Annotated in this window: 99 protein-coding genes, 1 pseudogene and 1 riboswitch (1 of these 101 running past the window's edge); of the genes and pseudogenes, 47 read left to right on the top strand and 53 right to left on the bottom strand. The window is 68.4% G+C overall.

The genetic code is table 11. From position 1 onward, the window contains the following. The 3 genes from ON29_RS29470 to ON29_RS29460 all read left to right on the top strand — a co-directional run. On the top strand, nt 1-346 hold the final stretch of the coding sequence (locus ON29_RS29470) for a Scr1 family TA system antitoxin-like transcriptional regulator (RefSeq protein ID WP_040871293.1). Its footprint begins 506 nt before the window's first position; 346 of the gene's 852 nt are visible here — the last part of the coding sequence; the start codon falls outside the window, past its left edge; the stop codon is at nt 344-346. 10 nt (nt 347-356) lie between these two features. Continuing rightward, a complete protein-coding gene (locus ON29_RS29465) occupies nt 357-731 on the top strand; it encodes a DUF397 domain-containing protein (protein ID WP_040871292.1) in 375 nt (124 codons plus the stop codon). A gap of 74 nt (nt 732-805) precedes the next feature. Then, entirely contained in the window at nt 806-2824 is a 2019-nt protein-coding gene (locus tag ON29_RS29460; RefSeq protein ID WP_051175708.1) for a M13 family metallopeptidase, read from the top strand. 92 nt (nt 2825-2916) lie between these two features. Here the strand turns inward: ON29_RS29460 and ON29_RS29455 are convergent, their stop codons facing one another. The 4 genes from ON29_RS29455 to ON29_RS29440 form a co-directional block, all read right to left on the bottom strand. Continuing rightward, complete coding sequence (locus ON29_RS29455; protein ID WP_169332613.1) at nt 2917-3816, bottom strand: L,D-transpeptidase; 900 nt, start codon at nt 3814-3816, stop codon at nt 2917-2919. Nucleotides 3817-4123: 307 nt separating this feature from the next. Continuing rightward, nucleotides 4124-5494, bottom strand: a complete 1371-nt coding sequence (locus ON29_RS29450; RefSeq protein WP_051175721.1) for a cytochrome P450 — start codon at nt 5492-5494, stop codon at nt 4124-4126. Between the two features lie 50 nt (nt 5495-5544). Beyond that, nucleotides 5545-6759 (bottom strand): serine hydrolase domain-containing protein, encoded by a 1215-nt coding sequence (locus ON29_RS29445; protein WP_085994962.1) that lies wholly within the window; start codon nt 6757-6759, stop codon nt 5545-5547. Between the two features lie 109 nt (nt 6760-6868). Then, nucleotides 6869-7393 (bottom strand): DUF6764 family protein, encoded by a 525-nt coding sequence (locus ON29_RS29440; RefSeq protein ID WP_040871288.1) that lies wholly within the window; start codon nt 7391-7393, stop codon nt 6869-6871. A 188-nt stretch (nt 7394-7581) separates the two neighbouring features. Between ON29_RS29440 and lppU the strand changes: the two genes are divergently transcribed. Both lppU and ON29_RS29430 read left to right on the top strand, forming a co-directional pair. After that, on the top strand, nt 7582-8208 hold the full coding sequence (lppU, locus tag ON29_RS29435) for an LppU family putative lipoprotein (RefSeq protein WP_051175706.1): 627 nt from the start codon (nt 7582-7584) through the stop codon (nt 8206-8208). A 40-nt stretch (nt 8209-8248) separates the two neighbouring features. Continuing rightward, nucleotides 8249-9700: an MFS transporter gene (locus ON29_RS29430; protein WP_040871350.1), complete on the top strand. Its 1452-nt coding sequence runs from the start codon at nt 8249-8251 to the stop codon at nt 9698-9700. 52 nt (nt 9701-9752) lie between these two features. Here the strand turns inward: ON29_RS29430 and ON29_RS29425 are convergent, their stop codons facing one another. Then, nucleotides 9753-10427 (bottom strand): S1 family peptidase, encoded by a 675-nt coding sequence (locus tag ON29_RS29425; protein ID WP_040871286.1) that lies wholly within the window; start codon nt 10425-10427, stop codon nt 9753-9755. Between the two features lie 525 nt (nt 10428-10952). Here ON29_RS29425 and ON29_RS29420 point away from each other — a divergent pair. From ON29_RS29420 to ON29_RS29380, 9 genes are all read left to right on the top strand, one after another. Further along, nucleotides 10953-11807 (top strand): MlaE family ABC transporter permease, encoded by an 855-nt coding sequence (locus ON29_RS29420; RefSeq protein WP_040871285.1) that lies wholly within the window; start codon nt 10953-10955, stop codon nt 11805-11807. Between the two features lie 4 nt (nt 11808-11811). Beyond that, nucleotides 11812-12675, top strand: a complete 864-nt coding sequence (locus ON29_RS29415) for an ABC transporter permease (RefSeq protein WP_040871284.1) — start codon at nt 11812-11814, stop codon at nt 12673-12675. A 7-nt stretch (nt 12676-12682) separates the two neighbouring features. Beyond that, nucleotides 12683-14173 carry an MCE family protein gene (locus tag ON29_RS29410; RefSeq protein ID WP_040871282.1) on the top strand — a complete coding sequence of 497 codons (1491 nt, stop codon included), beginning with the start codon at nt 12683-12685 and terminating at the stop codon, nt 14171-14173. Next, nucleotides 14170-15213 carry an MCE family protein gene (locus tag ON29_RS29405; RefSeq protein ID WP_040871280.1) on the top strand — a complete coding sequence of 348 codons (1044 nt, stop codon included), beginning with the start codon at nt 14170-14172 and terminating at the stop codon, nt 15211-15213. Before ON29_RS29410 ends, ON29_RS29405 begins: the two co-directional genes overlap by 4 nt. After that, nucleotides 15210-16211 (top strand): MCE family protein, encoded by a 1002-nt coding sequence (locus ON29_RS29400; RefSeq protein WP_373283939.1) that lies wholly within the window; start codon nt 15210-15212, stop codon nt 16209-16211. The genes ON29_RS29405 and ON29_RS29400 overlap by 4 nt, the downstream gene beginning before the upstream one ends. Next, entirely contained in the window at nt 16208-17317 is a 1110-nt protein-coding gene (locus ON29_RS29395) for an MlaD family protein (protein ID WP_040871278.1), read from the top strand. Before ON29_RS29400 ends, ON29_RS29395 begins: the two co-directional genes overlap by 4 nt. A 61-nt stretch (nt 17318-17378) precedes the next feature. Beyond that, nucleotides 17379-18416, top strand: a complete 1038-nt coding sequence (locus ON29_RS29390; RefSeq protein ID WP_245549233.1) for an MCE family protein — start codon at nt 17379-17381, stop codon at nt 18414-18416. Further along, the gene (locus ON29_RS29385; RefSeq protein WP_040871275.1) at nt 18413-19591 is read left to right on the top strand and encodes an MlaD family protein; all 1179 of its coding nucleotides are present in this window, start codon (nt 18413-18415) and stop codon (nt 19589-19591) included. Before ON29_RS29390 ends, ON29_RS29385 begins: the two co-directional genes overlap by 4 nt. Before the next feature lie 132 nt (nt 19592-19723). After that, the gene (locus ON29_RS29380; protein ID WP_040871273.1) at nt 19724-20524 is read left to right on the top strand and encodes a hypothetical protein; all 801 of its coding nucleotides are present in this window, start codon (nt 19724-19726) and stop codon (nt 20522-20524) included. Between the two features lie 72 nt (nt 20525-20596). Here the strand turns inward: ON29_RS29380 and ON29_RS29375 are convergent. The 6 genes and pseudogenes from ON29_RS29375 to ON29_RS29350 all read right to left on the bottom strand — a co-directional run bounded on the left by ON29_RS29375 (nt 20597) and on the right by ON29_RS29350 (nt 26290). Next, nucleotides 20597-21168 (bottom strand): annotated as a pseudogene (locus ON29_RS29375) (ribonuclease H family protein). Nucleotides 21169-21178: 10 nt separating this feature from the next. Then, complete coding sequence (locus tag ON29_RS29370; protein ID WP_040871272.1) at nt 21179-21649, bottom strand: SRPBCC family protein; 471 nt, start codon at nt 21647-21649, stop codon at nt 21179-21181. Between the two features lie 138 nt (nt 21650-21787). Next, nucleotides 21788-22972, bottom strand: coding sequence for an L-2-hydroxyglutarate dehydrogenase (gene lhgD, locus ON29_RS29365; RefSeq protein WP_040871271.1), 1185 nt, complete (start codon nt 22970-22972; stop codon nt 21788-21790). A 22-nt stretch (nt 22973-22994) separates the two neighbouring features. Continuing rightward, nucleotides 22995-23666 (bottom strand): hypothetical protein, encoded by a 672-nt coding sequence (locus ON29_RS29360; protein WP_157172940.1) that lies wholly within the window; start codon nt 23664-23666, stop codon nt 22995-22997. Between the two features lie 364 nt (nt 23667-24030). Beyond that, nucleotides 24031-24822, bottom strand: coding sequence for a TIGR03084 family metal-binding protein (locus ON29_RS29355; protein WP_040871349.1), 792 nt, complete (start codon nt 24820-24822; stop codon nt 24031-24033). 112 nt (nt 24823-24934) lie between these two features. Continuing rightward, a complete protein-coding gene (locus tag ON29_RS29350; protein WP_040871268.1) occupies nt 24935-26290 on the bottom strand; it encodes a DUF445 domain-containing protein in 1356 nt (451 codons plus the stop codon). A gap of 254 nt (nt 26291-26544) precedes the next feature. Here ON29_RS29350 and lon point away from each other — a divergent pair, with 254 nt between their 5' ends. Beyond that, on the top strand, nt 26545-28875 hold the full coding sequence (lon, locus tag ON29_RS29345) for an endopeptidase La (RefSeq protein ID WP_051175719.1): 2331 nt from the start codon (nt 26545-26547) through the stop codon (nt 28873-28875). Between the two features lie 194 nt (nt 28876-29069). Here the strand turns inward: lon and ON29_RS29340 are convergent, their stop codons facing one another. Both ON29_RS29340 and ON29_RS29335 read right to left on the bottom strand, forming a co-directional pair. Continuing rightward, on the bottom strand, nt 29070-29516 hold the full coding sequence (locus ON29_RS29340) for a PaaI family thioesterase (RefSeq protein WP_040871265.1): 447 nt from the start codon (nt 29514-29516) through the stop codon (nt 29070-29072). Further along, complete coding sequence (locus ON29_RS29335; RefSeq protein WP_040871264.1) at nt 29513-30097, bottom strand: TetR/AcrR family transcriptional regulator; 585 nt, start codon at nt 30095-30097, stop codon at nt 29513-29515. Before ON29_RS29335 ends, ON29_RS29340 begins: the two co-directional genes overlap by 4 nt. A gap of 70 nt (nt 30098-30167) precedes the next feature. Between ON29_RS29335 and ON29_RS29330 the strand changes: the two genes are divergently transcribed. From ON29_RS29330 to ON29_RS29320, 3 genes are all read left to right on the top strand, one after another. Beyond that, nucleotides 30168-31238 (top strand): DNA polymerase IV, encoded by a 1071-nt coding sequence (locus tag ON29_RS29330; protein ID WP_040871262.1) that lies wholly within the window; start codon nt 30168-30170, stop codon nt 31236-31238. A gap of 37 nt (nt 31239-31275) precedes the next feature. Then, on the top strand, nt 31276-32271 hold the full coding sequence (locus tag ON29_RS29325; protein WP_040871348.1) for an oxidoreductase: 996 nt from the start codon (nt 31276-31278) through the stop codon (nt 32269-32271). Nucleotides 32272-32523: 252 nt separating this feature from the next. Next, the gene (locus tag ON29_RS29320) at nt 32524-34044 is read left to right on the top strand and encodes an alpha/beta hydrolase (protein WP_157172939.1); all 1521 of its coding nucleotides are present in this window, start codon (nt 32524-32526) and stop codon (nt 34042-34044) included. A gap of 9 nt (nt 34045-34053) precedes the next feature. On the opposite strand, the gene ON29_RS29315 is transcribed toward ON29_RS29320, so the two are convergent. Beyond that, a complete protein-coding gene (locus ON29_RS29315) occupies nt 34054-35934 on the bottom strand; it encodes an ABC transporter ATP-binding protein (RefSeq protein ID WP_040871344.1) in 1881 nt (626 codons plus the stop codon). A 227-nt stretch (nt 35935-36161) separates the two neighbouring features. Here ON29_RS29315 and ON29_RS29310 point away from each other — a divergent pair, with 227 nt between their 5' ends. From ON29_RS29310 to ON29_RS29290, 5 genes are all read left to right on the top strand, one after another. Further along, the gene (locus ON29_RS29310) at nt 36162-38942 is read left to right on the top strand and encodes an FAD-binding and (Fe-S)-binding domain-containing protein (protein ID WP_040871261.1); all 2781 of its coding nucleotides are present in this window, start codon (nt 36162-36164) and stop codon (nt 38940-38942) included. Nucleotides 38943-39288: 346 nt separating this feature from the next. After that, nucleotides 39289-40230 (top strand): DNA-3-methyladenine glycosylase family protein, encoded by a 942-nt coding sequence (locus tag ON29_RS29305; protein ID WP_051175704.1) that lies wholly within the window; start codon nt 39289-39291, stop codon nt 40228-40230. Between the two features lie 357 nt (nt 40231-40587). Further along, nucleotides 40588-40926 carry a DNA-directed RNA polymerase subunit beta gene (locus tag ON29_RS29300; protein WP_245549229.1) on the top strand — a complete coding sequence of 113 codons (339 nt, stop codon included), beginning with the start codon at nt 40588-40590 and terminating at the stop codon, nt 40924-40926. Nucleotides 40927-41114: 188 nt separating this feature from the next. Next, on the top strand, nt 41115-41339 hold the full coding sequence (locus tag ON29_RS37315; protein ID WP_040871258.1) for a DUF397 domain-containing protein: 225 nt from the start codon (nt 41115-41117) through the stop codon (nt 41337-41339). Between the two features lie 149 nt (nt 41340-41488). Beyond that, nucleotides 41489-41626 (top strand): hypothetical protein, encoded by a 138-nt coding sequence (locus ON29_RS29290; RefSeq protein WP_245549227.1) that lies wholly within the window; start codon nt 41489-41491, stop codon nt 41624-41626. A 47-nt stretch (nt 41627-41673) separates the two neighbouring features. Here the strand turns inward: ON29_RS29290 and ON29_RS29285 are convergent, their stop codons facing one another. The 7 genes from ON29_RS29285 to ON29_RS29255 all read right to left on the bottom strand — a co-directional run bounded on the left by ON29_RS29285 (nt 41674) and on the right by ON29_RS29255 (nt 51308). After that, complete coding sequence (locus ON29_RS29285; RefSeq protein WP_040871255.1) at nt 41674-42420, bottom strand: succinate dehydrogenase/fumarate reductase iron-sulfur subunit; 747 nt, start codon at nt 42418-42420, stop codon at nt 41674-41676. A 2-nt stretch (nt 42421-42422) separates the two neighbouring features. Beyond that, the gene (locus tag ON29_RS29280) at nt 42423-44363 is read right to left on the bottom strand and encodes a fumarate reductase/succinate dehydrogenase flavoprotein subunit (RefSeq protein ID WP_040871254.1); all 1941 of its coding nucleotides are present in this window, start codon (nt 44361-44363) and stop codon (nt 42423-42425) included. A gap of 25 nt (nt 44364-44388) precedes the next feature. Further along, the gene (gene sdhC / locus ON29_RS29275; RefSeq protein WP_040871252.1) at nt 44389-45219 is read right to left on the bottom strand and encodes a succinate dehydrogenase subunit SdhC; all 831 of its coding nucleotides are present in this window, start codon (nt 45217-45219) and stop codon (nt 44389-44391) included. Nucleotides 45220-46242: 1023 nt separating this feature from the next. After that, nucleotides 46243-46530: an Rv0250c family protein gene (locus ON29_RS29270; protein WP_040871251.1), complete on the bottom strand. Its 288-nt coding sequence runs from the start codon at nt 46528-46530 to the stop codon at nt 46243-46245. A 192-nt stretch (nt 46531-46722) separates the two neighbouring features. After that, nucleotides 46723-47685, bottom strand: coding sequence for an alpha/beta fold hydrolase (locus ON29_RS29265; protein ID WP_040871250.1), 963 nt, complete (start codon nt 47683-47685; stop codon nt 46723-46725). A 336-nt stretch (nt 47686-48021) separates the two neighbouring features. After that, nucleotides 48022-49977, bottom strand: a complete 1956-nt coding sequence (locus ON29_RS29260; RefSeq protein ID WP_040871248.1) for an acyl-CoA dehydrogenase family protein — start codon at nt 49975-49977, stop codon at nt 48022-48024. Nucleotides 49978-50126: 149 nt separating this feature from the next. Beyond that, nucleotides 50127-51308 (bottom strand): ATP-binding protein, encoded by a 1182-nt coding sequence (locus ON29_RS29255; RefSeq protein ID WP_040871246.1) that lies wholly within the window; start codon nt 51306-51308, stop codon nt 50127-50129. 169 nt (nt 51309-51477) lie between these two features. Between ON29_RS29255 and ON29_RS29250 the strand changes: the two genes are divergently transcribed. The 3 genes from ON29_RS29250 (at nt 51478) to ON29_RS29240 (ending at nt 53201) form a co-directional block, all read left to right on the top strand. Beyond that, the gene (locus tag ON29_RS29250; RefSeq protein ID WP_040871245.1) at nt 51478-51735 is read left to right on the top strand and encodes a hypothetical protein; all 258 of its coding nucleotides are present in this window, start codon (nt 51478-51480) and stop codon (nt 51733-51735) included. A 219-nt stretch (nt 51736-51954) separates the two neighbouring features. Further along, nucleotides 51955-52124, top strand: a riboswitch (cyclic di-AMP (ydaO/yuaA leader). A 78-nt stretch (nt 52125-52202) separates the two neighbouring features. Further along, nucleotides 52203-52793, top strand: a complete 591-nt coding sequence (locus tag ON29_RS29245) for a C40 family peptidase (protein ID WP_040871243.1) — start codon at nt 52203-52205, stop codon at nt 52791-52793. A gap of 3 nt (nt 52794-52796) precedes the next feature. Next, nucleotides 52797-53201 carry an RNA-binding S4 domain-containing protein gene (locus ON29_RS29240; protein ID WP_245549225.1) on the top strand — a complete coding sequence of 135 codons (405 nt, stop codon included), beginning with the start codon at nt 52797-52799 and terminating at the stop codon, nt 53199-53201. A 50-nt stretch (nt 53202-53251) separates the two neighbouring features. Here the strand turns inward: ON29_RS29240 and ON29_RS29235 are convergent, their stop codons facing one another. The 3 genes from ON29_RS29235 to ON29_RS29225 are packed head-to-tail and all read right to left on the bottom strand — an operon-like array spanning nt 53252 to nt 60491. Continuing rightward, a complete protein-coding gene (locus ON29_RS29235) occupies nt 53252-55132 on the bottom strand; it encodes a fatty acyl-AMP ligase (RefSeq protein WP_040871242.1) in 1881 nt (626 codons plus the stop codon). Then, entirely contained in the window at nt 55129-60198 is a 5070-nt protein-coding gene (locus tag ON29_RS29230) for a type I polyketide synthase (RefSeq protein WP_040871241.1), read from the bottom strand. Before ON29_RS29230 ends, ON29_RS29235 begins: the two co-directional genes overlap by 4 nt. Next, entirely contained in the window at nt 60195-60491 is a 297-nt protein-coding gene (locus ON29_RS29225) for an acyl carrier protein (RefSeq protein ID WP_051175699.1), read from the bottom strand. Before ON29_RS29225 ends, ON29_RS29230 begins: the two co-directional genes overlap by 4 nt. A 152-nt stretch (nt 60492-60643) precedes the next feature. Between ON29_RS29225 and ON29_RS29220 the strand changes: the two genes are divergently transcribed. Next, the gene (locus ON29_RS29220) at nt 60644-61615 is read left to right on the top strand and encodes an MBL fold metallo-hydrolase (RefSeq protein WP_174371878.1); all 972 of its coding nucleotides are present in this window, start codon (nt 60644-60646) and stop codon (nt 61613-61615) included. Between the two features lie 6 nt (nt 61616-61621). Here the strand turns inward: ON29_RS29220 and ON29_RS29215 are convergent, their stop codons facing one another. Continuing rightward, nucleotides 61622-62599 carry an NAD(P)H-dependent flavin oxidoreductase gene (locus ON29_RS29215; protein ID WP_174371877.1) on the bottom strand — a complete coding sequence of 326 codons (978 nt, stop codon included), beginning with the start codon at nt 62597-62599 and terminating at the stop codon, nt 61622-61624. Between the two features lie 341 nt (nt 62600-62940). On the opposite strand from ON29_RS29215, the gene fadD5 reads away from it, so the two are divergent. Both fadD5 and ON29_RS29205 read left to right on the top strand, forming a co-directional pair. Beyond that, nucleotides 62941-64512: a fatty-acid--CoA ligase FadD5 gene (gene fadD5, locus ON29_RS29210; protein WP_040871335.1), complete on the top strand. Its 1572-nt coding sequence runs from the start codon at nt 62941-62943 to the stop codon at nt 64510-64512. A 67-nt stretch (nt 64513-64579) separates the two neighbouring features. Beyond that, nucleotides 64580-65185, top strand: coding sequence for a cysteine hydrolase family protein (locus ON29_RS29205; RefSeq protein ID WP_040871240.1), 606 nt, complete (start codon nt 64580-64582; stop codon nt 65183-65185). Between the two features lie 40 nt (nt 65186-65225). Here the strand turns inward: ON29_RS29205 and ON29_RS34090 are convergent, their stop codons facing one another. Further along, nucleotides 65226-65795 carry a TetR/AcrR family transcriptional regulator gene (locus ON29_RS34090; protein WP_051175695.1) on the bottom strand — a complete coding sequence of 190 codons (570 nt, stop codon included), beginning with the start codon at nt 65793-65795 and terminating at the stop codon, nt 65226-65228. A gap of 98 nt (nt 65796-65893) precedes the next feature. On the opposite strand from ON29_RS34090, the gene ON29_RS29195 reads away from it, so the two are divergent. Beyond that, a complete protein-coding gene (locus tag ON29_RS29195) occupies nt 65894-66577 on the top strand; it encodes a class I SAM-dependent methyltransferase (protein WP_063825387.1) in 684 nt (227 codons plus the stop codon). Between the two features lie 23 nt (nt 66578-66600). Here the strand turns inward: ON29_RS29195 and ON29_RS29190 are convergent, their stop codons facing one another. Continuing rightward, on the bottom strand, nt 66601-68973 hold the full coding sequence (locus tag ON29_RS29190) for a lysylphosphatidylglycerol synthase transmembrane domain-containing protein (RefSeq protein ID WP_040871238.1): 2373 nt from the start codon (nt 68971-68973) through the stop codon (nt 66601-66603). A gap of 276 nt (nt 68974-69249) precedes the next feature. On the opposite strand from ON29_RS29190, the gene ON29_RS29185 reads away from it, so the two are divergent. Both ON29_RS29185 and ON29_RS29180 read left to right on the top strand, forming a co-directional pair. Further along, a complete protein-coding gene (locus tag ON29_RS29185; RefSeq protein ID WP_040871237.1) occupies nt 69250-70149 on the top strand; it encodes a polysaccharide deacetylase family protein in 900 nt (299 codons plus the stop codon). Between the two features lie 20 nt (nt 70150-70169). Further along, nucleotides 70170-71039, top strand: coding sequence for an SDR family NAD(P)-dependent oxidoreductase (locus tag ON29_RS29180; RefSeq protein WP_040871236.1), 870 nt, complete (start codon nt 70170-70172; stop codon nt 71037-71039). Between the two features lie 8 nt (nt 71040-71047). Here the strand turns inward: ON29_RS29180 and ON29_RS29175 are convergent, their stop codons facing one another. Then, nucleotides 71048-71818 (bottom strand): SDR family NAD(P)-dependent oxidoreductase, encoded by a 771-nt coding sequence (locus ON29_RS29175; RefSeq protein WP_051175691.1) that lies wholly within the window; start codon nt 71816-71818, stop codon nt 71048-71050. Next, nucleotides 71805-72599, bottom strand: coding sequence for a 2OG-Fe(II) oxygenase family protein (locus tag ON29_RS29170; RefSeq protein ID WP_051175690.1), 795 nt, complete (start codon nt 72597-72599; stop codon nt 71805-71807). The genes ON29_RS29175 and ON29_RS29170 overlap by 14 nt, the downstream gene beginning before the upstream one ends. An 84-nt stretch (nt 72600-72683) precedes the next feature. Here ON29_RS29170 and ON29_RS29165 point away from each other — a divergent pair, with 84 nt between their 5' ends. Next, on the top strand, nt 72684-73295 hold the full coding sequence (locus tag ON29_RS29165; protein ID WP_040871328.1) for a DUF459 domain-containing protein: 612 nt from the start codon (nt 72684-72686) through the stop codon (nt 73293-73295). A gap of 82 nt (nt 73296-73377) precedes the next feature. On the opposite strand, the gene ON29_RS29160 is transcribed toward ON29_RS29165, so the two are convergent. Further along, a complete protein-coding gene (locus tag ON29_RS29160) occupies nt 73378-74868 on the bottom strand; it encodes an ABC1 kinase family protein (RefSeq protein WP_245549223.1) in 1491 nt (496 codons plus the stop codon). Between the two features lie 105 nt (nt 74869-74973). Here ON29_RS29160 and ON29_RS29155 point away from each other — a divergent pair, with 105 nt between their 5' ends. Further along, a complete protein-coding gene (locus ON29_RS29155) occupies nt 74974-75750 on the top strand; it encodes a GntR family transcriptional regulator (protein ID WP_040871233.1) in 777 nt (258 codons plus the stop codon). A 217-nt stretch (nt 75751-75967) separates the two neighbouring features. Here ON29_RS29155 and ON29_RS29150 read toward each other — a convergent pair whose 3' ends face one another. The 5 genes from ON29_RS29150 to ON29_RS29130 form a co-directional block, all read right to left on the bottom strand. Further along, nucleotides 75968-77092 (bottom strand): NAD(P)H-dependent flavin oxidoreductase, encoded by a 1125-nt coding sequence (locus tag ON29_RS29150; protein ID WP_040871232.1) that lies wholly within the window; start codon nt 77090-77092, stop codon nt 75968-75970. Between the two features lie 216 nt (nt 77093-77308). Further along, entirely contained in the window at nt 77309-78652 is a 1344-nt protein-coding gene (locus tag ON29_RS29145) for a WS/DGAT/MGAT family O-acyltransferase (RefSeq protein ID WP_040871231.1), read from the bottom strand. Nucleotides 78653-78785: 133 nt separating this feature from the next. After that, entirely contained in the window at nt 78786-79451 is a 666-nt protein-coding gene (locus ON29_RS29140; protein WP_245549221.1) for a class I SAM-dependent DNA methyltransferase, read from the bottom strand. A 13-nt stretch (nt 79452-79464) separates the two neighbouring features. Continuing rightward, a complete protein-coding gene (locus ON29_RS29135) occupies nt 79465-79911 on the bottom strand; it encodes a nuclear transport factor 2 family protein (RefSeq protein ID WP_040871229.1) in 447 nt (148 codons plus the stop codon). Between the two features lie 75 nt (nt 79912-79986). Next, nucleotides 79987-80904: a DMT family transporter gene (locus tag ON29_RS29130; RefSeq protein ID WP_051175685.1), complete on the bottom strand. Its 918-nt coding sequence runs from the start codon at nt 80902-80904 to the stop codon at nt 79987-79989. Between the two features lie 252 nt (nt 80905-81156). Here ON29_RS29130 and ON29_RS29125 point away from each other — a divergent pair, with 252 nt between their 5' ends. Next, nucleotides 81157-82380, top strand: coding sequence for a phthiocerol/phthiodiolone dimycocerosyl transferase family protein (locus ON29_RS29125; protein WP_157172938.1), 1224 nt, complete (start codon nt 81157-81159; stop codon nt 82378-82380). Nucleotides 82381-82596: 216 nt separating this feature from the next. Then, nucleotides 82597-83346: an SDR family oxidoreductase gene (locus tag ON29_RS29120; protein WP_040871226.1), complete on the top strand. Its 750-nt coding sequence runs from the start codon at nt 82597-82599 to the stop codon at nt 83344-83346. Nucleotides 83347-83403: 57 nt separating this feature from the next. Here the strand turns inward: ON29_RS29120 and ON29_RS29115 are convergent, their stop codons facing one another. Both ON29_RS29115 and ON29_RS29110 read right to left on the bottom strand, forming a co-directional pair. After that, nucleotides 83404-85065, bottom strand: a complete 1662-nt coding sequence (locus tag ON29_RS29115) for a cutinase family protein (protein WP_040871225.1) — start codon at nt 85063-85065, stop codon at nt 83404-83406. 272 nt (nt 85066-85337) lie between these two features. Next, a complete protein-coding gene (locus tag ON29_RS29110) occupies nt 85338-86072 on the bottom strand; it encodes a TetR/AcrR family transcriptional regulator (protein WP_040871224.1) in 735 nt (244 codons plus the stop codon). A gap of 120 nt (nt 86073-86192) precedes the next feature. Between ON29_RS29110 and ON29_RS29105 the strand changes: the two genes are divergently transcribed. After that, on the top strand, nt 86193-87458 hold the full coding sequence (locus ON29_RS29105) for a serine hydrolase domain-containing protein (protein ID WP_083864137.1): 1266 nt from the start codon (nt 86193-86195) through the stop codon (nt 87456-87458). A gap of 68 nt (nt 87459-87526) precedes the next feature. On the opposite strand, the gene dnaB is transcribed toward ON29_RS29105, so the two are convergent. The 5 genes from dnaB to rpsF all read right to left on the bottom strand — a co-directional run bounded on the left by dnaB (nt 87527) and on the right by rpsF (nt 92442). Then, nucleotides 87527-90121, bottom strand: coding sequence for a replicative DNA helicase (gene dnaB, locus ON29_RS29100; protein WP_040871223.1), 2595 nt, complete (start codon nt 90119-90121; stop codon nt 87527-87529). 628 nt (nt 90122-90749) lie between these two features. Then, nucleotides 90750-91202, bottom strand: coding sequence for a 50S ribosomal protein L9 (gene rplI / locus ON29_RS29095; protein ID WP_040871222.1), 453 nt, complete (start codon nt 91200-91202; stop codon nt 90750-90752). A gap of 17 nt (nt 91203-91219) precedes the next feature. Beyond that, nucleotides 91220-91471 carry a 30S ribosomal protein S18 gene (rpsR, locus tag ON29_RS29090; RefSeq protein ID WP_040871322.1) on the bottom strand — a complete coding sequence of 84 codons (252 nt, stop codon included), beginning with the start codon at nt 91469-91471 and terminating at the stop codon, nt 91220-91222. Nucleotides 91472-91529: 58 nt separating this feature from the next. Further along, entirely contained in the window at nt 91530-92066 is a 537-nt protein-coding gene (locus ON29_RS29085) for a single-stranded DNA-binding protein (protein WP_040871221.1), read from the bottom strand. An 88-nt stretch (nt 92067-92154) separates the two neighbouring features. Continuing rightward, a complete protein-coding gene (gene rpsF / locus ON29_RS29080) occupies nt 92155-92442 on the bottom strand; it encodes a 30S ribosomal protein S6 (RefSeq protein WP_040871220.1) in 288 nt (95 codons plus the stop codon). 214 nt (nt 92443-92656) lie between these two features. Between rpsF and ON29_RS29075 the strand changes: the two genes are divergently transcribed. Continuing rightward, nucleotides 92657-94048 (top strand): glycosyltransferase family protein, encoded by a 1392-nt coding sequence (locus ON29_RS29075; RefSeq protein ID WP_083864135.1) that lies wholly within the window; start codon nt 92657-92659, stop codon nt 94046-94048. Here ON29_RS29075 and ON29_RS29070 read toward each other — a convergent pair. Beyond that, nucleotides 94045-94578, bottom strand: coding sequence for a CGNR zinc finger domain-containing protein (locus ON29_RS29070; protein WP_040871219.1), 534 nt, complete (start codon nt 94576-94578; stop codon nt 94045-94047). The two genes, ON29_RS29075 and ON29_RS29070, sit on opposite strands and share 4 nt — an antisense overlap. 85 nt (nt 94579-94663) lie before the next feature. On the opposite strand from ON29_RS29070, the gene ON29_RS29065 reads away from it, so the two are divergent. Further along, complete coding sequence (locus tag ON29_RS29065) at nt 94664-95563, top strand: DMT family transporter (RefSeq protein ID WP_245549213.1); 900 nt, start codon at nt 94664-94666, stop codon at nt 95561-95563. Between the two features lies 1 nt (nt 95564). On the opposite strand, the gene ON29_RS29060 is transcribed toward ON29_RS29065, so the two are convergent. From ON29_RS29060 to ON29_RS29050, 3 genes are all read right to left on the bottom strand, one after another. Beyond that, a complete protein-coding gene (locus ON29_RS29060) occupies nt 95565-96188 on the bottom strand; it encodes a TerD family protein (RefSeq protein WP_040871217.1) in 624 nt (207 codons plus the stop codon). A gap of 94 nt (nt 96189-96282) precedes the next feature. After that, the gene (locus ON29_RS29055) at nt 96283-97383 is read right to left on the bottom strand and encodes a DUF475 domain-containing protein (RefSeq protein WP_040871216.1); all 1101 of its coding nucleotides are present in this window, start codon (nt 97381-97383) and stop codon (nt 96283-96285) included. A gap of 159 nt (nt 97384-97542) precedes the next feature. After that, on the bottom strand, nt 97543-98118 hold the full coding sequence (locus tag ON29_RS29050; protein ID WP_040871215.1) for a TerD family protein: 576 nt from the start codon (nt 98116-98118) through the stop codon (nt 97543-97545). 145 nt (nt 98119-98263) lie between these two features. Between ON29_RS29050 and ON29_RS29045 the strand changes: the two genes are divergently transcribed. From ON29_RS29045 to ON29_RS29025, 5 genes are all read left to right on the top strand, one after another. After that, nucleotides 98264-99481: a hypothetical protein gene (locus ON29_RS29045; protein ID WP_083864134.1), complete on the top strand. Its 1218-nt coding sequence runs from the start codon at nt 98264-98266 to the stop codon at nt 99479-99481. Between the two features lie 13 nt (nt 99482-99494). After that, nucleotides 99495-100709, top strand: coding sequence for an HpcH/HpaI aldolase/citrate lyase family protein (locus ON29_RS29040; RefSeq protein WP_083864133.1), 1215 nt, complete (start codon nt 99495-99497; stop codon nt 100707-100709). 80 nt (nt 100710-100789) lie between these two features. Further along, nucleotides 100790-102175, top strand: a complete 1386-nt coding sequence (locus ON29_RS29035; RefSeq protein ID WP_063825384.1) for a phosphoribosyltransferase domain-containing protein — start codon at nt 100790-100792, stop codon at nt 102173-102175. Next, complete coding sequence (locus ON29_RS29030; protein ID WP_245549211.1) at nt 102172-103311, top strand: cysteine protease StiP family protein; 1140 nt, start codon at nt 102172-102174, stop codon at nt 103309-103311. Before ON29_RS29035 ends, ON29_RS29030 begins: the two co-directional genes overlap by 4 nt. Before the next feature lie 59 nt (nt 103312-103370). Next, entirely contained in the window at nt 103371-104159 is a 789-nt protein-coding gene (locus ON29_RS29025; RefSeq protein WP_051175677.1) for an HAD family hydrolase, read from the top strand. A gap of 41 nt (nt 104160-104200) precedes the next feature. Here ON29_RS29025 and ON29_RS29020 read toward each other — a convergent pair whose 3' ends face one another. Continuing rightward, nucleotides 104201-104587, bottom strand: coding sequence for a MerR family transcriptional regulator (locus ON29_RS29020; protein ID WP_040871213.1), 387 nt, complete (start codon nt 104585-104587; stop codon nt 104201-104203). 47 nt (nt 104588-104634) lie between these two features. On the opposite strand from ON29_RS29020, the gene ON29_RS29015 reads away from it, so the two are divergent. Then, nucleotides 104635-105432 carry an MBL fold metallo-hydrolase gene (locus tag ON29_RS29015; RefSeq protein ID WP_040871212.1) on the top strand — a complete coding sequence of 266 codons (798 nt, stop codon included), beginning with the start codon at nt 104635-104637 and terminating at the stop codon, nt 105430-105432. Between the two features lie 2 nt (nt 105433-105434). Here the strand turns inward: ON29_RS29015 and ON29_RS29010 are convergent, their stop codons facing one another. From ON29_RS29010 to ON29_RS28990, 5 genes are all read right to left on the bottom strand, one after another. Then, nucleotides 105435-106280: a hypothetical protein gene (locus ON29_RS29010; protein ID WP_040871308.1), complete on the bottom strand. Its 846-nt coding sequence runs from the start codon at nt 106278-106280 to the stop codon at nt 105435-105437. 141 nt (nt 106281-106421) lie between these two features. Beyond that, nucleotides 106422-107921, bottom strand: a complete 1500-nt coding sequence (locus ON29_RS29005; RefSeq protein WP_083864132.1) for a hypothetical protein — start codon at nt 107919-107921, stop codon at nt 106422-106424. Nucleotides 107922-108013: 92 nt separating this feature from the next. After that, nucleotides 108014-108778: an AIM24 family protein gene (locus tag ON29_RS29000; protein WP_040871210.1), complete on the bottom strand. Its 765-nt coding sequence runs from the start codon at nt 108776-108778 to the stop codon at nt 108014-108016. Between the two features lie 7 nt (nt 108779-108785). Beyond that, nucleotides 108786-109481: an AIM24 family protein gene (locus ON29_RS28995; RefSeq protein ID WP_040871209.1), complete on the bottom strand. Its 696-nt coding sequence runs from the start codon at nt 109479-109481 to the stop codon at nt 108786-108788. Between the two features lie 10 nt (nt 109482-109491). Then, nucleotides 109492-110115: an AIM24 family protein gene (locus ON29_RS28990; RefSeq protein WP_040871306.1), complete on the bottom strand. Its 624-nt coding sequence runs from the start codon at nt 110113-110115 to the stop codon at nt 109492-109494. A gap of 180 nt (nt 110116-110295) precedes the next feature. Between ON29_RS28990 and ON29_RS28985 the strand changes: the two genes are divergently transcribed. Beyond that, nucleotides 110296-111693 (top strand): TerD family protein, encoded by a 1398-nt coding sequence (locus tag ON29_RS28985; RefSeq protein WP_040871208.1) that lies wholly within the window; start codon nt 110296-110298, stop codon nt 111691-111693. A gap of 28 nt (nt 111694-111721) precedes the next feature. Beyond that, nucleotides 111722-113299 (top strand): TerD family protein, encoded by a 1578-nt coding sequence (locus tag ON29_RS28980; protein WP_040871206.1) that lies wholly within the window; start codon nt 111722-111724, stop codon nt 113297-113299. Nucleotides 113300-113309: 10 nt separating this feature from the next. Here the strand turns inward: ON29_RS28980 and ON29_RS28975 are convergent, their stop codons facing one another. Beyond that, on the bottom strand, nt 113310-114980 hold the full coding sequence (locus ON29_RS28975; protein WP_040871205.1) for a glycosyltransferase family 87 protein: 1671 nt from the start codon (nt 114978-114980) through the stop codon (nt 113310-113312). Nucleotides 114981-115343: the final 363 nt, after the last annotated feature.

Raw genomic sequence — 115343 nt, 5'->3', positions numbered from 1 at the left:
GTTCGGTGAGGGCACGCTGCTCCAGCAGACCGGGGGCCCGGATGTGCTGCGCGGACAGCTGAACTACCTCGCCGCGTTGATCGAGGAAGTGGACACCGTGGAGGTGCGCGTGATCCCGTTCGCGGCCTCCGCGGGCGCGGTGCTCGGCGGTTCCAGCTTCCACCTCATCGACTTCGCCGGTGAACAGCTGCCCACGTTCGGCTGGGTGGAGAGCGCGGTGTTCGGCGGGGCCGTCGAAGACCCGGAGCTGGTCCGCGATCTCCGCTTCGCGTACCTGCGCGCGGTGGACCAGTCGCTCTCACGAGCGGAGTCATTAGCGCTGATCAGACGCTATTCTCGCGTGTAAAATCCTGCCCATGGCCATCACCGCACGGCCGGCACGCACCGGCTGGTTCACATCGACCAGATCGAACAATGGCAACCAATGCGTCGAGGTCAGGTTCGATGGTGATGCGGTGCTCATCCGTGACAGCAAATATCGCCGCGACCCGGCGAACCGCCCCGGCGACGAGCCCGTCATCACCGTGACCGCGGCCGAGTGGACCGCTTTCCTCGACGCCGTGCGCACCCGCGGGCGATCGAACGGCGAACTGCGCGCGCACCCCGTCGCCCACGGTCACACCGCACTGCGTCACGGCGGAATCACCCTCACCTACACCCCTGAGGAGTGGGACGCCTTCCTGTTCGGCGCACATGACGGCGAATTCGATCGCGTCGTCGTACCCGCCTGATCTCCCCTGCTCGCCACCCCCGGGCCCGCCGTGCCCGGGGGCCGACTCCCGCTCTTGTCGGCATACTGGACACCGTGACTTCCGAACTGACCCGTCCTTCCGGTATCGACCTGTCCCACCTCGACGAGGATGTGCGGGTGCAGGACGATTTGTTCGCGCACGTCAACGGCAAATGGCTGGCCGACTATCAGATCCCCGCCGACCGGGCGGTGGACGGCGCCTTCCGCGCGCTGTACGACCAGGCGGAGCTGGACGTGCAGGCAATCATCCAGAACGCCGCGGCCACCGACGCCGAGCCGGGCAGCGAAGCCCGCAAGATCGGTGACCTGTACTCCAGCTTCATGAACACCGACGCGGTGGCCGCCGCCGGGCTCGCGCCGATCGCGGCCGAACTCGCGGCGATCGCCGAGGTCGGCGACAAGGGGACTTTCGCGTCGCTGCTCGGCCGGTTGCAGCGCACCGGCGTCGGGGGCGCCGTCGGCGTTTTCGTCGACACCGATGACAAGGACTCCAACCGCTATCTGGCGCACGCCACCCAGTCCGGCATCGGCCTGCCCGACGAGTCGTACTACCGGCAGGACGAGTTCGCCGAGATCCGCGCGAAGTACATCGCGCACATCAACCGCATGTTCGCCCTGGCCGCCGCCGACCCGCAGGTCGCCGGGCTGCTGCCGGAGGACCTCGGCACCGTCGGAGAACGCGTCTTCGAGCTGGAGCGGAAACTGGCCGCCGGGCACTGGGACGTGGTGCGCCGCCGGGACGCCGAACTCAGATACAACCTGACCACCTTCGACGCGCTGGTCACCGACAATCCCGAGTTCGATTGGGCCGCCTGGACTTCCGCGCTGGCCGAAGGCGCGGACGCGGCCGGGCCCGAGCTGTTCGCCGAGTCGGTGGTGCATCAGCCGGATTATCTGCGTACGTTCGCGCGGCTGTGGGCCGACGAGCCGCTCGCGGACTGGCAGGCATGGGCGGCGTGGCGGGTGCTGCGCGCGCGGGCGCCGTATCTGACCGACGAGCTGGTCGAGGAGAATTTCGACTTCTACGGCCGCACGCTCACCGGCGCCGAGGAGAACCGGGAACGCTGGAAGCGCGGGGTCGCGCTGGTGCAAAGTCTGCTCGGTGAGGCGGTCGGCAAACTGTATGTGGCCGAGCATTTCCCGCCCGAAGCCAAAGCGCGCATGGTCGGACTGGTGGCCAACCTGCAGGAGGCCTATCGCCGCAATATCGCCGAGCTGGAGTGGATGGGCGAGGGCACCAGGCTCGCCGCGCTGGCGAAGCTGGAGAAGTTCACCCCGAAGATCGGCTACCCGGACAAGTGGCGGGACTACTCGGGCGTGGTGATCGACCCGGCCGACCTGGTGGGCAACTACCGCAGAGGCTATGCGGCCGAACACGATCGGGATCTGAAGAAGCTCGGCGGTCCGGTCGACCGGGACGAGTGGTTCATGACCCCGCAGACGGTGAACGCCTACTACAACCCCGGCATGAACGAGATCGTCTTCCCGGCCGCCATCCTCCAGCCGCCGTTCTTCGACATGGACGCCGACGACGCGGCCAACTACGGCGGTATCGGCGCGGTGATCGGCCACGAGATCGGGCACGGCTTCGACGACCAAGGCTCGAAGTACGACGGTGACGGCAACATGGTGGACTGGTGGACCGACGAGGACCGCGCCGAATTCGGCAAGCGGACGAGGGCGCTGATCGATCAGTACGACGTGCTGTCCCCCAAGGACCTGCCCGACGAGCACACGGTGAACGGCCGGTTCACCATCGGCGAGAACATCGGCGACCTCGGCGGCCTCTCCATCGCGCTGGAGGCGTACAAGATCTCGCTGGGCGGCGCGCCCGCACCGGAGATCGACGGGCTCACCGGCCTGCAACGGGTGTTCTTCGGCTGGGCGCAAGTGTGGCGCACGAAAGCCCGTGCGGAGGAAGCCGTGCGCAGGCTCGCCACCGATCCGCACTCCCCGGCGGAGTTCCGCTGCAACGCGGTCGTGCGCAACATCGACAGCTTCCACGAGGCGTTCGACCTGAAACCCGGTGATGCGCTCTACTTGGATCCCGCTGAGCGTGTGAAGATCTGGTGATCCGCTACAGCGAAAGCCGAACATCACGATCGACTACTGCGAGGATTCGATCGTAATGTTCGGCTTCGCGCCGATCCGGGGTTAACGAATCGTCAGTTCCAGTCGCCCAGGCCGTCGCTCGCACTGAGCGTGCCGCCCTGGGTGTTCTGCACGACGACCGGGTCGCCGCGGCGCGCGTTCTCGAAGAACCACTTGGCGTCCTCGGTGCTGACGTTCAGGCAGCCGTGGCTGGCGTTGGACACGCCCTGCTGCGCGACCGACCACGGAGCCGCGTGCACGAAGATGCCGCTGTTGGAGATGCGGGTGGCGTACTCGACCTCGAGCTTGTAGCCCTCCGGGTCGGTGACCGGCACGCCGTAGGTCGACGAGTCCATGGTCATCTTGCGCAGCTGCTCGCCCACGATGTAAGTGCCGTTCGGCGTCTCGTGCTTGGGCTTGCCCATCGAGGTGGGCATCTCCTTCACCACCTCGCCGTTGCGGGTGATGGTGATGGTGTGGGTCTCGTCGTCGGCGGTGGTCACGAAGGCGTCGCCGATGCGGAAGGAGCTGGTGGTGCCGCCCGCCTGGACCTGCACGTCGGTGTTGTCCGGCCAGAACTCGTCCGGCCGCCAGCGCACCTGCTTGTCACCGCGCCAGTAGAAGTGGCCGGGGGCGGCCTTCGACGAGGTGATCTGGATGGCCTTCTCGGCGGTGGCGTGGTCGGTCACCGGCTCCTTGAAGGTGATGATGATCGGCTGCGCGACCCCGACGACCTCGCCGTCGGCGATGTTGATCGAGGGCGGGGCGAAGTTCGCCTGCGGCGCGGGCTCGGTGGCCGCGGCGGCCGATCCGGTGCCGAGACCCGGGATCGGTTCGGCGTGAGCAGGCGCGACGAGCAGAACACCGGCCGCCGCGATCGCGGCGGACAGCAGGGCGCCCTCACGCATCCGGCGGGTCAGCCGCGCTCCCTTGCGGCGAGCAGGCAACGATCCGGTGTGCAAAGCGGCATGCATAGGTTTCTCGTCCATTCCATCTCTCGCGCGCACGCGTAAGCGCGCGTGGCGAGATCTTTCATTTCAGCGCGGAGCCAGAAGAGCGCCCCACTGGTATCGACGGCCCGACCCGTCGTCCATTCCTACCGTCCCGGCGCGCCCCCTAGCCACCGGCGTTTCAGAGTGATACAGCAACCGTGCTCGTTGTGGTGTCGGTCACAATCACTTCACTTGGGTATTGCTGCGGGCAAACCTCCCGGTCACACCGGATAGGACAGCAACGGGCCGGAGTCGACGGGAACGTGAAAGATGGTTCACCGCAAACTAGTTAGTGACCAAGCTCACTGATCACGTCGAACGAAATCGGGCGATGCGGACCGGTCGCGATGTTGTGCGGCACCGAGCGCGGGACCCTCCCATGCGCATATCGCGGAGGCAGCCGCAGGCTTACCCGCCCGAGGATGGTGGCCAGCGCGATCCGCAACTCGTAGTCCGCGAGGGCAGCGCCGACGCAGCGCCGGTGGCCGCCGCCGAACGGGGCGAACTCGAACGGCCGGTAGCGGCGCTCGGTGAAGCGACTCGGGTCGAAGCGCCGAGGGTCCGGCCACACCTCCGGGTCGGAGTGCAGCAACGGCACCGCGATCCCCACGGTGTCCCCCGGTGCGAGCGCAACGCCGCGCAGCGCGAAAGGCTCGATCAGGCGACGCAGGACGATCGGAACCGGCGGGTGCAGCCGCAGCGTCTCCTGGCAGACGGCATCCAGGTAGGGCAGTGCGGCCAGCTCCGCCGGGCTCGCCTGCGGGCCCGCGTCGCGCAGCTCCCGCCGCAGCCGGGCCAAGGCCTCCGGCGCGCGGTGCAGCCGCAACAGCGCCCAGACCAGGGTGGTCGCGGTGGTCTCGTGCCCGGCCACCAGCAAGGTGCGTACCTGCTCGCAGAGCTCGTCATCCGCGGCGGCGTCCGGGTACGCGGATAGCAGCACGTCGAGCACGTCGCCGGGCTGTGCGGCGACGTGCCCGCGCCTGCGCGCGATGTCGGCCCGGATCAACCGATCCAGTCGTGCGCGCGCGGCGCGAAACCGGTCCCAGGGTCCGTGCCCGCGCAGTCCGTGCCGCAGCGCGGGGACCAGGAGCAACGGCCCGGAGAACGCGGTGAGGAATTCCGTCACCGCGGCGGTGTACTCCGCTTGCCGACGCGCGTCGCGCACGCCGAACACCGCCGTCGCGATCACCCGAAGCGTGAGCGCACGCGCCGCCGCCCGAGCGTCGACCCGCGCGCCCGCCGCCCACACCTGACCGCTCTCCCCGGCCATCTCTCGCAAGGTGGCTTCCCGGATGAGCGCGCCGTACTCCCGTATCCGTGCGCTGTGAAAGGCGGGGGCGAGCAGCGCGCGGTCGCGGCGGTGGCGCGGGCCCGAGGCCAGGATCAGCGACGCGGCGCCGACCATCGGTTCGATCGGGTTCGGCCGCGGTGGCTCGGAGAAATCCGCCGGCGAGCGAAAGATCTCCTGGGCGCCGACGGCCGTCCCGGTGAACAGCGCAGCGCCGAATCCCGGAAAACGGACATAGAACGGGTCGCCTTCGCGTGCTCTGCGCCACCGGAAGTACCGGTCGAAATCAATCCCCGCGGCCACGGCGTGCAGTGCGGTCGAGCGCGGCACGCGCGGTCCGGCGCGGTGGTCACCCGCGTCGGCTCGACGCATGCGCACATCCATACCGAGAACTACGAAGCCGCCGCCGGAGCGGTTCGACGCTAGCCCGGTGCATGCTTGTGCTTGCGCACCGTGGTCTGCGCCGTCGCCGCCAGCCGCGCGAGCCTGGCGTCGCCGAGTGCGGTCACCATGCTGCCGAGCCCGTTGGTCACGAACGCGATCGACATGCCGAGATCCGGGTCCGCGTACGCGCCGGATCCGCCCACGCCGTAGTGGCCGAACGCATGTCGCGGCTGCTGCTTGGACATCAGAACCGGGCGGTGATAGCCGAGGGTGAAGGTGATCGGCAGCCCGAGCACGTAATCGCGGCTGTGGGCCGACTGCGCCCGGCCGATCGTCGCGATCGTCTCCCGGGCCAGGAACCGCACGACCTGCTCGGATCCGGTCGCGCCGACACCGTGGACGCCTGGCCCGGGGTAGACCACGCCGCCGTTGGCCAGCGCGCCGTACATCCGCGCCAGTGCGCGCGCCGAGAAGACGCCGTTCCAGCCCGGCATCACCGCGTCGTGCACCCGGGGGTCGCGGACCAGCTCATCGAAACTCTCCGGCATGCCCGCCTCGGCGAGCCCGCGCACCGGCCGCACCCAGGACAGCACCGAGGAGGCGGTGTTCCAGCGGATGCCCGGCGGGCCGAGGGGCCGAAAGATCTTGGCGATCCGGTGTCGCTCGGACTCCGGGACGCGGAACCAGTACTCGTCCAACCCGAGCGGCTCGGCGATCTCGGTGCGCAATACCTCGGTGAACGGTGTACCCGTCGCCCGCTGCACGAGTTCGGCGACCAGCCAGCCGAAGGTGATCGCGTGGTAGCCGGAGGTGCGGATGCGCCGGGGGTCCGGCGGGCTGTCGGCCAGCGCCCGGACCACGGCGTCGTAGTTCAGGATGCCTTCGCGGCCGGGGACCAGGCCGCGTACCCGGTGCAAGCCGGCGCGGTGACAGAGCACGTCGCGAACCGTGATGTCGTCTTTGCCGTGCGCGGCGAACTCCGGCCAGTACTCGGCCACCGGGATGTCGTAACCGATCAGACCCCGTTCGGCCAGGCGGTGGACGACGGTCGAGGCGACGCCTTTACCGGTGGAGAAGGTCAGCGCTACGGTATCGCCGTTCCAGCGCCGCTCCTTGTCCGCCCAGCCTGCCCAGATGTCGACCACGGGCCTGCCGTCGAGGTAGACCGCCAGCGCACCGCCGCCGCGCGCGGGTTGGGCGAACAGGCCGAAGAATTGATCGGCCAGTCGGATGAAACGCGGGTCGACCAGCATCTCGCGCGGTGCCGCCAGCTTGTCGCGGGCCGAATCGGCGGGCTCGAAGTCGTCCGCCGCCATTGCCGAAACCATGGGGTCACCTCCTGACCGCCGTTATCCGGGCTGGTCAACCAGGGTAACCCGTTCGATGGGTCTGCCAGAGCCCAAAAGGGGTGGCAAGGCACGCGGCGCCGCTGTCGGCGTTCCACGCGAAGGCCGCCACGCCCAGACAGACGACCGACTGTTCGGCGGTTTCCACCCCCGCTCGCGATCCTTCGAGTGCGATGGAGATCGCGAACGTCCGTGCCGCCGGGTCGTCGTTGGTCGAGGTCAGCGCGACCGCGTCCGGGCCGAGGCCGACCGCGACCGGAACTCCGCCCGCGCCTTCGCTGGCACCGACACCGCCCGCCGCGCCGATGCCGATGGCCGTGGCGCCGAGGGTCGCGTTGGCGTAGCCGACCCCATCGATCCCGCTGGCCCTGGCCGAGCCGTAACTGTCGGTCGCCGCGCGGCAGGCCGTCTCCCCATCGATGACGGTGATGTCGGTCCCGTGGTCCGATCGGCAGTGCACGTCGGCAGCGGCCGCCACCCCCGGAACGACGAGGGAGCCTCCGATCGCGGTCGAACACACGATTGCGCTGATCAGCTTCACCGGGGGACTCCTCTCGGACCAGAAATCCCACCATACCCAGACTTGTTGGCAGCGGTTCGTTTCCGCCTTCGGCTCGACGTGCGCTCGGTCCATGGTGTATTCATGGCGTGGTATTTCAAGCACAGCCAAGGCAACTTCGGATCACGGGGGCGTGAGTTCGCCGGCGTTACAGCTCGGGAGGACTGTACGTGTCTCGTCAACTGACCTGGGGGCGTCTCGCCTTCGCCGGATTCGCCATCGCGGCGGGATTGTCGCTGGTCGGCTGTAGTTCCACGATCAGCGGTACCGCCCAGCCCGCCGTGGACAACGGGACGATCGACGCGGTGTCGGTGACCAGCACGCCGAAACCGTCGTCGGGCAAGCCCACTCCGAGCACCGGCAAGCCGACGACGAGCAAGCCGAGCGGCGACACCGACTTCGACGCGAACGTCAACGACTGCGTGAAACTCGGCGGCACCACCACCAACGCCACCATCGAGAAGGCGTCGTGCGGCAGCCGTGAGTCGAACTACAAGGTGATCGACAAGAAGGCGAAGAGCTCGCAGTGCAGCAGCGACGCCGACAACTACTACGCCGAGACCATCAACGGCATCGAGCAGGGCGCGCTGTGCCTGGACATCGACTGGGTGGTCGGCGGCTGCATGGACGTCGGTGGTGACGACCCCAAGCGCATCGACTGCACCGGCTCGTCGCCGTCGAAGGGCGTGAAGGTGGTAAAGATCCAGCAGGGCGCCGATGACGTCAGCGTCTGCGGCAGCGGCACCGGGTACGTCTACGACAAGCGCCGCTTCGTCGTCTGCGTCCAGGAACTCTGACCGGGACTTCCCACCGCCTGCGGGCCGCTAGGTTGGGTTGGTGAGCACCACCGAGCTACCACGGCTGCAATCCGGCACGGGTCGCTGGATTCTGCTGGCCACCATCCTCGGCTCGTCGGTCGCCTCGCTCGACGCGACGGTGGTGAATATCGCGCTGCCGCGGATCGGCGAATCGCTGGATACCGATGTCGCCGGGCTGCAGTGGACGTTGAACGGGTACACCCTGACCCTCGCCTCGTTCATCCTGCTCGGCGGCTCGCTCGGCGACAAGCTCGGCCGGCGCAGGGTCTTCGTGTGGGGAACCGTGGCGTTCGCGCTCGCGTCGGTGTTGTGCGGCGTCGCGACGAGCATCGAGATGCTGGTCGCGGCCCGGATCCTGCAGGGTGTCGCTGGCGCGATGCTCACGCCGGGCAGCCTGGCACTGATCTCCTCGTCCATCGATCGGCGCGATCAAGGTGCGGCGATCGGCCTGTGGTCCGGTTTCGGCGGCGTGGCAGGCGCGCTCGGGCCGTTCCTCGGCGGCTGGCTCATCGAGGTCGCGGGCTGGCGGTCCATCTTCTTCCTCAACGTTCCGCTGACCCTGGTCGTCGTCCTGGTCGCGCTGCGGCACGTGCCCGAGAGCCGTGATCCCGGCGCCGCCGCCGAACTCGATGTGCCCGGCGCACTGGTGGTGGCCCTGGCGCTCGGTGCGCTGACCCTCGGACTGATCGACACCATGCCTTCGCTCATCGTGGCCGGGGTCGTGCTGCTCGGAGCCTTCGTCCTGATCGAGCTGCGCAGCGATCATCCGCTGGTGCCGCCGGCCCTGTTCGGCTCGCGGGTGTTCACCGCGGCGAATCTCGTGACGCTCGCGGTCTACGCCGCCCTCGGTGGCGTGTTCTTCCTGCTGGTGCTGGAACTGCAACTGGTGGCCGGATACTCGCCGCTGATGTCCGGGGTCGCGACCGTGCCGGTCACGGTGATCATGCTGGCGCTCTCGGCCCCCGCCGGACGCTGGGCGCAAGTGCACGGGCCGCGCATCCCGATGACCGCCGGACCGCTGCTGGCGGCGGCGGGCCTGGTGCTTCTGCTGCGCATCGGACCCGACACCAGGTACTTCATCGATGTGCTTCCGGGCGTCCTCGTGTTCGGGCTGGGGCTCGCGGTGCTGGTCGCGCCGCTGACCGGCGCGGTGCTGGGCGCGGTGCCCGCGAGCGAGGCCGGTATCGCCTCGGGGGTGAACAACGCCGTCGCGCGCACCGCGCAGCTGCTCGCCGTGGCGGCGCTGCCCGGGGTCGCGGGCATCTCGGGTGCGCTGGGTGATCCGGCCGCCTTCGACGACGGCTTCGCCACCGCGATGTGGCTGTGTGCCGGGCTGCTGGTGACCGGCGCGGTGCTCGCCGCCGTGCTGTTGCGTCCCGAGCGGCACGCGCCCGCGTTGGACAGCGTCGACTGCATGCCGCAGTGCGCCGTCGCGGGTCCGGCGGTGGCGCCGGCTCCGAGCGAAAAATAAGCGGCCCGAACGGATCGCTCCGCTCGGGCCGCAAGTCGAAAGTGTGGTCCGCTCAGATCGGGACGTAACCCGTGCCGACGCCGCCGCGGGCGTTGATGTCGGCCACGATGGCGCTCATGTTGGTACCGACCTCAGGACCGAAGCACGCGAGGGCCAGATAGGCGTTCACCATGCCCACCAGCGTCGTCCCGACGACCACCGGCGCACCGGAGTCGCCTTCCACCACGCACATCTGGCTCCAGGTCTCGACGTTCGTCCGGAAGACGTCACCCCAGGCGATACCACAGGTGTTGCCGGTGGTGCGCCCTTCCTTGCACACGATCTGCGGGAAGTTGGCCGGTGCGCCCAGCCCGGTGATGGTGACATTGCCGATCCGGTTCACCGGGGTGATCTTGCCCGGATCGAACTGGATGACGGCGTAGTCCAGGTCGTGGTTGGAGTAGGCGAACCGGCCGATCACGCCCGCCTCCCGATCGGCTTCGGCGTAGACCTGCGCGCCCGGGTCGCCGCAGTGGCCCGCGGTCAAGCCGACCAGACGTCCCGCGTTGTCGTGGCCGACAGTCGTGACCGTGCACTCGAACTGGTTGTCGATGATGATGCCGGATCCACCGCCCAACACCGGCGGGCCCGTTTGGGCGTTCGCGGCCCCTGTGCCCGTGCCGAGCAGCGCCGCGCCCAGGGCGACGGCGAAGGCGGCGTTGGCCACCTTGGCGAGTTTGCTGAACATGTCCCTCCAGACGTCGGAAGCCCGCACGATATCAATCTGTCGCACCCATCGTGTCAGTAAACGATCTCGGGCGCGTCACCACTACGGGGTTGTCCCCACTGCTCCGCGCTTCAACCCTATTTCGTACAACTGAGATGGAATGTATCTTACGCGCCTAATAGCATTCGGCTATCACAATTGTGAAAAGCCTGTGGACGTTAGTGTCCGAGTGATAGTAAGGAGCCGTTGTGTTGGTCTCCGGAAACAAATCGGATTTTCGATGAGAATTATCCGAGGAAATTAGCCGAATCGCCGTTGTGGATCCCGGATTCGCGCAGCTGGGCTGTAGGTTGTGCCAGAGCTCGGGCCGCCGTCTTTGGGGTCGTTCCCAATGTTCCACGGCTTAACCATTGCTTTCCGGCAGCGGTGAGGGACATCTATGACTGCGATCACAAGGGGATGGTGTGTTCTGCACTACTCCGTAGTAAGGTGCGTCAAGCAAACGAGTCGCCGGGGCAGCCAACCGGCGTCGAGGAGGATTAGCCAGTGCAGTCGACCGAGAGTCCACCATCAGGGTCACGGTTCAGTGGCGCGGCCGATTGGACGAGGTCTTACTGGCAGGATCATCCGAAGCGTTCGCTGGAGACCTTCGGCAGGCAGATCACGATGGGCTTCGCGGCTGTCGCCGAACTGTTCGTCTCGATTTTCCGCAGGCGCTTCCCCTTCGCCGAGTTCGTCCGGCAGTGCGCGTTCATGGCCAGCGTCTCCGCGGCGCCGACGCTGCTCGTCGCCATCCCGATCGGCGTCATCGTCTCCATCCAGGTCGGATCGGTCGCCGGCCAGGTCGGCGCCACCTCGTTCATCGGCGCGGCCAACGGCCTCGGCATCATCCAGCAGGGCGCCCCGCTGGTCACCTCGCTGATGATCGCGGGCGCCGTCGGCTCCGCGGTCTGCGCCGATCTCGGCTCGCGCACCATCCGCGAGGAGATCGACGCCATGAAGGTCATGGGCGTCGACCCCATGCGCAGGCTGGTCGCTCCGCGGCTCGGCGCGGCGATGCTGGTGAGCGTGCTGCTGTGCGGCTTCGTCGTCTTCGTGGGATTCCTGACCGGCTATATCTTCAATATATTCGCGCAGAACGGCACGCCGGGCTCCTATGTCGGCACCTTCTCGTCGTTCGCCGTGACCACCGATCTTCTTGTCGCACTGGTGAAATCGCTGATTTTCGGCCTGCTGGCGGCAATCATCGCCTGCGATACCGGATTGAACACCCGCGGTGGTCCCGGCGGTGTCGCGAACTCGGTGAATTCCGCGGTGGTGGGCTCCACCATCATGCTGTTCGGGGTGAACCTCATCATCACCCAGGTTTACAACGCACTATTCCCGTCACAGGTGGTCTGAGCCGGTGTCATCAACCTATGTACCGCCGCTGCTGCGGCCTCTCCAGACGATCCGGAAATCGGCCCAGGCGCCGGTCGATTGGCTCGCCAGGCTCGGCCACCAGGTGTTCTTCCTGTTGCGCTCGATCGGCTCGATTCCGCTGGCGCTCAAGCACTACCCCAAGGAAGTGTGGCGCCTGCTCTCCGACGTCACCTGGGGCAACGGCAATCTCGTCGTCGGCGGCGGCACCATCGGCGTCGTCGTCATTCTGAGCGCCTTCGGCGGCATGACCGTCGGCATCCAGGGTTACAACTCGCTGAACCTGCTCGGCCTGAGCCCGATCACCGGCGCGATCTCGGCGTTCGCCACGACTCGCGAACTCGGCCCGCTGCTCGCCACGCTGGCCTTCGCCGCTCAGGCGGGCTGCCGGTTCACCGCGCAGCTCGGCGCCATGCGCATCTCCGAGGAGATCGACGCGCTGGAGTCCATCGCCATCCGGCCGCTGCCCTACCTGATCAGCACCAGGATGTTCGCGGCGATGATCGCCATCATCCCGCTCTACTGCCTGGGCCTCACGATGGCCTACGTGTCCTGCTCGCTGACCGTGCAGCTGATCGGCGGTACCGCCGTGGGCACCTACCAGCACTACTTCTATCAGTTCCTCGTCCCGGCCGACGTCGTCTATTCGCTGATCAAGGCGATCCTGTTCGTCGCGATCACCACGTTCATCCAGTGCTACTACGGCTTCTTCGCCTCCGGTGGCCCCGAGGGCGTCGGCGTGGCCGCGGGCCGCGCGATCAAGATGTGCATCATCGCGGTCGTTTTCGCGAACCTGTTCATGACATTGGCGATCTGGGGCATCAACCCCGGCATCCGGATCTCGGGGTAGACACCAGATGATCATCGATCCCAGTGGGCGCGGGCCCACGATGCGGCAGCTGTTCATCGCGGGCGTGTGCGGTCTGGTCGTGTTCGCGCTGGTGCTGAGCTTCCTGATGCTGCGCTACAAAGGGTTCTTCCAGGAGAAGGTCAACGTCACCGCGAACCTGACCACAACGGGTGACGGTCTGCCCGAGCAGGCCGACGTCAAGTTCCGCGGCGTGCTCGTCGGCGCGGTGAAGACCGTCGACATCGCGGCCAAAGGCGAACTGCAGAAGGTCCGGATCGAGATGAAGCCGGAGTTCGCCGACGACATCCCGGCCAACGTGACCGCTCGCGTGGTGCCGAGCAATCTGTTCGCCGTCACCTCCGTCGAACTCGTCTTCAACGGCCCCGCCGACCAGTACCTGCACGAGGGTTCGGTCATCGAGGAAGACCGCAGCAAGGGAACCATCGCGTTGCAGGACACGCTCACCACGGTCCGCAACATCCTCGACAAGATCGATCCGGTGCAGTTCGGCCGGGTGCTGGGCACCCTGTCGCAGGCGCTGGACGGCAGCGGCCGGGTGCCCGGCTCCACCGTCGAGCGGCTGGACCGCTGGCTGCTGGCCGTGGACGAGTCGATTCCCGATCTCGGTGCGCTGCTGGGTGACTTCTCCGCCTCGTTCAACGCGCTCAACCAGTCCGCACCCGAGCTGGTCGACGTGCTCGGCACCTCGGTGCAGACCGCGCGCACCATCGCCGACCGCCGCGGCGAGCTGGTCGCGTTGATCACCGGTACCTCGGGCACCATCGACACGGTCAACGACCTGTTCGCCCGCAACCCGAACGTCGGCATCGAGGTCACCGCGGGCACGAACGACATGTTCGGCGCACTCGCCGCGGACCCGGACGCGATCACCAGGAGCCTGCTGAACCTCAGTGAGACCATGCGCCGGATGGACACCACGTTCAAGTGGGGCCCGCAGAAGCAGCAGGTCTGGGACGCGGGCATCACCCTCACGCCGTACCGGCCCTACACCGTGGCCGACTGCCCGCGCTACGGCGACATGGTCGGGCCGAGCTGCTTCACCGCTCCCGCCGTCGCCGACGTCGGCGAGCTGCCCGAACAGCTGAAGCCGCGCGCGCTCGCCTCGGCTGCCGGGCTTCCCCCGGTCGTGCCGATGCCCGGCCTGCCGCTGATCCCCGGCGTGACCACTCCGGACCCGAACCGCGCCACCGCGGCCGCTCCCACCGGCGGTGCACCCGCTCCGTTCGCGGGCACTCCGCTCGAAGGCCTGTTCCCGATGCTGCCGCAGGGTCTGCTTCCGCCTGCCGCGGCTCCGGCGCCCGTCGCGCCGGCCGCCGCGCCCGAAGGCACCCCCTCGGCGGCGCCGATCTCCTACCGGGGTGACTCGGCGATCCCCGCGCTGCTCGGCCGCAAGCCGACCACCGCCGAATATCTGCTGCTGAGCTCGATTCTGAAGGGCGGAACCATGCAGGTGTCCGACAACGGTGCCGGACGATGAGCATTCGCAAGCCGCTCATCGGCTTCACCATCTTCGCCATCGTGTCGATTCTGGTCACGGTGGTGGTGTGGAACACGCTGGCGCGCATTGTCAACGGGGACACCTACACCTACTCCGCGACGTTCTCCGACGTGCTCGGTTTGCACGAGGGCGACGACGTCCGCATGGCGGGCGTGCGGGTGGGCAAGGTCGAGAAGATCGAGCGGGGCCGCGACGCGAATCTGAAGAAGTCGGTCGCGAAGGTCACCTTCGTCGTGCAGCGCGACCAGACGATCTACAACGACACCAAAGCGCTGGTCCGCTACCAGAACCTGATCGGTCAGCGGTACGTGGCCCTGGCTCCAGGCAAGGCGTCGAGCCCGGCGCCGTTGAAGAACAACGGTTCCATCCCGATCGATCGGACCGAGCCGTCGTTCGATGTGTCCGGTCTGCTCAACGGATTCCAGCCGCTGTTCCAGGTGTTGCAGCCCGAGCAGGTCAACCGGCTGTCGGAGACCTTCATCCAGGCATTGCAGGGCGACGGCGTCTCGTTGAGCGCGTTCATCGTGCAGGCCGCCCAGCTGGCCACCGACTTCCAGCGCAGGGACGCGATCCTGTCCGATGTGATCACCAACCTCTCGGGCGTGATGTCGGGGTTGGCGAAACGAGGTGATGAATTGGAGACCCTGGTGACCCAGACCCGGGCCTTGATCGGCGGGCTGTACGAACAAGGGCAGTCGTTGCTCGGCTCGACCGAGCAGATCGCGTCCGCGACCACGTCGCTGGTCGGCATGATGGACCGGATCCAGCCGAGCCTGCGCACCGCCCAGAACTCCACCAGCGCCGCGTTGACGCTGTTGCTGGACAACGGCGCCAAGCTCGATCAAGCGGCGATCGACCTGCCGAACGTCCTGTCCGCGGCGGGTAGGCACACCTCGGAGGGCGGTTACGCCAACGCCTACCTGTGCGGGCTGGACTTGTCGCTCTACGGTGTCCTCTTTCCCCGCGGTCTGTTCTCGCAGATCGGTGGCACCTCGCACTCGGCGGTGTGCCGCCCATGATGACGAAACTCAGGTCCAGGTTCGAAAGCAACCGGTTCTTCTGGTTGGGCGTCATCGGCGGTGTCCTCATCGTCGTGCTGCTGGTGGTGTCCAGCGTCTACAAGCTCCTCGGCGTCGGCGAGCAGTCGATCAAGGCCGAGTTCGTGCAGGCCGCAGGTATCCGGGTCGGCGACAAGGTGAACATCGCGGGGGTGTCCTCCGGGCGGGTGGTCGACGCCGAACTCGAGGGCAGTCACGTGCTGCTTACGCTGAGCGTCAGCGACGACGTGAAACTCGGCCCGGACGCGCGCGCATCGATCAAGATGGCCACGCTGCTCGGTGCCAGGTACGTCGACCTCGAGCCGGGCGACGGTTCGGGCCTGAAGGGCAAGCGGATCCCGGTGTCCAACACCACGGTGCCGTACAACCTGGCCGACGTCGTGCAGGTCGGCACGCCGAAGTTCGAAGCGCTCGACACCAAGAAGCTGGCCGACTCGCTGAACCTGATCAACGAGCAGATGAACGGCTCGCCCCAGCTCACCGCCCAGGCGCTGGACAGCGTCGGCGCGCTGGCCAAGGTGATCGACAGCCGCAAGGCCGAGGTGGACACCCTGCTGAAGGACTTGGACCGGGTCACCCGGATCCTCGGCGACAACCGCAACAGCATCCTGCTGGTGATCACCCAGGGTGAGGCCATCGCCAATCGGGTGATGGAGCGCCAGGCACTGCTGCGCCAGTTGCTGGACAACGTCGCCGCGCTGACCAAGCAGCTGGAGGCGATCGGCGCAGAGAACAACGATCAGCTCGGCCCGACCATCCAGCAGCTGAACACCATGGCCGAGGGCCTGCAGAAGAACAAGGACAACCTGGATCGGATGCTGTCGATCATGCCGCCGACCCTGCGCTACCTGGCGAACTCCTGGGGCGGCAGCGGTCCATACGGCGATGTCGGCCTGCCGTGGCTGTTCCCGGACAACTGGTTGTGCTTCGCCCAAGTCATCGAGGGGTGCCAGGGATGAGATTCCGCACGGGCTTTCCGCTGAGGACCGTCGCGAAGGCGTTCATGATCAGCGCCGCCGCGCTCACGATCGGCAGCTGTTCGCTGCTGCCGAGTTCGGTGAACAACGCGCTGGGCACCACCCTGCAGTTCACCGCGGACTTCGACAACATCGCGGGCATCTACGAGGGCAATCCGATCACGGTGCTCGGGCTCGACGTCGGCAAGGTCGACAAGATCGTCCCCAAAGGCACCCTGATCGAGGTGCACATGTCCATCGACAAGGACGTGAAGATCCCGAAGGACGCCATCGCCGCGATCATCTCGCCGTCCATCGTGACCGACCGGCACATCGAACTCACCCCGGTCTACACCGGTGGTGCGACCCTGGCCGACGGCGCGCACCTGCCCAAGGCCAGGACCAAGACGCCGGTCGAGCTGGACACGATGATCAAGACCATCGATCAGTTCGCCGCCGCGCTGAAGCCGGAGCCGGGCCAGGAGGGCATCGGCCCGCTGTCGGGCCGGGTGCTCTACCCGATGCTCAACGGCAACGGCGAGAAGATCCGTGACACCCTCAACGCGCTGTCCAGCGCGCTGAAGGTCGGTGTGGACAACAAGGACGCGATCTCCAGCATCATCATCAAGCTGAACGACCTCACCACCATGCTGGCCGACAACGACCAGTCGGTGCGCGATTTCAGCAACCGGGTGACCCAGATGACCGGCCTGCTCGCCGATCAAGCGCCCGGTCTCCAGGCCACGCTCGATCAACTCCTCGCCTTCCTGCGCAACACCAGCACCACGTTCACGCAGTACGAGAGCCAGTTGTCCGGCACGATGACCGGTCTGACCAACGTGACCCAGCAGTTGCGCGACAACGCCTACGGCCTCACCGAAGTCGCCGACCTGGCACCGATGGTCATGCAGAACGTCGACAACATCATCAACCGCGAGCACGGGTACGTCCGGCTGCACGCGGTGATCGGCACCGCGCTGTCGGGTGAGATCGTCAGCCTGTTCTGTGAGCGCATCCAGATGAAGGCCGACGGCTGCCGTACCGGAAACATGCAGGACTTCGGACCCGACTACGGGCTCACCGCCGCACTGCTCGGACTGACGAAATGACGTACCGAATGACGATCAAGGCACACAGGGGACGCTGGTCGCCGTCGCCGCGGTAGCCGGTGTGGCGGTCACCTCCGGCTGCGGGCTCACGGTGGAGAAGCTGCCGTTGCCGAAACCGGGTCAGGGCGGGGAGACCTACACGATCCACGCGGTCTTCGAGAACGCGCTGAACCTGCCCGACCAGGCGAAGGTGAAGATCGGTGGTTCGGATGTCGGCGTGGTCACCGACATCAAGACCAAGAACTTCCAGGCCGTCGTGGACTTGACCATCCGCAAGGACATCGAGTTGCCCAAGGGCAGCACGGCGGAACTGCGTCAGGCCACCCCGCTGGGTGATGTGTTCGTCGCGGTGTCCAAGCCCAAGACCGAACCCGGCGCGGACATGCTGCACGACGGTGACACGCTCACCCTCGACAGCACCTCCGCGGGCGCGACCGTCGAACAGTTGCTCATCTCCGTCTCCATGCTGTTCAACGGCGGCGGCATCGCCAGCCTGTCCAAGCTGGGTTCCGAGCTGGACTCCATCGTCGGCGGCCGCGGCGAGCAGCTCGCCCACCTGATCACCGAGATGACCGGCGTGGTCGGCAGTCTGAACAACAACTCCGCCCGGGTGGACAGTGTGCTCGGTGAGTTCAGCACCCTCGCCAACACCATCGAGGGCAGGCGGTCGGAACTCGGCGAGGTGGCCGACACGCTGCCGCAGATGATCGGCGCCATCGCCGAGAACAACCGGGCCCTCGGCAATCTGCTCGCCAAGTTGTCCACCGCCAGTGCCGCCCTCGGCGATTACGCGAACACCTCGACCGAGAGCTTGAACGGGCTGCTGGAGAACACCCACCAGCTGATGGACGCGATAGCCAAGACCGGTGACGGCTTCGGCGTCCTGCTCGATCGACTACGGGTGCTGCGGCCGAAGGTCGACGCGACCTTCCGCGGCAGCAGCTTCGCGGTGTACGCGACCGCGACCAACCTCGACATCAGCGCGCTCACCGATCCGCAGCACGGCAAGCTCCAGGACCTCAACGACCTGCAGGACTTCGCGGGCAGCCTGATCCAGGTGCTGCAATTGGTGCAGGGCCGGGTGGGAGGACAGCGATGACCTCGGCGCGCAAACTGTTCGGAAGCAAGATCTTCCTGTCGAACGTGGGCCTGGTGCTCGTGCTGCTGGTCGGCGCGACGTACCTGCTGCTGAACGTCATGCGGGTGAACCCGCTGCGGTCCGACTACACCGTCACGGTGAATCTGGATCGTTCCGGTGGTCTGCAACCCGGCAACGACGTGACGTTGCGCGGGTGGCGCATCGGCAAGGTGACATCGATCGAGCTGTCCGATCGCGGCCAGGCCATCGCTGCCACCGCGCAGATCGAGTCGAAGTACAAGATCCCGGTGGACACGCAGATCGCGGTGCAGGCCCTGTCGGGCGCGGGTGAGCAGTACATCGACTTCCGGCCGAATGCCGAAAAGGGGCCGTTTCTGGCCAACGGCGCGGTGATCAAGTTCGATCCGGACAGGATCCACACGCCCACGCCGGTGTGGTCGGTGCTGGACAACTCCAGCGCCCTGATCGCGCAGATCAACCCGGAGCACTTCCAGGTCATCCTGAACGAGCTGGACATCGCGCTCAGCGGCGGCCCGGATCAGCTGCGCGGCCTGGTCAACGGGATCAGCCTGGCGACGGCGGGCCTGGACTCGTTGCTGCCGCAGACCACGAACCTGATCACCAATCTGCGCACCATCGCGAGCACCACGTCCAACGCACAGCCCGATCTGGCCACGCTGACCCGCAACTCCGGCGTGCTGTTCGAGCAGTTCAACAACGCGAACGCGGAATTGCAGCGCGTGCTGGACCAGGCGCCGGGCCAGCTCACCAGCCTCGGCGCGGTGGTGGACCGGACGGCCGATCCGATCACCAGCCTGGCGACCAACTTCCAGGCCATCACGAAGGCGGCGCAGCTGCGGCTGCCCGCGCTGCGCGCGCTGTTCCCCTCGCTCGCGCTCGGTGGCGAGGCGCTCGGCGTCCCGGCGCACGACGGCGAGTTCCACGCGATGATCGACATCTGGCCGCGGCCATTCTGCACCTACAACACTCCGAAGATGCGCAACGAGGTCGTGCAGGACGGCACGATCCCGATGTGGAACTACTGCGAGAACCCGCCGCCGGGTCAGCAGATCCGTGGTGCCGCCAACGCGCCGCGGCCCGACGTGCCCAACAACGGCGCGCACATGCCGCCGGGTGTGGATCCGAACGAGCGGACCCTGCCTCCGGTGCGGTGAGTCGTACCCGGCCCGGCTGTCCTCCCGTCGGGCGGGCATACTCGCCGGTGAAACGCGTAAGGTTCGCTGCCGCGGGCCGCTGAAGCCAATCGGTGCGCACCGATGCGCGCCGGGAAAGTGCAGGTTCTATCGATGTCTACCGACGACGCCGAGACCGACAAGGACGCCGAGACCACGGCCGCCACCTCCGACAAGGGCACCGACGCGGTCTCCGGGAAGTCGGAGGACGCCGCAGGCGCGGCGAAGCCCGAGCTGTCCGAGGCGGAGAAGGCAGACAAGGCCGAGGCCGACGCGAAGCCGGCCGCGAAGAGCGACTCGCCCAAGGCGGCGGCCTCCGCACCGTCCGGCAAGTCCACCTCGATTCCGCTGGTGGCCGCGTTCGTGGCCGGCGTGCTCGCGGTCGCCGCGATCACCGCGGTGGTGGTGTTCTTCCTGCAGGGCAAGGATCGCGGCGACAAGCTCGACGCGATCCGCGACTCCACGAGCGCCGCGTGCACATTCGGCAAAGACGTCTCGGTCTACGACTACTCGAAGAACCTGGACGACTACTTCACCACGGTGAAGGCGGGCTCGACGGGCGAGTTCCTCAAGGAGTTCGACGACGCGACCAAGGCGCTGAAAGACGCCATGGTGCAGGCACAGGTCAAGTCCTGGGCCGACGATGTGCAGTGCGGCTACCAGGCCGGTGACAAGACCTCGGCCAAGGTGCTGGTGACCCTCACGCAGTATCGGACCAACTTCACCCAGGCCAACCCCGAGCGGCAGTTCGTCGTGGTGATCGCCCAGCTGCAGAAGTCCGGTGACAAGTGGCTGGTCGAGAAGCTCGATTCGCCGATGCTGAAGGGTGCCGGTACCGGTCTGCCCGGCGCTCCCGCTCCGGGCGCGCCGCAGCAGGCGCCCTCCGGTCAGCCCGCACCGCAGCCGGGTAACTAGCCGAGCGCCTCCGGCGGTGGGCCGAGCCACCACCGCCGGAGGTCATTCGGGCGGCCTGCGACGATCCGGCGGTCAGAACAGCGTCAAAGCCTGTGGCGCCGACGGCGCGGCCGCCTTCCCCGCGGCCTCGTCTTTCGGCGCTTCCGGCGCCGTCGACGCTTCCTCCACAGTCACCGCGAGCATTTCCACGGTGTTCGCCTCGGCGACGGCCGCGGTGACCGCGGCCTGCCGAGCCGCTTCTCCGGCCAGCGCGTCGGCTTGCTCGTTGAAGTAGTTGCCGACATGACCACGGACCCAACGGAAGCGGACCGGCCCCGGCCTGCTCGAGATGGCCCGATCGATCTGTCGGACGAGTTCGACATTCTTCACCGCGCCACCGGTGGATGTGCGCCAGCCGTTGAGCCGCCAGCCCGACACCCATTCCGAAGCGCATTTGATCGCGTAGAGCGAATCGCTCTCGATGAGCAGGGGTTCGGACCCTGGATGGGCGACGATCGCCTCCAGCACCGCGCGCAACTCCGCGACCTGGTTGGTTCCGGACGCGGCTCCCCGCTGGCAGAGGAGCCCTGATGATTGACCCAAGCCCAGCCGATGGCGCCGCCGGGATTGCGGAGGCAGGATCCGTCGGTGCTCACGATGATCATGGGTGGCACCCTACGCAATCCGACCGACAAGATCGGTACCGTGGAATTCCTCTATCTCCCTCCGTAACCGGGCCTCCGTACGCCGCAGCGCCGATTTGACCGCGGCGTCCACCAAGCCGGTGCTCAGGCGCCCGACCACTCCGCGAGGTGGACTGTACTCCGCCTCGGAGGTCAGCACCGAGCGCCCGTAACCGAGTGGGTCGAAGCGCAGCCGCAGCGTGCCGGAGAACCGTCCGCGCAGCGTGTACCCGATCACCGCGTTGTGGCGGTGTTCGGTGATCTCGCAGGTGGAAGTCGGTTGCCAGATCGCGAAGCGGGTGGTGGTGGCGAAGACCGCGCCGAGTCCGCGGTCCTGGTCGCCGGTCGGTACGAAGTCCGCGATGCCGAACATCCAATCCGGTACGAACAGATGGTTGTCCGTATAGCTGAAAGCGACCTCGACGGGCGCTCCGACGTCACTCGCGTACTTGATGTGGCCCATAGGCCCTCCCTGTCCCACGACTGGCGTCAAAAGTACTACAGCTCTCCTCTTTATTCGAGGGCTCTGCGGGATTTCGTCCGTTATTTCGCCAGGTTGCGACCGAATGGTTGCTTGGGAGAAAAGTCGTTCGCAGCGTCCTCAGAGCTGGTCGACGAGGTGCTCCGCGATCGGCATGGCCGAGGTCGCCGCAGGTGAGGGGGCGTTGAGCAGATGAACCGAGCGCTCGGTGCGCTCGATCATGAAGTCGTGCACCAGCGTTCCGTCCCGCAGCACCGCCTGGGCGCGAATGCCCGCCTCGCGGGGCCGCAGATCGGCGAGCGTCAGCTCCGGACAGTAGCGGCGGCACTGCTCGAGGTATCCACGTTTGAACAGCGAGTTGCGCAGTTCCCGCAGACCGGTGCGCACATTCGCCTTGGCGACGCGATGGAATCCGGCGAATCCGAGCACTTCCCGCGCGTCCCGCAGGTCGACACTGCCTTTGCGGTAGCCCTCCCTCGACAGTCCGAGCACGGCGTTCGGCCCCACGGTCAGCGCTCCGTCGATCGTCGGGCTCAAATGCACGCCGAGGAACGGCAATCCGGGATCCGGGATCGGATAGATCAATGTGCTGACCAGCCCGTTTCGCTCCTGCGGCAGCTGGTAGTACTCGCCGCGGAATGGAACGACGCGAAAGTCGGTGCGCAGTCCGGCCGCCCGCGCCATCCGGTCGGCTTGCAGGCCCGCGCAGACCACCGCGCGGCGAGCCGTCCACGAACCGGCCGGTCCCGCGGCGGTCACGGTATCCGAAGTCTCGGTGAGGGTGGCGACCTCGGCGCCCAGCACGAATTCACCACCCGCGCTGCGGACTTCCTCGGCGAGCGCTTCGGTCACCCGGGTGAAGTCGACGATGCCGGTGTCGGGGACGAAGAGGGCCCCCACGCCGGTGACGCGCGGTTCCCGCCGCGTGAGCTCCGCGGCGTCGATCAGTTCGACGGCCACACCGTTGGTGATCGAGCGTTCGTGCAGCGCGAGCATGCGTCCGTATTCGGCGTCGTCCGTGGCGACCAGTAGTTTTCCGCAGACGCGGTAAGGAATGTCGTGGGCGGCCGCGAATTCCTTGGTCCAGCGAGCGCCCCGGCGGCACAGCGTGGCCTTCAGGCTGCTGGGCGGATAGTAGATGCCGGAGTGGATGACTCCGCTGTTGTGGCCGGTCTGATGGGCGGCGAGCCGCTGGGCTTTCTCCAGCAGCACCAGGCTCGCACCGGGATTGCGCGCCAGGATCCGGTGCGCGGTCGCGACGCCGACGATGCCGCCGCCGATGACGCAGAAGTCGTAGGCGCTCATGCCGAGCAGGGTAAGCGGTAGCTCACACGGCGGTGGAATCCGCTCCGCCGTGCGCGGCGGCGGGTGCGCGGTCGGTGGTCCGCTGTTCGAGGTCACCGCTGGGGCCGGGCGTGGCGCGCCGGTTCAAGCGCAGGTCGTGCTCGCCCAGTCGCGGATCGGAGAACGCCATTCGCACTTCACCGCTGTGGGTATCGAGATCGGTGCGCATCATGGTCACGGCCGGCAGCTCCGACGTGGGGCCGGAGGAGCGGAGGTAACCCGGCAGCATGATCAAAGCGTTGGTGTCCACGGTGACCGAGACGGTGTCGTCCTCGACCTGGGCGACCTGCGCGCCGACATAGGCGTCGCCGAATCGCACCTTGCCGCCGACAGGTGTGGGAGCGGTCGGCGCGGTAGGCGAATCTACATGCGGCGCGGTGATTTCCGGCTCGGCGGCACGCGGAACCGAAGCAGCCGCGGGCAGGACGAAACTGGTGCCGGTCAGTACCGGATAGGGGGTGTAACGGCGGCCATGGTCGGGCTCGTCCGGGGCGGCCGGAGTGACCGGCGCGGCGATCCGAGTCGCCGGGCGCTGCATATCGGCGATCTGCTGTACGACATACGCGCCCGCCACGACGGTCAGGCTCAAGCTGGCGGCACCGGCGAGCACGATGGCGGCATGCCGCGCGACCTGGGCAGGTCGATGTGCTTTCACGATGCGTTCCTTTCGCTGCGACGCTGCTCCCCACAGCGACCAGCACCCCGGGAAGCTGTACGCCCGTTCAGATTACCTGTGGGATCGGGCGGGGTGCCGCATCGAAGAGAGCAGGATCACAGCCGGCGTGGCGAAAGACGGCGTGGCCGCGATGGGATACCAGGCGTCACCGCGCCGTACATGGCGTCGATGTTTCCGTGAACGCACGGGCGGGTAAATAGTCGGGTAGCTGGCGAGCGCCATTCTCGACTGCCACTCGAGACACCCGGCCAACGGCGTCCGGCCGTCGACATGAACACGGCGCACCCAAGTGTGGCGCTCGCCCGCTCCGAAGCGTCGTCGACGGGCCGGGGGTGCAGGCGGGTCAGGCGAACTGGCCCGCTGCCCTTCCGGCACCCGTCGGACCCGCGAAAGCCTGTGCGAGAGTGAGCCATTCCGCGGCGTCGTCGCCGTGCGTCACGAGCGCCAGATCGTCAGGATGGCGGCGTTGGGTCACCAGCATGCAGAAATCGAGCGCCGGTCCGGTCACGCGCTGTTCGGCGTCCTCGGGCCCCCACCCCCAGATCGTGCGATCCGGTGCGGTCAATTCGACCCGGAATTCCGCCGCGGGCGGCGTCTTTCCGTGCACGGTGTAGGCGAAGTTCCTGGTGCGCACGCCGATATGAGCCACGGTGCGCAGCCGCTCCGTGGCCGTGCGGTGTACGCCGAGGGCATCGGCCACATCCTGCCCGTGCGCCCAGGTCTCCATGATGCGGGCGCTGATCATCGACGCGGCGCTCATCGGCGGACCGAACCACGGCAACTTGACACCGGCAGGCGCGGCGCGCAGCGCGGCGATGAGCGAGGCGCGTCCACGCCGCCATCGATCCAGCAGATCGGCGGGCGGTTCGGCCGCGGCCTTCTCGGCGGCCTCGTCGACGAACGTGAGCGCACGGGGCCCCGCTTCGGTCAGCAACTCCCCGAAGCGCGCGGCATCCGCGGTGGCGATCGTCGCGATCTCGTCGGTCCAGGCCAGATGCCCGATCTGATGGGCGATGGTCCAACCGGGCGCGGGTGTGGCGCGCGCCCACTCCTCGGGCGCCAACGGGCCGACGAGTCGTTCGAGGTCCGCGCATTCGTCGGCGAAGTCGCCGAGCAGCGCCTCTAGGTCAGCCATCAGTTCCCCTGCCGCTACCGGGCGCACCGCCTCGTGCGCCGCCGCGTCCAGCATCGCAGCGAGGCCAAAAAAAGGCAAGCGCGCTTGTTTTATATTGAGCGGCGCAGGCCTGCTACCAGCCGAAAATCACCAGGTGGGCGGCTCCGACCACGAGCCCGAGGACCGCGCCGTGCAGATACAGCAGCCACGCGTCCTGTTCCACGGACGCGTAGAACATCTCCATGAACTCCCCCGGCGTGAGCCGCCGCAACTTACGCGCCGCGAATTCATCGATGGTTTTGGCCTGCTCCCGGGTGAACTCCTCGTCCTCGACCAGGGTCGGGGCCAAGCCGACCGCCGCGCCCGCCGCGCCCACCGTGAGGTTGTCGAACTGGCGGCGTCCCAGGGCGGCCCGCACCAGGGTGGTGGTCGGGCCGAGCTGGCGATTGATCTCGTCGGCGATCAAGCGCTCCAGCAACTGCCTGGTCTTGTCCCCGTTCGGGCCCTCCAGCAGTTCCTTGGACAAGTTGGGCAGCGTCAGCACCTGGTAGGCCAGGATGTGCGCCAGATCGGTGGCCGCCTGCGGCTGCCGTTTCGCCAGCAGCGCTTGCTTCCACAGGTACTTGTACCTCGGTTGCGGATCGCCCGGCTCGAACACCATCTTCACCGCGATGACGTTCACGATCACACCGATCGCCGCCGACGCGAGCAGTACGATCACCCAGCCCGGCACCCAGCCCAGCACCGGAATGTTCTGGTGCACATGCATGTACAGCGCCAGCAGCACGCCGAAGGGCGCGCCGAGCAAGCCGACACGGACCATGAACCGCAGCTCGGGCGCCGCGATGGTGGTGGTGAGGTCCTTCAGGATCGTCGGGTTGTCCTCCAGGTAACGGATCACGAAGCCCTTGATCCCGATCAGCTGGTCGACATTGTCGCCGAGCGAGGCGAACGCGCGACGCGACAGGGCGGGCAGTTCGCGATCCACCCGCTGGTAGATCAGCTGCTTGGCGGCGCGCGGCACGCTGCGCCACAGGTCCGGGTTCTCCCGGTACATCAGCTCGTCCACCAGCGGTCGCACCTGCTCCCGCGCCAGCACCGCGATGTAGTCGGCGATACCGTCGAGATCGAGTTCGTGGATGAAGTCCTTCGGACTGCCGATCCGCATCAGCGCCTTGTCCACGCAGATGCTGGCCATCTTCTCCGCGCGTGCCGGGATGAAGCCCTGGAAGCCGAGGCGGCGGCCGTCGCCGGAAAAGGTCGGCAGCACCTGGACCCGCCGCGGGAAGTACGGGTAGAGCACGTGCAGGCCGGGAATGCGAACGCCGCGAAACCGGATCGGCCAGAACAGCATCAGCACGCCGGTCCAGTTGGTCAGCCAGCCCGCCAGCGCGCTGAAGATCGGAAACGTGATCAGGTCGACCACGAACTTCGGCTGCCCGGTCAAGCTCTCCCAGTCGATGAACACGCCGGCGGCGAGCGACGACATCGATGGGACTCCCTAAGCCGATCCGGCGGTACCGCCGGTATGAGATACCAAGGCCCCCACGTTCTCATTGCCTTGGAGGGGGTGTCAACGCGAAGCGGGACTTCGCCGTCAGCGAACGGACCGGTCGGGGCGGAACAAACCCGGGCACCCCGGGGTTGAGTAGGCATCGCTCAACTTTTGGAAGGGTCGAAGACGTGACTACACCACAGAACCTGCCGGTGCTGTTCCTGACCGATCCGATCGTGCTGCCGGGCATGGTCGTGCCCATCGAACTGGACGAATCGGCGCAGGCCGCGATCGATGCCGCACAGGCCGCCAAGACCGAAGCCGTGCTGCTCGCGCCGCGGTTGAACGAGGGCTACGCCACCTACGGTGTGGTCGCCACCATCGAACAGGTCGGCCGTATGCGCGGCGGAGCCCCGGCGGCCGTCCTCAAGGCCGAACGGCGCGCCAAGATCGGGCACGGGGTCACCGGCCCGGGCGCCGCGCTGTGGGTCGAGGCCGAGCCGGTCGAGACGCCCACCCCCGACGGCCGCACCAAGGAACTGGCCGCGGAGTACAAGAAGCTGGTCGTCTCGGTGCTGCAACGCCGCGAGGCCTGGCAGATCATCGACGCGGTCAATCAGCTGACCGACCCGTCGGCCATCGCCGACACCGCCGGCTACGCCCCGTACCTGACCGCTGACCAGAAGCGGGAGCTGCTCGAGACCCCCGAAGTGGCCGAGCGGCTCACCACCCTGATCGAGTGGACCAAAGCGCACATCGCCGAGGCCGAGATCAGCGAGAAGATCAGCGAGGACGTTCGCGAGGGGATGGAGAAGAGCCAGCGCGAATTCCTGCTGCGCCAGCAACTCAACGCCATCCGCAAGGAACTCGGCGAGGACGAGCCGGACGGCGCGGACGACTACCGCACCCGCGTCGAGCAGGCCGATCTGCCCGGCAGCGTCCGCGAGGCGGCGCTGCGCGAGGTCGGCAGACTGGAGCGCGCCAGCGATCAGAGCCCGGAATCGGGCTGGATCCGGACCTGGCTGGACACCGTGCTGGAGCTGCCGTGGACGGTGAAGACCACCGACAGCACCGACGTCTCGGCCGCCCGCGCCGTCCTGGACGCCGACCACCACGGCTTGGACGAGGTCAAGGACCGCATGGTCGAGTACCTGGCCGTCCGCGCTCGCCGCGCCGCCCGCGGCCTGGAGGTCGTCGGCGGACGAGGGTCCGGCGCGGTGCTGGTGCTGGTCGGCCCGCCCGGCGTCGGCAAGACCTCGCTGGGTGAGTCCGTCGCGCGCGCACTCGGCCGAAAGTTCGTCCGCGTGGCCCTGGGCGGCGTGCGCGACGAAGCCGAGATTCGTGGCCACCGCCGTACCTACGTCGGCGCGCTGCCCGGCCGCATCGTCCGCGCCATGAAGGAAGCCGGATCGATGAACCCGGTCGTCCTGCTGGACGAGATCGACAAGGTCGGCTCGGACTTCCGCGGCGACCCGGCGGCCGCCCTGCTCGAGGTGCTGGACCCGGCGCAGAACCACACCTTCCGCGACCACTACCTGGATCTGGACCTCGACCTGTCCGACGTGCTGTTCATCGCGACCGCGAACGTCATGGAGACCATCCCCGGCCCGCTGCTGGACCGGATGGAACTGATCACCGTCGACGGCTACACCGAGGACGACAAGGTGGCCATCGCGCGCGACTTCCTGGTGCCGCGGCAACTGGAGCGCAACGCGCTGACCGCCGAGGAGGTGACGATCAGCGAGGAGGCGCTGCGCGAGATCGCCGCCAACTACACCAGGGAGGCGGGCGTCCGGCAGATGGAACGACTGATCGCCAAGGCGCTGCGCAAGGCGGCGACCCGGCTGTCCGAGCGCGTAACCGTTCCCGCGGCGGCGGGTTACGACCCGGACCTGGGCTACGAGGTGGATACCGACACCTTGACGATCGGTCTGGCCGACTTGAAGGACTACCTGGGTCGCCCGCGCTTCACCCCTGACTCGGTCGAACGCACGGCCGTCCCAGGGGTGGCCACCGGTCTCGCCGTGACCGGCGCAGGCGGCGACGTCCTCTACATCGAGGCGAACGCCGCCGAGGGTGAGCGCTCGCTGACCCTCACCGGCCAGCTCGGCGACGTCATGAAGGAGTCCGCGCAGATCGCGCTGACCTACGTGCGCTCGCACCTGGAGGAGATCGGCATCGAGCCGACGGTGCTGGATCGCAATATCCACATCCACTTCCCGGCCGGCGCGGTACCCAAGGACGGCCCGTCCGCGGGCGTCACGATGGTCACCGCCCTGGTGTCGCTGGCGCTGGGACGGCAAGTGCGATCGGACGTCGGCATGACCGGTGAGGTCACGCTGAACGGACGGGTGCTGCCGATCGGCGGCGTGAAGCAGAAGCTGCTCGCCGCTCAGCGGGCCGGATTGAAGACGGTGTTCATCCCGGCGCGCAACGAGCCGGATCTGGACGACGTCCCGGCGGAAGTGCTGGCCGCGCTGGATGTCCGCCCCGTCGCCGACGTGGCCGACATCCTCGCCTACGCCATCGAACCGGTGGCCGAACCCGCGTTGGGGCCTGCCTTCGCGGCTACTGCCTGACCTGGGCTGGAACGGCCGGGCACGGAAACTCCGTGCCCGGCCGTTCGCATGCTGCGAGCGGGCGGACAGACGGGCGCTGTGCGGTCATAGGTCGCGGCTGATAATGCGCTCGGTTTCGTCGCAGCGGACGGTTGGGGCGGCTCATGTCACCGGACAATCATGCCGATCTACGGGCAGCGAGCGGATCGTTGCGATCATGTACCGCTTCCGGCCAGATCGGCTTCCGCGAGCCGGGTGGTGCCCTGGGCCACCGCACACAAAACGGGTTCGCGGCCCGCGCTTTCCGCGTAGATCTCGCAGTGGGCGACCGCTTGGCGGCGCGTCGCGCCGGTGACAGCTGCCTCGACGCGCAAACGCTCGCCCGCGGCGGGGCGGAGGTAGGTGATGGTGACACCGCCGGTGAGCACATTCGCGCCGAGCACCGTACCGGCGGCGAAGGTGAGGGCGTTGTCGGCGGCGTAGGCGAGCACGCCGCCGTGCACGTAACCGAATTGCTGGGTCAATTCGCGGCGGAGGGGAATGACCAGGGTGGCCGCGCCGTCGCCGAACGCGGTGATCTGGGTGCCCACCAGTGTGGCGAAGGGCTGCGCGGCCAGTATCTTCTCGGCGCTGTCCAGGTCTAGGGCCATGGTTGTCGTCATCGGGAGACCTCCGCTGCGGCTCGGGTGCGATCGGCGGCGAGGGCGAGCCAGGCGGCGTCGGCGAGTTCGCCCGCGGCTTCGGCCGGGCCGACGCGCATTTCGCCGCCCAGCCACTGTCGCGTGTATTCCTGCGCGGGGCCCAGCCACAGCGCGTAGACCAGATCGATCGGAAGATCACGCACCGCCCCGTATCCGGCGTGCGTGCGCCACCACCGCGTCACGTCGGAAAGGAAGCGGCGATTGCTTTCGCTCTCGCGCACCCCTGGCGGACGCGCGGAGGTGAGCACGGTTGCGCGGTATTGATTCTCGCCGACCCACCGCAGGTGCTCGCGCACGCCCTCGGTGACGCCCGCGCGCGCGTCGGTGCTGTCGCCGACCGCTGCCCAGAAATGCTCCTGGTAGTCCGCGAGCGCGTTGGCCCACACCTGCCGGTACAGGTCGGCCTTGTCCGGGAAGTGGTGATAGAGCGCGCCGACGCTGGCGCCCGCCGCGGCGCGGATCTGCGTCAGCGTCGCGTCGAGCGCACCGTGCTCGGCGAACTGGCGCTCGGCCGCCAACAGCAACCGATCTCGAATCTTCATAACCAGAATTTAGTTCTGTTCTGTGTTTCGCGCAATGCGCGATGTCGCAGCACTGGGGTAAGAACGGGGTGTGGCCAGATGGCTGTTGCACGTCGATCTCGACCAGTTCCAGGCGGCGGTGGAGTTCCGCCGCCATCCGGAACTGCGGGGACTGCCGGTCATCGTCGGCGGCCACGGCGATCCCACCGAACCGCGCAAGGTGGTGACCTGCGCGTCCTATCCGGCGCGCGCGTTCGGTGTGCGGGCCGGGATGCCGCTGCGCAGCGCCCAGCGCAAGTGCCCCGAGGGCGTGTTCCTTCCGCTCGACATGACCGCCTACGAGGACGCCTCGGACGAGGTCATGGCGCTGCTGCGGACGTTTCCGGGACGGGTCGAGGTGTGGGGCTGGGACGAGGCGTTCCTCGCCGCCGACACCGACGACCCGGAGGCCCTCGCGCAGCGGGTGCGCGGCGCCATCGCCGGACTCGAACTGACCTGTTCGATCGGCATCGGTGACAACAAACTCACCGCCAAGCTCGCGACCGGGTTCGCCAAGTCGGCGGGCAAGTCGTCGGCCGAGCCCGACGCCGGTGCGGGCGCGGCGGCGGGCGTCTTCCGGCTCACCGCCGAGAACTGGACCGAAGTGATGGCCCATCGCCCGACAGACGCGCTGTGGGGTATCGGCACGCGTATCGCCGCACGGCTCGCCGAGCTGGACATCCGGACCGTCGGCGACCTGATGGCCGCCGACCGCCATCGTCTCGCCGCGGAATTCGGGCCGAACACCGGGCCGTATCTCTGGGTGCTCGGCCACGGCAAAGGCGATACGGACGTCACCACCGAACCGCGAATACCCTTGGGCCGCAGCAAGTCCGAGACGTTTCCCCACGACCTGACCGATCCCGGCGAGATCCGCGCGCAAGTGGCACGGCTGGCTACCGAGGTCGCCGAGGAGATGGCCGCGGCGGGCCGGATCGGCACCCGGGTTTCCGTGACGGTGCGCACCAATACCTTCTACACCCGCAGCAAGCAGGAGAAACTGCCCGAGCCGACCATCGACGGCGCGCGGATCGCCGAGACCGCGCTGCGCATCATCGAACGGTTCGACCTCGACCGCCCGGTTCGTCTGCTCGGCGTCCGGCTCGAACTCCTGCCGCAGTAGCGCCCGGACCCGTCCGGACCCTCGTATGCTCGTGCGCATGGAGTTCTGGGCGATGGTGGCACACGAGACGGATAGCGGGATCGTCCTGACCCGGCAGCAGGTCAACGAGGATTTCCTCGGGCCGGGCGACGTGACGATCAAAGTGCACTACTCGAGCGCGAACTACAAGGACGGTCTGGCGATCACCAAGGGCGGCGGGGTGGTGCGCAACTACCCGATCGTGCCCGGGATCGATCTCGTCGGCGAAGTGGTCGAGTCCGCCGACGACGATTTCGCCCCCGGCGACCAGGTGATCGCGCACGGATACGACATCGGGGTTTCGCACAACGGCGGCTTCGCCGAATACGCCAGGGTGCCGGCCGAATGGGTGGTCAAGCTGGCGGATCTGAGTCTCCGTGACGCGGCCGCGCTCGGCACAGCGGGGTTCACCGCGGCCCTGAGCGTGCAGGCCCTGCTCGATCGTGGCCTCACCCCGGACGCGGGCCCGGTGCTGGTCACCGGCGCGACCGGCGGGGTCGGCAGCGTGAGCATCGACATCCTCTCCGGCCTCGGCTTCGAAGTGATCGCTTCCACCGGAAAGACCGACGCGAGCGATCTGCTCAGCGAGATCGGCGCGAACGAAGTGATCGGCAGGTTGCCCGAAGATCCGAACGCCAAGCCGCGGCCGTTGACCAAAGCGCGGTGGGCCGCGGCCGTGGACAGCGTCGGCGGCGCCTCGCTCGCCTATATATTGAGCGCCATCGGCTACGGCGGCGTGGTCGCGGCCAGCGGGCTCACCGGCGGAGCGGAACTGCCCACCACGGTGATGCCGTTCATCCTGCGCGGCGTCGCGCTCGAGGGCATCGACTCGGTCAACCTCCCGATCGAACGTCGCCGCGAGGTATGGTCCCGGCTCGGCAAAGAGCTTCGCCCGCAGCATCTTTCGTCACTGGCGAATTACGCTCCGATCACCGGGGCCGAGAAGGTGTTGCGCTCGATCCAAAGCGGCAACCACCGCGGGCGCACCGTGATCGGCGTCCTCGGCGAATTCTGATCCGCCGGTTCTCGGCGTACTTCGGTAGGGCTTGGACGAATCCGCAGCCCAGAAGCCCGGCTCGAACGAATCGAGCCGGGCTTCGCTGATCGGTCTCCCGCTGCGAAGGACTACGCGCGGTGATCTTCGCACCATGGATGACCGGCGAGCCGAACACGCCGCGCGGGGGAAGGCGCTGCCACCCTCGCGGGCCCTGATCCGATACGGTTCTTCGGCAAGCATGTGATCGCACCGGCCGAGAGGCGAACTTCGTTGTCCGCGAATCTGTTCTGGCGCTCGATGTCGATAGTGGCGGTTTCCGCGTTGCTCGCCGCGCCCACGTACGGCCGGGCCGATCCGGTGGCCGACCCGCAGCCGAACAGCTCGGACCGGTTCTATCACCAGACGCTCGAATGGAAACCGTGCGGCGTCGAGAATCTGGACAAGGCCGGGGGCGAGTGCGCGAATGTCCAGGTGCCGCTCGACTACGGGCGGCCCGGGGATCGCACGATCAACCTGGCGATCTCCCGGGTGAAGGCGAGCGATCCGGCGCGGCGGCGGGGAATCCTGCTGTCCAATCCCGGCGGTCCGGGCGGCCCGGGACTGGACAGTGTGGATCTGCTCGGTGATGTGCTGTCGCCGGACGTGCTGGCGAGCTACGACCTGATCGGGATGGACCCGCGCGGGGTCGGCGAGTCCAGCCGGAGTCCGCGGTGCGGGTGGCCGGTCGGCGAGATGATCCGGTCGGCGGGCCTCGACCCGCTCGGCTTCCTGCACGACACCGTCCAATCCGCGGGCATGGCCGCCACGTGCGTGGTTCGCGATCCAGAGCTGGTGCGGCAGTTCACCACTCGCAACACGGCGCGGGACATGGACGTGGTCCGAGCCGCCTTGGGCGAGCAGAAGGTCAACTTCTACGGCTTGTCCTACGGCACGTATCTCGGGGCGGTGTTCACCCAGATGTTCCCCGAGCGCAGTGATCGAATCGTGCTCGACAGCGCTATCGACCCGGACCGGTACTGGGAGGGCTTGGTCCAGGACTGGGGTCCCTCGGACGAGATCGCGCTGGACGATTGGGCGGTGTGGGCCGCAGCCCGGGACGAAGAGTTCCGGCTCGGTGCGACGCCGCAGCAGGTGCGCGCGAAGGTCGAGGAGCTGGTCCGCGTCGTCAACCGCAGGCCGATCGTCATCGATGACTTCGCGATCGACGACCACTGGTTGCCGTTCATCCTGCACACCTTGCTGTGGAACTTCCGGCTGAACGAACCGTTGGCCGCGACGGTGCGCGAGCTCGCCGACGACGCCGGCGGCCCGCCCACCGCCTCGCGTACGCCGCGGCTGGGCGCCATCGTGGCGGCGCTGCGGGATAACGAGAACTCCGTGCTGGCGCAGATCGCCTGCGGCGATGTCGGCGCACCCATCGATCCCACGTGGTACTGGCGCAACATCGAGGAGAGCCGGGCCACGCAACCGGTTTTCGGCGCGCTGGCGGGCAACATCCAGCCGTGCGCCTTCTGGCCTCGGCCGGTCGAACCGCCGACGGTGGTCCGGAATGCGGTGCCCGTGCTCATCGTGCAGGCGACGGGAGATCCGCGCACTCCCTACGCCCACGCCGTCCGGCTGCACGAGTATCTGTCGGCGTCGCGGATGGTCACCCTGGAAGACGTCCGCATCCACATGACCTTCCGGCCCGAGTTGAGCAGCTGTGTGAACCACGCGATCAACGCCTACTTCGGCGCGGGAACCCTGCCGGACACCGACACCACCTGTACCGCGGACCGGACGGCGAGCTAGGACGGCGGGTCAGGCCGCCGCCGTGACGGGCTCCTCGGCGAACTGGGTGCGGTACAGCTCCGCGTAGCGGCCATCGGCGGCCAGCAGTTGGGTATGCGTGCCGCGCTCGATGATCCGGCCCTCCTCCAGCACCAGGATCTGGTCGGCAGCGCGGATCGTGGACAGCCGATGCGCGATCACCAGCGCGGTCCTGCCCTCCAGCGCTTCGCTCAGTGCCTCCTGCACGGCGGCTTCGGAGGTCGAGTCCAGTGACGCCGTCGCCTCGTCCAGGATCACCACGCGCGGTTGCTTGAGCAGCAGGCGCGCGATGGTCAGCCGCTGCCGCTCACCGCCGGAGAGCCGGTAGCCGCGCTCGCCGACCACCGTCTCCAACCCGTCCGGCAACGAAGCGACCAGGTCGCGCAGCCGGGCGCGTTCCAAGGCGTCCCACAGCTCGTCCTCCGTGGCCTCCGGGCGCGCGAGCAGCAGATTGGCCCGGATGGTCTCGTGGAACAGGTGCCCGTCCTGGGTGACCAGGCCGACCGTCTCACGGATCGATCGGGTGCTCAGCTCGCGCACGTCCGCGCCGTTCAACCGCACCGCACCGCCGTCGACGTCGTAGAGCCGGGAGACCAGCTGTGCGATGGTCGACTTGCCCGCACCGGACGAGCCGACCAGCGCGATCAGCTGACCGGGCTCGGCGCGCAGCGACACCTCGTGCAGCACCTCCACCCCGCCGCGAGTGTCGAGATTCGCCACGTCCTCCAGCGAGGCCAGCGACACCTTGTCGGCCGACGGGTAGCCGAAGCTCACCGCGTCCAGCTCCACCGCCACCGGACCGGCCGGAACGGGCTTCGCGCCGGGCGCGTCTTCGATCAGCGGCTTCAGGTCGAGCACTTCGAAGACGCGCTCGAAGCTCACCAGCGCGGCCATGACCTCCATCCGGGCACTGGCCAGCGCGGTCAGCGGGGTGTAGAGCCTGGTCAACAGCAACGACAGCGAGACAACCGCGCCCGCGTCCAACTGCCCGCGCAGCGCGTACCAGCCGCCGAGCCCGTACACCAAGGCGATCGCCAGCGCCGACACCAGCGTGAGGGAGGTGACGAAAAAGGTTTGCAGCATCGCGGTGCGCACGCCGATATCGCGCACCCGGCGGGCCCGCAGCGCGAACTCGCCGGACTCCTGCTCCGGACGGCCGAAGAGCTTGACCAGCGTCGCGCCCGGCGCCGAGAACCGCTCGGTCATCTGGGTGCTCATCGCCGCGTTCAGCCGCGCCGCCTCCCGCTGCATGTCCGCCAAGCGGTTGCCCATCCGGCGCGCCGGAAACACGAACACCGGAAGCAGAACCAGCGCGAGCAACGTGATCTGCCACGAGATGCTCAGCATCACCCCGAGCGTCAGCGCGAGGGTGACGAGGTTGGCCACCACGCCGGACAGGGTGTCGCTGAACGCGCGCTGCGCGCCGATGACGTCATTGTTCAAGCGGCTGACCAGTGCGCCGGTCCTGGTTCGGGTGAAGAAGGCGACGGGCATCTTCTGCACGTGATCGAACACGGCGGTGCGCAGATCGAGGATGAGCCCCTCGCCGATCCGTGCCGACATCCATCGGGTCGCCAACCCGAGCCCCGCGTCGAACACCGCGAGCGCGCCGATCACCAGCGCGAGGACGACCACCACCCGCGGCGCCGCGCCGCCGACGATGTCGTTGACCACCCGGCCCGCCAGCACCGGCGTCGCCACGGCGAGAACCGCGGACACCACGCTGAACAGCAAGAACGCGCCGATCCTGCGGCGGTGCGGCGCCGCGAACCGGATGATGCGCCGGGCGGTGGCGAAGCGGAACGGCCGCTGTTCCCGCGGCGCGTTCGCCCGCCGGTACATCTGGCTCCACGCCACGGATTCGATGCTCACGTTGCTCTCCCTCTCGCTTCCCACCCATCCAAGACCTGGCCACCGACACTAGGACCTCAACAATGGTTGAGTTCAAGTCGATTCCGGACGCACGCCGTTTCCGCCGAGAGCGAAACCGGCCGTAGCCCGCATACTCGATCCACCCCGGCGGTCACTCGGACGCGAGCCATAAGGGGCCGCGAACACCCAGCACCGCGGACGCTGGGAAAATCGACACTGTGAAGCGGATGGCGGCGCTGCGCGGCACGATCGCGGGTGAGGTCGATACCTCCGAGCGACGGCGCGCGGAGTACTCCTCGGACGCCTCGAACTATCGGGTTCTCCCGGCCGCGGTCGTCTTTCCCCGCACCGACGAGGACGTCGCGATCACCCTGGAATTCGCCCGCGATCACGGCCTGCCGGTGACCGCACGCGGCGCGGGAACATCGGTGGCGGGCAATGCGATCGGTCCCGGACTCGTCCTCGACTTCAGCAGGCATATGAACCGGATCGTGTCGATCGATCCGGCCGCGCGCGTGGCCACCGTGCAGCCGGGCGTGGTGCTGTCGGAGTTGCAGCGGGCGGCTCGTCCGCACGGACTGCGCTTCGGGCCGGACCCTTCGACCCAGAATCGCTGCACGCTCGGCGGCATGATCGGCAACAACGCCTGCGGACCGCGCGCCGTCGCGTGGGGCCGCACCTCCGACACCGTGCGCGAACTGCGCATCCTGGACGGCACCTGCACCGAACGCACGCTGGCCGCCGACCTGTCGGCGGTGCCGGGTCTCGCGGAATTCGGCCGGGCCAATCTCGCCGTGCTGCGCACCGATCTGGGGCGCTTCGAGCGGCAGGCGTCCGGGTACGGCTTGGAACATCTCCTTCCCGAGCGGGGCGCGTCGGCGGCGAAGGCGTTCGTCGGCAGCGAGGGCACCTGCGGCCTGCTCCTGGACGCGACGGTCGACCTGGTCGCGCTGCCCGCGGCCACCGTCCTCACGGTGCTCGGCTACCCGGACATAGCCACCGCCGCCGACGACGTCGCCGCCGTGCTGGCCTGCGCGCCGATCGCGGTCGAGGGCATCGACGCACGGCTGGTCGACGTGGTCCGGGCGCACGGGGGGCGGGTGCCCGGCCTGCCGCGCGGCGGCGGTTGGCTCTTCGTGGAGACCGCGGGTGAGACGCAGGCCGACGCGCTGGCCGTCGCACAGCGGCTGTGCCGGACGGCGGCGGCGATGGACACCCGGATCGTCACCGATCCCGGGACCGCAGCGGCGCTGTGGCGGATCCGGGCCGACGGCGCGGGGCTGGCGGGGCGCACACCCGACGGGCGACCGGCGTGGCCGGGGTGGGAGGACGCGGCCGTCCCACCCGCGCGGCTGGGCGCCTACCTGCGCGATTTCGCGGCCCTGACCCGCGACCACGGCGTCGACGGACTGTTGTACGGGCACATCGGCGACGGCTGCATCCACGTTCGCCTCGATCTCCCGATCGCCGACGCGCCACGCCGTTTCCGTGCCTTCCTCTTCGACGCGGCGGAGCTGGTCGTGCGGCACGGCGGTTCGCTCTCCGGCGAGCACGGCGACGGCCGGGCCCGCTCCGAGTTGCTCTCGGTGATGTACTCCCCCGCGGTGCTCGACGTCTTCGCCGGTTACAAGGCGCTGTTCGATCCGGGCGACGTCCTGAATCCGGGTGTCCTGGTCGCGCCGCGGGCGATCGACGCAGACCTGCGCCTGGCGGGAGTTCCGGACGTCCGGGCGTCGAGCGGCTACGCGCTATCCGAAGACGACGGCGATATGGGCGTGGCGGTCCATCGCTGCGTCGGCGTGGGCAAATGCCGCGCCGACGGTGGTTTCATGTGCCCGTCCTACCAGGCCACCCGGGACGAGAAGGACAGCACGCGCGGGCGGGCGCGGGTGTTGCAGGAGGTGGTGCGCGGCGCGCTGCCCTGGTCGTCGGAGGCCGTCGCCGAGTCGCTCGACCTCTGCCTGTCCTGCCGGGCGTGCCGGTCGGATTGTCCGGCGGGCGTGGACATGGCCACCTACAAATCGGAGACGCTGTATCGGCGCTACCGCCATCGGCCGCGCCCGATCGACCACTACTCGCTCGGCCAGTTGCCCCGGTGGTTGTCCGTGGCGAGCCGGATGCCGCGCGTAGTGAACGCGCTGGCCGGGCGAGTCACACTGCGCCGCGCCGGTTTACGAGCGGCCGGCATCGATCCGCGCCGTGACGTGCCGCGCCTGGTCCCGCGCGCTTTCCGCCGGATCTGGCGTGATCTGGACGAGGGGGCCGCACTGGCCGAGTCGTCCTACGCGCCGGAGGAACGGGGTGGTTCCGGCGAGGTGATGCTGTGGATCGACACCTTCACCGACGCGTTCGCCCCGGAGATCGCCCTGGCCGCGGCGCGGCTGCTGTCCGCCCTCGGCTACCGGGTCCGGATTCCGGAGCGACGCGTCTGCTGCGGACTCACCTGGATCAGCACCGGTCAGCTCGACGGCGCCCGTGCGCGGTTGCGGGCCACATTGAGCGCGTTGGAGCAGCACGTGGGCGCGGGCGGCTTGGTCGTGGGACTGGAACCGTCCTGCACGGCGGTCCTGCGCGCCGACCTGACGGAATTGCTGCCGGACGACCCGAGATCGGCCCCGACCGCCGCCGCGGTGCGCACCTTCGCCGAATTCCTCGCCGAACAGCCGACCTGGCGGCCGCCGAAGCGAACCGGACAGTCGGTGGTCGTCCAGCCCCATTGTCACCAGCACGCGATTCTCGGATTCGATGCCGAGCGCCGACTATTAGCCAGCATGGGAGTCGGGGTGACTGAAATCACCGGATGTTGCGGGCTGGCGGGAAACTTCGGAATGCAGGAAGGCCATTACGACATTTCGGTGGCGGTGGCCGAGAACGGCCTGCTCCCCGCGCTGCGCGCCGCGGACGAGGACACGATCTTCCTCGCCGACGGCTTCTCCTGCCGCACCCAGGCCGCTGCCCTGGCCGGGCGACAGGCGTGGCATCTCGCGCAGTTTCTGCTGGGCGAGTGATCCTTTCGCACGCGCCCGCCGGCAATCGGGGCGGGCGCGCCGCGTGCGTCAGCTACCGAATGGCAGGGTGCCGGGCGGGATCTGGTAACCCGAGCTGCCCGCGGAAACCCCGCCCCAGGCGTTGAGCAACCAGTTGAGCAGATTGGTGATCATGCGAACCTCCGTCATTGCTACAGCCAGCTATTTGCCGAACGAAATCAATATCGCCGCGAATCTCGTTCCGTTACATCGGATTGCGAAACGATAATAATGCACGATCGATATTGAAAGACTTCTGGTGTGGTCCAGATGATAATCCTGGTGTCCGGCGGAGGGGGCTGCGACGCCGCGCGCCGCACCGGGCAGAATGAGTGCGGTGCGCAGCGTGACGGTCGAGCCGGAAGCGAGCCGGACGGTGACCACGGATCGGCCGATCGATCTGGCGTGCACGCTCGCTCCGCTCGGCCGTGGCACCGGCGACCCGTGCCACCGGGTGACCGCCGACGGCGCCCACTGGCATGCGTCCCGGCTGCCGAGCGGGCCGGTCACCTACCGGTTGGCCCAGTCCGGCCCGTGCGCTGTGCGGGCGGGGGCGTGGGGGCCCGGGGCGGCGGAATTCCTCGCGGGTCTCGAGCACATGCTCTGCCTTGACGAGGACGTGTCCGCGTTCCTCCCGGATCACCCGAAGCTCGCCGATGCCCACCGCCGCTTCCCCGGACTGCGTATGTTGCGTACGGGCCTGGTCTTCGAAGCTTTGGTGCCCGCCGTGCTGGAGCAGAAGGTGCACACCGTCTCCGCACGGGCGTCGTGGCGGAAGCTGGTCCGGCAGTACGGCGAACCGGCGCCGGGTCCAGCGCCGGACGGAATGCGCCTGCCGCCGGACGCCGACGCCTGGCGGCGGATTCCCTCCTGGGTCTACCACCGGGCCAATGTCGGACCGCAGCGCGCGCAGACCATCGTGCGTTCGGCTCGGATCGCCGAGTCGCTGGAGCGTGCCGCGCGGGCCGACCCGGCCGAGGCGGCACGCATGCTGCGCAGTGTGCCCGGTATCGGGGTGTGGACCGCCGCGGAGATCGCGCAGCGGGCTTTCGGTGACGCGGACGCGCTGTCGGTCGGCGATTATCACCTCGCCGCCGCGGTCGGCTGGACTCTGCTCGGGCGTCCGATCGATGACGAGGCGATGGTCGAATATCTGGAACCGTTGCGTCCGCACCGCTATCGAGCGATTCGCCTGCTCGAAATCAGCGGCCACTTCCACAAACCGAAGTTCGGCCCTCGCACCGCCCTGACGGACCATACCTGGCACTGAGTCACATCTTTCACATGCGCCCCGTAAGGAACCATTTTTCTACAATTTTGCACATTCTTTATCAGTCGCATCGGCCCGCGGCGACGCGAAACTAGAACTCGTCGCGCCACACTCGGCCATCGCCGCATTCACATCGGTACGCGAGCGGGAGCCGTGGTCAGATCGCAGGCGCTTCGGTATGGCGCGCACCTCATCGTCGAACCACACAACTGCAGGGGGTTGTCAGTGGAGCAGAGGCCACTCGGGGATACACCACGGTCCAGATGCCAGTTCTACCGGCGGGAATGTGATCTGCCCGCCATTGTCGATCCACCCGGACTCGGCCGGATCGTGCTGCGTGCCGGCTCGGTGTGGGCGTTGACCATGCCGAGCGGCCTGGGACAGGCGGTCAAGGCGCATATGCAGAGCAAACGCGTCCGGCTCGGCCCTATCCTGGCGCACCCGCGCTCGAATCGATGGACCTTCTTGATCGCGCCGGACCTGCCCGAAAACGACTCGCGCCTGTTCGCGGAATTGTTCCGGCTGAACGTGTCGGTATCCCGCACCGGATCGACGATCGCGCTGCCATCCCCGACCGCGTCGGTCGGCGCGATCCGATCCTGGATCGTGCCGCCGCGCAACGGGTTTCGACCGTCCGGGCGGGAGGTGGTCGCGGCTGTCCGCGCGTGGGCGGATCCGGCGCCGCGCCGCCGTTGACGGCAGGCGGAGCGCGCCGCGAGGACATGCCGGGAAATCGTGGCCTGCGCGATTTTCGGCAGGCTGTTCGCCCTACAGCGCCGGTCGGCGGCGGTAATATCGGGCCGCGCGTGAGTGCGTCCAGCGGGGAGTGCTGGGTTCTCGGTCCGTACACGTCTGCCGCGGCAGACAACGAAGGAGTCCAATTCGTGAGCATTCAAGGCAACGCGAACATAGACCTGACCGGCGCCACGTGGCGGAAGGCCGGAGAAGGGCCGGGGAGCGACAGCGTCGAGGTGGCGCTACTGGCAGACGGCCATGTGGGAATGCGCAACGGAAAGGACCCGGACGGGCCGGTGTTGATCTTCACGCCCGGCGAGTGGGCCGCCTTCACCGCGGGTGTGCAAGACGGTGAGTTCGACCGGCCGCGATAAGGCGAGGCGGCTTCCGAAGGTCACGGAACGACGCATATTCGGCAACGAAAAGACGTTTGCCTGGTTCCGAGACGGGTAGCCCACTATCTGTGGACCGTGGGCTCAAGAGTTCCCATCCCCGACACAAGAAATTGCGGCCGGAAGATTGGGTGGAATGGCTGATCGTCGCGCTGTTGTTCGCAGTGTCGGCGGTCGGAGTCTTCGTCCTCACCCACTCGCTGCTGTCGGCGTTGCTCGTCGGCCTGCTGGTGTGGATCGTGGCCCTCGGTGTCGTGGCCATGTTGTAAGGGTGCGCCGACCGGCCGGGGATCGCCCCGGCCGGTCCTCCCCGCCGCTAACGGCGAAACAGCTTGTTGCCCAACCAGACCAGTGGATCGTATTTGCGGTCGGCCACCCGTTCCTTCATCGGGATCAACGCGTTGTCGGTGATCTTGATATGTTCCGGGCACACCTCGGTGCAGCATTTGGTGATGTTGCACAGGCCGAGCCCGTGCTCGTCCTGGGCGAGCTCGGTCCGGTCGCCGACATCCAGCGGATGCATCTCCAGCTCGGCGATCCGCATCAGATAGCGCGGCCCCGCGAACGATTTCTTGTTCTCGTCGTGATCACGTACCACGTGGCAGGTGTTCTGGCACAGGAAGCATTCGATGCACTTGCGGAATTCCTGAGAACGTTCCACATCGACCTGCTTCATCCGGTACTCGCCCGGTTTCAGATCGGCGGGCGGCGTGAACGACTGGATCTCGCGGGCTTTCTCGTAATTGAACGACACGTCCGTCACAAGATCTTTGATCACGGGGAAGGTGCGCATCGGCGTCACCGTGATCACTTCGTCCTCGGTGAAGGTGGACATCCGCGTCATGCACAGCAGGCGCGGCCGCCCGTTCACTTCGGCCGAGCACGAACCGCACTTGCCCGCTTTACAGTTCCAGCGCACGGCCAGGTCCGGCGCCTGGGTGGCCTGTAGCCGGTGGATGATGTCGAGCACCACCTCGCCCTCGTTCACCAGCACGGTGAAGTCGTGCAGTTCTCCGCCGTCGAGATCGCCGCGCCATACGCGGAATTTGGCGTCGTAACCCATCGTTACGCCTCTCGCTCCGTCGAATGCCCGGCCGCGGCCGGGTGCCCGGCGAGTTCATCCGGGGTGTAGTACTTCTCGAGCTCGCCGAGATCGAAGAGGGCGAGCAGGTCCGATCGCATCGGTTGCTGATCCTTGCGCGTCACGGTGACTTCCGGGATCGGATCGCCGGCCGTGCTCGGATCCACCGCGCAGACCAGCAGTTTGTTGCGCCAGTCGGGATCCATCGACGGGTGGTCGTCGCGGGTGTGCCCGCCGCGGCTCTCTGTCCGCAGCAGCGCCGCGTGCGCCACACATTCGCTGACCAGCAGCATGTTCTGCATATCGAGGGCGAGATGCCAGCCGGGATTGAACTGGCGGTGGCCCTCCACGGTCACCTGACGGAACCGGGCGCGCAACTCGGCGAGCTTGTCGATCGCCTCACGCACTTCGTGTTCCTTGCGGATGATGCCGACCAGGTCGTTCATCGTCTGCTGCAGATCGGTGTGCAGGGTGTACGGGTTCTCGCCCTTACCGTCGGCAGGAGGATCGAACGGAGCGACGGCGGCCTTCGCGGCCTTCGTGACGTCGTCTTCCGAGACCGACGGCCGCGCGCCGAGCTGCTCCACGTAGGCGGCGGCCCCGAGCCCGGCCCGGCGGCCGAACACCAGCAGGTCGGACAGCGAATTCCCGCCCAGGCGATTGGAGCCGTGCATGCCGCCGGAGCACTCGCCCGCGGCGAACAGTCCCGGCACCGTGGCCGCGCCCGTGTCCGGATCGACCTCGACACCGCCCATCACGTAGTGACAGGTCGGCCCGACCTCCATCGGCTCCTTGGTGATGTCGACGTCCGCGAGTTCCTTGAACTGGTGGTGCATCGAGGGAAGCCTCCGCACGATCTCCTCGGCGGGCATCCGGGAGGCGATGTCGAGGTAGACGCCGCCGTGCTCGGTGCCGCGCCCTGCTTTGACCTCTTCGTTGATGGCGCGGGCGACCTCGTCACGCGGCAGCAGATCCGGCGTGCGGCGTGCGGAGTCGTTGTCGCGCAGCCATTGGTCGGCCTCTTCCTCGGTCTCGGCGTACTGCCCTTTGAAGACCGGCGGAATGTAGTCGAACATGAACCGCTTGCCCTCGGTGTTCTTCAGCACCCCGCCGTCGCCGCGCACACCCTCGGTGACCAGGATGCCCTTCACGCTGGGCGGCCAGACCATGCCGGTCGGGTGGAACTGCAGGAACTCCATGTTGATCAATGTCGCGCCCGCGCGCAGCGCCAGCGCGTGCCCGTCACCGGTGTACTCCCAGGAATTCGAGGTCACCTTGTACGACTTGCCGATGCCACCGGTCGCCAGCACCACCGCCGGGCTCTCGAACAGGATGAAGCGGCCGGATTCGCGCCAGTAGCCGAACGCGCCGGAGATGCGGTCGCCGTCCTTGAGCAATTCGGTGATGGTGCATTCGGCGAAGACCTTGATGCGCTTCTCGTAGTCACCGGTCTCGGCGAAATCCTCCTGCTGCAGCGAGACGATCTTCTGCTGCATCGTGCGGATGATCTCCAGGCCGGTGCGGTCGCCGACGTGGGCCAGCCGCGGGTAGGTGTGGCCACCGAAGTTGCGCTGGCTGATGCGGCCGTCGGGCGTCCGATCGAACAGCGCGCCGTAGGTCTCCAGTTCCCACACCCGGTCGGGCGCTTCCTGGGCATGCAGTTCCGCCATGCGCCAGTTGTTCAGGAACTTGCCGCCGCGCATCGTGTCCCGGAAATGGACCTGCCAATTGTCCTTTTCGTTGGCGTTGCCCATCGAAGCCGCGCAGCCGCCTTCGGCCATCACGGTGTGGGCCTTGCCGAACAGCGATTTGCACACCACCGCGACCGACAGCCCGTGCTCTCTGGCTTCGATGACCGCTCGCAATCCGGCGCCGCCCGCTCCGATCACGACGACGTCGTAGTTGTGCCGTTCCACTTCTGCCATGCAGAAAAACTCCTCGATGAGGCGGTCAGTCGATGAACCGCAGATCCGAAATCGTTTGGCTGGCAACCAACATGACGTAGAAATCGGTCAGCACGAGCGTGCCGAGAGTGGTCCAGGCCAGCGCCATGTGCCGGGTGTTCAACTTGGAGACCTGCGTCCAGAACCAGTAGCGCACCGGATGGCCGGAGAAGTGCTTGAGCCGTCCGCCCGCGATATGCCTGCACGAGTGGCACGACAGCGTGTACGCCCACAGCAGGATCACATTGACCAGCAGCACGATATTGCCGAGGCCGAAACCGAAGCCGCCGGATTTGCCGTGGAACGCGACGATGGCGTCGTAGGTATTGATCACCGAAACGATCAGGGCCACATAGAAGAAGTAGCGGTGCGCGTTCTGGATGATCAGCGGCAGCCTGGTCTCGCCGGTGTACTTGGCGTGCGGCTCGGCCACAGCGCAGGCGGGCGGCGAGAACCACACCGACCGGTAGTAGGCCTTGCGGTAGTAGTAGCAGGTCAGGCGGAAGCCGAGCAGGAAGGGCAGCACCACGAAGCCCAGCGGCAACCACACCGGCAGCTCGCCGAACGGGGTGCCGAAATGGCTGGAACCCTCGACACAGGAAGTGCTCAGGCACGGTGAGTAGAACGGGGTCAGATAGTGGTAGTCCGGAACCCAATACGCCGTGCGCACATACGATCTGACCGTCGCGTAGATGACGAACGCGGCGAGTCCGAGCACCGTGACGAGTGGGGGGATCCACCATCGGTCGGTGCGCAATGTGCGTTCCGAGATCCGGGCCCTTGTTCTGCTGAAAACGCCGGTGCCCGCTTCCGGGGCGGCGGTCGGTGCGGCACTCACAGATGGATGCCTCGCTGATCTTGTGTGCGGGTGGTCATCGTTACCTCCGCAATCGAATGTGATGCTGAGCACCATACGACACGTGCGCTATGGATCGAGCGGGGTCTCGACAAACCAAGCCCGCCGTCAACCGTATGATTTGCGCCACATTCGACGTGCCGCTTGATTGCTTACGCTGCGTAGCGGGCTAACCGGACTTTTCGAACTCGACTCGCGCGAAACAGGATTCGGGCGAGGCGGTCGCCGATACCGGATGGGGTGTCGCGCCGGGCGCTTCGAGCTCGCGGCAACGATGCGGGCGGCTGTGGTATCGGCTCCGCTCGAGGAACTCGCCCTCACCGATTTGCGACCCGGGCGGCGGTGCGGGCGCGATTCCGGTGCCTGCTGGCCGGGGCGTCGCGCCCGCCGTCTCGATTGCCGGTCGAACCGGCCCGGCGGAAATTTGCCGCTCGAACCGTCGTCGCACCTGGGCTACCCGTCGAACCGGGGTAGCACTTGATTGCCCCGTTGAACTGGGGTGGCGCTTGGTGGCTGGTTGAACTGGGGTGGCGCTTGGTGGCCGGTTGAAGCGGCGTCGCGCTTGGTGGCCGGTCGAACCGCAGTCGCATTTGATGGCCGGTCGTCGCACTTGATGGCCCCATCCAACCGGCGTGGCACTCGGTGACCCGAATCTGTGCAGGCTTTGCGGGGGAAGTGCCGCCTCGGGCCATCGGTGTGACATCGACCCCCCCGGGATCGACGTGAGCGGCGATGGCGAGTCGAGCGGTCACGGGACACACGCCTGTCGAGCGGGTGTCGACGACGGCGGTCGATCGCGCTCGGAAGGGGCCCGGGCCCCGCAACGTGGCGATGTCGTGCCCGAGCTATGGCGCACGCAGACGCCGCGCACCGAGGGCCTCGGCGTCCGGCCACGATCGCCGCCCTGTTCGAGCGCGGATGCCGCGGCCCCCGCTGACGCGCGGGCCCGGCCTCCGCCGGGCCGCAACGCACCGTGCTGGGCGGCGTCGCGCCGCCCAGCACGGATTACTTCGTCCGCGGACGGGAGTGGAAGCCGAGCCCCTCGTCCTGCGCGCCCATCCAGGCGGCCTCGTCGGACTTGCTGTCCGGCACGTAGATGACGTCCTGGGCGCTGCGCCGCACCTCCGGCGGCGGTGACTTCTCGAACTCGTCGGCGTCGATGACGAGCCGCTCGAGGTCGTTCTCCAGCCTGCGTACCGTGCTGGCATCGCCGTACTGGTTGCGCAGTACGCCGATGGATTGCCGGAGCTGGCCGACCGCGTAGCGTAGTTCCGCAAGTTCGCTGCGTGTCATCGAGACCTCCTGAATTCCCTGGCGGATATGCGAACTCGATGCCGTGGTGCACGGTTGCCCCTTTGCCTTGGACCGCGCGACATCGAGCTGTGTGACCCACCGCACAACGTGATCTACAACACAGTACAGAAAGATTTTGTTCCTGGCTCGTGCCGGGCCGAAATCAGATGATTGCCGCACGGTTGCCCAGGGTCAGCCGGCGGCGGCGTACCCGGTGGCCGAGCATGCCGCGGCGAAGGCTCGTTCCACCAGTCCGGCGATGGACAGCGCGACTTCCTCGGCCCGTTCGAGCATCACGCTGTGGCCGGCGCCCTCCAGGCGGACCAGCTCGGCGCCGGCCAGTTGCGAGGCCAGTGCCACCGAGTGCGCGAACGGGAAGATGATGTCCGCGGACCCGGCCAGCACCAGCGCGGGGATGACCCCGAGGCGGTGCAGAGTCGCCGTCTCGTCGAAGGTGATCAGCGAGTGCAGGAACCCGGCCATGGTCAGCAGCGGCGTTTCGTTCAGCATCGCGGTGGCCAGCGCGGTCATGCGCGGACTCGCCTTCCTGGTGCCGAATTCCGCCTCGCGCAGGATCGGCGTGCACAGGCGACGAGTCAGGCGCCTGGACGCCTGCATCACGCGCGGGGCGCGGGTGACGGCCACTTGCAGCGAGTTCACCGCCCGCCGGTTCAAAAGGCGCGCCAGCCCGACCTCGGTGATTCCGGCGGCCGCGGCCGCGAGCAGCCCGACGCCGGTGATCCGCGTGCCGATGGCCTCGGGATGGAGCCGGGCGTAGGCGAGTACCACCATGGCGCCCATCGAATGGCCGACCAGGATCACCGGCCCGGTCGGCGCGACCGCGCGCAGTACGGCGTCCAGGTCGTGGCCGAGTTGCTCGATGGTGTAGGTCGACGGGTGCGCCGCCCCGGATTCGCCGTGGCCGCGGTGGTCGTAGAACACCATCCTGGTGTCGCTCCCCCACTGGCGCAGCAGCAGATCACGCAGGTAGGACCAGGATTCGGTGCGCAAGCAGTGGCCGTGGACGAAGACCACGGTGGCGGTGGCGTCGTCGGCGCCGAAGACGCGGACCGCGAGGGGGATGCCGTCATCGGCCGACACCATGACGCGGTGGCCGTCGTGATCGGCGGCGCGGCGGGCGATGCTCGTGGACATGGCACTCTCCTGTGAGCGAGGCGCATGATCGGCGCTCCTGCCCGGTTGTCGGACTGGATTTCCGCGCCGTTAGCGGCCCACACCTGCCGTTACGCACACGTTGCGCAATTGAGGCTGCCGGTCGATCGGGCAGCTGTCAGGCGGGTTCACAGGAAAATCTACGCATGAATAGCTCAGGAACTAGATTCCTTTAGATCGCGCTGCGCACCTCCGGTCTCCCGCGCGTGCGGCAAGGAGAATCTGCGTCTTTCTAGGATAAATCCGAGACTCACGAATAATGGCCGAGCGACCGCCCGCCGCGGCCCACGCCGGGCGTCCGCGACGGGCGGGCGGCGATCAGGACCCCGCGCGGGGGCGCGTAGACGGCAGGAACGGGCGCAGGAGGTTTTCCTCCGTCGACGGACCCATCTGCCACTCCGCGATCCACGGCCCGGTTCCCTCGCTCGGGTCGAGCACGCCCTCCTCCAGCCACTCGTAGCGGCCATCGAGCACGCCGCGGGTGAGGGTGCGGTCGTCATCGTCGGTGTTCTCCCACAGCGAGTCGAACAGCCTGCGCACACGCACGCGGGACTGCCTGCAGAAGGCGTCCGCCAATTCTTCGGCCGCCTTGCTCTCCGGCGCGTCGGCGGCGCGCAGTGCCTCGGCCCGTACGCAGGCCGCCGACATGGCGAACAGCTCGGCGCCGATGTCGACGATCCGGCCGAGGAAGTTCTGCCGGTATTCCAAGCCTGCCTGCCAGCGGCCCATCGCGTACATCAGCGACCTCGCCTGTTTGCGCGCGCTGCGCTCGACGAACCGCAGGTGCCGGGCCAGTACGCCGAATTCGGTGTACGCCGCGGGCACCGTCCCCGCTCCCACCGCGAGCTGCGGGAACCACTTGGCGTAGAAACCCGTCGCTCCGACCGCCGCCTTCGCCTTGTCCTTGAGCTCGGCCTTGCGGTCGACCAGCGCGCCCGCGGCGGCCATGTGCGCGTCGGCCATCTCCCTGGCGATCAGCAGTCGCATGATCTCGCTGGAGCCCTCGAAGATGCGGTTGATCCGCAGATCGCGCACCAATTGCTCGGCCGGAACAGCCCGCTCGCCCCGCGCGGCGAGCGAAGCCGCCGTCTCGTAGCCGCGTCCGCCGCGGATCTGCACGAGTTCGTCGGCGATCTGACAGCTCATCTCGCTGGCCCACAGCTTGGCCAGCGCAGCCTCGATCCGGATGTCGTTGCGGCCCTCGTCGGACATGGTCGCCGACAGATCCAGCGCGGCCTCCAGCGCGAACGTGGTGGCCGCGATGAAGGCGATCTTCTGCCCCACGGCCGCGTGCTCGCCGACCGGCCTGCCCCACTGCACGCGCTGCGTGCTCCACTCGCGCGCGATCTTCAACGACCACTTGGCGGCGGCGGTGCACAGGGCGGGGATGGCGAGTCTGCCCGCGTTCAGCGTGGTGAGCGCGATCTTCAGGCCGTCGCCCTCCCTGCCGATCAGGTTGCGCTTGGGTACCCGGACGTTGTGCATCCGGGTCAAGCCGTTCTCGATGCCGCGCAAGCCCATGAAGGAGTTGCGCCGCTCCACGGTGATGCCCGGTGAATCGGCCTCGACCACGAAGGCCGAGATGCCGCCGCGATGCCCCTCGCTCTTGGGCACTCGGGCCATCACCACCAGCAGTTCGGCGACCACGCCGTTGGTGGTCCACAGCTTCACGCCGTTGAGCACGTAGGCCTCGCCGTCTTCGGTCGGCGTCGCGGTGCTGGCCATCCGGGCCGGGTCGGAGCCGACATCGGGCTCGGTGAGCAGGAACGCGCTGATCGCCCCGGCCGCGCAACGGGGCAGGAATTCGGCCTTCTGCTCGTCGGTCCCCGCCAGCTTGAGCGGCTCGGGCACACCGATGGACTGGTGCGCCGAGAGCAGGACGCCGAGACTCGGGTGCGCCGAGCCGACCAGCATCAGCGCGCGGTTATAGCCGAGTTGGGAAAGCCCTTGGCCGCCATAGGATTGCGGGATCTTCAGGCCGAAGCAGCCGAGCTCGGCCAGGCCCTTGACGTACTCGTCCGGGATCCGGCTCTCCGCTTCGATCACCGATCCGTCGATGGACTCGCACAGCGTGCGCAGCCGGGACAGGAACGCCTCCGTGCGCTCCGCGTCCTCGGGGTCGGGCTGCGGATACGGGTGGATCAGATCGAGCCGGAACCGTCCCAGGAACATCTCCTTGGCGAACGACGGCTTGGCCCAGCTCGTTTCGCGGGACTCCTCGACCAGTGCGCGGGCCTGTTCTTCGGTGGCGTCGACTTTCGCGGCTGTCGCCATGGTGTCCTCCCTCGGACGTGATCAGGATCACATCCGAGTGTAGGAGGGTTTGTTACCCATCGGTAGGGCTGCTGGTCGAGATAAATCTACGAATATCTATTGATCTTGGAAGAGATGGCAATAGTCGGCAATGCATCGCCGGGCGACGCTCAGACCGAGCGCAGATACCGGCCGAAGTGCGGCACCGTGAAGCCGATCGTGCCGCGTTCGGCGGAGTAGATCAGCCCTTTCTTGATCAGGCCGTCGCGGGCCGGGGAAAGGGAAGCCGGTTTGCGGCCGAGTTCGTTGGCCACCGCCGCGGTCGCCACCGGGCCGTCGTCGCCGGCCAGGTCGGCCATAGCGCGCATGTACTCACGTTCGGCAGGCGTAGCCCGCTCGTAGCGGGACCCGAAGAACCCGACCGCCAGCTCCTCCTCGGCGGCGGGTGAGGCCACCTCGACGTCCTCGGCCGTGATCGGGCTCTCGGGCGCCTGATCCCAGGCGGCCTTCCCGTAGGCCTGCACGAAATACGGGTAGCCATCGGCCTTGCGGTACAGCGCGTCCAGCGCCTCGTCGGTGAACTTCACGTCTTCGCGCCCGGCAGGCGCGATCAGCGCTTGGTCGGCGGATTCCCGGTCCAAGCGGTCGATGCGGTGGTAGCTGAACAGTCGCTCCGAGTAGCTCTTCGAGGCGGAGAGCACCGCGGGCAAGTGCGGGAGGCCCGCGCCGACCACGATCAGAGGCGCGGCGTCCTGGCTCAGTTCGTGGCACGCGCCGCAGATAGCGGAGACGTCCGCGGGCCCCAGATCCTGCATCTCGTCGATGAAGATCGCGATGCCGACGCCGATGTCGCCGGCCAGCGCCGCCGCCTCGACCAGCAGTTCCACCAGATCGATCTCGATGTCGCCGGAATCGGCCCGACCGCTGACCGCCGGTACGTCGATGCCGGGTTGCCAGCGTTCCCGCATGCCCTTGTCCGCGGTGGCCCGCAACGCGAAAGCCTTGAGGATGCCGAGAAAGTCGTCCACCCGCTCCGGATTCCGGTGCGACGTGGCGATCGCTCGCGCCGCCATGTGCAACGCCGAGGACAGCGGGCGGCGCAGTTCCTGGTCCGGCCGCGCCTCGATCTTGCCGGTGCCCCAACCTCGGGATATCGCCGCGGAGCGAAGCTGGTTGAGCAGCACCGTCTTTCCGACCCCGCGCAAGCCGGTGAGCATCACGCTGCGTTCCGGGCGGCCGCGCGCGACGCGTTCGAGCACGATGTCGAAAGCAGTGAGTTGCTTGTCGCGCCCGGCTAATTCGGGTGGGCGCTGTCCCGCTCCGGGGGCATACGGATTCCGCACGGGGTCCATGCCCTGACACCGTAGCGCGTTTCGTCCGGATAATCTGGGCGCGTCTACGGCGTGTCCTAGAGAGCCCTAGCGGTCCGTATTGCACTATTGCTCTCGCCGCCGGTTCTCTAGGCTGGTGGCGGTTCGCCAGAATGGTCGCGCGGTATCGACGCGCGGGAACGGAGGGGGCATGTCCGACGAACCGAACCCGCCCGGCCTCGCCGAAGTGGTCCGGTCCTGGAATGTTCCGGCGGGCGCCACGGTGGCCCAGCGCATCCGGTCCAACATCCTCGTCGCGATCGAACGCGGCTACGACGATCCCCAACTGGTCGCCGATCTCGCGGTCGGGCCGCTGGTCATGGCGCTCGGCGGGCTCGAGGTCGAACTGGCCGAGGCGCGCCGCAGGATCGACGAGCTCGAGCGCACGGTGCACGGCTCGCAGTCCTGACCCGGTGCCGGTATCGGGGCGAGGTTGTCCTTTCGGTGACCCGGCCCCGCCCACCGAGATCCGGTCGTGACCCGAGCCCGATGGCCGTTTTCCGCCTATGGCGTCGTGCCCCCGATGGTGATGGAAAAGTCGCAGCTCTGTGCGCTGGACAACATCGCGTCCGCACCGTAATCTTCTCGTGACTTAGTGGAACAAGTCGCTTCGTAAGTGAAACGGCGCCACTAGTTACCGCCTTAACGGCTGTCGGGGCCAACTGGTCTCGGCTGTCGTGCCGGGGACCCACAGGTTCGTCTGGGGTGAATCCTTGCGGCCATTTTCGGTTGCGAGGTAGGGCCGCTCTCCCGGTCCGAACCCGTCAGCTAACCCGGTCGGCGGGAGAGCAGCAAGATCGGAGACGTAGCTCGGTGGGTAAACACAGCTTGCAACGGGATTCTCGGGTTCCGAATTCCGTCAAGGGTGCGATTGTCATGGGTGCGGTGGCCGCGACCGGCGCCATGCCCGCGATTCCGGCCATGGCCGCGACCATCAACGTTCCCGGTGTCGGCAATTTCGACGTTCCGCAAGAGTGGGAACAGCCGGTCCAGCAGCTCAATCAGCAGATCCAGCAGGCGCTCGCGGCTGCCCCCGCAGCCCCCCAGGCGCAGCAGCAGGTCGCTCCGCAGGCTCCCAATTTCGCGCCGATGCTGCCGGGCCTGTTCGGCCAGCAGCAGAACTCCCCGGGCGATATCGCCCTCGACGCCGCCAAGACCAAGGTCGGCGCCCAGTACTCCTGGGGCGCCGCGGGTCCCCGGGCCTTCGACTGCTCCGGCCTCGTCCAGTGGGCGTTCCGCCAGGCGGGCGTCGAACTGCCCCGCACCAGCTTCGAACAGTCGCACGTCGGCGCTCCGGTCGCCTACCACGACCTGCAGCCGGGCGACATCGTCATCACCAACGGCGGCGGTCACGTCGGCATCTACGCGGGCGACAACAAGCTGCTGAACGCGGTGCAGTCGGGTACGCCGGTGTCCTACACACCGCTGCGCCCCGACATGGTGGTCACCGCACGCCGTATCGTCTGACGAGTGGCCCGCGCCGAATCCGGCATCCAGAGCACTGCGACCCAGGCCCGCGTCGATTCGTGGACCTGGGCGGTGCGCCTGTTCAAAACCAGATCCGCTGCCGCGGAGGCATGTCGCGGTGGGCACGTCCGGGTGAACGGCGCGACGGCCAAGCCCGCCCAACCCGTACGCCCCGGTGACGAGGTCCGCATCCGGGCCGGCGGTATCGAACGCATCGTCATCGTGGAGCGGATAGTCACCAAGCGTGTCGGCGCTCCGATCGCCGCGCAGTGCTTGATCGATCGCAGTCCGCCTCCTCCTCCGCGCGAGATCGTGGCGAGCCTGCCCCGTCGCGACCGCGGCGCTGGGCGGCCTACGAAGCGTGAGCGGCGCGAGACCGATCGCCTCATGGGCCGAGCCGATTCCTGAACGAGCGCGCCCCTCGTCACGACCGTTCGCTGCGCAGAGATTCGCCGGCTTCAGATCATGGCGACCGGGTGCAGCCGACCCGCGAGGTAACGGGCCCTGCACTCGCCGCGGCGGAGCTTTCCGCTGCTGGTCTTGGGAATCCGTCCCGGCTCCACCACCAGCACCGCACCGGGCATCACCTCGTGGATGGACGCGACGGCGGTGCGGATGCGCCGGGCCAGGTCGAACAGTTCGATGGTCTCGCAGCCGCCGAGCGTGACGAGTTCGGCGACCACGACCAGGTCTTCGCGAAGCCCGTCGTCGTGCCCGAACGCCGTCACGTGGCCCGGCCGGACCTCCGGGGCGCATGCCTGCACCGTCGCCTCGATATCGGCGGGATAGTGATTTCGCCCGTCGACCACGATGACGTCTTTGCGGCGGCCCGCGATGTAGAGCTGCCCCTGGTGAAGGAATCCGAGGTCGCCGGTGCGCAGCCAGCGGTCGGCGCTCCCAGGCACGGTGGCGCCGAAGGTCTCCTCGGTGGCATCCGGCCTGCCGAAATACCCGTCGCACACATTGTCTCCGGCTACCCAGATCTCGCCGACGCGCCCGGCGGGCAGCACGGCTCCGGCCACCGGATCGACGATTCGCAGCTCCTGCCCGACGGGTGCGCCGCACCCGACCAGCGGCACGCCGTCCCGGTATCCCGGCGCTGCCTCGGGTAGCGCGACCACGCGTCCTTCGGCCAGTGCGGCACGGTCGAAGTGCTGCCACACCGGGTCCTCGTGCTGGTCGCAGACGGTGACCGTGAGGGTGGCTTCGGCCAACCCGAACCCAGGGGTGTGCGCGTGATGGCGGAAGCCGTATGGGGCGAAGGTCTCGGTGAATTCGGTCAGCGCGTCGGCGCGGACCGGTTCCGATCCGTTGAGCACGAGGTCGAGCCCGGACAGATCCAGCCCGGCCCGCTCGGCGGGGGTGGTGCCCGAGACCGCGAGCTTCAGGCCGAAATTGGGACACCCCGTGGTACCGGCGCGGTAGTCGGAGATCGCGCGCAGCCAGCGGACGGGGCGCTTCACGAACTCCGCGGGCGCAAGCGTGATGCCGTGCACGCCCAGGAACAGCGGCAGCGAAAGTCCGAGAATCAACCCCATGTCGTGGAAGAACGGCAGCCAGGACACGACGGGACGATCGTCCGCGACCGACACGGCATGCCCGAGCTGCGTCAACGCCGTGGTGAGGTTCGCGTGGGTGACCCGGACACCGACGGGAGATTTGGTCGAGCCGGAGGTGTACTGCAAGTAGGCGAGCTCGTCGCCCACCGGGTCGATGACGGGCGCGGCCGCGAAGTCCACCGCGGCCGAACCCGTGATCGAAGCGGCCGCACGCATGGCCGGCGTACCGGATGGTGCCTGCGATGATTCCGCCTGCCGCGCGACCGCATCCGCCGTCGCGAGCACCGGATGAGTGCTCGTCAGAATCCGATCGGTCGAACCCCACTCCGCTACCGAGAGGGTCGCGGGCACGGTGAGTATCCGGCCCAGCGCGGGCCCGAGGGTCGGCGCGGTGATCTCGTCCTGCGCTGAGAGCAGGCTGAGCGTGGGCCGGGCATCGGCCAGGACGGCATGCAGACGGTCGCGGTTGCGCGCGCCCGTGGCCGGGAACAGCGGCACCGCGACTCGATTGCTGTACAGGCAGGCGAGGAACGCCACCGCGTAGTCGATGCCGTGGGCGCAGAGAAGGGCCACTCGGTCGCCGGGCGCGCTCTCCTGCCGTAGTCGTGCCGCCAGCGCGCCCGCCGCTGCGTGCAGACGGGCGTAGGTCAGCGTGACGGGCACCCGTTCCTGAACGCGGAAGCGCAGTTCGGTGAACGCCGGCTCGTCCGGCCGGATGGCTGCCCACGCGGCCATCGACGTCGCGAGGCCATTGCCTGCCGGGTGTGCGTCGCTGCTCACGAGGCGTCTCCGGTATCCGTGGTGACACGCTCGAGCAGGGCCGCGCCGAGGGCGGTGATGGTGGGGTGCTTGAACAACTCCGCGGTGGCGATCCGGACGCGCAGCCGCGATTCCAGAGTCCGTCGCATCTCGATCGCGAGCAGCGAGCTGAGCCCCAGCTCGTTGAAGTCGGCGGCGGGGTCGATGTGCTCGGCGGGGAGATCGAGCGTGCTCGCGAGGACCCTGCGGATGATCGTGGTGAGCGGTTCGGTCGGCTCCGGCGGCGCGGGCTCGGTCGCGGTGTGCCGGGTGGAAGCGGTGCTCGAATCCGGCGTCGGCGCCAGCAGATTCGCCAAGCGCACCGCCACCGGGGACGCGTCGGTCGTCGGGGTGTACTCCAGGGCGAGCAGGTACGGGCCGTCGTAGCGCAGGGCCTGGGACAGTACGGCGCTTCCGCGCCGCAGGTCGAACGCCCCGATGCCCGCGCGCCGCAGATGGGCCGCTCCGCCGGCGGCCGCGCCGAGGCCGGAATCCCACAGCCCCCAGCCGACGCTCAGAATCCGGCTGCCCGGATCACGCTGGGCCAGGGCGTCCATCGCCGCGTTGGCGGCGGCGTAGGCGGCCTGCCCCGGCGCTCCGAGCGCACCGGTGGCCGAGGAGAACAACAGGACGAAATCCGTGGCGTCGGGCGCGGTGAGCTCGATCAGATTGCCCGCCGCGGTGGATTTGGGCAGGAACATCCTGGCCACCTGGCCGGTGGTGACCGCCTCGAATCCGGCGTCCTCCAGCACACCCGCCGCGTGCACGACGCCGCGAATCGCGGAATCGGAGGCCCGGATATCGCTGAGCGCGTTGGCCAGATCGTCCCGGTCGGCGGCGTCGCAGCGCACCACGACGATGCGGTCCTCCAAGCCGTCGAGCAGCGCGGGCACCGGGCGGGGCGCGCGAGTCAGCACCACCACGTCGCGCGCGCCTCCGTCGAGCAACCAGCGCACGGCGACCGAACCGAGCGTGCCGAGCCCGCCGGTGACGACGTAGGTTCCGTTCGCGTCGATGCCGGCGACCGGCAGGGCCCGCGCTCGCGCGGGCACGAAGCGCCGCACCGCGACCTCGCCCGCCGACAGGCGCAGCTCGCCGGGAATCGCGCTGTCGGTAGCCGTCACCAGACGGGTGAGCGGCGGCAAGTTCCTGAGGTCGGGGTCGGTCCAGATCAGCCGTACCGTCCGGCCCGTCTCGAGTTGGAGCGAGCGCACCAGCCCGGCGATCGCGGCGGGGACGATCGAGATCGGCGCGCCGGGCTCGTCGGGCCGCGAGAGTGAGCGCGCCGCCTCCAGCAGCGGCAGTACGACCGTCACGGACGCGGTGGCGGCGTGGGCGCAAACCAGTTGCAGCAGTTCGAGGACGCGACTCGTCGCCGCGGCGGTGTTCTGGTCGCCGTTCCCGCCGGAGTCCGCGGGCCAGACGACCACCACGGCGTGGCCGCCGCGCCCGGTGAGGACCGCGGCGACGAGCGGGCTCGCGTCGTCCGGTTCGCGTGCGATCCGCTCGGTCGGCAGTTCGGCGTCCAGCGCGCGGGCGAGCCGTACCGCGAGATCCGAAGCACCCACCACCACCGCGCGCCGCACGAGGCTCTCGGCCGCGTCGCCGATCCCGAGCGCGCGGGGATCGCGAGCTTGCCAAACCTCGTGACGGAAGGGCGCGGCCCGCGTTTCGTCGGCACGTACCGTGCGAAGTGCGCCGAGTTCCTCCTCCGCGCCGGGGTCGGCGTAACGGATGTGCACGCCCGAGAAGGCGAGACAGGGCACGCCGTGCTGGTCGGTCGCGATGACGTCCCCGACCAGTCCGGTGTCGCCGCGCTCCCGCACCAGCGCGTGCACCTCGAGCACGTGGCGATTCGGCTCGTGCGACAGCCAGGCCGAGTCGATGCCGATCGGCAGCGGAATCGATGCGGTGGGCAACTCGTCGAACACCGCCGCGGCGAGCACGTGCAGGCAGCCGTCCAGCGTTGCGGTGCGATGCAATTCAGCGGCGTCGAACAGGCCGAGCGCGCGTCCGGTACCCGCCGCGATACCGCGCAGCGTGCGAAACCGGGGACCGTACTCCAGCCGCCTGCGGCGCAATTCCTGGTAGAAAGCGCCGGTGGTGATGACGCGCATGTGGTGCCGGGCGGCCCGGTTTGCGTCGACCACCCGCATCCATGCGACGATATCCGCGGGTGTGGGGTCACCGGCGGGCCGGGCCGAAGCCAGCGTCCCGGTGCCCGTGACCTCCGCCCGCACGCTTTCCTCCGCTCCCGGCCCGCGGTAGACGACCTCGGCCAGCACGGCCGGATCGGTTCGCTCGTGCACGGCGAAGTCGGCCAGGGCGGCCGTCCCCGCGGTGTCCCGGGCGAGTTGCAGCAGCCTGCGCAGCCAGAAGACGGCGGGGACGATGCCCTCGCCCTGCACCACGTGATGAGCGAGATCCTCGGCGGCGAAGACGGATTCGGGGACGTGCGCGCTCGCGGGCCCGGCCACCAGCAGCGGGAACTTCCGCTTGCGCCACTGCCGCGGTGCGAGCGGGCCGAAGGGACCGAGCGCGGACCAATCGACCGGCCGCCCCTCCAGGTACAGTCGCGCCAAGCCGGTGAGGAAGCCGCTCGCCTCGTCATCGCGCAGCGCCACGGCATGCGTACCGTCGCGGAAGGCCGGATACTCCCGCACCGCCGGGAGCAGCAACGGATGCGGGCCGATCTCGACCACGGTCGAGATGCCATCGCCCGCCGCGCGTTCCAAGGCGGCCGCCAATTCCACCGTGCCCGCGGCGTTCTCGAACCAGTAGTCGCGGTCCATTGCCGCCGTGGTGAGTTTCGTGCCGCGCCGCGCCGTCGAGTACACCGGTACGCGCGGCGTCCGGGCGGTGATCTCGGTCAACGCCGCGACGAAAGGCGCGAGCACGGTAACGACCTGCGGGCTGTGCGCGGCGAAGTCGACCGCGAGCCTGCGCGCGAACATGTTGCGGCGCGTGGCCCGCCGCACCAGTGTGTCGACATAGCGTGGCGTGCCGGACACGACAACCGATCTCGGGCCGTTGACCGCGGCGATGGCCACCTCCGCCCGCATCGGCTCCACGAGTTTGGCCGCTTCGTCCGGGTGCGCCTCCAGGACCGCCATCGCGCCGTGCCCGTCCAGATGCGCCAGGGTCGCGCTGCGCAGCACCACCACGCGCGCCGCGTCCGCGACCGACAGCGCACCGCTCACCGCCGCCGCCGCGATCTCACCCAGGCTGTGCCCCGCCACCGCGTCGGGCCGAACTCCCCACGCCGCCAGCAGCTTCACCAGCGCCATCTGGAAAACGAACAACGCGGGCTGCACGAGATCCGTGGCTTGCGTCTCGCCCGAGGGGGCGAAACCGTGACGCGGTGTCCACACTCGCGGTCCGCCCGCCGCCACGATCGCGTCGGTCGTCTCGGCGAGCGCGGCGGCGAAGACCGGATACCGCGCCGCCAGCGCGCGGCCCATCTTCGGATGCTGGCCGCCTTGTCCGGAGAACAGGAACAACAGCCCGCCGCGGCGGCGAGTCGCCACGGGGCCGAGCGCCGCGCCTGCGTCGCCGCCTCCGAAAGCGCGCAGCCGGTGTACCGCGTCGGCGTGATCGTGCGCGAGAACCGCTGCCCGGGCCCGCTCGGGAAGCGATCGCGCCGCCGCCGAGGCGAACTCGGGCAGCGCCGGCCGCGCCTCGTCCAGTGCGACGGCCAGCCGCTGTGCGCGTTCGCGCAATTCCTCGTCGTCGCGTGCGGTGAGCGTCAGCAGAATCGGGAAGTGCTCGGCGCGATCGGACCGGGGTCGGTCGACGCCGCGGAGCACGATGTGGGCGATCGTGCCGCCGAATCCGAACGAGCTGACGCCCGCCATGCGCTCCGGAGCGGCCACCCGGCTCCAGTCCACCGGCTCGGTCGGCACCCGCAGGCCGCGCTCGGCCAAGTGCAGCAGTGGGTGTTCGGTGTGGACGTTGATCGTCGGGGCGATCATCCCGTGGTGGATGGACAGCGCGGTCTTCACCATCCCGGTGACTCCGGCGGCGGCCTCCAGATGCCCGATGTTCGACTTCACCGAGCCGATCCAGGTCGGATCACCCGCGCTGTCGCCGAGCGCGGCGGCGAGCGCGCCGACTTCCACCGCGTCGCCCAACGGCGTACCTGTGCCGTGACATTCGATGTAGCCCGCGCGGCTCGGCGCGCTCCCGGCCCGCGACCAGGCGGTACGCAACGTCTCCTGCTGCGCGCGACCGTTCGGCGCGTACAGGCCGTTCGAGCGCCCGTCCGACCCGACGGCGCTTCCGGCGATCTCCGCGTAGACCCGGTTGCCCTCGCGTACCGCGTCCGAACTGCGTTGCAGCACCACCACGGCGCAGCCGTCACCGCGGGTGTAGCCGTCGGCGGTGACGTCGAACGGCGCCGACCGCCCGCCGGGCGACAGAAACCCGCCCTCGGCCAGATAGTTCGAGGTGTGCTCCAGCAAAACGAGATTGACGCCGCCCACGATGGCGAACGGGACCGTGCCGTCGGCGAGCAGCCGGACGGCGAGGTCCACCGCGGCGAGCGAGGACGAGCAGGCGCTGTCGAGCACCAGGCTCGGCCCGTGCAGATCGAGCACGTACGACAGCCGGTTGGCGATGATGCTGAGCGCGGACCCGGTCACCGCGTAGGGTGCGTCGTGGCCAGCGCGGCCGAGTACCGCGATGCCGTGGTCGTACCCCGAAGCGCCGAAGACGACGGCTGCCCTGGAACCCCGTACGCGGTAGCCGATCCCGGCGTCGTCGAGCGCCTCGACCGCGACCTCCAGCGCGAGCCGCTGCTGCGGATCCATGAGCGCGGCCTCGCGGTCGGAGATGGCGAACCAGTCGTTGTCGAAGGACTCGACGTCATCGAGGTACCCGCCGTGGCGAGAGCCCAGCCGCCCTGCGGGCGGGGTGGACGTGGCGTCCCGGCCCTCGATCAGCAGTTGCCAGAACTCGGCGGCGCTCGCCGCTCCGGGCAGTCGGCAGCCGATGCCGATGACGGAGACGGGGGGATGCGAGCCGGCGGGGTCGGTGGGCGCGCCGCTCATCGCATCGCGAGATACTCGACAAGCTGTTCGATGTCCGGATGGTCGTAGATCGCGGTCAGCGGAACCTCGACTCCCATGGCGTCTTCGAGATGGGCGGTCAGCCTCGCGAGTTGACTGGAACCGAGGCCGAGATCGGTGAAGGGCGAACTGGTCGACACCGCGGCGGCGTCGACGCCTAGTAGATCCGCGACAGCCAGGACGGCGGCGCACGTGAGCGCGGTGCGCCGGCTATAGCCGAGCGAACCCTCGTTCTCCTGCGCGCCACTGTGCCCGTCCGGAAGACTGGGCCGCATCGCGTCCTCCCTCCCCGTCTCCCCGGCTGCTGTTACCCACTCGAGATCGGTACCCCCGCGATTATGCCGGAGAAATCGTCCTGGGCAAGGTCGCATATCCGCTGCCAGCCCGGCTCTTTCGCGAACCGGCGGTGATCGCATACCGTGGCACCGTGACCGAACCGGACAGCGGTGCCGCCACCCGCGCCGAGCGCACACCGACTCTGCCCGTCCTGCTGCGCTGCTGCGCCGCGCTGGCGGCCACGCCGGGCCGGTTGTTGCGGCCGCGCCGCCCCGACACCACCCTGCTGGCGAACCTCGAAGTGCTGGCGCCGCCCCCCGCGCGCGCCACGGTCGAGCTGACCGTGCTGACCCAGGCCACCATGTCCGCGCCGACCACCATCGTGGCCGAGGGCGTGCGCAGCCTACGGGAGATGCGGCTGTCGATGGCGGCGTTCCTGGTCGAGCATCCGAAGGCGCGTTTCCTGGTCGATCCGGCCCTGTGCGCGGGCGTGCACGAACGCGTGCTGCCCGAACTCCCCTTCCCGGTGCCGCTGCTCGTCGCGCCGGACAAGCCGGTGCTCGGTCTGGCCGACGCGCTCGCCGCGCACGACGTGGCGGGCGAGGACATCGATTTCGTGGTGCCGACCCACCTGCACTGGGACCATGTCTCGGGCCTGCTCGAGTTGCCCGCATCGGTCGAGATCCGGTTGCCGGGAGCCGAGTACGACTGGGCGATGGGCGGCCCGCACGCGCCCGCCGGTGTGGCGCGTGGCCCGCTGCGTGGACGCGGCTTCGACCGCTTCGACCTCGACGGCCCGCCGGTGCTGACCTTCCCGCGCAGCAAGGACCTGTTCGGCGACGGTTCGGTGCTGTTGGTCGATCTCGCGGGCCACACGCCGGGCAGCATCGGTGTGCTGCTGGCGGTGGACGACGGCAGTCGGGTGCTGCTCGCGGGCGACGCCGTCTGGAGCAAGTTGCAGGTCGATCTGCTGCGGGAGAAGGCGCCGATGCCCGGCAAGCTGTTCGACGCCGACCGGGACGCCGCCTTCGCCACCATCCACCGCCTGCACGCGCTGCCCGACGGCATCGAACTCGTCGCGAGCCACGACTACGCGGCCGTCACCGCCCGCGCGGCCAGGTAACTCCGGTCAGCCGACCACCACGGTTTCGGCGAGGCGCGCAGTGATCAGCTGCTCGGCCTCGGTGACCATCCGGCCGATCAGTTCGGCGCAGGTCGGGATGTCGTGGATCAAGCCCTGGCACAGGCCGACCGACCAGATGCCGGCGTCCAGATCGCCCTCTTCGAACACCCGGCGGCCGCGCGCTCCGGCGACCAGATCCCGCACGTCGTCGAACGTGCCGCCGGACTTCTCGATCTCGACGACCTTGCGGCTGATCTCGTTGTCCGCGACCCGCGCCGTGTTGCGCATGGTGCGGAAGATGAGCTGGGTGTCGCGCTCGGAGTTCGCGACGATCTTCTCCTTGACCTTCTGATCGATCGAGGACTCCTGCGTGCACAGGAACCGGGTGCCCATGTTGACGCCGTCCGCGCCGAGGGCGAGCGCGGCGACCAGGCCGCGGGCGTCGGCGATCCCGCCGGAGGCGATCATCGGGATGGTCAGTTCGCGGGCGGCGGCGGGGATGAGCACGAGGCCGGGAACGTCGTCCTCGCCGGGATGGCCCGCGCACTCGAAGCCGTCGATGCTCACCCCGTCCACACCGATCCGCTCGGCCTTCAGCGCGTGCCGCACGCTGGTGCACTTGTGCAGCACCTTGATGCCGGCGTCCTTGTAGTAGGGCAGAAACGGCTCCGGGTTGCTGCCCGCCGTCTCGACGATCTTGATGCCGCTGTCGATGATCGCCTGCACGTATTCCGCGTACGGCGGCGGGTTGATCGACGGCAGGATGGTGACGTTCACGCCGAACGGCTTGTCGGTCAGCTCTTTGGTGCGCGCGATCTCGCGGCGCAGGTCGTCGGGGGTCGGCTGGGTCAGGGCCGTGATGAAGCCGAGCCCGCCCGCGTTGGCGACCGCCGCGACGAGTTCGGCCCGCCCCACCCACATCATGCCGCCCTGCACGATCGGGTGCTTCACTCCGAACTTCTCAGTGAACCTGGTCCGCAGCATTGCGCTTCTCCTATACCTCGCGCGGGCGTGCCGGTTCGCCCGTTGAGGTCGATGGTGACACGAGGATCGCCTCGCATTCAACTCATAAGTGAGCCGAGGTTCGCATATTTGATGATCTTTTCCGGCATTGTCCGCGCGGCGCCGCGACTGCGATGAGATCGTATAGCCTGCTAGAAGGCGCGCCGCCGGGCTCGACACCCGGCCGGGGCTGATTAACCCCGATTCATCTCGCTATCCCTTGCTGGTCGGATAAGTTAGTTGCTATTCTGCACGCGATTCAGCCCGTCGCCGCCGTCGGACAACCCGGCGGGCCGATGACGGTCCGAGAGGAGTTCGTGGCAATGACCACCGGGGCAGCAGCGCTCGACGAACCGATCAGGTCGCGGCGCAACCACTGGAACAACCAGCTCGCCGTGCACGCGCAGATGCGCCCGGACGCGGTCGCGCTGCGATTCCGTGGCGTGGACACCACCTGGCGGCAGTTGCACGAGCGGTCGCTGAAGTTCGCCGACGGATTGGCCCGCCGGGGCGTCGGGTTCGGCGACCGGGTGCTGATCCTGGCGCTGAACTACCCGGAGTACCTCGAAGCCGTGTTCGGCATCAACGCGCTGGGCGCGATCGCGGTGCCGGTCAACTTCCGCCTGACGCCGCCGGAGGTCGCCTACATCGTCAGCGACAGCGGAGCCAAGGCGGTCGTCACCGACACCGTGTTGCTGCCGCTGGCCACCGCCGTGCGGGCGCAGGCGCCCACCCTGGAGACCTGCGTGGTGATCGGCGGCGCGTCCGGCGACGGCGTGATCGGCTTCGACGACCTGCTCGCCGAGCCGGGTGAGCCGCACACCCCGCTGGACATCCCCGAGGACACCCCCAGCCTCATCATGTACACCTCGGGCACCACCGGCAGCCCGAAAGGCGCGGTGCTGACCCACGCGAACATGAACGCCCAGGCGCTGACCTGCATCCGGGCGCTGGCGATGCAGCCGGAGTCGATCGGGCTGTGCACCTCGCCGCTGTTCCACATCGCGGGCCTCGGCAGTCTCGCCCCGGCTTTCCTGCTCGGTGCGAAAACGGTGCTGCATCCGCTCGGCGCATTCGACGCCGGTGAGTTCCTGGACGCACTGGAGCAGGAGCAGGCCACCTCCGCCTTCTGCGTGCCCGCCCAGTGGCAGCTGGTCTGCGACCACCCGACGGTGAAGGATCGCAAGCTCGCGCTGGAGGCGCTCAGCTGGGGCGCGGCGCCCGCCTCGGACACCGTGCTGCGCGCGATGGCGGAGTGCTTCCCGAACGCGTTCAACGTCGCGGTGTTCGGGCAGACGGAGATGTCGCCGATCACCTGCGTGCTGGAGGGCAAGGACGCGATCCGCAAGCTCGGCTCGGTCGGCAAGCCCATCCCGACCATTCAGGCGCGCATCGTCGACGAGGAGATGAACGACGTCGCACCCGGTGAGGTCGGCGAGATCGTCTACCGCGGCCCGACGCTCATGCAGGGTTACTGGAACAAGCCGGAGGCCACCGCCGAGGCGTTCGCGGGCGGCTGGTTCCACTCCGGCGACCTGGTCCGCCAGGACGAAGAGGGCTTCATCTACGTGGTCGACCGCAAGAAGGACATGATCATCTCCGGCGGAGAGAACATCTACTGCGCCGAGGTGGAGAACGTCCTGTTCGCGCATCCGAAGATCCGCGAGGCGGCGGTGGTCGGCCGCACGCACGAGAAGTGGGGCGAGGTGCCGGTCGCGGTGGTCGCGCTGCACAACCCGGACGACGAGTTGACCCTGGCCGAGCTGGAGCCGTTCCTCAACGAGAACCTGGCGCGCTACAAGCACCCCAAGGACCTGGTGCTGCTGGCCGAGCTGCCGCGCAACGCGAGCGGCAAGGTGGTGAAAGTCCAGCTGCGCAAGGATTATTCGTCCTGAGCGCGCGCTGTGTTCGTTTCACGTGAATCGGACGATTTACCCGGGCGCGGATGCGTAAGGTCGTCGTATGGCGACCCGACGCATCCGCGCCGCCGTGCTGGCGCTGCACTGGCAGGTGAATGTCATTCGGCCGGAAGGCTTTTTCGGCCCCATGCTGGCCGCGCCCGTGGCAACCACGGGCGTGGTGGCGCGGGCGGCGGATTTCCACACCGCGGCGCTGGCGGCGCGAATTCCGGTGATCTTCACCCGGTTCACCATCCCGGTCGGGGAAGGCGAGCTGGTGCGCAACACCGGATTCATGCGCTCGGTCGGCGCGGCGCAGACCGAGTTCCGGCCGGATTCGCCAGGCGCGGCGATCATTCCGGAGATGGCGGCGCAGCCGACGGAAGTCTTCGACAACCAGAAGCTGTCCGGTCTCGCGGGCAGCAAACTGCCGGAGTGGCTGGCGGATCAGGGTATCGAGACGCTGTTCGTCACGGGCGTCGCGACCAATCTCACCGTCGAGCAGACCGCGCGTCACGGCACCGATCTCGGGTTCACCGTGCACCCGGTGGCCGATTGCGTGGCCGCCGCCTCCCCGGAAGCGCACGAAGCCGCGCTGGCCAACCTCGAACTCGTCACCGCGGGCAGCGTGCGGGCCGCCGACGCGGTGGAGCGCATGAACTCGCGCTGATCCGCGGTCCGCGTCCGGGAATCCGCGCGGCGACGGCCCGTCAAACCCCGTCGCTCAAGCCCGGGCCGACCAAGCGCACCAAGCGGCGGTACGCCTCTTCGGCCGAGAGCGGTGGGTGCCCCTCCGCGATCGCGCCGAGCAGGCCGACGACGCCCCAGGACAGGAACGTCACGGTGGTCGCGAACTCCTCCTCCGGCATCGCCAGCCGGTCGCGCAGCCGCTCGGCGAGGATCTGCGCGACCATCACCCGGGTGGTGCGCAGCAGCACGGTGCCGCTCTTGCGGCCGAGCAGAGCCCGGTAGATCTCCGGATTACCCGCGGCCAGTTCGAACAGCGTACGAACCGGCGCCAGCAGGTCGGGTCCTTCGGCGCCGGTCTCGGCCGCCGCCAGGGCCGCGCGCAGGTAATCGGTGCTGCTGCGCAACAGCAGATCGTCTTTGTCCCGGTAGTGCGCGTAGAACGTCGACCGCCCGACGTCCGCGCGAGCCAGGATGTCGCGGACGGTGATCCGGTCGTAAGCGCGCTCGACCATGAGCTCGATCAGCGCCCGATGCAGCAGGGCTCTGGTACGCCGGACCCGGCGATCGGCGCTGTCCTGTTCTTCCGGCACGATGCCTCCCGCACAAATGTCTCGTATGCGTCCGGTTCCGGACGGATCCCGAAGCATTGCCCCTGGTCGACGGTGCCTCGTGGGCCGATCCTGAACTCATGTCCGGAAACGAACCCCAGTCTGCCATCGCTTCGCACGCCGAGGTCGGCGTCCTGCTCACCCAACCGCGCCGCTACCGCGCGTTCAAGGCCGCTTTCCTGCTCGACCGGGGAGATCGCCTGAACGGCCGCCTCGCCGAACTGGCCCGCCCGGTGCCCGGCGCGGACGTCATCGATATCGGTTGCGGCCCGGGCGACCTCGCCCTGATGCTGGCGCGCCGCACCGGCCGGGTCACCGGCGTCGACCCGTCGCCGCAGATGATCGACTACGCCACCGCGCGCTCCCGCGACCTGGCGAACTGCCGATTCGAACTCGGTACCGCGCAGGCGCTTCCCTTGCCCGACGCGTCCGCGGATCTGGTGACCTCGACCTTCGCGATGCACCACATCCCCGCCCCCCGCCGAAGCGACGCCGTCGCGCAGATGTTCCGAGTGCTGCGACCCGGGGGCCGGCTCTTGCTCGCCGACACCTATCCGACCGACCCGTTGCGCTCCGCCGCCGTGCGCGTCATGGCGCGGTTCGCGGCCCACCGCACCCACGACACCGGTCACGACCACGGTGATCCCATGGCCGGAGTCGATATCCGCCGATACCGGGATATGTTGCGCGCGAATGGATTCGAGGACGTCGAGTTCGTCACGGTGCGCCCCGCGACCGGCGTCCTGCTGGCTACCAAGCCGTAGGAAGTCCGTCCGTCGGCGTATGCCTAGATCAAGTCCTGCTTCGTCAGCCAGCGCATGGTGGCCCAGCCGCAGAACACCGGAAGCCAGCAGGTGATCACGCGGTAGAGCAGCACCGAGGGCACCGCGATGTCGGCGGGCAGGCCGAACGCGGCCAGACCACCGATCAGCGCGGCCTCGACCGCGCCGACACCGCCCGGGGTCGGCGCGGCCGAGGCCAGCGTGCCGCCGATCATGGTGACGATGGTGACGGTGATGAACGTGGTGCCGCCGCCGAACGCCTCGACGCTGGCCCAGAGCGCGCCCGCGAGGCCGAGGGTGATCGCCGCGCAGCCGAGGACGATCACCGCCGAGCGCCTGGGGTCGCGGGCGAGCACGGCCAGCTCGCCGAGCACTTCCTGTAGTTGCGGGCGCACCGCGTTGTTCAGCCACCGGCGCAGTTTGGGCACGAACATGAACGTGCCGACGATGCCGACGCCGACACCGGCGAGCAGATACAGCACCGTCGCGTCCGGGACGAAGTGCGAGAGATCCGTCGAGGTACCCGCCAAGATGCTGAACGCGAGCAGCAGGCTGACGTGCGTCATCACCTGCACCGCTTGTTGCAGCGCCACCGCGGCGGTGGCGCGCACCGCGCCGACGCCACCCTTCTGCAGGAAGCGGACGCTCAGCGCGAGCCCACCGACCCGCGCGGGCGTGGTCGTCGCGGCGAAAGTGTTGGCGATCTGCATGATCACCAGATTGCGGAAGCTGACCGCGCCGGACGCGCAAGCCCACAGCGCCGCCGCCGCGCCGACATAGGTCAACGCCGAGACCGCGAGCCCCAGCAGCGCCCACCACCAGTTCGCCGTGCGCAGCTGCGTGAAGAAGGTCGGCACCGCGCTGATGAACGGGTAGGCGACGTACACCAGCGCGATCAGCAGAACCAGCTGGATGATCTGGTTACGGGAGAACCGGGTGATCTGCTCGGCTTCGATCCGATTCTGCCCGGTCTGTTTGCGCACCTCGTCGCGGGCGGCGGACAGCGCGGCCTTCCAGTCCGGCACCGCCTTGCGGATCCCGGCCGGTACGGCGGATTTGGTCAACCGGCTGGCCGCGGCGAGCACCCGCGCTTCGCCGAGGGTGTCGATCGCCGCGCACACCGCGGGCTCCTTGCCGAAGGTCGCGGTGGTGGTCACCAGCAACTGGGCGATATCGGATTGCAGTTGCGCGTCCGACGCTCCGTACTCGGCGTTGCCGAAGCCGCCGAACAACGTGACGCCGTCGTCCACGCGGATGTCGATCGGCCGCAGGTCGCCGTGCGAGATCCGCTTCTGATGCAAGGTGTCGAGGGCTCGCCACACCCCGGGCAGCGCGTCGGCGGACCGATCGGTGATCGGCACGCCCCGGGGCCGGGTGTGCGCGTACAACATCCAGCCGCGGGAGAGCGCGGCGACCGCGACGGGCGTACTGCTGCCCAATCCCAGGTCGCCCACGGCGATCGTCATGAGGGCGCGATGCTCGACCACGCGGTGCATGGAACCGTGGATGGCCGCGGTCTCGCTGGAGCGGAATGTCAGCCAGCGCCACAACTGCCGTAGCGCGCCGAAGCTGCGCTGGTTCTTGCCGAACATCTCGATGGTCAGTTCGCGTTCCGGCCCTTCGACGGCGGCGGCGAGCATCAACGGCCCCCGGCCCGCCGGATGCACCACGGTGAATCCGGTGACTGTATGACCGCGTCCGGCGAGCACCCGGACGGCCGCGTCGAGGGGGACCTCCAGCGCGGGAGTGCCGACCACGAGCACGATCACCGCGCCGACCAGCCAGCCGACCGCCAGTCCGAACATCGCCCGCGCGGGCACTACGGTGCTGACCACGAGATGGATCGGCGCGAACGCCAGCAGCAGGAACCACAGCCAGCGCCGCGGCCGGACGGGCAGCCACGGGCTGGCGACGGTGAGCATCGCGGCGATCATCGCGATCCAGCGCGGGTCGTCCAGGAACTGGGACAAGAAGGTGTCCAACCGGTCCGGCACCTGCAGATGCCATTTCGGCGCGGACAGTCCGGTGCCGGTGATGGACAGCAGCAGTCCGGCGACCGCACCGGCCGCCGCGTAACCGGCGAGCAGCTTCCACTGCCTGCCGATGATCAGTTCGATCAGGATCGCGAACGGCAGCGCGAGAATCGCCATGCCGTAGACCAGATACACCAGGTTCGACTGGTGCGGATTGAGGAAACCGACGATGTTGGAGACCGAGCGTTCCAGCGCCAGCCATTCCGGGCGGGTGATCAGTGACGCCGCGATCACGACCGCCACCCACAGCGCCGCGAGAACGACGCGGATGATGTCGCTCGTCCGCCGGATCAGCGGCTGTAGCAGGTTGCCCGTGACCGGGATCTCCCGCCCGTCCACTCGCATGCTGTTCCGCCTCTCCGGGTCTTCAGGCCGTACTGTTCAGGTGGCGCAGGATTGCGTGCAGGTCCTGCGTGGGGTGCCACTCCTGTTCTGTGCGTGCCCGGCGAGTTACCCATGTGCGTACGAAATCAGTTGCCGCGTTCGCTGCACGATACCGGCCGATGCGCGGCGTGAACTCGGCAGAACCCAGCCGCTGCCGGGATCGATGAGGCGCTGTGCCGGACATCACTCGAGATCGAGGTTGATCCTCACACTAGTGTCAAGTTCGAGCATGAGGGCATGGACAACGAACTCTTCGGCTACAGCCCGATCGTCGACCGCCCGCCGCTGCGCTGGCCCGGCAATGCCCGAGTGGCGTTCTATCTCGGGCTCAATGTCGAGCACTACCAGGTGGACCGCCCCTCCACGAGCATCTTCCCCGGCACCGCCGGCCTCGCGCCCGACCCGCTGAACTACGGGTGGCGCGACTACGGGCCGCGCGTCGGCATCTGGCGGGTGATCGAGGTGCTCGACCGGCACGGCATCCGGGCCAGCGCGTTGCTCAACTCGGATGTGGCCGAACACTATCCCCAGATCGTGGCGGCTGGTGTGCGGCGGAACTGGGCGTGGCTCGCGCACGGGAAGAACAACTCGGTCTTCCAGGCCGACCTTCCGCCGGACGAGGAGCGCGCCTACCTCGCCGACGTGGTCACGACCATCGAACGAGCGACCGGCCGCAGGCCGCGTGGCTGGATGGGACCGGCGCTCACCGAGTCGTTCCTGACCCCGTCGCTTCTGGCCGAACTCGGCCTCGGCTACGTGCTCGACTGGACCAACGACGACCAGCCTTATCCCCTGTCGGTGCCCGGCATGCTCAGCGTCCCCTACTCGGTGGAACTCAACGACAACACGCTGTTCCTGGGCAAGGCCACCAGCGGACCGGACTTCGTGCGGATCGTGCGCGATCAGCTCGACCAGCTCTACGCGGAGTCGGCGGGCAGCGGGCGTGTCATGGCGCTGGCCCTGCACCCGTTCGTGATCGGGCAGGCGTTCCGGATCAAGTACCTGGATCAAGCGCTCGACTACGTGGCCGACCACCCGGGGGTGTGGCTGACCACCAGCGACGAGATCGCCGAGCACTACGCGGGCGCGTCGATGCTTGCCGAATACGCGCGAGCCGAAGACGATCGGGTCACCTAAACGATGCTCGGGAGGCAGCGATGACAGCGCAGGACGAGGTACAGGACAAGGACCTCACCGGAAAGACGGTGGTGGTGACCGGCGCGAGCTCCGGTATCGGCGCCGCCGCGGCACAGATGCTCGCGGCCCGCGGCGCAAGCGTCGCGGTGGTCGGCCGGTCACCGGAGCGGACCGCCGAGGTGGCGGCGAAGGCAGGGGCGGAGCCGTTCGTCGCCGACTTCGCCCGGCTCGACGACGTGCGCAAGCTGGCCGACCAGCTGCTCGACCGGTATCCCAGGATCGACGTGCTGGCCAACAACGCGGGCGGCGCGTGGCCCAAGCGCACGGTCACCGACGACGGCAACGAACTCACCTTCCAGGTCAATCACCTGGCGCCGTTCCTGCTCACCAACCTGCTGCTGGAGCGCTTGGCCCACTCGAAGGCCCGGGTGGTGAACACCGCGAGCATGACCTACCGGATGGCCAAGCTGGACCTGGACACGGCCAACGCGGCGACGGGCTCGTTCAACCAGCTCGGCGCGTACGGCACGTCGAAACTGGCGAATATCCTGTTCACCCGGGAACTGGCCCGCCGTACCGAGGGCACCGGGATCACCACCGCGGCCTTCCATCCCGGCGCGGTCGCCACCCACGTCTACGACAACGCCCCGTTGGGTCTCGGCTGGTTCATCCGGTCCCCGCTGGCGCGCCCGTTCTTCATCCAACCGGACAAGGGCGCGCAGCCGCTGGTGCACCTCGCCACCACCGCCGACGGCGCGGCGATCAACGGGCAGTACTTCCACCGGTTCGAGCTGGAGCCGCCGAGCAACAAGCAGGCGGTCGACGCCGATCTCGCGCGACGACTGTGGACGCTGTCCGAGCAGGCCACCGGGCTGACGCCGAGCGAATAGGCCGGTCCTTACGGCTCGGCGTCGGTGAGCCGCAGGGACAGGCCGTCCACCGGCTCCGGCCCGACGCCGACCCCGTACACCCCACCGGACCGGTCGCTCGCGTCCAGTTCGACGATGGCCCGCGCGACTTGCTCGGTGGGGACCAGGACGGGAAAAGTGTTGGGCGCGATGGCATTCACCCGCACGCCGAACTCGGCGAACTCGGCGGCGAGATTGCGGGTCAGCTGGTTGAGCGCGGCTTTCGACGCGGAGTACAAAGTCTGTCCCGGGTAGACCTCCGAGCCGGAGATGCTCGAGACGTTGACGATGTTCCGGTTGCGCGCGCGATTCTCGGATCCCGCGTGCAGCCAGCACCGCTGTGCCAGCCGCGCCGAAAGACGCAGTGGTACGGCGACGTTCAATGCGAAGTGGGCATCGAAGTCGTCCAGCGCCGCGTCGCCGTCGACGATGCCGCGCGGGTGCGGCCGGACGTGCGCCGCGTTGTTCACCAGCAGGTCGACCCGGCCGAACCGGGCCAGCGCCAGGTCGACGACCCGTTCCACTTCGCCCGGCTGGGTCAGGTCGGATCGGACCACGAACACGCGGGAATCGTTTTCCGGCACCGCGGCCTCCGGCGCCAGCGGATCGACGTACCACTCCAGCTGTGACGGCACCGCGGGAGTGCGGGTGCGGCACACGGCGAGGATGTCGTAGCCGCGATGGTAGGCCTGGCAGAAGGCGTCGCCCAGCGTGCCGCTCGCGCCGGTGAGCAGGCAGACGCGGCGTTCACCAGTGGACAATCTTGTCTCCTCCCCAGCGCCGTTCGGCGTCCGCCTTGGTGCGATGCACCCACATCACCACACTGTTGCGGTCTCTGATGTTGTTGCCCGCGAAGCTGTGCCAGCTGCGCGGGGTCACCTCGAACAGCACGAGCGAATTGTCCAGCGGCGGCACGAGGGCGACCGACGGTAGTTCGGCTCCGTCGGCGACGTGTTCGTACAGTGCGGTCTCGCCCCCGTCGCCCGGCTCCCACCCCGGATTGCCCAGATAGAACAGCACCGCCACGGCGCGCACGGTCTCGCGCGCGACGACGCCTGGATCGCGCGCTCCGGTCTTGGTGTGGACGGCGCCGTCGGGCAAGCGCACTTCGCCGGGACCGGGCGGTGGCCCGGGGAACCATGCCGGGTTGAGGTCGTTGTGCGGCCAGCCGAACGGGCTGCCCGGTCCGTGATGGTGAATCGACCCTTCGACGTCGCCGGTGGCCTCGACGCCGCCGAGCCGGGCGACCAAGTCGTGCCACTCGCGCGAGGCGAACACCGCGAGCGGTCCGCCGCGCAGGTCGGAGAACCGGATGCCGTCGGCGCTGTAACCATCGGCGACGGTCCCTAACAGGCCGGAGCGCTCCCCGCGAAGCCGCTCGAACTCGTCGGCCAACCGCTGATAGAACTCGGGAACGAAGACGTCGCGGGCGTAGACGTGCGGGAACGGGAGACTGCGCCGGACCCAGCGCCGGTGGGCGAACAACTGCGCGAACCACTGCGGAACCGGCGGTGTCGCAAGCTCCGGCTCGGTTGTCACCATTACTCCCTCCCGGTCGAACCTCCGTGATCATATTGCCCGCACCCGGCATTCGCGGGCCGGTCTCCGCGCTGCCAGGATCAGGTGGTGAGCCGTGATCTGCGTGTGTGTTTCGTCGGGGATTCGTTCGTCGCCGGTGTCGGCGACCCGGCTTGCCTGGGCTGGGCGGGCAGGCTCGCGTCCGATGCGCACGCGCAGGGCGTCGCGCTGACCGCCTACAACCTCGGGGTCCGCGGGGAGACCTCGGCCGCGATCCTGCGGCGCTTCCGAGCCGAATGCGCGCCCCGCCTGCCGGAGGGCGCGGACGCCAGGGTGGTGCTGTCGTTCGGCGTGAACGACGCGATGCACGAGAACGGCGGTCCGCGGGTGCCCCCTGACGAGTCGGTGGCCAATCTGGGCGAACTGCTCGCGCAGGCGGCCGAGCGGGGATGGCCGGTGCTGATGGTCGCCCCGCCGCCGATCGCGGACGACGAGCACAACGCCCGCACCGCCGCGCTGGACGAGCGATTCGCGCAGGTCTGCGCCCGATCGGAGGTGCCGTACGTGCGCGTGCACCAAGCGCTGCGCGCCAATGCGGTGTGGGCCGCCGAGGTCCGCGCGGGCGATGGGGCGCATCCGGGGGCCGCGGGCTATGACGAATTCGCGGCACTCATCGCTCCGCAGTGGCGCACGTGGCTGGCGCCGCGATCCGCTGTCTGAGACAAAGGGTGGCGCGATGGCTCGATGGCACCATATGTGCTGATAGATCAGCGAATCCGCCTGCGAGTCAGCAGAACCGGGTTCACGCGATCGGCATCCCGCGCTTGCTCTTCTCGGCTCGCCGTCTCCGAGCGGTGCCAAGGTCCACCGTGGGCGCGATGGCCTCCGTGTTCTCCTCCGGGATGAGCGCTTCGCTCAATTCCGGTATCCAGCGCACGATTTCGTCGCGATACGGGCCTTCGGTCTCCAGCTGGCCGAGCACGCCCACCAGCGTGAGGAAGGAGCGGGCGAACGGCGTGAAGTAGGCGGGCATCGTCATCTGCCGCACCACGTTGCTCAACCGAGGATTGGTGGTGCGCAACACTTGTCGGCGCAACCAGCGTGCGGTCAGGCGATACGTCTCGTGGCGAAAGGGTTCACCGCACGGGGTTATCGCGGCGTAGAGCGCGTCGCTGTCGATGGCTTGCCCGTTCTCCACGAAACCGTGTCTGCGCGTGGCCGCCGCCAGATCTCCCGGTCCGCCTCGGAAGATCGCCTTGCAGCAGTCGAGCGTCAGCTCGCCGAAACCCGCTGGCGGCCAAGCGCAGCACGCGCCGAAATCCATGACGCCCAGCCTGCCGTCGGACAACACCCGGAAGTTGCCCGGATGCGGATCGGCGTACAGCAATCCGTGCCGGCCCCAGCCGGAGGTCACGAAACGGACCATGAGCATGCCGACGCGGTCGCGCTCGGCCTGCGTGCCGGAGGCGACGACGCGCGGTACCGGCGTGCCTTCGATCCATTCGCTGATGAGTACATCACCGTGCTGCGCAATGACATTCGGTACGTAGAAGTCCGGATCGCCGGCATAGGCCGCGGCGAAAGCTGTCTGGTGGGCGGCCTCCGCCGCGTAGTCCAGTTCCCCGGCGACCGACGCGCAGATCGCTTCGGTCACCGCTTTCACGTCCGCGCCGGGCAGGAACACCGTTGCGAGAAAAGAGATCCGGCGCAGGTGGTCCAGATCGCGCGCCACCGCTTGCCTGCCGCCCGGGTACATCACCTTGACCGCGACCGTCCTGCCGTCGTGCCAGACCGCGCGGTGCACCTGCCCGAGCGAGGCGGCCGCGGCGCGCCGGTCGTCGAATTCGCGGAAGCGCGAAAGCCAGTCCGCGCCCATGCTTTCGGCCATGGCGGCGTGCACCGTGTGCGGCAGCATCGCGGGCGCGGCATCCTGGAGCCTGCTGAGCGCGATCCGATACGGTTCGGCCACCTCCCGCGGCAGCGCCAGCTCGTAGATGGCCAGCAGTTGCCCCAGCTTGGCGGCGCAGCCCTTCAGCTCGCCGAGCACCTCGAAGATGTGCTGGGCGGTGCGCAGCTGGATGTCGCGATTGACTTCTTCGGCCGATCTGCCGAGCGCCCGCTTGCCCAGGCCCGCAGCCTGTCGTCCGGCGAACGCCACCGGCAGCGCGGCGAGCTTGGCGCCGCGCACAGCGCCGTGAACAGGCGGTTTACCATGGGACCGCGACGCGAAAAGGCGGGATCGCTTGCCCGTGGACCCCTCCTCGGGACGCTCTCCGATGGGCCGGATGGTCATGCCTCACCTCACAGTCGCGCGCACAAGTGTGACACAGGTGCAGTACCGGACAGTAGGGCTTAGACTGTCTGGGACGTGTTCGAAAGTAGTCGAAAGGTGACTTCGATGGGATCCCAGACGGTGGTCGCCGACGTTGCCGACGAGCTGGCGCGCCGGGTTGCCGCGGGGGAATATCAGCCGGGGGATCTCATGCCGTCGGTGCGTCAGGTCGCCGAGGAATTCGAGATGAATCGCGCTACCGCGCAGCTGACCTTGGGCCGGCTGGAGTCGTACGGCTTCGTCGAAGCAAGGCGCGGCAAAGGATTCACGATCCGCGACGTCCGGGAGGCCGGCGGAGTGGACGTGTACCGCCAGCTGTTCCGGTTCTCGATTCCCATGCCGGACATCGCGATAGAGATGTTCCGCGACATCGTCGACGTCGAGCGCAATCTCGTGCTCGAGGCGCTGCTCAGCTATACGGGTGGCGAACATCGGATCGATTCGGCCGAATTGAAGAACGCGATCGACGAACTCGAATCGATAGCGCGCCAGTCCGATCCGGACTTCCGGCAGCTCCTCGCCCTCGAGGTCGCGCTCGTGCGCAGGCTGTTGACCGTGCTCGGACTCCCCATGCAGCGCGCGATTCTGAACTCGATCGGCGAGATGGTGCTCGAGGTGCCGGAGGCGGTCGAATCGTACTTCGCGGGTGCGGCGGACCTGCACGTCCTGGTCTGGCGGGCGCTGGCCGCGGTGTGGGATTCCGGCTCAGGGCCGAGCGAGGCGCAGCTGGCGCTGTTCGAGGATCTGTTCGGTATGTACCACGAGAAGGTCATCGCGCGCTTCGAGGAATTGGTGGCCGGGGTCGTGGACGGCGCCGACGAGTCCCACGCTGCCACCGCCTGATTTTCGTACGCTGCACAATCCGTCTGGGACGGGTCGAGGAGGCCAGTGCGGATTTGTTCGCTCGGTCCACCCAGATCCGCCTGTCCGCTGAGTTCGGTGAACAGTCTTGTCTCAGACAAAGTGAAGCAACGGGTGTGGGTCCCGGCCGCTGAGAATCTCGCCGTGGGATGCCGCACGGGAAATCCGCGCGGCATCGCGGCCGGGACCGGCGCCCGACTCAGATCCCGCCGTTGAGCTTGTTGAGGCGCTCGCACGCCTCGACGTACTCCTGGATCAGCCGGTTGACCACGTCGGCGGAGCGCTCCACGCGGTTCATCATGCCGACGATCTGGCCGACCGGGTTGAAGTTGACGTCCTTGGCGGCCTCCGGATAGCGGTGACCACGCTTCACCCCGTCCAGCGCGACCATCATCTGCAGCGGCATCGGCAGCGGGTCGGGGGTCTCGGCCTGCTCCCACGCCTCGGTCCAGTCGTTGCGCAGCATGCGGGCGGGCTTGCCGGTCCATGCGCGCGAACGCACGGTGTCGTGGCTGCTCGCGTCGATGTAGCTCTGCATCTGAGCCGGCGGCACATTGGCTTCCTCGACGGTCAGCCATACCGAACCGGTCCACGCGCCCGCGGCGCCCATCGCCATCGCCGCGGCCACCTGGCGGCCGTTGCCGATGCCGCCCGCGGCCAGCACCGGCAGGTCGCCGACGGCGTCGATGACCTGCGGCCACAGCACCATCGAGGACACCTCGCCGCAGTGCCCGCCGCCCTCGGTGCCCTGGCAGACCACGAAGTCCAGGCCCGCGCGCTTGTGGTTCAGCGCGTGCTTGACCGAACCGCACAGCGCGCCGATCAGCCTGCCGGAGTCCTGCACCTGCTTGATCACGTCCTCCGGCGGGGTGCCGAGGGCATTGGCGACCAGCTTCGCCTTCGGATGCCGCAGAATCACCTCCACCTGCGGTCCCGCGGTGGTGGCCGTCCAGCCGAGCAACTGGTTGTGGTGCTCGTTCTCCGGCAGCTTGGGCACGCCGTGGTCGGCGAGAATCTTCTCGGCGAAGTCGCGGTGCCCCTGCGGGACGAGTTCGGCCAGCTTGGCTTCCAGCTCCTCGGGGCTCAGGTCATCGATGCCCTTGCCCTCGTACTTGGACGGAATCACCAGGTCGACGCCGTATACGCCCTGCACGTGCTCGTCCAGCCAGGCCAGCTCGACCTCGAGCTGCTCGGCGGTGAAGCCGACGGCGCCGAGCACGCCGAGTCCGCCCGCGTTGCTGACCGCGGCCGCCACGTCGCGGCAGTGGGTGAAGGCGAAGATGGGGAATTCGATCCCGAGCCGTTCGCAGATTTCGGTACGCATGGCGTGCTGGTCTCCCTAACTGCTCCGCCGCGAACGGCGCGGCGCAGATGTACTAGAACGAGTTGCATAAGTGGCGCGCCGTGCGGCCGGGCCGCCGCGCATCGAGTCCACCGCGAGCCGCGCATATCGCCATGAAGCGGCTGCGGCTTCCTCGACCGGCCGTTGCACCATGCATCGACAGTAACACGTTCTAGTTTTCCGGGGAATGCGCTGCCGTCAAGCGGTGGCCCGCTCCAGTTCGGCGAGCGACTCCTCCAAGTGATCGAGCAGGCGAGGCAACTGCGGCACACTGCGGCGGCAGCCGACCACGCCGAAATCGAGGTTGCCCGCGTTGGAGGTGAGCGTGATGTTCACCGCCTGGCCGTCGAACGGGATCGACAGCGGATAGCTCGCGTCCAGCCGCGCACCATTCCAGTACATGGGCTCGCGTGGCCCCGGCACGTTCGAGATCACGATGTTGAAGGTCGGATTGGTCAGCGAAATCAGCGCTGGCACGAGATTGAGGGCGAGCGGGCTGAGCATCAGCGCCGACAGCGCCATCGTCTGGTTGCACGAGAGCGTGCTGTAGACGTCCTTGCCGTCGCGCATCGACCCGGCAACCACCCGCAGGCGGTCCAGCGGATCGGCGATGTCGGTGCCGAGATTGCACAGCACCGCCCCGACCTTCACCCCGTTGGTCTCGTCGTCGTCCTCCGCGCGCAGCGACATCGGCACCATCGCGATCAACGGCTTGTCCGGCAGCGCGTCCCGTTCGATCAGGTACCGCCGCAGCGCGCCCGCCGACATGGTGAGCACCACATCGTTGAGTGTCGAACCGGACGCCTTCTTCACCTGCTGCAGCCGCTCCAGCGGCCAGGACCGGACCACCGCACGGCGCGCGCCGCCGATCGGCACGTTGAACATGGTGCGCGGGGCCGTGAACGGCAGGGTCAGCTGCTGCCGCGTCAGGGCGGTGCGCGCGGCGCGCAGCACCGACGCGCCGGAGGCGGCCGCGGAGACCAGGTTCCGCGCCGGACCGGCCGCGCCGGACTCCCTCCTGCGCCTACCCCGGGGCAGATGCCACGGCACCCGCGTGGTGCTGGAGGACGGATCGCTGGTCAGCGTGCGCCGCAGCAGGCGTTGGGCCGAGACGCCGTCGATCAACGCGTGATGCATCTTCGAATACAGCGCGAACCTGCCGTCGGCGAGTCCCTCGATCAGATGGAACTCCCACAGCGGACGATGCCGGTCCAGCAGGCTGCTGTGCAGGCCGGAGGCCAGCTCCACGAGCTGGTCCATGCGGCCCGGCGCGGGCACGGCCAGTCGCCGCACGTGATAGTCCAGTTCCACGTGCTCGGCATGCGTCCACGCCATCTGCGGCGACCCGAAGATGGTTGCGGGATGCTTGCGAAAGGTCGGATCAACGTCGGCGCTTCGGAGTAGTTCGGCGTGGACTAGAGCGGCGAAGTCCGCTCCGGCGTCCTCGGGCGGCTCGAACAATTGCAGCGAACCGACGTGCATCGGCTGTTCCCGGGACTCGGCGAGCAAGAAGACGGCATCGACCGGCGCGATGAATTCCATGATGAGTCGCCCCCTGACGACATGGTGAAAGGTTCGGAGTTCAGATCGACCACGTTGTCGGCGGGCCCGCGCAGCCATGAAACCGCCGCGACACGACAAACCTACCCGGACGGGATGGACCGCGTTCGGTGAATCACCGAACCTTCGATGCCAGCAGGTAGGCCTGCCCGAACCGCTCCTCGGGACCCGGTTCGCGCACCACGCGAGCGATCATGGCGAATCCGGCGGCGCCGAGTAGACGGGCGAGGCGTTTCGGCGCCCACCGGTAGGCGCGAATCACCCTGTGATCGAAGGCTTCCACCGCATCGGGCCGGTCCGCCGTCTGGAAGGTCAGCAGCACGTGCCCTTTGCTCGCGAGTACCCGATTGCACTCGCTCAACACGTGCGGCACGCGATCCGGTGGCGTGTGGATCAACGAATACCAAGCCACTATGCCGCCGAGCGTGTCGTTGCCAAACGGTAGCTGTTCTATCGAACCCTGCGCGAAGGGCAGCTGCGGGTATTCCGCACGGGCCAGCGCCACCATGCGCGGCGCGAGATCGATGCCGAACACCCGCGCACCCAGTGTCGCGAGATGAGCCGTCACATGCCCCGGCCCGCAGCCGAGATCGGCGATCGGCCCGGAACCGTTGCCCGCCACCGCTTCCGCGAACACCGCCAGCATCGCCCGGTCGAGCGGCTGGCGCTCGAGCCGGTGCCGGACATCGTCGGCGTAGCGGTCGGCGACCTCGTCGTACGCCCTGCGGGTGGCGATCGGGTCGGGACGCTCGCCGGCGAAGTCTTCGGTCGAATCCAGCACCCGTAGCAGCGTATTACGTGCTCGCTCCCCCGGGGTCGAATGCCTGGGCGACGGCGAGACTGTCCTCGTAGACGTGGTGCCGGGTGATCAGCCCGCCGCGCACCGTGAGGTGCAGCGCGAAACGCGCGCGATAGGCGCGGCCGGTGGCGCGCGCGGTCTGCCGGATCTCGCCGAGCACCACGGCGTCGTCACCGTCGACGAGCACCCGGTCGACCCGCGTGGCCGCCTCCTCCGGCACATGGTGCTCGGCGATCGAGCGGAAATGCGCCGCGGCGTCGGCGCGGGTGGACCGGTGCCGGATCCAGGGCGTCGCTACCCTTCCGTGTTCCGCCTCCGGCCAGTCGAGTTGCCAATCCGTGTGTTCGGCGTACAGCTCGGCGACGGCTTCGGGATCACCGGAACCGATTCGGCGCAACAACTCTTCGACCACCGATCGAGTGGACGGCGCGGAGATCGACACGACGGATCCTTTCGCTGGGTGCCGCGTGAATGTGCGGCGCCTTGCCATTCTCGGCAGGCGCGCGCTCGATGGCGATTACCTCTCGGGTAATCGGGCGGCCGCCTCCGGCGCGGCGGGCGCGGGCAGGTCCGCCCGGGCCGCCTCGTCGCGACCGCGTGCCGTTCCGACCACCGAACCGAGGATGACCAGCGGGAATCCGATCGCCATGCCCGCGGTCAGCGGCTCGTCGAGCGCCGTGACGCCGAGCAGGATCGCCACCGCCGGATTGATGTAGGTGATCACCGTCGCACGGGCGGGGCCGGCCTCGGCGATCAGCGCGAAGAAGAACAGGAACGCCGCGGCCGTGCAGATCACCGCGAGACCCAGCACCGACCAGGCGGCGTCGGCGGTGATGCGCGACGGCCACAGCCAACCCGCGAACGGCGCGTAGATCGCCGCCGCCAGCAGCAGCGACCCGGTCACCACGCCCAGCGGAGGCAGATCGGCCAGCGCGCGATCGATGACGATCGGCCCCACCGCGTATCCGATCGTGGTCAGGCCGATCGCGGCGAGCGCCGCCGGATTCTCCAGATCGACGTCGAGGCCGACGAGCGCGGCGACGCCGGCGAACCCGGCGAGCAGACCGATCACCCGGCGCGCGTCGAACCGGTCGTGGCCGAGCACCGTCACGATCACCACGGCGATCAGCGGCACCGCCGCGATCAGCAAGCCGACGGTCGAACTGTTCAGCGTGGTCTCGGCGTACCCGATCAGGAACCACGGCCCGGTGATCTCCACCAAGGTGTAGAGCAGCAGCGGCCGCCACCGTCGCAGCACCGGCGCCAGCGCGCGAGCGTACAGCGCGACCGGCAGCAACAGCAGGCCGCCGATGAGCGTGCGGCCGAACGCGACAACGATCGGGTCGAGATCGCGCACCGCCACACGGATCATCGCGTACGGCACGCCCCAGATCAGGCCCATCGCCAGGAACAGCGTCCACCCGCGGCGCGTCATCGCGCGCCTCGGCACGCACGGACGGCGACCGGCTCGGTGACGGATGGAATCGGCTCGATTGGGGACATACTCCGCTCGCTTTCGACCGTTCGGAGCCTATTCAAATGAGCCGATCATCCGACAGATCCCGTTCCCGCTTGTGACAAGAGGCCGCCCGACTGTCCTTTTCGTCCGATTCGGGCGAATGATCAGCGCGCGCAGGGTGTTCGGGCTAGTCTCGCCGGGAGCGAAGGGGAATACATTGTGGTCGAGGTGATCCGCCGGCTTGCCCCGAGCGAGGAAATGTTCGCCGCGGGCGAGGTCTTCATCGGTTACGCCGCACGGGTGTCCGGGCGGTTGGACCTGCCTGCGCTGACGGCCGCCTTCGAGGCCGTCGCGAGGGCGCATCCGATCCTGCGCGCCCGCATCGGAGCGACCGAAGCGGGCGGCCATGTCTTCGCCGTGACCGATGCCACGCCCGAGATCTTCGTCGTCGACGCGGACCCCGAATTACCGCTCACCGGCGCGAAATTCGATCAGCGGGCGGGCCTTTGCGCCCTGTGCGTGGTGCGCGACGGCGCTACCGCGAGCGTCACGCTGATGCTCCATCACAGCGCCGCGGACGCCTTCCACGCGTTCGCCATCGTCACCGAACTCTGGACCGGATATCGCGACGCGGTCGGCGGAGGTATGCCCGAGCTGCCGGTGCAACCGTTCCCCGAATCGGTTGAGCACCTGCTCGCGGCGCGAGGCATCGAGAAGATGGCGCTGCCCGGTTCCGGTTCCGCCGGTGCGACCGCCTCCACGCCGACGGAGGTTCCGCGACCGCCCGACGACGAGTACCCGGCGTTGCGCACCACCCGGTGCCTGCTCACCCAGGAGGAGACCGCGGCGCTGGTCGCGGTCGGGCATCGCGCGAACGTCACGGTGCACGGCCTGGTGTCGGCGGCGCTGCTGCGGACCGAGGCCGAGATCCGCGAACTGCCGCTCACCGGACTGCTCTACCTGTACTCCGTCGACCTGCGGACCAGGGTGAGCCCCGCGATCGATGCCACCGAAGGGACGAACGTCCTCGGTTTCGCCACCTACCTCTCCCCCGCATCCGACGTGACGCTGGTGGAATCGGCCCGAGGGATCAGCGAGGCTCTGCACGCGGGCCTGGCCGCGGGCATCGTGCAACGCACGCCCCTGAGCATTCCCGACATGGCGGCCGCACCGAGGCCCGCCCTGCCCGGCGTGGTCATCGCCACCAACTGGGGAACCATCCCGCCGCTACCCGAGCAGGACGGGCTGCGCATCGAGGACTTCCACTCCACCATGCTCGCCAAGCCGGACCTGACCGGCCGCCGTCCGCAGCAGCCGGGTGGCGGCACCTGCGTCATCAGCACTTTCGCCGGGCGGCTGAGCGTGGAGATACACCATCCGGAGGAATTCACCGAACTCCAGCACCGCCGCATCGACGTGCTGGCCCGTTACCTCCGCGCCGTGATCGCCTGACAGCATCGCCGCCGCGCGGTGCGCCCGGCCACCGTTGCTCGTTGCGCCACTCGCCGGTGCGCGATGACCGGCGAATTCGGCTGGCCGCGCTGTTATGGTTGGCCCCTTCTGGTGAACCGACGCCGCTGGTCCATGGCGTATCGCTTACCCGCCCGGTGACCGGGCGTCGTCGAACAGCTCCGCAATCACGCCGACGAACGGAAGGAACAGCATCCGGTGGCAACCACGAACGGCGGGTCCGCCCGGGTCGCGGTGGTGACGGGCGGTTCTCGCGGCATCGGCCGCGCCTGCGCCGAACGCCTGGCAGGTGACGGGTTCGCCGTGGCGCTGAACTTCGCTTCGAATGCCGCCGAAGCCGACAGCACCGCCGAAGCCATTCGCGCCGCGGGGGGCGTCGCGGTGATCGCCCAGGGTGACGTCGCCGACGAGTCCGCGATGACGGCCGTATTCGAGCGAGCGGAAACCGAATTCGGCGGTGTCGACGTGGTGGTGCACGCCGCGGGCCGGATGCAGCTCGCGCCGCTGGTCGAGCTGGATCTGACGGTGCTGGACAGCACCTACCGGACCAATATTCGCGGCACCTTCGTCGTGGACCAACAGGCGGCCCGGCGGCTGCGACCGGGCGGGGCGATCATCAATTTCTCCACGTCGGTCGTCGGTACCGCGTTTGCGGAATACGGCGCCTACGCCGCCAGCAAGGGGGCGGTGGAGGTGCTGACCAGGATCCTGGCCCGTGAACTGCGCGGCCGGGACGTGACCGTCAACGCGGTGGCGCCCGGGCCCACCGCCACCGACCTCTTCCTGCACGGAAAAGACGACGCCACCATTCAGCGACTCGCCGACGCCGTGCCACTGCAACGACTCGGCGCACCCGGCGATATCGCCGCTGTGGTGGCGTTTCTGGCCGGCCCGGACGGCCGCTGGGTCAACGGTCAGGTGATTCGCGCCAACGGCGGCCTGGTCTGAGCGAAGCGCCGTCGGCCCGCGATCGCGCCGAGTGGCGATCACGAGCCGACGGGTTGGTCAATTCGACGCTTGCGCGGTCGTACTGGTGGTCGGTGCCGCGGATTGTGTTGTGGTCGTGGTTGTTTCGGTAGTAGTCGGCTTCGTCGTCTCGACCGGAGCCGCGACCGGGGACGGAGCGGGCGTCGTGGTGACCGCCGGCGTCGAGGTCGTGGTCGTCGGCGCGACCGTAGTCGTCGAACTGCCCGTGGTGGCGGTCGTCGTCGGGGCGGCGCTGGTCGGTGACGTGGTCGAAGTCTTGGCCGGTTCGGTCGTCGGCGTCGCCGAGGTGGTCTCCGCCGCCTTGTACACGGCGGCGAGGTCCGCCTCTTGCGGCTTGGACGTCGGGTCGACCTTCTTGCCCGCCTGCGCCTGCTTCGCCAGATGGGTGAGCCACGCGGCGGCGTACTCGGCGGAGGTCAGCGGCTTGCCTGCGCCGGGGTCGGCGTCGTCCCAGTAGTCGAAGTGATGACCGGTGTGGTTCGGGCCGAGCGTGAGGTTGTACGGGTCGCTCATGATCACGGGGATCGTGTTCTGGTTCGTCACGATCAGACCGATGATCTCGTTGAACACCTTCTGCGGCAGGTAGGCCAGCGGCGACATGTCGTCGGCCGCGATCGCGTCCGCCTTCGCAGGAGCCTTCGGCTGCTCACCCGGCTTGTACGCCGGATCCGACACCCTCAGCAGCACTTGCAGGAAGGTCTCGTCGCTCTGCATCCAATTCGGCTGCGACTGGATGTCGGCGAACGCCGCCAGCGCGATCCTGCCGAGCACCACCGCGACGTCCTGTCCGGTCGCAGGCGTGAGCCCGTCGCGCTCGAGCGCGTCGACGTTCAGCTGCCTGCCGACGTTGACCACCAACTGCAGCAGTGAGATGTTCTGCGGAGCCGAGCAGGTGAGATCGCCGTCCGAGCAGAACGACGCGATCTTGCCGTTCAGCGCACCGAAGTCACCGCTGGTTCCCTGCACCGCGCCCCGACCGGGCACCGGGTTCTTGCCGTTCTGATACTGCTGGTCGAAGCCGTCCGGGTTGCCGAACGGGTCCTTCGATCCGGGGAACGGCCCGTCTCCGGCCGATCGACCCGAATCCGCGAGGATGACGACACCGACGACGTCGTCGGGATCCACGATCCCGTAGGCGCCGTCCTGGCCGGGCTCCTGGTGACCGATCTTCATCGCGACGCGGCGCACGACGTCGGCGCCCTCGCTGTAGCCGACGATCGAGAACTTGGTGTCCGGGCACGCCGCGGAGATCTCCCGCATCACCTGCTCGGTGTTCGCGACACCCGCGTTGACGGCGTCCTCGTACGTGGACATGTCCGCCGGATACGCGATGTAGACCGCGGCGTACGCGCCGGGATCGACGTCATCGGCCGGCGCGTTGACGACCGGGTCGACCCACTCACTGCTGTGATCGCCGGACAGGGCGGCCGGCAACGGGTTGCCGTCGGCGTCCACCAGCATCTTGGTGGTGCCCTCCCGCGGAGTGTCGTTGCGGCCGGCCACCGAGATGGTGACCATGTCGTGGCATTCCGTGACGGACGACGTGAGCTGCGTATCCCTGGTTTCCGGCGTCGAGGTCAGTGCGAACGAGGCGGCGACGACCGCCGCCACCCCCAATACAGCCGGCGCGGCAGCGGCCGAAGCGATGCGATGCCGCGCGAAGAACTCGCGAAGAGCCATGTCCTGATTCCCATTCCATACACCGACAAAGTGGACGGACAAGCCCCCCGACGGGCCATACGTCACCGAGGACGTCGTGGTTGGGGACCCGAGCGTTACTGGTCCGCGACCCCGGCAACTCCGCCGCACCCGGTCGGGTCATGCGGCCGGGACAGTGCGCGCGCGGTTTCATCGGGTCGACGAGCCAGACGCGCGGCCCGCCGTGGTGGTCGCGTAGGGCTGACCGGGCACAGGGCCGCGCTTATCCCCGTCGCCGGCGGACCGGCGTGGATTCAGTCCGTGGAGGGGAGCGCCGCCGCGAGACCGTCGAGGACACGGTCCAGACCGTAAGAGAAGTTCTCGTCGCGCAGGCGGGCGGGATCGTCGTCGCGCCGAGCGGCGTAGCCCTCGCTCAGGAGCGGATGCTCCCGTGCGGCCTCTTCCGCGGTCGGCCGCAGGCTCTCGGCCCACTCCTGTTCGGTCTGGCCGCTGCGGGCCAGCAGGGAGAGGTAGGCCGCCTCGCTGGTGGCCATGCCGATGACGTAGGCGATGAGCGTGCTCATGGCCCGGTCGGCCTCGCCAGGGGCGAACCCCGCCGCATGGAAGAGGGCGAGTATGCGTTCGGACTGCCGCATCATGTTGGGCCCGAATTCCGAGAGCCCCACCTGGCCGAGGACGGAGACGACCCAAGGGTGGCGGAGCGCCATCGCGCGCATGCTGTGCGCGCACGTGGCGACGGCGTCCCGCCAGGTCTCGGGGGCGTCCGCGTCGGGGACGCTGATCTGGCCGTAGACCTCGTCCACGACCAACTCGATCAGCTCGTCCTTGTTGGCAACGTGCCGGTAGATCGAGGTGGCTCCCGCGTTGAGCCGGGTTCCGAGAGTACGCATGCTCAGGGCCTCGATGCCCTCCTCGTCCAGTAGGCGCACAGCCTCGGAGACGATGCGCTCCCGGGTGAGGACCGGTTGCCGCCGAGCGGGGCGCTGACGGGCCCAAACCGAGGGCACGGGCGGCTTGTCGGTTGGCATGGGTCTCCTCTTCGGTGTTGACGGCCACGATAGCGCACAGTGTTCGCACTTGCGCACGGCCCAATCTATGCGTACGGTGTTCGCATATTGCGAACACCGTACGCAACTTGAGGAGAGGCTATGCCGACGACCGTGAGCTGGGACGCACAGGGCGATTGGAAGGCGCGGTGCCGCCGGGACGACGAGGGCGCACGGCGCGGTGGACTGTCGCGGCCGGGGCTGCGGCGGATACACGAGGTGCTGGCCGGGCATGTGGCAGCCGGAGCCGCGCCCGGACTGGTCGCGCTGGTCAGCCGGGGCGACGACGTCCACGTCGAGACGCTGGGAACGATGCACGAGGGCGGCGGCAAGCCGATCCGGCGCGACACGATCTTCCGGATGGCGTCGCTGACCAAGCCGATCACCGCCGCGGCGGTGATGGTCCTGGTCGAGGAGTGCCGCCTGCGGCTGGACGATCCGGTCGACACGTGGTTGCCCGAACTAGCGAACCGGCGGGTGCTCAGAAACATCGACGCCCCACTGGAGGACACCGTCCCCGCCCTGCGGCCGATCACGGTACGGGACTTGCTGACTTTCACGTTCGGGTTCGGCGCCGTGCCGGCCGCGCCGGGCACTTACCCCATCCAGGACGCGATGGGCGAACTGGCCCTGGACGTGCCGCCGTCGGTCGCGCCGGACGAGTGGATCCGGCGCCTGGGCACCCTTCCGCTCATGCATCAGCCGGGAGAGCTGTGGCGGTATCACACCGGCTCCGACGTCCTCGGCGTGCTCATCCCGAGAGTCACCGGCCAGACGTTCGAGTCGTTCCTGCGCGAACGGATCCTCGACCCGCTCGGTATGAGGGACACCGGCTTCCACGTGCCCGAGGACCGGATCCACCGGCTGCCGACCAGCTACGCCCACGACCCCGAGACGGGCGCCCCTGTGGTGTGGGACGAGGCGAGGGGCGGCAAATACAGTCGGCCGCCGGAGTTCCAGGCCGGTGGCGACGGGCTGGTGTCGACCGTCGACGACTATCACGCGTTCTACCGCATGCTGTTGAACAAGGGCAGCCTGGGCGGCGAGCGTGTCCTGTCACGCGCCTCGGTCGAGCTGATGACGATCGATCACCTGACGCCGGAGCAGAAGATCGAGAAGGACGCCTTCGGCGACCACTTCGGTAGGCACGGCGGCTACGGGTTCGGGATGGCCGTGCGGACCCATCGCCGCGACCTGGCCCCTGTGGGTCAGTTCGGGTGGGACGGCGGGCTGGGGACGACTGCCTACTCCGACCCGGTCGAAGGACTCACCGGGATTCTGCTGACGCAGTCGGCGATGGATATCCCGGCCACCGCGCACCTGCACCGCGACTTCTGGACCACGGCCTACCAGGCGATCGACGACTGAAAGGACGCCAAGAGGAAAAGCTTGTCGTGCCGGAACGTTGCAGCACGGGCGGTTGCACGGGCTGTCACTCAGCCGCGGGCCATGTCCACGAAGCGCGACAAATGCAACTGGTGGGCGACGGTGATCGTCGCGGTGGGGCCATTACGGTGCTTGCCGAGAATGAGATCCGCCTCACCGCCGCGCGGGTCGTCCCGCTCGAAAGCGTCGGGACGATGCAGCAGGATGACCATATCGGCGTCCTGCTCGAGGCTGCCCGACTCGCGGAGATCGGACACCATCGGGCGCTTATCGGTTCGCTGTTCGGGGCCGCGGTTCAGCTGGCTGATCGCCACCACCGGCACTTCGAGTTCCTTGGCCAGCAGTTTCAGATTTCGGGAGAAGTCCGAGACTTCCTGCTGGCGGGATTCGACTTTCTTACCGGAGGTCATCAGCTGCAGGTAGTCCACCACAACGAGTTTCAAATCGTGGCGCTGCTTGAGCCGCCGCGCTTTGGCGCGAATCTCCATCATGGTCAGATTCGGTGAATCGTCCACGAACAGCGGCGCCTCGCTGATCTCGCTCATCCGCCGCGCCAATTTCGTCCAGTCGTCATCGCTCATCCGCCCGGACCGCATATCCCCGAGCTTGATCTTCGCCTCCGCCGACAACAACCGCATGACGATTTCGGTCCGGCTCATCTCCAAGGAAAAGATAACGCTCGCCAAGCCGTGCTTGATCGAGCAACTGCGCATGAAATCCATTCCCAGCGTCGAATTGTGCGTCGGGATCATCGAGCGTCCGGCCAGATACAAGTGATCGGCATTGTCCACCTCGACGCAGCGTACCGGCACGCTGTCGATCCGACGCACGTCGACGATGAATCGTGAGTTCGATCGCACGGTGCTGCCGCTCGCACGCCGTTCCTTCTGCAGTACGGCTTTCCGATGCAGGCCGAAGACCTCGTCGTCGGTGGCGAAGGTGAGGGTGTACGCGGTCGACGATTCCTCGGAACGACCCGCCACCCGCTTGGTGGAGAGATGGCAGCGATAGCCGAGCCCGACGATCAGTTCGTGCACGTCGCTGATGAGCCGGGCGTTCGTGACGCTGAACTGCACGGAGCCACCGCGGGTCACGGTGCCGTCGGTGTCCAGCAGCCCAGCCAGCAGGGAACGACGCTGCTGTTCGGACGCTCGCAGGTAGTCGGTGGGGATGTGCTTGTCACCCAGGACACCGAGTGCCCGCAGACGCGCCTGCACGCTGCCGATGGTATTCCGGCAGTTCTGGCACAGGCGCAGACCGATCGACCGTCCGCCGCAATTCGGGCAGCGCGGCGGAGGTACCGGAGCCGAATGGAACCGCGCTTTTCCGCCGCAGGACCGCCCGCAGGTACGGACCTCGCTGGTGAAAGGAATGAATTTCTTTCCGCAGATCATGCATTCGCGAGCAGCGATCGGCTCGTCGGCAGGCAATCTGAGCTGATATCGCAACCGAGCCGATCGTGACGGCACGGCGACGATCCCCTCGCCTTCGATCCGCGCGATGATCTCCGGATCGGCGCAGGTCAGCTGTGCGGCGGCGGACGTTCCGTCGCCGAGCCAGGCACCCAAGGTGTAAGGGGGCACGGGCAACGCGCGCGCGGGCAACTGCAGCGGCGCGGTATTGGTGATCGAGTGGTTGAGCCTGCGATCGGCGGTGTCGCACCGCAGCGTCTGCGCGATTTCCGCGGTGGTGCGCACTTCGGCGTGAGCTCGCTTCGATCGACGGGAAGCCCTCGTCTCGGTAAGCCATTGGTGCTGTTCGTCCGCGACGATCACGGTGCCATCGGAGAACTCGACTTCGTAGCACGGGCGTCCGGTCAGGACCTCGGTGGCCGCGACGACGCGAGTGGGCAGGCCATCGGCATCCAGCAATTCATCGCCGACCTGCACTCGGCCCATCGTGGTCCACCCGGTGGGCGTCGGCAGGGGCGTGTCCACCGCCAGCGCCTTACCCACGCCGGGTCGCGCCGCGACGATGATCATCTGGCCCGGGTGCAGGCCGTTGGTGACCTCGTCGAGTTCGGTGAAACCGGTGGGGACGCCGAGGGAGATGCCGCCGCGGCTGGCGATGGAGTCGATCTCGTCCATCGTCGGCTGGAGCAATTCCTCGAGGGGCAGGAAGTCTTCGCTGGTGCGGCGTTCGGTGACCTCGTAGACCTCGGCCTGGGCGCGGTCGACGACCTCGGCGATGTCCTGGCCGTCGGCGCCCGCGTAGCCGTACTGGACGATGCGGGTGCCCGCCTCCACGAGGCGGCGCAGAATGGCCTTCTCGGCGACGATTTCGGCGTAGTAGCTGGCGTTCGCCGCCGTCGGCACGGTCTGGGTGAGCGTGACCAGATAGGGCGCGCCGCCGATGCGTTTGAGTTCGCCACGGCGGTCGAGGCCAGCGGCGACGGTCACCGGGTCGGCGGGTTCCCCGCGCCCGTAGAGATCGAGGATCGTGTCGTAGACGGCCTGATGCGCGGGACGGTAGAAATCGCCGGGACGGATCACCTCGACGACATCGGCGATGGCGTCCTTGCTCAGCAACATGCCGCCGAGCACCGACTGCTCGGCCGCCATGTCGTGCGGAGGCTGTCGGCCGAAGTCTTCGCCGGGAGGTTCGGGCGGAAAATCCCTGCGCCCGCGGTCATCGGTGGCTGTCACCAGACTCGACCGTCCTCTCTACCCCACGACCGGGTTGCGCCCTGTCGACTCGTTTTACTCCCGGGCACCGACACGTACGTGTAAGCCGTTGACCAGGGCTCCAGCTACCGCTGCGGCACCCGTCCGTACCCGCGACCGGGAGCGTTCCGCGCGCAGCGATGCGACGAACCTAGGCGACCCGAGGGGCATGGACCAAACCGTGCTGTGCACACAGCTGTGGATAACTTGGGGAAAGTTCACCCAACCGTGTGCAGCCCCTGTGGACAACTTGGGGAAAACCCAGGTCGTCGGGGTCGAATACGCAGATAGATAGAGACTTCCGCGTTTTCCCAGGTGTGGATTAAAGAAGTACCGGCGTGTCGGCCGAGTTGAACAGCCGGGCGTGTTGGGTTAACAGCACGTGAGCCGAATATGACCTGAATCACATTGCGAGCGGTCGGTTTTACCGGTAATCCACAGGCTGGGTGGGCGGAGCGCTTGTCTGGGTGGAGTGACGCCCCGATTGTCCCGAAGGGCGCTCGGCGCCATTCGGCAAATAATTAGCTATTAAGCAGGCTCGGATGAAAGGGCACAGCCGAGGACCACTCCCGTTCAACAGCGGGGAGCGGTCCTCGACGCAATGCCTGAATCAGGCGGCGGTGACCGTGAGGTCGAACTTCGCCACCACATCCGGGTGCAGGTGCACCACGATGCCGTGCTTGCCGGTCGACTTGATGTGCGACTTCGGCAGTTCGATGCTGCGCTTGTCGACGACGGGGCCACCCGCCGCCTTGACGGCCGCCGCGACGTCCGACTGGGTCACCGAGCCGAACAGCTTGCCGGTGCCCGCGGTCTTGACCGCCAGCGAGACCGAGTCCAAGGCCTCGATGGCCTGCTTCAGCTCGTTGGCGTGGTCCAGGTCGCGGACCCGGCGGGCTTCCTGCGCCCGGCGGATGCCCTCGACCTGCTTCTGCGCACCGCGGCTGGCCGCGATCGCCAGGCCGCGCGGCAGCAGGTAGTTGCGGCCGTAGCCGTCCTTGACCTCCACGGTATCGCCGGGGGCACCGAGGTTGTCCACATCAGCAGTCAGAATCAACTTCATTTGTGTGCCTCCCTTTCTCAGCGAGCCGTCGACACGTAAGGCAGCAGCGCCACCTCACGCGAGTTCTTGACCGCAACCGCGATATCGCGCTGGTGCTGCACGCAGTTGCCGGTGACGCGGCGGGCGCGGATCTTCCCGCGGTCGCTGACGTACTTGCGCAGCAACGCCGTGTCCTTGTAATCGATGTTGACGGTGCCGGTCTTGCTCTCCTTGCAGAACGCGCAGGCCTTCTTCTTGAGCACCTTTTCGCGCGCGGGCGCTTTAGGCATGGTCTTGTACTCCGTAATCAGTGATGGCCCGAATTCCTGCGGGCCGTTGTGGCCGTTCTCAGAACGGCGGTTCGTCATCCATGCGGCCGCCGCCCCCGAAGGAGCCGGCCGCGGGCGCACTGCCCCAAGGGTCGTCCTCGGCACCGCCGGAACGCCCACCGCTACTACCGGAGGAGGCGTAGTTGCCACCGCCGCCGGAGCCGGACCCGAAGCCGCCGCCACCGCTGCCGCGGCTGGTCTTGTTGACCTTCGCGGTGGCGTAGCGCAGCGAGGGACCGACCTCGTCGACCTCGAGCTCGACGACCGTGCGCTTCTCACCCTCGCGGGTTTCGTAGGAGCGCTGCTTGAGCCGTCCGCTCACAATGACACGGGAACCTCTGGTCAGGCTTTCGGCGACGTTCTCCGCGGCCTCGCGCCAGATATTGCAGCGCAGGAACAGCGCTTCGCCGTCTTTCCATTCGTTCGAATTACGGTCGAACACACGGGGAGTCGACGCGACGGTGAAATTCGCTACCGCCGCTCCCGCCGGTGTGAATCGAAGCTCCGGGTCGGCCGTCAGATTGCCGATGACGGTGATGACCGTGTCGCCTGCCATGTGGTTCCTCCTGCTCGGTGTGCAGTCCGCGTCTCGCTGTTGCGCTAGAGCCTAGGCACAGGCTCCGACGCAAACGAGAGTTGCCGGACTACTTGTCGTGGCGCAGAACCTTGGTGCGCAGCACCGTCTCGTTCAGACCGAGCTGGCGGTCGAGTTCGCTCACGGTGGCGGGCTCGGCGGTCAGATCGACCACGGCGTAGATGCCCTCGGCGTGCTTGGCGATCTCGTAGGCGAGCCGGCGACGGCCCCAGATGTCGACCTTGTCGATCTTGCCGCCTTCGGTGCGAACCACACTGAGCAGGTTGTCCAGCGACGGACCAACAGTGCGCTCGTCCAGGCTCGGATCGAGGATGACCATCACTTCGTAATGACGCACGGACCAATCACCTCCTGTGGACTAGGAAACGGCCACGGACGGTCCGTGGCAGGAGGGTCGTTGCGTCAGCAACCCGAACAGGCTACATGAGCGGGGCGTGAGCAGTGAAATCGCCCCGCCGAGCCGCCCGGGCGAGCAGGGGATCGGTCCGCGCGTTCACCTTCGTGGGGAGGGAACGGCGGCGCGGCCCGGACCGTCCGCTTAGGGTGGATCCATGCCGACCGCACTCGCCGCCAGCGACCTGCCCGCGGGTGGTGTGCGACGCCGCGCGGCGTTGGCCGTGGTGGTGGTGTTGCTCTGCGGTCTCGTCCTGGGGCTGGCGTACGCGAACAAGGCGCGCTGCGCGGGGGCGCCGTTCGACCGGGACGGGCGCAGCACGGTTTTCGACGTCATCAAGGATTCGGACGTCTGCTATTCGGACATCCAATTCCTCTGGCTGGGCCGAGACATCAACGAGCACGTCTTTCCCTATGTGAGCGGCGGCATCACCGACGGCGGGGCCCTGGTCGGGGGCGCGGTGGAGTACCCGGTGCTCAGCGGTGTGCTGATGTGGCTCGGCGCGGTCGGCGCGCACAACGACGCCGATTTCCTGCGGTACTCCGCGCTGCTGCTCGCGCCGTTCGCGCTGCTGACCGCGTGGATGCTGGCTCGCCTGGCCGGAGGCGCCGCCCTGCTCTGGGCGGCCGGACCGCCGCTGGTGCTCTATGCCTTCCACAACTGGGAGCTGCCGGTGGTCTGCACCGCGGTGGCGGCCGTCTACGTGATGGCGACGTTGACCCGATACTCCGTGCGTACCAGGGGAATCCTGGCCGCGGTGCTGCTCGGCCTCGGGTTCTGCCTCAAGCTGTACCCGGGGATCTTCGTGTTGCCGCTGCTGGCGTACGTGCTGACCGGCGGCGTCGACCGTGCGCCGGAAGAGCGCGAGCGCGGACTCGACCTGGGCGGCGCGCTGCTCACCGCCGCCGCGGCGATCGGCACCGTCGTCGCGGTGAACCTGCCGTTCGCGCTGGTGGGGTACGAGGGCTGGCGCGCGTCGATCACCTTCCAGCAATTGCGTCAGGCCGACATCACCACGAACTCGATCTGGTACTGGGGGCTGCGGCCGATGTTCGGCCCGGACGCGCGCGGCGAGGTGGCGTTCCAGCAGGTGGTCACCATCGCCTCGCCGCTGCTGGTGCTCGCGGCGTTCGCGCTCGCGATGTGGCTCGGCTGGAAGCGTTACCTGACGGTCGGCGTCTTCCCGTGGGTGGGCGTGAGCGGGGCGATGCTGTGTGGATTCCTGTTGTTCCACAAGGTGCATTCGCCGCAGTACACCCTGTGGCTGGTGCCGTTCCTCGTGCTGCTCGAGGTGCCCTGGTGGCTTATCGGCAGCTATCTCGTCGCCGATGCGGCCATCGGGATCGGGGTGTTCCGCTACTTCTACTCGATGGGTGCGGGCACCTCGGTCGAGCAGATGGAGAACGTCGTCCAATTCGGTGTGTGGGGGCGCGCGAGCCTGCTGATCGTGTTGTTCTTCGTGTTCGTGTGGGCGATGCCCCGAGGGCGCCGTTCGACGCCGCCCCCGGTGGCACACTCCGACCCCCGCAATCTGGTCCCGGTGGTTTAAGGCCCGCCGTGCCGGGCGCGGAAGGCGGCGCTTTTGGCGCGGTTGCCGCACACCGTCATGTCACACCAACGGCGCGAGCCGCCCCGGGAAGTGTCCACATACAGCCGGGTGCATACGGTCCGGCCGCACTCCTTGACGAGTGCCCCGCTACCCAGTAGCTCGATCGCGGAACGGGCGACGGCGGCCAAGGCGGCATCCGCGTCACCGGAGCGGACGACCGTGCCGTCGGTACCCAAGCTGATCGAGGGCGGTGCTGCCACGGCGAATTCGTTGACCGTGCGGCGGTCGGCGTCGTCGAAGGCGTGTCCGTGAGCGGCGGCCAGTGCCGACCGATAAGCCGCCTCGCGCAGGCGCACCGCACGCGCGAGGGTGCCCGCGTCGCTGGGCGGGGGATCGTCGAGCAGGTTCGCGGCGGCGATCCAGTCGGCGAGCGCGGCGGGTGTGGTGAGGGCGTCCTCGAACGTGGTCGAGCGCGCCTTGACGGTCCCGGCGAAGTCCAAGGCGAGATTTCCGCTCACGAAAGTGAACACGCCCTCATGGTAACCGCCTTGACAGGTTAGTCCGCAGGATGTCACGGTGATAACCACCCAAGGTGGTTATTTTTCGGGAGGTCCGGTGCAGAGTCGGTTCGCGATGGTGGCCGCGCAGCCGCTGTTCGTCCTGTTGTGGAGCAGTGCGTTCATCGCCGGTGTGATCGGGGTCGGCGCCGCGCCACCGCTGCTGCTGTTGTTCGTGCGCTTCGCCGTCGCCGGGATTCTGCTCGTCGCGTACGCGCTGCTCGCGCGGGTCGAGTGGCCGCGCGGAAGTCGACTGCGTCATGTGCTCGTCGCCGGGTTGCTGATGCAGATGGTTCAGTTCGGCGCGTTCTACACGGCGATGGCCGAGCACGTCTCGGCGGCGGTGATCGCGCTCGTGCAGGGCTTGAATCCGGTGGTCATCGCCCTGTGCGCGGGGCTGATCGGCGAAGTCGTCACGCTGCGTCAGTGGTTCGGCTTCGGTGTCGGGGGGATCGGAGTCGCGCTGGCCGTGTTCGACCAGTCCCACTTCTCCCTGACCGGGTTGGCGTTGTGCGTGGTGGGGTTGCTCGGGCTGAGCCTGGGCACCGTGTACCAGAAACGGTTCGTGCCCGCCGTCGATCCCAAGGCCGCCACGGCGCTGCACGTGGTGGTGAGTGCGCCGATCGCGGGGGCGCTGGCCTGGCTGACGGGCCAGACCCACGTGTCGGACACGGGCCGCTTCGCCGGGTCGCTCACCTGGATGGTGCTGGTGAACTCCATGGCAGCGTTCCTGCTGCTCAACGTCATGCTGCGCCGCTGGGACGCGACCAGGGTGGGCAAGCTGTTCTTCGCGACGCCCGCCGTGACCGCGATCCTTGCCTGGCTGCTGATCGATCAGCCGTTGCGACTGCTGACGGTCGCCGGGCTCGGCATCGGCCTGGTCGGTTTGGTGTTCGCCGTGCGTACGCCTACCGGCTCGGAGGTCGTGGCGCGGCAGCCCGTGCCCGCGGCGCGGTGACCTACTTGCGTCCCGCCTGCCACTGCATGCCCCACTGATAGGCCTGGTCGAGTTCGCGCTGTGCGCCGTTGACGTAATGCACTTCGCGGTGCACGGTGATCCCGGCCCCCTGGTTCAGCAGCAGGGCGATGGCGCACGAGCGCGCGCCATCCACCGGAGAGTCGAGACGGACCTCGATCTGCGGACCGCACGTGGGGTAGAGCGTGACCACGCCGTCGGCGGCGGCCCAGTTGGGCACACCCTCGTAGATGAAGGCGAAGATCAGGATGCGCCGGAACAACTCGGGCCGGGAGAGGTCGATGTGCATATTCTCGCCCGACGCGGCCGAACCGCTGCGGTCGTCGCCGTCGAGCCGGATGTAGGGCTCGGCCTCCAGCGTGCCGAAATTGTTCCCGATCGCCTGGATGACGCCCTTGGCTCCGGTGGACAGTTCGTAGAGGCAGCCGAGGTCCAGGTCGACGGGCTTGGACCGGCGGAAGAATCCCTTGGATCCGCTCGACCAGTTCAGGTTGACCCGCATGGTGCCCTGTTGCTCACCCGGCTTGGTCAGATTGATGCTCGGCGTCGCCTTCGACAGGGTCACCTTGGACAGGTTGACGCCGCCAGGGTTGGCGTTGATCGCCATGGCGCGATCCCCCCTCTGTGGAAACGAGAGCGGCAGCGGCCATCCGCAGGGATGGGGCCGCTGCCGCAACGGGTCTTCGGCTGCTTGCCGGGAATCAGCCTACCGGCGTGGGTTCCCGTTCGCTGTCCAGTTCCTCCTCGTCCGCTCGGCCGTTGCGGACGATGCTGGTGAGGAAGGCCGCGCCGATGAACGCGACGCCGACCAGGCCGGTGACGATCTCGTTGATGTGCACGCCGATCGACACCAGCAGGATGGCCGCGAGCGCGCCGATCGCCCAGTGCGCGCCGTGCTCCAGGTACACGTACTCCGACAGGGTGCCCTTGCGGACCAGGTACACCGTGATCGACCGGACGAACATGGCGCCGATCAGGCCGAGGCCGAGCGCGATGATGATCGGGTCGGAGGTGATGGCGAACGCGCCGATCACGCCGTCGAAGGAGAACGACGCGTCGAGCACCTCCAGGTAGAGGAACAGGAAGAAGCCCGCCTTACCGGTGGCCTTGGCCAGCTCCGAGGGGCCGCCTTCGGTGTGCTCCTCGGTGTGGAACATGGAGCCGAGGCCGTCCACCGCGATGTAGGTGATCATGCCGAGCAGGCCCGCCACCAGGACGGTCGAGCGGTGCGCCTCGTCGGCGATGAACTCCGCGGTGAGGATCAGGCCGCCGCCCGCGACCACCACCGAGAGCATGTCCAGCTTGCCCGCCTTGGCCAGCGGCCGTTCCAGCCAGCTCAGCCAGGTGATGTCGCGTTCCTCGAAGATGAAGTTGAGGAACAGCAGCGCCAGGAACATGCCGCCGAACGCCGCGATCTGCGGGTGCGCGTCGGTGAGCAGTTTCTCGTAGCTGGGGCTGCCGTCCGGGAAGGTCAGCGCGTCGCCCGGGGGCGGGTTGAGGGCCAGGTCGAAGGCCCGCACCGGATCCAGCCCGGCCGTGATCCACACGATGGCCAGCGGGAAGACCAGCCGCATGCCGAAGACGGCGATCAACACGCCGATGGTGAGGAAGATCCGCTGCCAGAAAGCGCTCATGCGTTCGAGCACGGTGGCGTTGATCACGGCGTTGTCGAACGAGAGGGACACCTCGAGGATGCCGAGGATCGCGGCGAGCGCGAGGGCGGTCGGTCCGCCGTATACGACCGCAGCGATGAGCGAGAGCACCGTGACGACGAGGGACATGCCGAATATGCGCAGGACCACGCTGGGACCTTTCGTGAGTGAAGACGAGGCGGCGACGGTTGCTACCAGCGTGGCTGCTGGATCGCCGGTTGTCCAACGCTGCTCCCAGGGCGCCGGCATGCCTGGGCCGCATGACGAGGGGGCCCGTCCCCGGGCCCCCTGCGAACAGCGAGGTATTGCTCAGACGTTCACGCCGTAGTCACGGGCGATGCCCGCCAGACCGGACGCGTAACCCTGGCCGATCGCGCGGAACTTCCACTCCGCGCCGTTGCGGTACAGCTCGCCGAAGACCATGGCGGTTTCGGTCGACGCGTCCTCGGTGAGGTCGTAGCGGGCGAGCTCCTCGCCGTTGCTGCGATCCACGACGCGGATGTAGGCGTTGCGGACCTGGCCGAAGGACTGCGAGCGGGAGTCGGCGTCGTAGATCGAGACCGGGAAGAAGATGCTCTCGATCGTGGGCGGGGTGCTTGCCAGGTCGACGTTGATGACCTCGTCGTCGCCCTCGCCCTCGCCGGTCCGGTTGTCGCCCGCGTGCTCGATCGCGCCCTCGGGCGAGCGCAGGTTGTTGAAGAAGACGAAGTGCTGGTCGGACAGGACCTTCTTGTCCGCGCCGGTCGCGATGGCGCTGGCGTCGAGGTCGAAGTCGGTGCCGGTGGTGGTCCGCACATCCCACCCGAGGCCGACTGCAACAGCAGTGAGGTTAGGCGCCGCCTTGGTCAGCGAGACATTGCCGCCCTTGGACAAACTGACACCCATGCGGGATTCCCTTTCAATAGTCCGTCATTGGTTCCCAGCATGTCCGAATCGCCGGGTACGTCATACGACAGTAGTAGGTTTCCGCGAACTTGCGTAGGAACCGGCGTAACCCCCGGCGAACAGGAAGATCTCCTACCATCGGGGCGTGGCAGGGCGAAGGCGCGGTTGGTTCCGTTCGTCGGGAAACGACGAGTGGATCGAACATGCCCGCGCGACGCTGGCGACGGCGTTCCTCGACATGGACCGGCGGCAGAGCGCGGCCGACGCGGCGGTGCACGCGGCCGATCAGATCTTCCCCGAGCGGCGGACGGGCGCGCGCTGGGAACCGGTGCGCCACAAGTGTTATGGCGCCGCGGAGGTCTATCTGACGCTGAGCGCGGAATTGGAGGCCGCACAGCAGGGCGGTCCGCCGGTCCCGCAGGGCGGGCAACGCGTCGACGCCGCGGTACGGCAACTGACCGACGCGGCGCGCGCCGTCGACGAGTTCTATCGCGGCGACCAGGGCAAGCTCGAAGAGGCGGTGGCCGTGCTCGGCGCGGTGCCGCGGTTGGCGCAGCAGGTGAAGGTCGCCGCGGCCGAGGTGCGCGGCCGGGCCGCCGAGTCGGAGTTCGCGAACTATCCGTCGGTGCGCAGGGGTGCCACCGCGGTCGACGAGGCGCTGGTCACACTGGAGGCGTCGGGTTCCGGCGCACCCGCGGGCACGGTGCGGGAGGCCGCGAACCGGCTGGAGACGGCCACCAGGGAGCTGGCGGATGCGTTGGCGCAAGCACCATCTCGGGCCGCGGCCGCGAACACCGCTATCTCCTCGGTGACAACCCGCCTTGCCGCCGTCCGGACCAGGGCCGAAGGCGTTCCGCAGGCCTTCTCGGCGCTGCTGCGCGAGTTCAATGCTGCGAGTTCGGCCGATCTGGCTAACAATGGGCGGGAAAGCCAGCGAGCCATCGAGGCCGCGGACACGGCCTTGGGCAGGGCGCGTACGGCCGCGGCGGAGAACAACCCGGAGTTTGCACTTGATCTGACCACATCCGCGCGCGGGTTCCTCGCCGAGGCCGAGCAGCGAGTCGACGCCGTCACCAAGCGGCTCACCTCGCTGCGTGCGATCCGGTCCGACCCGCAAGAACAGGCCAAGGCCGTACGATTCCGGCTGCGGGACGCGCAGATGCTCGCGGTGAGCCGTGGGCTGGTCGCCGAATGGGGTTCGGTGCTCGACGCGCAAGCGGCACGGATCGACCGAATCAGCGAAACCCTGTCGGGGCGTCACCCCGACTACTGGGCCTATGTGACGGAACTCGATGCCGTTACGGAATTCATAGCCGGGGTAGTGGAACGAATGAGAAGACAAGCAGGACCACGACGAGAATGAGGATGGGGCAACGATGACCGCAGGCATCGCCGTCCAGCAGGAGGTTTCCCTGCGGAAGCGAATGCCGCTGCGCCACTTCCGGCAGTTGCACGGCCCAGAGGCGAGGCGACTCTTCCACCGGCAGCCCGAGCCGTTCGGCGACGACCACACCGATCGCGAGTTGCTCGCGGTCGGGCTCGGCGCGACGCTGTATGCGCCCGCGACCAGGCCCGATCTCGCGCTGACGATCGGCAGGCGCGCCGAGCACGGGGTGTGTTCGATGGTGATCGACCTCGAGGACGCGGTGGCCGATCACGAAGTGGAGTACGCCAAGCAGCAGACCGTCGCCGCGCTCGATCTGCTCGCGAGCAGCCACGACGCCAACCCCCTGTTGTTCGTCCGGGTGCGCGACGCGGACACGATCACCGAACTCATCGAGCAACTCGGACCGGGCGCCAAGGTGCTGACCGGGTTCGTGTTCCCGAAGTTCGACAGCGTCACCGGACCGAAGTACCTCAACGCGCTGAACGTGGCAGCCCAGCGGGTGGACCGGCCGCTGTACGGGATGCCGGTGCTGGAGTCGGCGGGGCTGGTGCACCGGGAGACCCGCGATCACGAGCTCACCCAGATCGCGGCGCTGCTGGCCGCGCATCGAGACCGGGTGCTCGCGGTGCGGGTGGGCGCGACCGACATGTGCTCGACGTTCGGCATCCGCCGCGACCGCGACCTGACCATCTACGACGTGCGCGTGGTCGCCGACGTCATCGCCGACATCGTGAACTATCTGGGGCGCGCGGACGGTACCGGGTTCGTCATCACGGGGCCGGTGTGGGAGTACTTCGCCGATCACGAACGGATGTTCCGGCCGCTGCTGCGGACCGCGCCGTTCGAGGAGTCCGATGCGGTGCCGTTCCGGCAGTACCTGGTCAGCCGGGATCTGGACGGCTTGCTGCGGGAGATCACGCTGGACCGGGCCAACGGCATCCAGGGCAAGACGGTGATCCACCCGTCGCACGTGTCCGCCGTGCACGCGCTGTCGGTGGTGTCGCACGAGGAGTACTCGGACGCGCTGGACATCCTGCGCGAGGACGTCGGCGGCGTGGCGGCCTCCGGTTACCGGAACAAGATGAACGAGATGCGGCCGCATCGCAGTTGGGCGCGACAGACCCTGATGCGCGCACGGATGTTCGGCGTGGCGAACAAGGGAGTGTCGTTCGTGGATCTGCTCACCGCGATGGTCACCGTATGAACGGCCGAGTGACCGAACTCGATAGCAGCGATATCCCTTGGGCGACGAGAACTCTCGGCATATCGCTGCATCACGACCCGATGCGCGAACGAGATTCGGACCGGCTGCGCTCGGCGCGGCTGCCGATCACGGCGCTGGTCCAGCCGGGTGTTCGCCACAACAACCGGCGCCGGGCGCACCTGTTGGTCTCCACCGTGCTCGGCAAGCACCTGCCGACCGACCCGCGGGTGGTGCTCGGCGCGGGCGATCACCTGGGTGATCTGGTGCGCGCGGTGCTCGGTGAACGCGAAGCCGTCGTGCTCGGGTTCGCCGAGACCGCGACGGGACTCGGTCACTGTGTGGCCGCGCGGATCGGCGCGAGCTGTTATCTGCATTCGACCCGGCGCGAGGTGCCGCACGCGCAGACGCTCGCCGGGTTCGAGGAGGGGCATTCGCATGCCACCTCGCACCTTTTGCAACCGGCGCCGGCCGACATCTTCGTCAACGATCTGCCGCTGGTGCTCGTCGACGACGAGATCTCCACCGGCGCCACGGCGATCGATGCGGTGCGCGCGTTGCACGCCTTCTCGCCGCGCGCCCACTACGTGCTCGCGTCGCTGGTCGACCTGCGCACCGAGGCCGACCGTGCCGCGTTCGACACCGCCGCGGCGGAACTCGGGGCGCGGATCGACACGGTCTGTCTCGCCGCAGGCCGGGCGTCGCTGCCCCCGGAGCTGGTCGACGCCGTCGGGGCGCTCCCCGAGCCGCGGTTGAATCCGACCGCGGGACATCTCGGCTCGTTCCGACGGGTGGAACTACCCTGGCCCGCCTTCGTTCCGGAGGGCGGCAGGCACGGCGTACTCGCCTCCGACACCGGCGCGTTCGAGGCCGCGCTGCTGGACGCGGGGCAGGTGCTGGGCGCCCGGCTCGCCACCGATTTCCCGGGCCGGGCCGTCATCGTGCTCGGGCACGAGGAGTTGATGTATCTGCCGCTGCGGCTGGCGGCGCTGCTCGCCGACACGGGGACGCCGACGCGCTTCCAGACCACCACGCGATCGCCCGCCTACGTGCTGGACGAGCCGGGGTATCCGTTGCGGCGCGGGTTCCGGTTCATCGCCCCCGAACCGGGCGACCCCGCGCCGCGCTATCTGTACAACGCGCACTGGCCGGGGACTCTCGACGTGTTCGACGCGGACCTCGCCGGGTTGGGCGCGCTGCTCGCCGCTCCGCCGCGCCGCGACGAGGCCGCCGGCGCGATCACCGATGACGGTGTCGGCAGTGGTGCCGATGGCGACGGCCCGGCCGCCGATCCGGTGCTCGTCGTCGTGGTCGACTCACCCGCCGACACGGCGGAGTTGATGGCCGAGCACGGGTTGGTGGACGTACTGACCGCTTCCGGTGCGGACGTGCTGCTCGCGGTGCTGCCGGAGGCGGACCCGCGGCGGCTGCACGCCGAACGCGCGACAGCGAACGGGAGCCGGGCGTGACGAGTACCGAGGTGGGCGCGCTACCCACGCCGCTGCACGGGCCGGAGTTCGGCTCCTACGCCGCCGACGAGGTCTCCTGGCTGCTCAAGGACCTGTCGGGCGTCGACCTGGAGGCCGACGTCGCCGAGCGGGAACGGCGGATCCAGGCGGGGCACGCGCACTACGCGGAGTCGCTGCCGATCGAGTACCAGCCGGACGCGACGTATCGGTCGCTGTTCGACGAGGTGCTGGCGGCCAGCGCCGAGCGGCTCGCACTGGCCGTGGCGACCGTCTCCGAGCTGGTCGTCGCCGAACGCGGCGAGAACATCGTCCTGGCGTCGCTGGCGCGGGCGGGCACGCCGGTCGGGATTCTGATGCGCCGCTGGCTGCGTTCGCGGCGTCCGAGCCTGGAGATTCCGCACTACGCGGTGTCGATCGTGCGGGATCGCGGCATCGACGCGGTGGCGCTGGACTACCTGGCCGAGCAGCACGATGCGGCCTCGGTCGTGTTCGTGGACGGATGGACCGGCAAAGGGGCGATCACCCGCGAGCTGACCGAGGCCCTGGACGCCTATCACGCGGCCGGTGGCGCGCGGTTCGACGACGAGTTGGCCGTGCTGGCCGACCCGGGGCACTGCGTGCGCACCTACGGCACCCGCGACGACTTCCTGATCGCCTCGGCCTGCTTGAATTCCACCGTTTCCGGCCTGGTCTCGCGCACGGTCCTCAACGACACGCTGATCGGCCCCGGTGATTTCCACGGCGCCAAGTTCTACCGCGAACTGGCCGGTGAGGACGTGTCCGGACGTCTGCTGGACGTCGTGAGCGGCGCCTTCGACGCGGTCCGCGACCGGGTGCCCGCGGAGGTGGCCGCGGTCCGCGCCGGCGACCGGACGCCCACCTGGACCGGCTGGGCGTCGGTGGAGCAGGTGCGCGAGCGGTACGGCATCGCCAGCGTGAACTTCGTGAAGCCCGGCGTCGGCGAGACCACGCGGGTGCTGCTGCGGCGGGTGCCGTGGCGGGTGCTGGTGCGCGAGGCGGACGCGCCGGAGCACGCGCACATCCGGATGCTCGCCGCCGCCCGTGGTGTCCCGGTCGAAGTGGTCGCCGACCTGGCATATTCGTGCATGGGATTGATCAAGGACGTGCAGCAGTGAACCTATCTCCGAGAGCACACCGAAGACGCGCGCTGATCGCGACCGACCTGGACCGGACGATGATCTACTCGCGTAACGCCTTCAGCACCACAGCCGACGTGCCGACGGTCTGCGTGGAGCATCTGGAAGGGGCGCCGCTGTCGTTCATGACGACCACCGCGGCGCTGCGGATGCAGACCCTGACCGAACCCGCCGCCGTCGTTCCCACCACCACCCGCACCATCAAACAGTTCGACCGCATCCGGCTGCCCGGAGCGCCCTGGCGCTACGCGATCACCAGCAACGGCGGGAACATCCTGGTCGACGGCGTGCCCGATCTGAGCTGGCGCATCGATATCGACGCCAAGGTCCGTGCGGGAGGCGCCACCCTGTCCGAGGTGAGCAAGGAATTGCACGCCCGCATCGATGACTCCTGGGTCACCAAGTTCCGCGTGGCCGACCACCTCTTCTGCTATCTGGTGGTGAAGCCCAAGGAGGTGCCCGAGGGATTCCTGGCCGAGTGGGACGACTGGTGTCGTCCACGCGGCTGGTCGGCGTCCCAGCAGGGCCGCAAGATCTACACCATGCCGCAGGCCGTCTGCAAGAGCCGCGCGGTCGACGAGGTGCGCAAGCGCCTCTGGGAAGGCGGGGAACTCGCCGACGATGCCCGCACGCTCGCCGCGGGCGACGGCGCCCTCGACGCCGACATGCTGCGCGCCGCCGACTCCGCCATCCGCCCCCGCCACGGCGAACTCGAACAACTCAACTGGACCCACCCCAACCTCACCATCACCCGAGCCACCGGCATCCTGGCGGGCGAGGAAATCATCAACTGGTTCATCAAGGCAGCTCCGACGCCTTCCGAGTAGCGGCACCCGTCGGCCCGGTGCCGCGACGAATCAGGTTCGTCTCATGCCGGTTCGAAGGTGGACTTGAAGTCCGGGCATTCGACCAAGGGGTCGTGGGTGCAGGTGGAAGCGTGGCGGAGGCTGTCGCGCATGCGGATGAGGCGGGTGATGTCGTCGTCCAGCTGCCTGGCTTTCTCCGCCATGCGGGTGCGTAGTTCGGCGTCGGTGGGGGAGGCGCGCAGGAAGCGGGCTATCTCGGCGAGGGTGAAACCGGCGCCGCGAGCGCAGGCGATGAGGGCGAGACGGCCGAGGATGTCGGGGTGGTAGGTGCGGCGCAGGCCGTTGCGGCCGGCGGCGGTGATGAGCCCGCGTTTCTCGTAGAAGCGCAGTGCGGAAGGGGCGAGGCCGGTTCGCTCGCCGACTTCGGCGATATCGAGCAGGTCGTTCATCTCGTCTCCTTGACTTGAACCGCGCTTCAAGTCACAGACTAACTCGCATGACGATCCATCACCTGAATTGCGGCTCGGTTCGGCAGATCGAAGCCACCTACGACGGACCAGCGCCCGCCCATGCCGTGAACCACTGCCTGCTGGTAGAGACGGCATCCGACGGGCTGGTCCTGATCGAGACGGGCATCGGGCTCGATGACGTGCGTGACCCGGCGGGCACGCTCGGGGCGGACTGGGTGGCGATGGCCCAGCCCGTGCTCACCGAGGACGAGACGGCGATCCGGCAGGTCCAGCGGCTCGGCTACGACCCCGTCGACGTCCGGCACATCATCCTCACCCACCTCGACGTGGACCACTGCGGCGGACTGCCCGACTTCCCGCACGCACGGGTCCACGTCCTCGCCGCGGAACTGGCGGCGGCGCGAGCCGAAGCGCCCAGCTTCCGCTACCGCCCCGCGCACTGGGCCCACGACCCGCTCTGGCAGACCTACCCGTCGGACCCGACGGGACAGTGGTTCGGCTTCGACGCGATCCAACCGAAGGACCTGCCCGGCGACTTCCGGTTGATTCCGCTGGGCGGGCACACCGCGGGCCACACCGGCGTAGCGGTCCGCGCCGGCGAACGTTGGCTGCTGCACTGCGGCGACGCGTACTACTACCATCGCGAACTCGATCCGGCGCCGCAGCGCCACCCGGTGCTCGACATCGTGCAGACCACCTCCGAGGTCCACCACGACCTGCGACTGGGCACCCAGGCGCGGCTGCGCGAACTACACCGCGATCACGGTGACGAGGTCACCTTGATCAGCGCGCACGACCCGTGGGAGTTCCAGCGCGCGAACTGAACTCACCGACGCTGCCAGCACTGGGCCCGGTCGCCGAGGTTCCACCACGAGACGTAGCCGGGGTCCTGGTCGAGCAGAGTCCACCCGGCCTCGAGCGCGTCGAAGAACGCGCTGTCGGCCGTGCGCCCGCCGCGCGGTTCGCCGATGTAGACCAGCAGCGAGCCGCCCGCGTCCTGGTAGGCGGTGAGCGTCGTCGAAGCCATAGGGTTCTCCCAGCCGGGTGGCCAGCAGAGGAACAGCGCGTCGTCGGCGTGGGCGGCGGCGAGATCGGCGGTCGAGGCGGGAGGCGTCGCGGTGGGGTGCCAGGTCGCGGGCAGTCCCGCGGCGGCGGGGAACGCCGTGTTGGCTGCCCGGTCCGGCGGGTGTGAGTCGAAAGCATTGGTGGCGACACCCATTCGGGTGAGTTGGTAGGCCCAGTAGCCGCGACCTGCGCCGACTTCCAGCACCGATTGGCCCTGAGCGACGTCCGCTATCCAGCGCAGTGTCGCGGGCGAGGGGATCGCATAGGCGTAGGCGGCTTGCAGCAGGATCTGCGCGTACGCCAGTCGCGCACTGCCTTTCGGATTCCCACCATTCACCTCGGAGCGGTTCGCGCGCTCCCACGGCCCTGGCGATACCGCTGCGGCGACGATGTCCCAGTACGGGTTCGTGCTCGCGCCGCCGGTCATGTAGTGCAGCAGGTGTAGGTCGAACGTGGCGTCGGCGATGTCGTCCCCGGTGCCGGGCAACCGGCCCGCGGCGGCCCAGTAGTCGGCGACCCGCGGATACGCTGTCGCGAAGCAGGATTCGTCGTGGACCAGGTGCGTCAGCGCCGTGCGACGCTGCGCCGAAAGCGCCGAGTCAGCCATGACCCGATTCTGCGCCGACCGTGGACCGGCGCCGGTGCGCATCGAGACGAGTTCACCGTTCCGTCGCGAATCCTTTGCTGTACGTAAGTGATCCGCCTGTCGGCGCGATCTACTCTGACGTGGTTTGCCCGCTGTGCCGGTTCACCGGACGTCGCGGATCGACACCAGTCCGCCGAGCGTGCCGAGGTAAGCCGCTCCGTCGGGGCCGACCGCGATCCCGGCGTAATTGTTGTTGAAGCCCGGGCCCGTGCCGGACAGTTGTTTCCACACCGTCGCGCCGGTGCGGTAGTCGAGGGCGGTCCAGTACCACGGGTCGCTCGGCTCGGTGCCTTTCGTATAGGTGTAGATCAAGCCGGTAGCCAGCGACAGCTTCGGTACCACCGTGGGTGCGGCTTCGACCGAGTTGGTCCAGGTGAGATGGCAGCCGTTGCCGCCGGCGTCGATGTCGACACGGGCGAACCCCGGTGTGGTCGTCTTACCGGACACGACCGCGTCGGGATGCGAATACCCGTAATTGTTCTCGACGATGAGTGAGCGCCCGGCACCGATCAGGGAGTTCTCCGTGGCGCTGCGGCCGGGTTCGAACACCGGTACCGCGCAGACCTGCCGTTCGGCGACCGACGGCGCCGTGCGGTAGACGACGACGTTCATCGGGTCGGCGTTGTCGGTGATGGCGACATAGCCGTCGGGCAGGACGGTGGGCGTGGTGCCGGTTCCGTCGTCCACCTGGCCCGGCTTGCGCTGGTTGCTGTTGGCGTAGGTGGTCTGCCACGTGATCCGGGGCGCCCGGTCGGGTCCGGCGTCGAAGCGCAGGAGCTGCCGGTTGGTGGCGACGTAGACTTCGCCTGCCGCGCCGACGGCGAACGAGTTCTCGATCTGGTTCTCCGTGCCCGCTCCGAGCTGAACCGCCTGTGCCGCACCGGTGTCCGGATCGAGGATGCCGACCACGCCGTTCGTCTTGGCCACGAACCAGATCAGGCCGTTCGAGTCCGGCAGCGCGGAGTTCAATGTCTCGCCCGGATGCAGCACGCCGGTCAGGTCGTAGTCGCGTGTCAGCGAAAAGCCGTCGGCGGAGGAGGTTTCGGCGAACACTTGGACATGCCCGGTGCTGGTGCCCACTACGGCGCGGTCCTCGTCGTCGAGGTAGAAGTACCCGCCGCCGACGAAGTTGTCGAAAGCGCCGGGTCGCAGCGTATCGATCGGGCTCTTGCCGGGCAGCGGATGCTTGCCGAGCACGGTCATCGAGGCGGGATCGATGAGATAGAGACCCGGTTGCAGCCCGAGGCACGTGGTGACGATGCGTCCGGCACGGTCGAACGCCAGCGAGCCGCACTCGCTGCCGAGCAGCAGGGAATCGGTCCGCGGCGCCCGGCCGAACGGACCGGGGCGGGTATAGGTGTCGCTCATCCACCCGTCGTTGTGGACACCCGAGTTGCCGTTCGGCGCCAGATGCGGGTTCTGCGGGACCGGGGGAATGCCGGTGACCGGTTCACCGCTCGCGGCGGCACCGGCGAATCGCGGCGGTTCCGGTACGGCTGGAACCGCAGGAATCGGCATCGCGGCGGCGGGCACCGCTGCCGCGGCGAGGATCGCCGCGGGCAGCGCCACGCGCAGGACCTGGGAGGAGAGGATGTGAAACACGAATGAACGGTATCCAGCTCCGGCGGGCCGCGAATCCCCCACGCGAGTGATTCCGGGCAAGGTCGCGATGTTCGCGACCGGGGTTCCGCGGGTCAGTACTGCTGCTGCCCCGCCAGTTGCTGCGCGATGAGCCCTTGAAGTCTTTGCAGGCCGCCGACGGTGATGCCGCTCTGGATCTGTCCCTCGATGGTGCGCACCAGCATCGAGTCGCTGAGCACCTTCTCGCTGGATTGGATCAGCACGGTGCCCGCGCCGGTGAACTCGAACTGACGCTCCTCACCGGAGTTCACGCCGAAGCGCGCCGCACCGGCGGCCAGGAAGTTCGAGATCCAGCGCTCGTCGTAGTGGTGGCTGGGGGAGGGGCAATCCGCCCAGCCGACCAGCGATTCCGGGTCGACGCGTAGCGGAGGCTCGGCGAACATGACGGGTCCGTTGGAGGAGGCGAGGAACTTGCCGGTGCCGATGAGGGTGAGGAAGCCGGGCACGATGGATTGGTTGAGCGACAGGCCCGGCTCGAAGGCAAGCAGGTTCGCCGCCCGGATGGTCAGATTGCCGTTGTCCTCGAGGTCATAGGAATTGATGTCGTAGCCGCGGTCGCCGATGATCAGCTTGCCGTGCCCCTCCGCGACGACGTAATCGCCGGTGAACAGCGGCGCCGAGAACTGCTGCGACACCATGTGCAGCAGCCCGCCCTGCAACCCGTGGGTGAGCATCTGGAACCGCATGTCGCCGTAATAGGCGATCATCGCGCCCTTGCGCATGAACCACGGCTTGTTCAGGTCGATGCAGTACGCGTAGCTGTTTCCCGGGATGTTGTCGCTCTCACCGAGATTCATGGGGTTGAGGATCTGGGACATACCCTGCTCACAACTTCTCTTCGGAGGCCTGCACGTAGACGACGCCCTGCCCGGCGCAATGCAACTGCATCGCCTCGCCGGAACCGCGGCCGACGGCATCCCGCCAGCTCAGTGCCGCTTTGAGCTCGGTCTGCACGTTGCCGTAGGCGGCGACGAAGGCTTGCGGGTCGACCACGATCGGATTGGGCCCGCCCACTTGCAATTCCAGGAATCCGCCGTGCGCGAGCAGCACCGCGGCCCCCTGCCCGGACAGCTGGGTGGTGAACATGCCCTGCCCGGTCAAAGCGCCCGAGGCGGCGCCACGCAGCGCGCCCATCAGGCCGCCACCGCCTCCGCCGCCCGAACTCATCACCGACACCACCGAACTCTGCAATCCGGCGGTGTTGGCCAGCAGCCGCGAAGCCTCGACGCGCAGCGTCGCGCCCGGCTGCATGTGCACCACGTGGACCTCGAGGCCCGCGAATCCGTAATGGACCTGGCCGTTGCCCTGCGCGAGCATGGTGCGCTCGTGCTCACCCGCCATCGCGCGGCCCGCCAGCCCCATCAACCCGCCCATGCCGCCCATCCCCTGCGCCCCCGGAACCTGGTGGGGAGCAAACGAAACGTCGCCGGTATAGAACAGCATCGCGCCGTTGCGGGCGACCACACCGCCCGCCATCCCGACATCGACCTTGACGACTTTGCCGTTGACCTTCTCGAACACCCGCTCGCCCCTACCGTTCCGCCGGTTGGATCAACACCACGCCCTGGCCGTCCCAGCGCAGCGAAAACGCCTCGCCCGCATCCTGGCCGACGAAACTGCGCCAGGACACATCGGTGACGAAGGACTGGTTGAGGTTCCCGCGCGCCGCGACGAACGCGTCCGGATCCACGATCAGCGGGTACTGCGGGGAAACCTCCAGGTGGATGAGTGGACCGCCGGCCGAGAGCAGCGCGACCTGACCCTGGCCGGAGACGGTCGTGGTGAACAGGCCCTGCCCGCTGGACGCGCCGCGCAACCCGGCGAAACGCACATCGGTGCGCAGGTTCCCGGCGAACGCGAGCAATTGCTGCGACTCAACCTGTAGCGTCTCGTTGTTCAGGTCGACCACGGTGACGTGCTGGCCGTTGACGGCGAAGAACACCCGGCCGTGCCCCGCGCACTCCATCAGCGACAGCTTCTCACCGGTGGCCCGGCGCTTCAGCCCGGCGATCACACCGTCGCCTCCGCCGAAACCGGCCGCTTTGAACTGCACATTTCCCTCGTAGGCAATCATCGAGCCGGAGATCGCGCGGAGGCTGGTTCCGGCCAGATGAGCCTCGATCACCTTCTTCGATTGCTCGAACAGTTGCGCCATGCGGTGTCTGCCTGCTGTCTCGATCGGGAACACGGTGTGATCGCCGTATTCCATCTGCGTGCCGTCACCCTAACCGATGTTTCGCGAGGGTCGGGGTAGCTCGGCAGTTGAGTACAAGCGCCGCGCAGCGCGTTTCTCGTAGAGTGTCAGGCGAACGCACCGACAAGCGAAGGGTCGAACTTGTCCGCAACTCTCGCCAAGGGCCAGAACGGTCCGCTGGCCACCAACGACGTGGTGATTTCCGTCCAGCTCACGGCGCCGGCGGATCTGTCGGCACTACTGGTCACCGAGCGGGGCAAGGTCCGTTCCGACGCCGACTTCGTCTTCTTCAACCAGCCCAGCGGCCCCGGCGTCAACTTGCAGCCCGCGCCCGCGGGCCAGCCCGCGTCGCTGGCGGTGTCGTTGAACGCCGTGCCCGCCGACATCGATCAGATTCGCGCGGTGATCACGCTGGACGACGCGAACAGTAATTTCGGCATGTTCCCCGCACCGACCGCGATCGTGTCGGACGCGGCCGGTAATCAGTTGTACGAGTACCGGATCGAAGGGCTGAACACCGAGTCGATCGTGATCGCGCTCGAGCTCTACCGTCGCCAGGGTGCGTGGAAGGTGCGTGCGGTCGGACAGGGCTACGCGGGCGGTTTCGCCGCGCTGGTCACCGACCACGGTGTGACGGTCGACGATGCGCCCGCCCAGCCCGCGCAGGCCCCGCCGCCTCCGCCGCAGCCGGTTCAGCAGCCGCCGACCGCCCCGGCGTACCCGACCCAGCAGCAGGCGCCGCAGTACGCGCCGCCCGGCCCCGGCCCCGGCTATCCGCCGCCCGGCCCCGGCTACCCGCCCCCGGGTCCCGGTCAGCCACCGCAGGGCGGGCCGGGTTACCCGCCGCCGCCCGGCCAGGGTTATCCCCCGCCGCCCGCCCCCGGGCCGGGGTATCCGCCGCCCGGCCAGCCCGTTCCGCAGCAGCCGCAGCAGCCCGCCGAGGTCAGCCTGAGCAAGGACCGCGCGGTCAGCCTGGTCAAGGGCCAGCGGGTGACCCTGCGTAAGGAAGGCGCCGCGCTGACCTTCGTCAAGATGGGTCTCGGCTGGGATCCGGTGCGCAGCCGCGGCATGTTCGGCAACCGCACGGTCGATATCGACCTGGACGCGTCGGTCATCCTGTTCGCCGACATGAACCCGGTGGACGTCGCCTACTACGGCCAGCTGACCTCGAAGGACGGCTCGATCCGCCACCAGGGTGACAACCTCACCGGCGAGGGCGAGGGCGACGACGAGGTGATCCTGGTCGACCTGACCCGCATCCCCGCGCACATCACCACGCTGCTGTTCATCGTGACCTCCTACAAGGGCCACACCTTCGAGCAGGTGCAGAACGCGTTCTGCCGCTTGGTCGACGGGACCAACAACGGCGAGCTGGCCAGGTACACGCTCGCCGGTGGCATGCCGTTCACCGCGATGGCGATGTCCAAGCTGTACCGGGTCGGCAACGACTGGAAACTGCAGGCGCTCGGTGAGGGCTTCCAGGCCAAGCATCCGGGTGAGGCGGTGCCGCAGCTCGGCCGGTTCCTCGTCAACAATTGACCGGCGGCGCGACAGCAGGGCAGACACGGTGATTCAACTGCAGGCCGGTCAGAACATCCCGTTGACCGGTGAGGTCGTTCGTTTCAGTGCGCGCGCCGAGGCTGCCCTCGACGTTTCCGCGCTGGTGGTCGCGGAGGACATGAAGGTGTTCTCCAGCGACGATTTCGTCTTCTACAACCAGCCCGCCACGGCGGGGGTCGCGTTGACGGCCGACGGGATCACGATCACGCTCACCGAGGTGCGCGCCGACGCGAAGGCCGTGCTGCTCGTGGTCAGCGCCGACCCGGCCGCCCCCGCGCGGGCCGACGGGCTCGGGCCGGTCACCGCCACCTTGTCCGAGAACGGCAGCGTGACCGCGGAATTCGCGATCACGCCGTCGTCCGGGGAGACGGCGCTGATCTGTCTGGAGGTGTACCGGCGCGGTCCTGCTTGGAAGCTGCGCGCGGTGGGCCAGGGTTACGCGGGCGGTCTCGCCGTGTTGCTCACGGCGCACGGCGTCGAGGTCGACGGCGCGGCCACGGAATCCGGGCCCTCCGACCAACCCGGTACGCACACCATGGCCGGTCCGCTGGCGGGCGACGCGCAGATCGCCGCCGCCGGTGCGCCGCTGGAGGTCGGTCACGGCCTGGAACGGCTGTGGATGGTCTTCGAGGACGCCGCGCGATCGGCTGCCGCGCTGATCTCGGCGCGGGAGTACGCGGCCAAGCGGTTGGATCACGAACTGTCGCTGGCCGTCTCCGACCCCGCGACCAGGAATACTCCGGCAGCCGAGCAGGCGCGCCGGGTCGCGCAGCAACGGCACGACGAGCTGGTCGCCACCGCCGAGCGCAACCATGAGCGCGACGCCGAACAGCTGATGGGCGAACTCGCCGAGGCCGACCGGGTGCTGCCGCCCGCCCTGGCCTCCTGGGACTCGCCCGTTTGGGACAAGCCGCCCGCACCGAGCGACGGTATCCGGCTCGGCGAGTTGTACGCGCTCGACCGGGGATCGGTGCGCATTCCGTATTGCGTTCCGGTGCCGCTGAATCGGCCGTTGTGGATCGATGCCGAATCGACCCGCGCGGTCACGCCCGTGGTGGGCGCGCTGCTCGCGCGGTTGCTCGCCACGGCGCCGCAGCGGCGGACGCTGCTGGACATCATCGATCTGACCGACGCGTTCAGCGGCTTCACCGGTTTGCTGGCTCCGGTGCTGAACGGCCCGCCGATCACCGACCACGCCGATATCTCGGCGCGGTTGCAAGCGCTGGTGGACGCGGCCGAACTGGCCGAACTGGCTTATGCGAGTGGCGCCTTCACACCGCCCAGCGAGCATCGAGTCCTGTTGGCCGCGGATTTCCCACATGGCTATCAGAGTTCGGACGCGCAGCGGATCGGCGCGTTGATCACGCGTGGCGAGCTGATCGGACTGTCCATCGTGATCGTCGGCGCCGACGAATCCGACTCGGCCGACACCACCGTGGCGATGCTGTCGCAGTCGTGCCGCCATCTGCCGACCATCGGCGGTACGCCGCTGTTCGACCCGTGGACCGGCAGCGCGTGGGAACTCGATCTGGACATGTTGCCGCAGGAGCCGGAACGGCAGGCGCGCTTCCTGCGCACCCCGTGAGATCGCCTGGTCAGCCGCGTGCGACCGCCGGTCGCGGTCGCAGCGGCTCCGGCAGCCACGCCAGCAGCGGGTCCGGCATACGGTCGACGACCCCGCCGACGGGGTCGTCGACGAAGTCGCGCCGCACCAAGTCCTCCTCGGGGCGATAGATCTGGCGCACGATCAGAGCGCACAGTCCGAGTACCGCCAGATCACGCAGGGCGACGGTGCCGGTGAACCACTGCTCGGGCAGGCCCTTGCGGTCCAAGCCGAGGTAGTAGAACATGCGCGGCACCCAGACCAGCGCGTCGATGGTCATCCAGGCCAGCAGGATGCGCCGGTGCGGCAACGCCAGGACGGCCAGCGGCACCAGCCACAGCGAATACTGCGGACTCCACACCTTGTTCGTCAGCAGGAACGCCGCGACCACGAGGAAACACAGCTGCGCCAGCCGCGGCCGCCGCGGCGCCGTGAGGCCGATGTAGGCGATCACCGCGCAGGCCGCGACGAACGCCAGCAGCGAGACGGCGTTCAGGATGGCGGGTTGTTCCCCGTGGGTCAGCACGCCGTCGAAGCCGGGCCAGCCGGTGAACGAGGAGATCACGTTGTAGATCGAGTCCGGGTCGGCATGCCGGGTGGTGTTGAGCCGGAAGAATTCCCGCCAGCCGTTCGGGAACAGCGCGGCGATCGGCAGGTTCACCGCCAGCCAGGTGGCCAGCGCGGCGCATACGGTGACGGACGCCGCGCCGAGCGGACGGGCACTGAGAAATCGGACGCGGTAGGGCGTCTCGCGCACCCACGCCAGGAAGGCGGGCCAGCTGTCGATATCGCGGATCCGCAGGCCGAGGTGCGTGCGCGGCGTGCGTTGCATCGTCTCGGTACGCAGGCACAGCACGATGATCGGACCGAGCAGCAGCAGCGGATACAGCTTGGCGGCGCCGCCGAGACCGAGCAGGAGTCCCGCCAGCACGGGTTTGCGCCGGGCCCAGGCGAGCAGGCCGGTCGCGGCGAAGGCCGTCGCGAGCGCGTCGAAATTGGTGAACGCGTGCACGATCACCAACGGTGAACAGGCGATCAGCGCCGCGTCCCAGATCCGGCGGCCGGACAGCAGCGCCGACGCCCAGACGGTGATCAACCAGGCCATCGCCAGACCGAACGCGACGACGTTGAAGTAGATCACCACCTGCAACGCGCCGGGCAGCGGTGCGGCGTCCCAGCTCTTCGCGATCCGCATCGAGAAGTACTGGTACAGGCCCGAGAGCACCGGATACTCCATGTATCGCGTCTCCCGCCCACCGTCGGGAGTCTGCTCGGTCCATTGCTTCTTGTACGGGAAGGCGCCTTCGTTCAGCCGTTCCGCGCCGTAGAGCGGAACGGTGTCCGAGTAACACATCGCCACGTACTGGCGGCCGTTGTTCCAGTCGAGGGTGGGGCCGTCCGCGCCATGGGTCTGCTGGAGGCATCCCGCCTTGCCGAACCAGCCGAGTGCCAGGAACACCACGGTGAACGCCAGCAGCACCCGCATGGGCGTCCAGAACTGCACCCGCCCGATCAGCGCATGATCACCGACCGGCCCGCCGATCACCGTGGACAGTTGCGCGGCCAGGGAATCGTTGCGGCTCGGCCGGTCGCGCGCGTCCGCCGATCGCAGATCGGAGGCGAGCGGAGCGGGAGCGGCGTAGTACGCCCCACCGGGCACCATCTTCTGGTCCGACAGCGGCGCCCTCCCATTCCTCCGTGGCTCCACCAACTGCTGATCGGTCACGGAAACCGAGGCTACCCGGAGGGCGCAGCGCGGTCCGGATCGACTCGGGCACCGACCGCCTCGGCACCACAGCGCATGCCGACCACCGGGTTCGTCGAAAGGGAGGCGACGCACAGGCCGGGGCCGACCGTGGTGCGGTCGGCCCCGGCTCGCGACGACGATCTATCGACCTCGGGTGGGCGCGGTTCCGCTCGTACCTTCGCCGTTCCCCGAGTTGCCGCTGTTGCCCGGTCTCGGTGAGCCGGTGGCACTCGGCGAGGAACCATCGGTCGGTGCGACCGGCTGGCCGGGCAGCGGGCC

Source organism: Nocardia exalbida NBRC 100660, from assembly GCF_000308575.1.
In the GTDB taxonomy this organism is placed as follows: Bacteria; Actinomycetota; Actinomycetes; order Mycobacteriales; family Mycobacteriaceae; genus Nocardia; species Nocardia exalbida.
Note: the sequence above shows the minus strand (reverse complement) of the source record. Positions and strands in the feature narration are given on the sequence as shown.

Bases quoted from the DNA above. Each gene is read 5' to 3' on its own strand.
- ON29_RS29465 (WP_040871292.1), top strand. From the start codon at position 357: ATGGCCATCACCGCACGGCCGGCACGCACCGGCTGGTTCACATCGACC.
- ON29_RS29455 (WP_169332613.1), bottom strand. From the start codon at position 3,816: ATGCATGCCGCTTTGCACACCGGATCGTTGCCTGCTCGCCGCAAGGGA.
- ON29_RS29450 (WP_051175721.1), bottom strand. From the start codon at position 5,494: ATGCGTCGAGCCGACGCGGGTGACCACCGCGCCGGACCGCGCGTGCCG.
- ON29_RS29445 (WP_085994962.1), bottom strand. From the start codon at position 6,759: ATGCTGGTCGACCCGCGTTTCATCCGACTGGCCGATCAATTCTTCGGC.
- ON29_RS29425 (WP_040871286.1), bottom strand. From the start codon at position 10,427: ATGTTCAGCAAACTCGCCAAGGTGGCCAACGCCGCCTTCGCCGTCGCC.
- ON29_RS29410 (WP_040871282.1), top strand. From the start codon at position 12,683: ATGATCATCGATCCCAGTGGGCGCGGGCCCACGATGCGGCAGCTGTTC.
- ON29_RS29405 (WP_040871280.1), top strand. From the start codon at position 14,170: ATGAGCATTCGCAAGCCGCTCATCGGCTTCACCATCTTCGCCATCGTG.
- ON29_RS29400 (WP_373283939.1), top strand. From the start codon at position 15,210: ATGATGACGAAACTCAGGTCCAGGTTCGAAAGCAACCGGTTCTTCTGG.
- ON29_RS29395 (WP_040871278.1), top strand. From the start codon at position 16,208: ATGAGATTCCGCACGGGCTTTCCGCTGAGGACCGTCGCGAAGGCGTTC.
- ON29_RS29385 (WP_040871275.1), top strand. From the start codon at position 18,413: ATGACCTCGGCGCGCAAACTGTTCGGAAGCAAGATCTTCCTGTCGAAC.
- ON29_RS29380 (WP_040871273.1), top strand. From the start codon at position 19,724: ATGTCTACCGACGACGCCGAGACCGACAAGGACGCCGAGACCACGGCC.
- ON29_RS29370 (WP_040871272.1), bottom strand. From the start codon at position 21,649: ATGGGCCACATCAAGTACGCGAGTGACGTCGGAGCGCCCGTCGAGGTC.
- lhgD (WP_040871271.1), bottom strand. From the start codon at position 22,972: ATGAGCGCCTACGACTTCTGCGTCATCGGCGGCGGCATCGTCGGCGTC.
- ON29_RS29355 (WP_040871349.1), bottom strand. From the start codon at position 24,822: ATGGCTGACCTAGAGGCGCTGCTCGGCGACTTCGCCGACGAATGCGCG.
- ON29_RS29350 (WP_040871268.1), bottom strand. From the start codon at position 26,290: ATGTCGTCGCTCGCCGCCGGCGTGTTCATCGACTGGGAGAGCTTGACC.
- lon (WP_051175719.1), top strand. From the start codon at position 26,545: ATGGTCGTGCCCATCGAACTGGACGAATCGGCGCAGGCCGCGATCGAT.
- ON29_RS29340 (WP_040871265.1), bottom strand. From the start codon at position 29,516: ATGACGACAACCATGGCCCTAGACCTGGACAGCGCCGAGAAGATACTG.
- ON29_RS29335 (WP_040871264.1), bottom strand. From the start codon at position 30,097: ATGAAGATTCGAGATCGGTTGCTGTTGGCGGCCGAGCGCCAGTTCGCC.
- ON29_RS29325 (WP_040871348.1), top strand. From the start codon at position 31,276: ATGGAGTTCTGGGCGATGGTGGCACACGAGACGGATAGCGGGATCGTC.
- ON29_RS29310 (WP_040871261.1), top strand. From the start codon at position 36,162: ATGGCGGCGCTGCGCGGCACGATCGCGGGTGAGGTCGATACCTCCGAG.
- ON29_RS29305 (WP_051175704.1), top strand. From the start codon at position 39,289: ATGAGTGCGGTGCGCAGCGTGACGGTCGAGCCGGAAGCGAGCCGGACG.
- ON29_RS29285 (WP_040871255.1), bottom strand. From the start codon at position 42,420: ATGGGTTACGACGCCAAATTCCGCGTATGGCGCGGCGATCTCGACGGC.
- ON29_RS29280 (WP_040871254.1), bottom strand. From the start codon at position 44,363: ATGGCAGAAGTGGAACGGCACAACTACGACGTCGTCGTGATCGGAGCG.
- ON29_RS29270 (WP_040871251.1), bottom strand. From the start codon at position 46,530: ATGACACGCAGCGAACTTGCGGAACTACGCTACGCGGTCGGCCAGCTC.
- ON29_RS29265 (WP_040871250.1), bottom strand. From the start codon at position 47,685: ATGTCCACGAGCATCGCCCGCCGCGCCGCCGATCACGACGGCCACCGC.
- ON29_RS29260 (WP_040871248.1), bottom strand. From the start codon at position 49,977: ATGGCGACAGCCGCGAAAGTCGACGCCACCGAAGAACAGGCCCGCGCA.
- ON29_RS29255 (WP_040871246.1), bottom strand. From the start codon at position 51,308: ATGGACCCCGTGCGGAATCCGTATGCCCCCGGAGCGGGACAGCGCCCA.
- ON29_RS29250 (WP_040871245.1), top strand. From the start codon at position 51,478: ATGTCCGACGAACCGAACCCGCCCGGCCTCGCCGAAGTGGTCCGGTCC.
- ON29_RS29245 (WP_040871243.1), top strand. From the start codon at position 52,203: ATGGGTGCGGTGGCCGCGACCGGCGCCATGCCCGCGATTCCGGCCATG.
- ON29_RS29230 (WP_040871241.1), bottom strand. From the start codon at position 60,198: ATGAGCGGCGCGCCCACCGACCCCGCCGGCTCGCATCCCCCCGTCTCC.
- ON29_RS29225 (WP_051175699.1), bottom strand. From the start codon at position 60,491: ATGCGGCCCAGTCTTCCGGACGGGCACAGTGGCGCGCAGGAGAACGAG.
- ON29_RS29215 (WP_174371877.1), bottom strand. From the start codon at position 62,599: ATGCTGCGGACCAGGTTCACTGAGAAGTTCGGAGTGAAGCACCCGATC.
- fadD5 (WP_040871335.1), top strand. From the start codon at position 62,941: ATGACCACCGGGGCAGCAGCGCTCGACGAACCGATCAGGTCGCGGCGC.
- ON29_RS29205 (WP_040871240.1), top strand. From the start codon at position 64,580: ATGGCGACCCGACGCATCCGCGCCGCCGTGCTGGCGCTGCACTGGCAG.
- ON29_RS29195 (WP_063825387.1), top strand. From the start codon at position 65,894: ATGTCCGGAAACGAACCCCAGTCTGCCATCGCTTCGCACGCCGAGGTC.
- ON29_RS29190 (WP_040871238.1), bottom strand. From the start codon at position 68,973: ATGCGAGTGGACGGGCGGGAGATCCCGGTCACGGGCAACCTGCTACAG.
- ON29_RS29185 (WP_040871237.1), top strand. From the start codon at position 69,250: ATGGACAACGAACTCTTCGGCTACAGCCCGATCGTCGACCGCCCGCCG.
- ON29_RS29180 (WP_040871236.1), top strand. From the start codon at position 70,170: ATGACAGCGCAGGACGAGGTACAGGACAAGGACCTCACCGGAAAGACG.
- ON29_RS29170 (WP_051175690.1), bottom strand. From the start codon at position 72,599: ATGGTGACAACCGAGCCGGAGCTTGCGACACCGCCGGTTCCGCAGTGG.
- ON29_RS29160 (WP_245549223.1), bottom strand. From the start codon at position 74,868: ATGACCATCCGGCCCATCGGAGAGCGTCCCGAGGAGGGGTCCACGGGC.
- ON29_RS29155 (WP_040871233.1), top strand. From the start codon at position 74,974: ATGGGATCCCAGACGGTGGTCGCCGACGTTGCCGACGAGCTGGCGCGC.
- ON29_RS29150 (WP_040871232.1), bottom strand. From the start codon at position 77,092: ATGCGTACCGAAATCTGCGAACGGCTCGGGATCGAATTCCCCATCTTC.
- ON29_RS29145 (WP_040871231.1), bottom strand. From the start codon at position 78,652: ATGGAATTCATCGCGCCGGTCGATGCCGTCTTCTTGCTCGCCGAGTCC.
- ON29_RS29130 (WP_051175685.1), bottom strand. From the start codon at position 80,904: ATGACGCGCCGCGGGTGGACGCTGTTCCTGGCGATGGGCCTGATCTGG.
- ON29_RS29115 (WP_040871225.1), bottom strand. From the start codon at position 85,065: ATGGCTCTTCGCGAGTTCTTCGCGCGGCATCGCATCGCTTCGGCCGCT.
- ON29_RS29110 (WP_040871224.1), bottom strand. From the start codon at position 86,072: ATGCCAACCGACAAGCCGCCCGTGCCCTCGGTTTGGGCCCGTCAGCGC.
- ON29_RS29105 (WP_083864137.1), top strand. From the start codon at position 86,193: ATGCCGACGACCGTGAGCTGGGACGCACAGGGCGATTGGAAGGCGCGG.
- rplI (WP_040871222.1), bottom strand. From the start codon at position 91,202: ATGAAGTTGATTCTGACTGCTGATGTGGACAACCTCGGTGCCCCCGGC.
- rpsR (WP_040871322.1), bottom strand. From the start codon at position 91,471: ATGCCTAAAGCGCCCGCGCGCGAAAAGGTGCTCAAGAAGAAGGCCTGC.
- ON29_RS29085 (WP_040871221.1), bottom strand. From the start codon at position 92,066: ATGGCAGGCGACACGGTCATCACCGTCATCGGCAATCTGACGGCCGAC.
- ON29_RS29075 (WP_083864135.1), top strand. From the start codon at position 92,657: ATGCCGACCGCACTCGCCGCCAGCGACCTGCCCGCGGGTGGTGTGCGA.
- ON29_RS29060 (WP_040871217.1), bottom strand. From the start codon at position 96,188: ATGGCGATCAACGCCAACCCTGGCGGCGTCAACCTGTCCAAGGTGACC.
- ON29_RS29050 (WP_040871215.1), bottom strand. From the start codon at position 98,118: ATGGGTGTCAGTTTGTCCAAGGGCGGCAATGTCTCGCTGACCAAGGCG.
- ON29_RS29040 (WP_083864133.1), top strand. From the start codon at position 99,495: ATGACCGCAGGCATCGCCGTCCAGCAGGAGGTTTCCCTGCGGAAGCGA.
- ON29_RS29035 (WP_063825384.1), top strand. From the start codon at position 100,790: ATGCGCGAACGAGATTCGGACCGGCTGCGCTCGGCGCGGCTGCCGATC.
- ON29_RS29025 (WP_051175677.1), top strand. From the start codon at position 103,371: ATGATCTACTCGCGTAACGCCTTCAGCACCACAGCCGACGTGCCGACG.
- ON29_RS29020 (WP_040871213.1), bottom strand. From the start codon at position 104,587: ATGAACGACCTGCTCGATATCGCCGAAGTCGGCGAGCGAACCGGCCTC.
- ON29_RS29015 (WP_040871212.1), top strand. From the start codon at position 104,635: ATGACGATCCATCACCTGAATTGCGGCTCGGTTCGGCAGATCGAAGCC.
- ON29_RS29010 (WP_040871308.1), bottom strand. From the start codon at position 106,280: ATGGCTGACTCGGCGCTTTCGGCGCAGCGTCGCACGGCGCTGACGCAC.
- ON29_RS29000 (WP_040871210.1), bottom strand. From the start codon at position 108,778: ATGTCCCAGATCCTCAACCCCATGAATCTCGGTGAGAGCGACAACATC.
- ON29_RS28990 (WP_040871306.1), bottom strand. From the start codon at position 110,115: ATGGCGCAACTGTTCGAGCAATCGAAGAAGGTGATCGAGGCTCATCTG.
- ON29_RS28975 (WP_040871205.1), bottom strand. From the start codon at position 114,980: ATGGTGCCCGGTGGGGCGTACTACGCCGCTCCCGCTCCGCTCGCCTCC.